Annotated in this window: 105 protein-coding genes and 3 tRNA genes (1 of these 108 running past the window's edge); 54 read left to right on the top strand and 54 right to left on the bottom strand. The window is 45.7% G+C overall.

The window, feature by feature from the left end; genetic code table 11:
- Positions 1-343, bottom strand: the start of a protein-coding gene (locus KO537_RS17840; RefSeq protein ID WP_219235194.1) for a cytochrome ubiquinol oxidase subunit I. 992 nt of this gene lie to the left of the window's left edge; 343 of the gene's 1,335 nt are visible here — the first part of the coding sequence; the start codon lies at positions 341-343; the stop codon falls past the left edge of the window.
- 158 nt (positions 344-501) lie between these two features.
- Here KO537_RS17840 and KO537_RS17835 point away from each other — a divergent pair, with 158 nt between their 5' ends.
- Positions 502-1,941, top strand: coding sequence for a PLP-dependent aminotransferase family protein (locus KO537_RS17835; RefSeq protein WP_219235192.1), 1,440 nt, complete (start codon positions 502-504; stop codon positions 1,939-1,941).
- Positions 1,942-2,064: 123 nt separating this feature from the next.
- Complete coding sequence (locus KO537_RS17830) at positions 2,065-3,363, top strand: aminotransferase class I/II-fold pyridoxal phosphate-dependent enzyme (protein WP_168824957.1); 1,299 nt, start codon at positions 2,065-2,067, stop codon at positions 3,361-3,363.
- A 120-nt stretch (positions 3,364-3,483) separates the two neighbouring features.
- Here the strand turns inward: KO537_RS17830 and KO537_RS17825 are convergent, their stop codons facing one another.
- Both KO537_RS17825 and KO537_RS17820 read right to left on the bottom strand, forming a co-directional pair.
- Positions 3,484-6,726, bottom strand: coding sequence for a DUF2339 domain-containing protein (locus KO537_RS17825; RefSeq protein ID WP_219235190.1), 3,243 nt, complete (start codon positions 6,724-6,726; stop codon positions 3,484-3,486).
- A 212-nt stretch (positions 6,727-6,938) separates the two neighbouring features.
- The gene (locus tag KO537_RS17820; RefSeq protein WP_219235188.1) at positions 6,939-8,075 is read right to left on the bottom strand and encodes a methyltransferase; all 1,137 of its coding nucleotides are present in this window, start codon (positions 8,073-8,075) and stop codon (positions 6,939-6,941) included.
- 83 nt (positions 8,076-8,158) lie between these two features.
- On the opposite strand from KO537_RS17820, the gene KO537_RS17815 reads away from it, so the two are divergent.
- The 16 genes from KO537_RS17815 to dinB all read left to right on the top strand — a co-directional run bounded on the left by KO537_RS17815 (position 8,159) and on the right by dinB (position 23,626).
- Positions 8,159-8,773 carry an alpha-ketoglutarate-dependent dioxygenase AlkB gene (locus KO537_RS17815; RefSeq protein WP_219235186.1) on the top strand — a complete coding sequence of 205 codons (615 nt, stop codon included), beginning with the start codon at positions 8,159-8,161 and terminating at the stop codon, positions 8,771-8,773.
- 151 nt (positions 8,774-8,924) lie between these two features.
- Positions 8,925-9,245: a BolA/IbaG family iron-sulfur metabolism protein gene (locus KO537_RS17810; protein ID WP_173246445.1), complete on the top strand. Its 321-nt coding sequence runs from the start codon at positions 8,925-8,927 to the stop codon at positions 9,243-9,245.
- Positions 9,246-9,477: 232 nt separating this feature from the next.
- A complete protein-coding gene (gene dctP / locus KO537_RS17805; RefSeq protein WP_113939872.1) occupies positions 9,478-10,596 on the top strand; it encodes a TRAP transporter substrate-binding protein DctP in 1,119 nt (372 codons plus the stop codon).
- Positions 10,597-10,763: 167 nt separating this feature from the next.
- Entirely contained in the window at positions 10,764-11,273 is a 510-nt protein-coding gene (gene luxS / locus KO537_RS17800) for an S-ribosylhomocysteine lyase (RefSeq protein ID WP_028761570.1), read from the top strand.
- Between the two features lie 164 nt (positions 11,274-11,437).
- The gene (locus KO537_RS17795) at positions 11,438-13,492 is read left to right on the top strand and encodes a TonB-dependent receptor (protein WP_219235184.1); all 2,055 of its coding nucleotides are present in this window, start codon (positions 11,438-11,440) and stop codon (positions 13,490-13,492) included.
- Positions 13,493-13,893: 401 nt separating this feature from the next.
- Positions 13,894-15,228 (top strand): Na(+)-translocating NADH-quinone reductase subunit A, encoded by a 1,335-nt coding sequence (locus tag KO537_RS17790; RefSeq protein WP_028761568.1) that lies wholly within the window; start codon positions 13,894-13,896, stop codon positions 15,226-15,228.
- Positions 15,228-16,427 (top strand): NADH:ubiquinone reductase (Na(+)-transporting) subunit B, encoded by a 1,200-nt coding sequence (locus KO537_RS17785; RefSeq protein ID WP_105250021.1) that lies wholly within the window; start codon positions 15,228-15,230, stop codon positions 16,425-16,427. The genes KO537_RS17790 and KO537_RS17785 overlap by 1 nt, the downstream gene beginning before the upstream one ends.
- Positions 16,420-17,208 (top strand): Na(+)-translocating NADH-quinone reductase subunit C, encoded by a 789-nt coding sequence (locus tag KO537_RS17780; protein ID WP_028761566.1) that lies wholly within the window; start codon positions 16,420-16,422, stop codon positions 17,206-17,208. The genes KO537_RS17785 and KO537_RS17780 overlap by 8 nt, the downstream gene beginning before the upstream one ends.
- Positions 17,208-17,840 carry an NADH:ubiquinone reductase (Na(+)-transporting) subunit D gene (locus KO537_RS17775; RefSeq protein ID WP_006080467.1) on the top strand — a complete coding sequence of 211 codons (633 nt, stop codon included), beginning with the start codon at positions 17,208-17,210 and terminating at the stop codon, positions 17,838-17,840. Before KO537_RS17780 ends, KO537_RS17775 begins: the two co-directional genes overlap by 1 nt.
- A 5-nt stretch (positions 17,841-17,845) precedes the next feature.
- Complete coding sequence (nqrE, locus tag KO537_RS17770) at positions 17,846-18,454, top strand: NADH:ubiquinone reductase (Na(+)-transporting) subunit E (RefSeq protein ID WP_006080469.1); 609 nt, start codon at positions 17,846-17,848, stop codon at positions 18,452-18,454.
- A 46-nt stretch (positions 18,455-18,500) separates the two neighbouring features.
- Positions 18,501-19,757 carry an NADH:ubiquinone reductase (Na(+)-transporting) subunit F gene (nqrF, locus tag KO537_RS17765; RefSeq protein ID WP_028761565.1) on the top strand — a complete coding sequence of 419 codons (1,257 nt, stop codon included), beginning with the start codon at positions 18,501-18,503 and terminating at the stop codon, positions 19,755-19,757.
- A 98-nt stretch (positions 19,758-19,855) separates the two neighbouring features.
- The gene (locus KO537_RS17760) at positions 19,856-20,902 is read left to right on the top strand and encodes an FAD:protein FMN transferase (protein ID WP_131523870.1); all 1,047 of its coding nucleotides are present in this window, start codon (positions 19,856-19,858) and stop codon (positions 20,900-20,902) included.
- 15 nt (positions 20,903-20,917) lie between these two features.
- Positions 20,918-21,142 carry a (Na+)-NQR maturation NqrM gene (nqrM, locus tag KO537_RS17755; protein ID WP_105250019.1) on the top strand — a complete coding sequence of 75 codons (225 nt, stop codon included), beginning with the start codon at positions 20,918-20,920 and terminating at the stop codon, positions 21,140-21,142.
- A gap of 253 nt (positions 21,143-21,395) precedes the next feature.
- Positions 21,396-21,869, top strand: a complete 474-nt coding sequence (gene bfr / locus KO537_RS17750; RefSeq protein WP_006080475.1) for a bacterioferritin — start codon at positions 21,396-21,398, stop codon at positions 21,867-21,869.
- 9 nt (positions 21,870-21,878) lie between these two features.
- Positions 21,879-22,346: a bacterioferritin gene (bfr, locus tag KO537_RS17745; RefSeq protein WP_011918791.1), complete on the top strand. Its 468-nt coding sequence runs from the start codon at positions 21,879-21,881 to the stop codon at positions 22,344-22,346.
- Positions 22,347-22,549: 203 nt separating this feature from the next.
- A complete protein-coding gene (gene dinB, locus KO537_RS17740) occupies positions 22,550-23,626 on the top strand; it encodes a DNA polymerase IV (protein ID WP_173246435.1) in 1,077 nt (358 codons plus the stop codon).
- A gap of 44 nt (positions 23,627-23,670) precedes the next feature.
- Here dinB and KO537_RS17735 read toward each other — a convergent pair whose 3' ends face one another.
- The gene (locus KO537_RS17735) at positions 23,671-24,570 is read right to left on the bottom strand and encodes a LysR family transcriptional regulator (protein ID WP_173246432.1); all 900 of its coding nucleotides are present in this window, start codon (positions 24,568-24,570) and stop codon (positions 23,671-23,673) included.
- 92 nt (positions 24,571-24,662) lie between these two features.
- On the opposite strand from KO537_RS17735, the gene KO537_RS17730 reads away from it, so the two are divergent.
- A complete protein-coding gene (locus tag KO537_RS17730) occupies positions 24,663-25,595 on the top strand; it encodes a DMT family transporter (protein WP_219235182.1) in 933 nt (310 codons plus the stop codon).
- A gap of 153 nt (positions 25,596-25,748) precedes the next feature.
- Here KO537_RS17730 and KO537_RS17725 read toward each other — a convergent pair whose 3' ends face one another.
- The 4 genes from KO537_RS17725 to KO537_RS17710 all read right to left on the bottom strand — a co-directional run bounded on the left by KO537_RS17725 (position 25,749) and on the right by KO537_RS17710 (position 29,978).
- On the bottom strand, positions 25,749-27,395 hold the full coding sequence (locus KO537_RS17725) for a methyl-accepting chemotaxis protein (protein WP_173246426.1): 1,647 nt from the start codon (positions 27,393-27,395) through the stop codon (positions 25,749-25,751).
- Positions 27,396-27,488: 93 nt separating this feature from the next.
- Positions 27,489-28,043 (bottom strand): cache domain-containing protein, encoded by a 555-nt coding sequence (locus KO537_RS17720; protein ID WP_028761558.1) that lies wholly within the window; start codon positions 28,041-28,043, stop codon positions 27,489-27,491.
- Positions 28,044-28,289: 246 nt separating this feature from the next.
- The gene (locus KO537_RS17715) at positions 28,290-29,750 is read right to left on the bottom strand and encodes an aminoacyl-histidine dipeptidase (protein WP_131523865.1); all 1,461 of its coding nucleotides are present in this window, start codon (positions 29,748-29,750) and stop codon (positions 28,290-28,292) included.
- Positions 29,751-29,801: 51 nt separating this feature from the next.
- Entirely contained in the window at positions 29,802-29,978 is a 177-nt protein-coding gene (locus KO537_RS17710) for a hypothetical protein (protein WP_158682986.1), read from the bottom strand.
- Here KO537_RS17710 and KO537_RS17705 point away from each other — a divergent pair.
- Positions 29,970-31,508 carry a leucyl aminopeptidase family protein gene (locus KO537_RS17705; protein WP_219235180.1) on the top strand — a complete coding sequence of 513 codons (1,539 nt, stop codon included), beginning with the start codon at positions 29,970-29,972 and terminating at the stop codon, positions 31,506-31,508. The two genes, KO537_RS17710 and KO537_RS17705, sit on opposite strands and share 9 nt — an antisense overlap.
- A 743-nt stretch (positions 31,509-32,251) precedes the next feature.
- On the top strand, positions 32,252-32,641 hold the full coding sequence (locus KO537_RS17700; RefSeq protein ID WP_251071146.1) for a hypothetical protein: 390 nt from the start codon (positions 32,252-32,254) through the stop codon (positions 32,639-32,641).
- 46 nt (positions 32,642-32,687) lie between these two features.
- On the opposite strand, the gene KO537_RS17695 is transcribed toward KO537_RS17700, so the two are convergent.
- From KO537_RS17695 to KO537_RS17665, 7 genes are all read right to left on the bottom strand, one after another.
- The gene (locus KO537_RS17695; protein ID WP_173246420.1) at positions 32,688-33,032 is read right to left on the bottom strand and encodes a DUF2956 domain-containing protein; all 345 of its coding nucleotides are present in this window, start codon (positions 33,030-33,032) and stop codon (positions 32,688-32,690) included.
- Positions 33,033-33,146: 114 nt separating this feature from the next.
- Positions 33,147-33,986 (bottom strand): heme ABC transporter ATP-binding protein, encoded by an 840-nt coding sequence (locus KO537_RS17690; protein ID WP_219235178.1) that lies wholly within the window; start codon positions 33,984-33,986, stop codon positions 33,147-33,149.
- A 10-nt stretch (positions 33,987-33,996) separates the two neighbouring features.
- Positions 33,997-35,013, bottom strand: coding sequence for an iron ABC transporter permease (locus KO537_RS17685; protein ID WP_219235177.1), 1,017 nt, complete (start codon positions 35,011-35,013; stop codon positions 33,997-33,999).
- Between the two features lie 65 nt (positions 35,014-35,078).
- Positions 35,079-36,050, bottom strand: a complete 972-nt coding sequence (locus KO537_RS17680) for a hemin ABC transporter substrate-binding protein (protein WP_173246411.1) — start codon at positions 36,048-36,050, stop codon at positions 35,079-35,081.
- Between the two features lie 97 nt (positions 36,051-36,147).
- On the bottom strand, positions 36,148-36,585 hold the full coding sequence (locus KO537_RS17675; protein WP_028761550.1) for a biopolymer transporter ExbD: 438 nt from the start codon (positions 36,583-36,585) through the stop codon (positions 36,148-36,150).
- A complete protein-coding gene (locus KO537_RS17670; protein WP_173246408.1) occupies positions 36,582-37,337 on the bottom strand; it encodes a MotA/TolQ/ExbB proton channel family protein in 756 nt (251 codons plus the stop codon). The genes KO537_RS17675 and KO537_RS17670 overlap by 4 nt, the downstream gene beginning before the upstream one ends.
- Positions 37,338-37,474: 137 nt before the next feature.
- Positions 37,475-38,347 (bottom strand): energy transducer TonB, encoded by an 873-nt coding sequence (locus KO537_RS17665; RefSeq protein ID WP_173246405.1) that lies wholly within the window; start codon positions 38,345-38,347, stop codon positions 37,475-37,477.
- A gap of 335 nt (positions 38,348-38,682) precedes the next feature.
- On the opposite strand from KO537_RS17665, the gene KO537_RS17660 reads away from it, so the two are divergent.
- From KO537_RS17660 to KO537_RS17645, 4 genes are all read left to right on the top strand, one after another.
- Positions 38,683-40,773 (top strand): TonB-dependent hemoglobin/transferrin/lactoferrin family receptor, encoded by a 2,091-nt coding sequence (locus KO537_RS17660; RefSeq protein WP_173246402.1) that lies wholly within the window; start codon positions 38,683-38,685, stop codon positions 40,771-40,773.
- A gap of 41 nt (positions 40,774-40,814) precedes the next feature.
- Entirely contained in the window at positions 40,815-41,390 is a 576-nt protein-coding gene (hutX, locus tag KO537_RS17655; protein ID WP_173248680.1) for a heme utilization cystosolic carrier protein HutX, read from the top strand.
- Between the two features lie 37 nt (positions 41,391-41,427).
- The gene (hutZ, locus tag KO537_RS17650; protein WP_173246400.1) at positions 41,428-41,985 is read left to right on the top strand and encodes a heme utilization protein HutZ; all 558 of its coding nucleotides are present in this window, start codon (positions 41,428-41,430) and stop codon (positions 41,983-41,985) included.
- A 218-nt stretch (positions 41,986-42,203) separates the two neighbouring features.
- The gene (locus tag KO537_RS17645) at positions 42,204-44,108 is read left to right on the top strand and encodes an ABC transporter transmembrane domain-containing protein (protein ID WP_173246397.1); all 1,905 of its coding nucleotides are present in this window, start codon (positions 42,204-42,206) and stop codon (positions 44,106-44,108) included.
- Between the two features lie 97 nt (positions 44,109-44,205).
- Here KO537_RS17645 and KO537_RS17640 read toward each other — a convergent pair whose 3' ends face one another.
- From KO537_RS17640 to KO537_RS17630, 3 genes are all read right to left on the bottom strand, one after another.
- The gene (locus KO537_RS17640; protein WP_219235175.1) at positions 44,206-45,807 is read right to left on the bottom strand and encodes an AMP-binding protein; all 1,602 of its coding nucleotides are present in this window, start codon (positions 45,805-45,807) and stop codon (positions 44,206-44,208) included.
- Positions 45,808-46,325: 518 nt separating this feature from the next.
- Complete coding sequence (gene ccoG / locus KO537_RS17635) at positions 46,326-47,798, bottom strand: cytochrome c oxidase accessory protein CcoG (protein ID WP_173246391.1); 1,473 nt, start codon at positions 47,796-47,798, stop codon at positions 46,326-46,328.
- 172 nt (positions 47,799-47,970) lie between these two features.
- Positions 47,971-49,431 (bottom strand): sigma 54-interacting transcriptional regulator, encoded by a 1,461-nt coding sequence (locus KO537_RS17630; RefSeq protein WP_105250005.1) that lies wholly within the window; start codon positions 49,429-49,431, stop codon positions 47,971-47,973.
- 369 nt (positions 49,432-49,800) lie between these two features.
- Here KO537_RS17630 and KO537_RS17625 point away from each other — a divergent pair, with 369 nt between their 5' ends.
- On the top strand, positions 49,801-52,377 hold the full coding sequence (locus KO537_RS17625; protein WP_173248678.1) for a TonB-dependent receptor: 2,577 nt from the start codon (positions 49,801-49,803) through the stop codon (positions 52,375-52,377).
- Between the two features lie 141 nt (positions 52,378-52,518).
- Here the strand turns inward: KO537_RS17625 and KO537_RS17620 are convergent, their stop codons facing one another.
- Positions 52,519-53,070: a thioredoxin family protein gene (locus KO537_RS17620; protein ID WP_113939891.1), complete on the bottom strand. Its 552-nt coding sequence runs from the start codon at positions 53,068-53,070 to the stop codon at positions 52,519-52,521.
- 277 nt (positions 53,071-53,347) lie between these two features.
- On the opposite strand from KO537_RS17620, the gene KO537_RS17615 reads away from it, so the two are divergent.
- Positions 53,348-53,962 carry a LysE family translocator gene (locus tag KO537_RS17615; protein WP_105250002.1) on the top strand — a complete coding sequence of 205 codons (615 nt, stop codon included), beginning with the start codon at positions 53,348-53,350 and terminating at the stop codon, positions 53,960-53,962.
- Between the two features lie 92 nt (positions 53,963-54,054).
- Here KO537_RS17615 and KO537_RS17610 read toward each other — a convergent pair whose 3' ends face one another.
- Both KO537_RS17610 and KO537_RS17605 read right to left on the bottom strand, forming a co-directional pair.
- A complete protein-coding gene (locus tag KO537_RS17610) occupies positions 54,055-54,375 on the bottom strand; it encodes a DUF3144 domain-containing protein (protein WP_173246386.1) in 321 nt (106 codons plus the stop codon).
- Positions 54,376-54,449: 74 nt separating this feature from the next.
- Positions 54,450-55,013 (bottom strand): prepilin-type N-terminal cleavage/methylation domain-containing protein, encoded by a 564-nt coding sequence (locus KO537_RS17605; RefSeq protein WP_219235173.1) that lies wholly within the window; start codon positions 55,011-55,013, stop codon positions 54,450-54,452.
- 187 nt (positions 55,014-55,200) lie between these two features.
- Here KO537_RS17605 and ung point away from each other — a divergent pair, with 187 nt between their 5' ends.
- On the top strand, positions 55,201-55,866 hold the full coding sequence (gene ung, locus KO537_RS17600) for a uracil-DNA glycosylase (protein WP_219235171.1): 666 nt from the start codon (positions 55,201-55,203) through the stop codon (positions 55,864-55,866).
- Between the two features lie 84 nt (positions 55,867-55,950).
- Here the strand turns inward: ung and ispB are convergent, their stop codons facing one another.
- Positions 55,951-56,922: an octaprenyl diphosphate synthase gene (gene ispB / locus KO537_RS17595; protein WP_049821790.1), complete on the bottom strand. Its 972-nt coding sequence runs from the start codon at positions 56,920-56,922 to the stop codon at positions 55,951-55,953.
- A gap of 272 nt (positions 56,923-57,194) precedes the next feature.
- Between ispB and rplU the strand changes: the two genes are divergently transcribed.
- The 7 genes from rplU to KO537_RS17560 all read left to right on the top strand — a co-directional run bounded on the left by rplU (position 57,195) and on the right by KO537_RS17560 (position 61,561).
- A complete protein-coding gene (gene rplU, locus KO537_RS17590) occupies positions 57,195-57,506 on the top strand; it encodes a 50S ribosomal protein L21 (RefSeq protein WP_006080526.1) in 312 nt (103 codons plus the stop codon).
- Between the two features lie 14 nt (positions 57,507-57,520).
- Entirely contained in the window at positions 57,521-57,775 is a 255-nt protein-coding gene (rpmA, locus tag KO537_RS17585) for a 50S ribosomal protein L27 (RefSeq protein ID WP_006080527.1), read from the top strand.
- 214 nt (positions 57,776-57,989) lie between these two features.
- A complete protein-coding gene (cgtA, locus tag KO537_RS17580; RefSeq protein WP_105250000.1) occupies positions 57,990-59,159 on the top strand; it encodes an Obg family GTPase CgtA in 1,170 nt (389 codons plus the stop codon).
- A 27-nt stretch (positions 59,160-59,186) separates the two neighbouring features.
- Positions 59,187-59,948 (top strand): threonine/serine exporter family protein, encoded by a 762-nt coding sequence (locus KO537_RS17575; RefSeq protein ID WP_219235169.1) that lies wholly within the window; start codon positions 59,187-59,189, stop codon positions 59,946-59,948.
- Positions 59,945-60,418, top strand: coding sequence for a threonine/serine exporter family protein (locus tag KO537_RS17570; protein ID WP_028761533.1), 474 nt, complete (start codon positions 59,945-59,947; stop codon positions 60,416-60,418). The genes KO537_RS17575 and KO537_RS17570 overlap by 4 nt, the downstream gene beginning before the upstream one ends.
- A gap of 27 nt (positions 60,419-60,445) precedes the next feature.
- Entirely contained in the window at positions 60,446-60,928 is a 483-nt protein-coding gene (gene folA, locus KO537_RS17565; RefSeq protein ID WP_028761532.1) for a type 3 dihydrofolate reductase, read from the top strand.
- 219 nt (positions 60,929-61,147) lie between these two features.
- Entirely contained in the window at positions 61,148-61,561 is a 414-nt protein-coding gene (locus tag KO537_RS17560) for a DUF3718 domain-containing protein (RefSeq protein WP_105249997.1), read from the top strand.
- Positions 61,562-61,796: 235 nt separating this feature from the next.
- Here KO537_RS17560 and KO537_RS17555 read toward each other — a convergent pair whose 3' ends face one another.
- The 7 genes from KO537_RS17555 to lptD form a co-directional block, all read right to left on the bottom strand.
- Entirely contained in the window at positions 61,797-63,818 is a 2,022-nt protein-coding gene (locus KO537_RS17555; protein WP_131523852.1) for a methyl-accepting chemotaxis protein, read from the bottom strand.
- Between the two features lie 97 nt (positions 63,819-63,915).
- Complete coding sequence (locus KO537_RS17550; RefSeq protein WP_113939897.1) at positions 63,916-64,740, bottom strand: symmetrical bis(5'-nucleosyl)-tetraphosphatase; 825 nt, start codon at positions 64,738-64,740, stop codon at positions 63,916-63,918.
- A 21-nt stretch (positions 64,741-64,761) separates the two neighbouring features.
- Positions 64,762-65,142 carry a Co2+/Mg2+ efflux protein ApaG gene (apaG, locus tag KO537_RS17545; RefSeq protein WP_028761528.1) on the bottom strand — a complete coding sequence of 127 codons (381 nt, stop codon included), beginning with the start codon at positions 65,140-65,142 and terminating at the stop codon, positions 64,762-64,764.
- Between the two features lie 48 nt (positions 65,143-65,190).
- Positions 65,191-65,997, bottom strand: a complete 807-nt coding sequence (gene rsmA / locus KO537_RS17540; protein ID WP_028761527.1) for a 16S rRNA (adenine(1518)-N(6)/adenine(1519)-N(6))-dimethyltransferase RsmA — start codon at positions 65,995-65,997, stop codon at positions 65,191-65,193.
- A 15-nt stretch (positions 65,998-66,012) separates the two neighbouring features.
- A complete protein-coding gene (gene pdxA / locus KO537_RS17535; protein ID WP_105249994.1) occupies positions 66,013-66,999 on the bottom strand; it encodes a 4-hydroxythreonine-4-phosphate dehydrogenase PdxA in 987 nt (328 codons plus the stop codon).
- A gap of 6 nt (positions 67,000-67,005) precedes the next feature.
- The gene (surA, locus tag KO537_RS17530; protein ID WP_105249993.1) at positions 67,006-68,310 is read right to left on the bottom strand and encodes a peptidylprolyl isomerase SurA; all 1,305 of its coding nucleotides are present in this window, start codon (positions 68,308-68,310) and stop codon (positions 67,006-67,008) included.
- 242 nt (positions 68,311-68,552) lie between these two features.
- A complete protein-coding gene (gene lptD, locus KO537_RS17525; RefSeq protein ID WP_173246378.1) occupies positions 68,553-70,850 on the bottom strand; it encodes an LPS assembly protein LptD in 2,298 nt (765 codons plus the stop codon).
- A gap of 117 nt (positions 70,851-70,967) precedes the next feature.
- Between lptD and KO537_RS17520 the strand changes: the two genes are divergently transcribed.
- From KO537_RS17520 to KO537_RS17500, 5 genes are all read left to right on the top strand, one after another.
- Entirely contained in the window at positions 70,968-72,050 is a 1,083-nt protein-coding gene (locus KO537_RS17520) for a phosphotransferase (RefSeq protein WP_173246375.1), read from the top strand.
- Positions 72,050-72,727 (top strand): N-acetylmuramate alpha-1-phosphate uridylyltransferase MurU, encoded by a 678-nt coding sequence (gene murU, locus KO537_RS17515; protein WP_028761522.1) that lies wholly within the window; start codon positions 72,050-72,052, stop codon positions 72,725-72,727. Before KO537_RS17520 ends, murU begins: the two co-directional genes overlap by 1 nt.
- Before the next feature lie 69 nt (positions 72,728-72,796).
- Positions 72,797-73,585, top strand: a complete 789-nt coding sequence (gene djlA, locus KO537_RS17510) for a co-chaperone DjlA (RefSeq protein WP_028761521.1) — start codon at positions 72,797-72,799, stop codon at positions 73,583-73,585.
- Between the two features lie 41 nt (positions 73,586-73,626).
- Positions 73,627-74,259 carry an outer membrane beta-barrel protein gene (locus tag KO537_RS17505; protein ID WP_028761520.1) on the top strand — a complete coding sequence of 211 codons (633 nt, stop codon included), beginning with the start codon at positions 73,627-73,629 and terminating at the stop codon, positions 74,257-74,259.
- A 35-nt stretch (positions 74,260-74,294) separates the two neighbouring features.
- On the top strand, positions 74,295-75,248 hold the full coding sequence (locus KO537_RS17500) for a D-2-hydroxyacid dehydrogenase (protein ID WP_219235167.1): 954 nt from the start codon (positions 74,295-74,297) through the stop codon (positions 75,246-75,248).
- 68 nt (positions 75,249-75,316) lie between these two features.
- Here KO537_RS17500 and KO537_RS17495 read toward each other — a convergent pair whose 3' ends face one another.
- The 4 genes from KO537_RS17495 to purT form a co-directional block, all read right to left on the bottom strand.
- Positions 75,317-77,599: a hypothetical protein gene (locus KO537_RS17495; RefSeq protein ID WP_219235165.1), complete on the bottom strand. Its 2,283-nt coding sequence runs from the start codon at positions 77,597-77,599 to the stop codon at positions 75,317-75,319.
- A complete protein-coding gene (locus KO537_RS17490; RefSeq protein ID WP_219235163.1) occupies positions 77,589-79,055 on the bottom strand; it encodes a DUF3142 domain-containing protein in 1,467 nt (488 codons plus the stop codon). The genes KO537_RS17495 and KO537_RS17490 overlap by 11 nt, the downstream gene beginning before the upstream one ends.
- Positions 79,056-79,198: 143 nt before the next feature.
- Entirely contained in the window at positions 79,199-80,923 is a 1,725-nt protein-coding gene (locus KO537_RS17485; RefSeq protein ID WP_173246359.1) for an RluA family pseudouridine synthase, read from the bottom strand.
- Positions 80,924-81,186: 263 nt separating this feature from the next.
- Positions 81,187-82,362 (bottom strand): formate-dependent phosphoribosylglycinamide formyltransferase, encoded by a 1,176-nt coding sequence (gene purT / locus KO537_RS17480; RefSeq protein ID WP_173246356.1) that lies wholly within the window; start codon positions 82,360-82,362, stop codon positions 81,187-81,189.
- A 281-nt stretch (positions 82,363-82,643) separates the two neighbouring features.
- On the opposite strand from purT, the gene KO537_RS17475 reads away from it, so the two are divergent.
- The 4 genes from KO537_RS17475 to KO537_RS17460 all read left to right on the top strand — a co-directional run bounded on the left by KO537_RS17475 (position 82,644) and on the right by KO537_RS17460 (position 86,561).
- Complete coding sequence (locus KO537_RS17475; RefSeq protein WP_028759246.1) at positions 82,644-83,036, top strand: DUF3302 domain-containing protein; 393 nt, start codon at positions 82,644-82,646, stop codon at positions 83,034-83,036.
- Between the two features lies 1 nt (position 83,037).
- On the top strand, positions 83,038-84,183 hold the full coding sequence (locus tag KO537_RS17470; RefSeq protein ID WP_105249984.1) for an HlyD family secretion protein: 1,146 nt from the start codon (positions 83,038-83,040) through the stop codon (positions 84,181-84,183).
- A gap of 95 nt (positions 84,184-84,278) precedes the next feature.
- Positions 84,279-85,790, top strand: coding sequence for an AAA family ATPase (locus KO537_RS17465; protein WP_168825038.1), 1,512 nt, complete (start codon positions 84,279-84,281; stop codon positions 85,788-85,790).
- Positions 85,791-85,925: 135 nt separating this feature from the next.
- Positions 85,926-86,561, top strand: a complete 636-nt coding sequence (locus tag KO537_RS17460; protein WP_173246350.1) for a DUF2625 family protein — start codon at positions 85,926-85,928, stop codon at positions 86,559-86,561.
- A gap of 372 nt (positions 86,562-86,933) precedes the next feature.
- Here KO537_RS17460 and KO537_RS17455 read toward each other — a convergent pair whose 3' ends face one another.
- The 4 genes from KO537_RS17455 to cysP all read right to left on the bottom strand — a co-directional run bounded on the left by KO537_RS17455 (position 86,934) and on the right by cysP (position 90,977).
- Positions 86,934-88,064, bottom strand: a complete 1,131-nt coding sequence (locus tag KO537_RS17455; protein WP_173246348.1) for a TOBE-like domain-containing protein — start codon at positions 88,062-88,064, stop codon at positions 86,934-86,936.
- The gene (cysW, locus tag KO537_RS17450) at positions 88,061-88,927 is read right to left on the bottom strand and encodes a sulfate ABC transporter permease subunit CysW (protein WP_028759251.1); all 867 of its coding nucleotides are present in this window, start codon (positions 88,925-88,927) and stop codon (positions 88,061-88,063) included. Before cysW ends, KO537_RS17455 begins: the two co-directional genes overlap by 4 nt.
- A gap of 9 nt (positions 88,928-88,936) precedes the next feature.
- A complete protein-coding gene (cysT, locus tag KO537_RS17445; RefSeq protein WP_105249982.1) occupies positions 88,937-89,782 on the bottom strand; it encodes a sulfate/thiosulfate ABC transporter permease CysT in 846 nt (281 codons plus the stop codon).
- A 187-nt stretch (positions 89,783-89,969) separates the two neighbouring features.
- A complete protein-coding gene (gene cysP / locus KO537_RS17440) occupies positions 89,970-90,977 on the bottom strand; it encodes a thiosulfate ABC transporter substrate-binding protein CysP (RefSeq protein ID WP_168825039.1) in 1,008 nt (335 codons plus the stop codon).
- Positions 90,978-91,189: 212 nt separating this feature from the next.
- On the opposite strand from cysP, the gene cysM reads away from it, so the two are divergent.
- Positions 91,190-92,068 (top strand): cysteine synthase CysM, encoded by an 879-nt coding sequence (cysM, locus tag KO537_RS17435; RefSeq protein WP_105249981.1) that lies wholly within the window; start codon positions 91,190-91,192, stop codon positions 92,066-92,068.
- A gap of 94 nt (positions 92,069-92,162) precedes the next feature.
- On the opposite strand, the gene KO537_RS17430 is transcribed toward cysM, so the two are convergent.
- A complete protein-coding gene (locus KO537_RS17430) occupies positions 92,163-92,699 on the bottom strand; it encodes a DUF4136 domain-containing protein (RefSeq protein WP_168825041.1) in 537 nt (178 codons plus the stop codon).
- 176 nt (positions 92,700-92,875) lie between these two features.
- On the opposite strand from KO537_RS17430, the gene KO537_RS17425 reads away from it, so the two are divergent.
- Entirely contained in the window at positions 92,876-93,181 is a 306-nt protein-coding gene (locus KO537_RS17425; protein ID WP_028759256.1) for a DUF1289 domain-containing protein, read from the top strand.
- A 104-nt stretch (positions 93,182-93,285) separates the two neighbouring features.
- On the opposite strand, the gene KO537_RS17420 is transcribed toward KO537_RS17425, so the two are convergent.
- From KO537_RS17420 to KO537_RS17400, 5 genes are all read right to left on the bottom strand, one after another.
- The gene (locus KO537_RS17420) at positions 93,286-94,554 is read right to left on the bottom strand and encodes an ATP-binding protein (RefSeq protein WP_168825043.1); all 1,269 of its coding nucleotides are present in this window, start codon (positions 94,552-94,554) and stop codon (positions 93,286-93,288) included.
- A gap of 11 nt (positions 94,555-94,565) precedes the next feature.
- On the bottom strand, positions 94,566-95,279 hold the full coding sequence (locus tag KO537_RS17415; RefSeq protein ID WP_006080570.1) for a response regulator: 714 nt from the start codon (positions 95,277-95,279) through the stop codon (positions 94,566-94,568).
- On the bottom strand, positions 95,279-95,689 hold the full coding sequence (locus KO537_RS17410) for a DUF3019 domain-containing protein (protein WP_028759258.1): 411 nt from the start codon (positions 95,687-95,689) through the stop codon (positions 95,279-95,281). Before KO537_RS17410 ends, KO537_RS17415 begins: the two co-directional genes overlap by 1 nt.
- Before the next feature lie 5 nt (positions 95,690-95,694).
- Complete coding sequence (locus KO537_RS17405; RefSeq protein ID WP_173496957.1) at positions 95,695-96,558, bottom strand: MipA/OmpV family protein; 864 nt, start codon at positions 96,556-96,558, stop codon at positions 95,695-95,697.
- A 362-nt stretch (positions 96,559-96,920) separates the two neighbouring features.
- Entirely contained in the window at positions 96,921-97,157 is a 237-nt protein-coding gene (locus tag KO537_RS17400) for a hypothetical protein (RefSeq protein WP_028759260.1), read from the bottom strand.
- A gap of 808 nt (positions 97,158-97,965) precedes the next feature.
- Here KO537_RS17400 and KO537_RS17395 point away from each other — a divergent pair.
- Entirely contained in the window at positions 97,966-98,529 is a 564-nt protein-coding gene (locus KO537_RS17395) for a GPR1/FUN34/YaaH family transporter (protein WP_113939919.1), read from the top strand.
- A 68-nt stretch (positions 98,530-98,597) separates the two neighbouring features.
- Here the strand turns inward: KO537_RS17395 and KO537_RS17390 are convergent, their stop codons facing one another.
- On the bottom strand, positions 98,598-99,068 hold the full coding sequence (locus tag KO537_RS17390; protein WP_173497907.1) for a YcxB family protein: 471 nt from the start codon (positions 99,066-99,068) through the stop codon (positions 98,598-98,600).
- A gap of 240 nt (positions 99,069-99,308) precedes the next feature.
- On the opposite strand from KO537_RS17390, the gene KO537_RS17385 reads away from it, so the two are divergent.
- Positions 99,309-99,647, top strand: a complete 339-nt coding sequence (locus KO537_RS17385) for a DUF1971 domain-containing protein (RefSeq protein WP_219235161.1) — start codon at positions 99,309-99,311, stop codon at positions 99,645-99,647.
- A 120-nt stretch (positions 99,648-99,767) separates the two neighbouring features.
- On the opposite strand, the gene KO537_RS17380 is transcribed toward KO537_RS17385, so the two are convergent.
- On the bottom strand, positions 99,768-100,184 hold the full coding sequence (locus KO537_RS17380) for a VOC family protein (protein ID WP_105249974.1): 417 nt from the start codon (positions 100,182-100,184) through the stop codon (positions 99,768-99,770).
- A 56-nt stretch (positions 100,185-100,240) separates the two neighbouring features.
- Positions 100,241-100,855: an NAD(P)H-dependent oxidoreductase gene (locus tag KO537_RS17375; protein WP_028759265.1), complete on the bottom strand. Its 615-nt coding sequence runs from the start codon at positions 100,853-100,855 to the stop codon at positions 100,241-100,243.
- A gap of 146 nt (positions 100,856-101,001) precedes the next feature.
- Here KO537_RS17375 and KO537_RS17370 point away from each other — a divergent pair, with 146 nt between their 5' ends.
- A complete protein-coding gene (locus KO537_RS17370; RefSeq protein WP_219235159.1) occupies positions 101,002-101,637 on the top strand; it encodes a metalloregulator ArsR/SmtB family transcription factor in 636 nt (211 codons plus the stop codon).
- Between the two features lie 106 nt (positions 101,638-101,743).
- Here the strand turns inward: KO537_RS17370 and KO537_RS17365 are convergent, their stop codons facing one another.
- Positions 101,744-102,670: a hypothetical protein gene (locus tag KO537_RS17365; protein WP_212601711.1), complete on the bottom strand. Its 927-nt coding sequence runs from the start codon at positions 102,668-102,670 to the stop codon at positions 101,744-101,746.
- A 160-nt stretch (positions 102,671-102,830) separates the two neighbouring features.
- Between KO537_RS17365 and KO537_RS17360 the strand changes: the two genes are divergently transcribed.
- Entirely contained in the window at positions 102,831-103,553 is a 723-nt protein-coding gene (locus KO537_RS17360; RefSeq protein WP_028759268.1) for a 16S rRNA pseudouridine(516) synthase, read from the top strand.
- A gap of 96 nt (positions 103,554-103,649) precedes the next feature.
- Here the strand turns inward: KO537_RS17360 and hmpA are convergent, their stop codons facing one another.
- The 6 genes from hmpA to KO537_RS17330 form a co-directional block, all read right to left on the bottom strand.
- Positions 103,650-104,843 (bottom strand): NO-inducible flavohemoprotein, encoded by a 1,194-nt coding sequence (gene hmpA, locus KO537_RS17355; RefSeq protein WP_219235158.1) that lies wholly within the window; start codon positions 104,841-104,843, stop codon positions 103,650-103,652.
- A 250-nt stretch (positions 104,844-105,093) separates the two neighbouring features.
- Complete coding sequence (locus KO537_RS17350) at positions 105,094-106,719, bottom strand: methyl-accepting chemotaxis protein (RefSeq protein ID WP_219235156.1); 1,626 nt, start codon at positions 106,717-106,719, stop codon at positions 105,094-105,096.
- 165 nt (positions 106,720-106,884) lie between these two features.
- A tRNA-Leu gene (locus KO537_RS17345) sits at positions 106,885-106,971 on the bottom strand.
- A gap of 68 nt (positions 106,972-107,039) precedes the next feature.
- Positions 107,040-107,126, bottom strand: a tRNA-Leu gene (locus tag KO537_RS17340).
- A gap of 54 nt (positions 107,127-107,180) precedes the next feature.
- Positions 107,181-107,256 (bottom strand) — tRNA-Phe (locus tag KO537_RS17335).
- A 228-nt stretch (positions 107,257-107,484) separates the two neighbouring features.
- Positions 107,485-108,246: an outer membrane protein assembly factor BamD gene (locus KO537_RS17330; protein WP_105249967.1), complete on the bottom strand. Its 762-nt coding sequence runs from the start codon at positions 108,244-108,246 to the stop codon at positions 107,485-107,487.
- Positions 108,247-108,368: 122 nt separating this feature from the next.
- Between KO537_RS17330 and rluD the strand changes: the two genes are divergently transcribed.
- The 3 genes from rluD (at position 108,369) to clpB (ending at position 112,851) form a co-directional block, all read left to right on the top strand.
- The gene (gene rluD / locus KO537_RS17325; RefSeq protein ID WP_105249966.1) at positions 108,369-109,343 is read left to right on the top strand and encodes a 23S rRNA pseudouridine(1911/1915/1917) synthase RluD; all 975 of its coding nucleotides are present in this window, start codon (positions 108,369-108,371) and stop codon (positions 109,341-109,343) included.
- Positions 109,344-110,078, top strand: coding sequence for a peptidoglycan editing factor PgeF (pgeF, locus tag KO537_RS17320; RefSeq protein ID WP_219235153.1), 735 nt, complete (start codon positions 109,344-109,346; stop codon positions 110,076-110,078).
- A 199-nt stretch (positions 110,079-110,277) separates the two neighbouring features.
- Positions 110,278-112,851 (top strand): ATP-dependent chaperone ClpB, encoded by a 2,574-nt coding sequence (gene clpB, locus KO537_RS17315; RefSeq protein ID WP_105249964.1) that lies wholly within the window; start codon positions 110,278-110,280, stop codon positions 112,849-112,851.
- A gap of 270 nt (positions 112,852-113,121) precedes the next feature.
- Here clpB and KO537_RS17310 read toward each other — a convergent pair whose 3' ends face one another.
- A complete protein-coding gene (locus tag KO537_RS17310) occupies positions 113,122-113,589 on the bottom strand; it encodes a DUF4124 domain-containing protein (protein WP_219235152.1) in 468 nt (155 codons plus the stop codon).
- Between the two features lie 94 nt (positions 113,590-113,683).
- On the opposite strand from KO537_RS17310, the gene pssA reads away from it, so the two are divergent.
- Positions 113,684-114,535: a CDP-diacylglycerol--serine O-phosphatidyltransferase gene (gene pssA / locus KO537_RS17305; protein ID WP_219235150.1), complete on the top strand. Its 852-nt coding sequence runs from the start codon at positions 113,684-113,686 to the stop codon at positions 114,533-114,535.
- The last annotated feature ends 808 nt before the right edge of the window (positions 114,536-115,343 follow it).

The following is a 115,343-nucleotide window of genomic DNA, read 5'->3' as shown; positions in this document are numbered from 1 at the left end:
CCCCCAGAAAACCCGCTTCGAGGAAGAAGGCGGTAAGCACTTCATAGGTGAGTAGCGGCCCAGTCACGCTGCCCGCGAAGGCCGAAAAAGCGCTCCAATGGGTACCAAATTGGTAGGCCATCACTATGCCCGAGACCACGCCCATGCCAAAGTTTATGGCAAAAATCTTCGACCAAAATTGATAGAGTTGTTGGTAAACCTCATTCGCTGTTTTCAGCCATAAACCTTCTAATACTGCTAGATAGGTGGCGAGGCCGATAGTGATGGCAGGGAAAATAATGTGAAAAGAGATGGTAAAAGCAAATTGGATCCTAGCGAGTACTGTGGCATCAAAATCAAACATAATTTCCTCGAGCGATAGGCATTTCTCGTTACAAAGGCATTGTTCTAGTCGCGTTCACTGAACCCTAAATTGGCTTGACGGTGAAAGCTTGTGTGCTATTAGACCATGGGATATGCTAGCTATAACAGACACAGAATATCTTGGATTGGCTATAACAGATGGCGAAGTATGAGCAGTTAGCGCAGGAATTAAAGACACGAATAGCCCAAGGTGTCTGGCAGGCGGGGGACAAGTTGCCGTCGCTGCGCCAAACTGTGGCCGATTCGGGCTTGAGTCTGATGACAGTGCTCAATGCCTATCAGTTATTGGAAAGCCAAGGCGTGATCTCGGCGCAGGCTAAGTCTGGCTATTTAGTGGCGCCAAAGCCGGAATTAATCGCGCGGCAGGGAGAAGCCTTTCGTTATCCCGAGCGACAAAAGCCGATTTATCTTTCCGATAGCGTGGATATTAATGAGTTTGTATTCAATGTTCTGCAGGCTTCAAAGCAGGCGGATATAGTGCCCTTTGGCTCAGGATTTCCCGATCCTAGTTTATTCCCACAACAAGCACTGGCGCGATCTTTGGTTAAGGTGACTCGGCACATGTCACCTTCTTTTGCCGCCGATAATTTACCGCCAGGAAATGCGGGATTGCGTAAGGCTATTTCCCAACGTTATGCCAAATTGGGCATGAGCATTTCGCCCGACGAAATCATCATTACCTCGGGTGCCATGGAGGCGCTCAACTTGAGTTTAGCGACGCTGACTCAAGCGGGGGATTGGGTTGTCATTGAATCACCGACCTTTTATGGTGCGATGCAAGCGATTGAGCGGCTTAAGCTTAAGGCCATTGCGGTCGCGACCGATCCACAACAGGGGATTGATCTCGAGGCGCTGGCAGAAGTATTAAAAACCTATCCAGTGAAAGCCTGCTGGTTGATGAGCCAACATCAAAATCCCTTAGGTTGCAGCTTATCGGATGCTAAAAAACAGGCGCTTTATCAGCTACTAAACGAGCATAAGGTCAGTCTGATTGAGGATGATGTTTATCAAGAACTCTATGTCGACTCCAGCGCGCCAAGGCCAGTAAAAGCCTTCGATACCGAAGGACGGGTGTTGCACTGTGGCTCATTTTCTAAGTCTTTGATTGCTGGTTATCGTGTCGGCTGGGTAGCGGCGGGATGCCATGCTCCGCAGTTACAACGCTTACAAGTCATGTCGACGTTATCGACTAGTGCGCCGATGCAGCTCGCCATCGCTGATTTTATTCAGTCGGCGCAATATGAACGGCATTTGAAACAGTTACGTAAAAAGTTAGCCAGCCGTAAATTGGCCATGTATCAATTATTGTGCGCGCATCTGCCCGAATCTGTGGGGGTCAACTTCGCGCAGGGCGGCTATTTTCTCTGGTTAGCGCTGCCATTACACATGGACGCTACACAAATTTATTATCAGGCGATTGAGCGTGGGATCAGTATTGCACCCGGAAATCTCTTTAGTAATCAGGTCGAATTCCGCCATTTTATGCGTTTGAATGCCTCATACGAGTGCTCGCCAGAGATAGTCTCTGCGGTCGTGGTGCTGGCCGAACTTATCCGTAACTATTCGCGCCGAAGTTAAAGGCTGTGGCTAAAAAGTTTTAGACTTCTAGATGTCTATCTGTTAGCTTGTTGAGCATGCACAAATCTTGTGCAATTCTCAATGTCGATTGAATACTGGGCTGCTACGGATAAGGAAGGGAAAATGAAATTAGAGTCACTGGCATTACACCATGGTTATGAGTCAGAAGCGACCACGAAGGCGGCCGCAGTACCTATCTATCAAACGACCTCTTATACCTTCGATGATACCCAGCATGGTGCTGATTTATTTGACTTAAAAGTCGCTGGTAATATTTATACTCGGATAATGAATCCTACTACTAGCGTGCTAGAGCAACGTCTGGCGGCCATTGAAGGCGGCATAGGTGCGCTGGCCGTAGCATCGGGTATGGCGGCGATTACCTATGCGATTCAAGCCCTGACTCAAGTTGGCGATAACATCGTCAGCACCAGTCAGCTCTATGGCGGCACTTATAATCTGTTTGCCCATACATTGCCGCGCCAAGGCGTTGAAGTGCGCATGGCGGCCTTCGATGATTTTGAAGGCCTCGATGAGCTGATCGACGATAAAACTAAGGCCTTGTTCTGTGAATCTATTGGTAATCCCGCGGGCAATATTGTCGATTTACAACGTTTAGCCGAGATTGCCCATAAGCATGGCGTGCCTTTAATTGTCGATAATACGGTCGCGACTCCAGTGTTATGTCGCCCCTTTGAGCATGGCGCCGATATCGTTATTCACTCTTTAACTAAATATATTGGTGGCCATGGCACAACGATTGGCGGCGTGATTATCGATTCAGGCAAGTTCGATTGGGTGGCGAATAAGGAAAGATTTGCCTTACTTAACCAAGCCGATCCTTCCTACCACGGCGTGGTCTACACCGAAGCCTTTGGCCCTGCGGCATTTATTGGCCGTTGCCGTGTGGTACCGCTGCGTAATACCGGCGCCGCACTGTCACCGCACAGTGCATTTTTACTGTTGCAAGGCCTTGAAACCTTAAGCCTTAGAATGGAGCGCCATTGCTCGAATGCGCTAGCATTAGCCGAGTATTTAGTGTTGCATCCTGCGGTCAGTTGGGTGAACTACGGCGCCTTGCCGAGCAGCCCTTATCAGGATAATTGCCACAAGATCACTGGCGGAAAAGCTTCTGGGATAATCAGCTTTGGGATTAAAGCGGTCACAGCAGAAGAAGGTAAGCTTGCTGGCGGACGTTTTATCGATGCACTGCAGATGATCCTGCGTTTAGTGAACATTGGGGATGCGAAATCCTTGGCCTGCCACCCTGCGAGCACTACGCACAGACAACTCGATGCCGATGAACTCGCAAGGGCGGGTGTGTCAGAGGATCTTATCCGTATCTCGGTTGGGATTGAGCATATCGACGACATCATTAACGATGTGGCGCAGGCGCTCGATAAGGCACTGGCGAGCAAATAGCTCGTATCGAATAGTCCATATTAAATAGCCGATACCTCATCGCTTTATTAAATCGTTAACAGTAAAAAGCCGCCATCGATTCAATTTGATGGCGGCTTTTTTAGTGCTTTAAAAACGATGTTAATCTTGCTGCAGTCGATTTCTCGCCTTTTGATAGAAGTAAGAAACTGTCAGTAAAATAACCCCGATCAGCATAAAGGCAATCACCTTTTGTACTAGCTCGAATGAAGCCATATCCAGTAATAGCACTTTAAGCGTCGATAAGGTAAATAGCCCAGCAGCGAGGCGGATCATATCGGCATTTTGTGGTTTTAAGCTGATAAACATCAACACACTGCCATGGATAACCAATAAAATCGCGCTGAGTGGGGCGGCAATCATGTTATCGAAGCTATAACTCCACATAAAGTAACTCAAGGCGAGTAACAGATGCCAACCCCACTTAAGTCCTTGTAAAGGTAAGATGCGTCTATGCAAGCGTATTGCTGCACCGTGCTGCAAGATAAGCCTTGCTAGGAGTGCCAGTGATAAAAACTCGATTAACACAAACGAGGCATTATCACGATTAAGCCCGAGTGTTAGCTCAAAATGGAACATGATGGGCAACAGGGCTAAGCCTAACGTTAGGCCATAGGCGAGATGATAGCTTTCCTTTATTGCGGCTTGGATTTCGGCTGCGAGGGGGAATTTTGCGCTATATGAGGTTTGGCCTACAGATGCCTGACTTACACCTCTCAGGCTTAAACCTCTTTGGATTAGCAATGCAAAATAACCACTTAAGGCTAATGCTGTCATGGCTATTCCTACTAGCTCAGAATGATTAAAACCATAAACGATCACGGCCAATACCAGTGCAAAGTAATAAGGGCTCAATTGCCATTGTAGTTGCAGCAAGGGGCGCCAATGCTCGGGTAATTGGCGATAACGAAGCAGTGTGAAGCCCATAAACAGGGCGCCAACGGCTAGCGCCGCGAGTCCTTGCCAAGCGTGAATAAGGCATAGCGAGGCTGTCATCAGAACCGCTAGCCAAGTGAGGATTTTGGCTTCTATGTTCAAACTCTTATGTTTAACAAAGTAGGCTAAACCTAGGCTCATAAAGGTGCTCAGCCAGAGTGCAATAGCGGTATATTCCCAATGGTTGCGGATGACTTTGGGCAGCAGAATAAGCGGCAGCAGCAAATAGCAGAAGATTTGCATCGTATAAGCGGCTTTGGCAAATAAGGCATCTTTATAGTGGCGACGATACCAATAATGGGCCAAGAGTAGGGCGGTAAATAACTCAAACCGTGCCAGTTTTGCCATAAGCGGTTGGGCACTAAAGCTAAAACTGCCTGTGAGCGTTATGCCTTCAACAACCTTAAACAGCAGCGGCAATAGTAAGAGCCAAGCAGCAAACTCGCTGATAACGAGTCTGTCCTTTGCGCTCAAATACAGCAGTAATAGGCTGACGAGTGGCAAGATGGCGAGGTAGTAATCGCTGCTCAAAAGGTAAGCCGCGAGGATAATTGTCGCCACATAAAAACCGCTTAATAGCTCTTTTAACACTCTGTTTAGCTGACTTTCTAGGGTCGAAAGCAATGCATGATGGAGTGTTAATAGCTGAATCACTAAGACTAAGGCGGCGCAACTTAAGGCCAGTGCTAACAGTGGAAAGCCAAAAGCTGACAAGGGAGAAATTGGCGCCCCATCGATAAAGCTTGATTCTAAAAGGCTCATGCCCGTCAGTACACTAGACGCATTGAGCCCTAATCCCATCAGCAGCAATACATAGGCTTCGGCGCGAACGGAAATCAGTTCTTCTTTGGTGCCAATCCACAACAGTAATAAGGCTTCGAGCAGTAATACTAATCCAAGGAAATTGTGGCTGAGTAAATACAGTGCGGCAAATCCTGCAAAACTCCCTGCAAAGACTAACAATAAGCCGCTGCGGGCTTTTTCTAGGTTGCCTGTGCGCTTCCAAGTTAGTTTCCAATAGAGGGCCGCGCAAATCAGAGCGTTGATTGCAAAAATTTCTCCTGCGAACTCAGTAAATTGCGTTAACTCTAATAACACAAAGGCGAGCAATGCTATCGGTAGGGCGAGTATGCGATGGCTCAGTGCATTATGTTTTTCATCATGATGGGTAAACGGCTTGGTAAATAGTAGGCTGGTGATGCCGTAGAGATAAAAGGTTGCATTAATACTGATAAGCGCCAGCAGACTGATGCCGCCAAAATCCCTGAGTGGCAATTCAATGAAATGGCTAAAAGTTTCGATGCAGCCTATGTGCAACAGGGCGGTGATTTCCAGTAGCAGCGGCCACTTAAGTTTGCGACTCTGGGCAAGGGCGCCTGCACCAATAAGCAGTAAATAAGGCAGATACAATAGCGGCGCATAGCTTTGGGATAACAGCATCATAGGTGCGGTTGAGCCACCGACTAAGGCGATCACGGCGATCACTTTGGCATCTAAGCGCATCGACAGGCCATAACCCGCCAAAGTGATCAATAACAGTAAGATAAAACTCGCGCTATTGGGAATTAACTCAAAATACGGCCCAATAAAGTACGCGCAGAGATAATTAAGTATGAGTCCGAGTCCGACAATACCTGAGCCAAAATCCGCCATGCCCGCGCGTTTTTGGCGAATAAAAATCCCGCCGGCTATGATAGCGTTTGCGCTGGCAAACCCGAGTAGCGCTTTGCCAAGTTCTGAAAACCAATGGTTGATTGAATATTGCAGTAAATAACCAAAGCCTAAGGTCAGGGTGATGATCCCTGCGACAGTCATTAAAAAGACAGGTCCTAATCCCTTAGCCTGATAATGATGGTAGAAAGATTTGACTTGCTCGTTGACTGCCGCAAAGGGTGCCATGACGGCCGCGAGTCCTTGGGATAACAACTCATCAAATTGACTCGCCGCTTGCACGCTTGCCTGCAATTTGACTTCATCACTCAGCTGTTGATTTTGTGCTTGAATAAGGTGTTCGGTTTTAGCGGCTTGTTCCGTCGAGGTATTTTTCGTTTTTCTTTGCCAAGGGTCTTCTTGCCAAGATTCTGTTGGTATAGGGCCTTGCTGCCATGGGTTGGATTCTGCAGGGGCTGGCTCTACGGGAGTAGACTCAAGGGTTGGTGTTTGTGCCGCATAGGTTAATGTAGGCGCGTTATCGGCGGCGGTGAGCACAGATGCAATCGATGAAGCACTCGCTGCCATATTCAGAGTGGTTTCAGCGGCGTCTTCAGCCGCAATTTGCTGACTTAAGGTCTCGAGCTTAGTGGAGAATGCTGCTAATTGACGACCGAGCGAAGATTGCTGCGATAAATACAGCGATTGTAACTGTGCCAGCTCAGCTTTTAGTTGGGCAACGTCATCCTTTAACGGCATATCTCATTCCTAAGTGTTTAAGTGCTTAACTCATAAACCTTTGTCGGCAAGAAGTGTACTTGTATGTGTATTTTTCGGCTAGTTGTTGTTGATTTTTAGGAAATCTCCGACTGCGATTTTTCCAACATGTCATTGCTCAGCATAAAAAGAGCCCTGTATAAAAAAGAGCCAAACATTGCTGGCTCTCATTTAACGTGTCAATTTCGATGAGGTTATTTTTTCTGTGCTTGCAGGATCACAAATTTACCGTTGGAGGCGACTGTGGTGCAGTTCTTAAATAAGCGCTGTAATTTTACATGGTAAGCCAGATGACGGTTACCGACGATATGTAAGATCCCCCCCTCTTTCAAGCGGCGGCGAGCATCTAAAAACATCTGCCAAGCGATATGATCGGTTATGGCTTCACCTTGATGAAACGGCGGATTACACAGCACCAGATCCGGTTGCACTTCTTCTGGCAGATGCGTCATGCAATCGTCCCAATAGAAGTGGCCTTTGTCTGCGGGCAATTGGTTGCGTGCCCAGTTTGCCTTGGCTGATGCGACTGCCATTTCAGAATCGTCGATAAAGTGAATGTCAGCCTCTGGGAATAACTGGGCGGTGCGTAACCCCAGCACGCCATTGCCACAGCCGAGATCAACAATCGACTTAAAATCCCCTTTGGGCAGATTCTCTAGCATGATGCGTGCGCCAATATCGAGTTTGTTGGCGGCAAACACATTACTTAAATTGCTGATCTCAAGTTGATATTCGGGTACGGCCCAAGTCACTTCTTTGGCTAATGGTCTTGGTTTGCCATCACTGACACAGGTGATCACTCGCGTGTTTTTCCACGCTAAACTGGCGCTTGCGGGGCCTAAATGCTTAGCAAAGATGTCGAGTAAGGCGCCATTAATCGATTTGGATTTGGCGGCCACTAATACACGAGTGCCTGCGGGTAACACTTGCGACAAGCGCGTTAGCTGGTGAGCAAAGTAGCTTAAGTTCTTAGGCAACTTCATCAATACTAAGGCTAAATTTTCTGGCAAGGTATCGCGGCTGGTAAACCATTGCAGATTATCCATTGGCAACTGATTGCGGCCATGGTTTTGTTCTGTGCCTAAAAAGCTGGTTCTGGCATCGGTTTCAACACACAGTGGCCAACTTGGATGCAATTTAGATAAACCGCAGCTTAAAGCGCCGAAACTGTCGTTGATAATGGCGGTTGGCACGGCGGCTTGCTCTGACTCAATAAGGCTTTTGAGTAAGTGTTCATCGGCGGCATCCCAAGCTTGAAGATTAGATTCCTGCTGAGCTGGATACCGTAAGAGTTCGAGTTCAACACCCGCTACTGAAAATTGTGTTGTCATGTGCCACACTGCGCCAATAAATTTAAGGCGCAGATTATCGCAGATTTCATGGCGCAGTGCGACGGCTCACATGGAGGACGTCAATGCAGCAAGGTAAGTTAGGGTTTGATACAGAGGGTGATGCTCAAATTAAACCGCCCATCACCTTAGTGCGGGGTTATCTTAATGCTGAGCAGCAAGCGGCGCTAATGAAAGAAGCGCTGACCTATCCCTTAAATCGCCCTGAAATCCAAGTCTTTGGTCAGCTTCACGCGATTCCTCGCCAGCAAGTGTGGTTTGGCGATTTGGGCTGCGACTATTTATATTCAGGACTGTTTATCCGCGCCTTATCTTGGCCTAAATATGCTCACAAGTTGAGGGATAAGTTAGCGCGGGATTATGGTTTGGAGAGCAATGGGGTATTAGTGAATCGCTACGCCGATGGTAAAGATTGTATGGGCGCCCACAGTGATGATGAACCTGAAATTGCTCAGGGGAGTCATATTGCTTCTATTACCTTAGGCGCCACGCGGGATTTTGTGCTTAAGCATAAGCACAGCCAAACCAAGTACAGCATAAGTTTGCACAGTGGCGATCTACTGATCATGCACTGGCCTATGCAAAGTGACTGGTTACACAGTTTACCTAAACGTTTGAAAGTAAAAGAGCCGCGTTGGAACTATACCTTTAGACAACTCATCGTTAATTTCCATGGTTAATTGCCTCCCGCTAACTGTCTATGGTGAAGCACTGCGAAATATGGCTGATATAAAGTGGTGGGGCATCAACAAATTGAAAGCGTGAATTTGATCTTTTCAATTTGAAGCAGTACTCTGCGGCAACTGGATTTTCCCATTCTGAGACTCGAATATGTCCAATACTCATGTGCAGGGCACTGTGGCTAACACTATTTCGCAGAAATTAACCGAATGCTTCTCGCCGACCCATTTAGAAGTGATTAACGAAAGTAATCGTCACCATGTACCACCGAATTCAGAAACCCACTTTAAAGTTGTGCTGGTAAGCGAGCAGTTTGATGGCTTACGTTTATTAGCCCGTCATCGATTGGTCAACACTCACTTAGCCTATGAGTTAGCCAATGGCGTGCATGCTTTGTCTATTCATACTTTCACTCAAAATGAGTGGGATGCGAATGCACAAGTACCTAATACGCCAAATTGTCGCGGTTAATTAATCGCTCAGCAATACTGTTTAGCTTAGATTTCAAGGCCACTCTTCATAGAGTGGCTTTTTGTTTTAGACCAACTTAAGACTATTTTTGAGTTTCCCTACCTTAGTTTCTGTGTTAACAATATGTTTTATTTTAAGAGGTTGGGCGATGTGATTGTCGATACCCATCCTGAGTGTATTTCCATGTCAGTTGGATCCATGTGCTCGTTTGACATCAGGGAGACTATTAAAAATGCGTAAGTTAGGGAGTTTGTTTATCTCAGTGCTGCTGATGGGACTGAGCGGTTGTAACCCCGTCTCCAGTGATGCGCAAAGCGTAGCCGCTTCCCATGCCGCAACTGATGTTCCCCACGCTTTACCTGCCATTGAATGGCGTCTTGCGACCTCTTGGCCGAAAAACTTCCCCGGTTTAGGCATGGCTCCTGAGCGTTTTGCGCATTTAGTCGATGAAATGTCTAACGGTCGGTTAAAGATTAGCGTTTATGGTGCGGGTGAGTTGATGCCCGCTTTTGCCGTATTTGATGGTGTGAGTCAGGGTAAAATTCAAATGGCCCACTCCGCTTCTTTCTACTGGAGAGGAAAAGCGCCCGCAGCGCAGTTTTTTTCATCGATCCCCTTTGGGATGACCGCGCAGGAAATAAATGGCTGGCTTCACTATGGCGGTGGTATGGAGCTGTGGACTGAAGTGTATCAACCCTTTGGGATTATCCCCCTCGCAGGTGGCAATACTGGGATGCAAATGGGTGGCTGGTTTAATAAACCCATCAATACTATTGCTGATTTTAAGGGATTGAAGGTCCGCATGCCGGGCTTAGGTGGTGAAGTGTTGAAACGCGTTGGTGCTGTACCTGTAAACATGGCGGGGCGTGAACTTTATGGTGCATTGCAAACGGGGGCGATTGATGCCGCAGAGTGGGTAGGGCCAGTTAATGATCTTGCCTTCGGTTTACATAAAGTGGCTAAGTACTACTATTACCCTGGTTGGCATGAGCCAGGTTCAAATATGGAATTCTTAATTAATACCGCTGCCTTTGAGAGTTTACCTGAGGATTTACAGGCTATAGTCAGAGTTGCTGCGAGAGCCATTAACCAAGATATGCTCGATGAATACACGACCCGTAACGTGACCGCCCTTGAAACGTTAGTGAAGGACGAAGGTGTGGAGCTTAAAGCGTTTCCACCGAACGTGTTGTTGGAGCTTGAGAAAATCTCCAAACAAGTGATTGAAGATCAAGCGAATCAAGATCCCTTAATGCGAAAGGTGTACGATGCTTATCACGCGTATGAGCAAGGTGTGCGTCAGTACCATAAAATATCTGAGGATGCTTACAGTCAACAGCGTCAACACTAAATGATGGTTTCTTTACTGCAAACTGTCACATTAGCATCTGATTTATATGAGATGATTTCATCTTAGATTATCTTGTTATCGGCGTAATTCATTTGGTGTTATGCTTGCAAGCCATAAATAGACAGTTACAGTGGCGTTGATGTCGCCCTGAGAATTTGGAGATCCCTATGCCATTACTTGATAGCTTTACCGTCGACCATACTCGGATGAATGCCCCTGCGGTTCGTATCGCTAAGCATATGAGCACGCCAAAGGGCGATGCCATTACTGTATTTGATTTACGTTTTTGCGCACCGAATAAAGAGATCCTCAGTGAGCGTGGTATTCATACTCTAGAGCATTTGTTCGCGGGTTTTATGCGTGACCATTTAAATGGCAGCGATGTCGAGATCATTGATATTTCGCCAATGGGATGTCGTACCGGTTTTTATATGAGTTTGATTGGTGAACCCACAGAGCGACAAGTGGCCGATGCGTGGTTAGCCGCGATGGAAGATGTGCTTAAAGTGGTTGAGCAGTCTGAAATCCCTGAGCTGAACGAATACCAATGTGGTACGTATGAGATGCATTCATTAGAGCAAGCACAAGATATCGCCCGTAATATTATTGCGGCAGGCGTAAGTGTTAATCGTAATGACGATCTAAAATTAAGCGATGAAATTCTAGGTAACCTGTAATTGTTCGCACTCTTATAGTATGAGAGTGCTTCTTTAGTAAATTCAGTTTCCTGAAGTAAATAAGAGAAAGCGACGAGAGTCGCTTTTTTTTTCAAGTAAACTCAGCTATTTTACAAGTTAATAACAAAAACACCGTACGCTAACAAAGTTTTTGGGAGCTTGGTATGCCTAGTCGTTACTTCACTGTATCACTTTGTGCAATTTCTGTATCTCTTGCCTGTTCTAGCACAACGTTCGCCGATGATCTTCACAGTCAAATGCTTGAATTGAACAAGCTCAATGGCACATTTCATTCAACGTCTAATCGTTTAGCGTTAGGTCAATTGACGGCTTTGACGGTTTTACCTGCGGATCTGAGTGGAAATCCCGCGAGCATCAGCATGCGTAGCGCGACTCAAGGCGTGGCCGTATTGCAAGATAGAGTGTATTTCTCCCCTGCGCCGTATTCGGCACCGCAATTACAACTCTTACCTAATCTGCTGCAACAACAGAGTGTTACTGCCACCCCGATGGCAAATATGGCTGTCGGTGGGCAAGGTGCGTTTGGGGTGGTGAGTTATCAAACCTTACCTGTTGCTGAGCAGACCGAGAATAGTAAGGCGACTCTCGAGGGTAATACCGATTCAGACTACAGTGTCGATATGAATTGGGGAGTGAAGCAAAAAGAGTATGGCATGATACTCGCGGTTAATTATGCAGATAATAGCGGCGCCGATCACTTGCTCAATGGTCAAGACACAGACCATCAAACGACAGACATCTTATTTAAAATCAACGCCGCGAGTTTACTCGGCGCCAGAAGTCCACAGGTGACTGAGTTTACTTACCAGTTCCTCGATGATGATAGTTATCGCTCTCAGCTTGGGTTAACACAGGCCGATTGGCAACAAGATCCTATGAGTTTGTATTCGGCCACTGCGGCGGATAAACATCAGGGGCGACATCATAAGTACCAACTGTCTCACCAAGTTACGCTCAATGGTGGGCATAAGGTCACCACAGACTTTTACTACCAGTCTTATTCGCAGCAATTAAACCAACTCAATCAATTTGATGCGCAGATGCTCGATGCCCAGAGTCTTGCTGCGTTGGCCGCATTTGAACGTCAGCCGACAGTCGATGGCGTCTCACTGGCTTCTTTACAACAAGACAATGATTTCAGCTCCTTTGGGGCACAAACTGAATCAGTGAATCAGTATGGTGCCCATCAAATTATCTATAGCGCCCGTTATCATACGGATAAAGCCGAGATGCGCCTTGGCGATCAACAGAGTCTATGGCAGCAGGACTTGAGTTTAGTGAGTGATGCACAAAATGCATTATTGGCCTATACCGACGATGCAACAGCATTTACTTCGGCAATCGATTCTTTGTTTAATTGGGACGAATTACAGATAAAGCTCGCGCTTGCCTATGAACAAGTGAGCGTCAATCGCAAGGTCGATTTAGCTTATGTAGGACTGGATGCGGCTGATTTCTCCGACAGCGATTGGATGCCACAACTCGGTGTTTTATATGATGCTGGAGATTGGCGCTTTAGTACGGATATTCGCCGCTCATGGACCGCCGCAAGTGCGGGGAATCTTGAGAAAGAGGCGCAAGTATCATTGCAATATCAAGTCAGTGCCCAATATGCCAGTGAGCGTTTTACTGGAGGCATCAAAACTTATGTCCAAGATTTTGATAATCTTCATGTCAATTGCGATGCGTATACCCAATGCGCCGACAGTCGTTTGTGGGTTCAAGGCAATGTCGTGGATGTGCTGACCAAAGGAGTTGAGCTGAATCTTGGCTACCAGTGGGATATCGGTAGTGTACAGTTACCATTAGTCTTAAATTATCAATATTCGAATTCGGAATATCAAACCAATAGCTGTAACGAAATCCAAGGTTGCGTTGTGGCTGGTGATAGAGTGGCTTGGTTACCTGAGCAGCAATTGCATTTTAGTGCTGGAATGAAATATGCCGAATATGAATTGAATGCAAATGTCTTTTATCAATCCGAGCGGGAAATGGGCCAATTTGGCGCTGAATTACAGCCTATCGCAGTACAATGGCGGGTAGATTTAGCGGCGAATTATCATTTTGATCGCCACCATGAGATTTATTTTAGGGTAGAAAATCTCTTAGATGAGTCATTAGTTACGACAGCATCAAATAGCGGAATTCGATCGGAAAATGGACGTATTAGCTATTTAGGTTATCAATGGCGCTTTTAAATTGAGTTTTATTTTGTTTGAATTTAAATCAATTGAAACAAATAAGATCGATTTCGGCTGCGTTTAGTGGACGTTTCGACTTTTTGCTAAATTAAATCTTTAATTATTAATGCTATAGTACCCAGTGGCCGTAATATTCTCTCTTTCTGATCAGTCACTAGGTCGGAAGGTGAACGCCGTAGCGCATGATTCTTTTCAATCCGTATTTTAGGTTTGAAATCACCTATAATTTTCGTGGCGATGCCAAGTCAATTGGGGTAAAATGCGCGCGACCAGCGTGATTGCGATCGCATTTCTGTGATAAATCTGCGCTAGCTCAATGCAGTAGGTTTTGTTTAAAACCTAAGTATTTAGCAGGAACGCGGCGCATTGTCTTTCCTTCAAACGTAGTGCTTGTGGATATGATTACAATTAAGAAAGGATTGGAACTGCCTATAGCAGGCGGACCAGAGCAAGTTATCCATAATGGCCCAGCCATTAAACATGTAGCTACTTTGGGTGAAGAGTATATTGGCTTACGTCCAACGATGAAGATCAAAGTGGGCGATAAAGTACAAAAAGGCCAAGTTCTTTTTGAAGATAAGAAGAATTTAGGCGTTAAATATACGGCTTTAGCCAGTGGTACTATATTAGACATTAACCGGGGCGCCCAGCGTGTTCTGCAGTCTGTTGTCATTGAAGTGGAAGGAAACGACAGCGTTGCCTTTGCTAAATATGATGCCACTGCACTCGATACGCTCGACTCGCAGTTAGTCCGTGACAATCTGATTGAATCAGGTTTATGGACTGCTTTGCGTACTCGTCCTTTTAGCAAAGTTCCTGCTGTAGACTCTTCTGCTGCTGGTATTTTTGTAACCGCAATAGATACTCAACCTCTTGCCGCTGATCCCGTTGTGGTGATCCGTGAGCATAAAGAAGATTTTGCTAATGGTCTTAAGGTCTTAGCAAGACTTACTGACGGTAAAGTTTACCTTTGTAAAGCGCCTGGCGCTGATATTCCTGCCGCAAACGCCCAAGTTGAAGAATTTGCCGGTGTGCACCCTGCAGGATTAGTCGGTACTCACATTCACTTCTTATTGTCTGCCTCTGCAAAACGTACCGTTTGGCATATTGGTTACCAAGATGTAATAGCAATTGGTCAGCTATTTACGACGGGTGAACTCAATACCGAACGTGTTATTGCGATCGCAGGCCCTAAAGCGGCTAAGCCAAGACTCGTACGCACTGTTGTGGGCGCGAGCATGACTGAATTAACCGCAGGTGAAGCCTTAGATGGCAATGTTCGTCTGATTTCAGGCTCTGTTCTGAATGGTCGTACAGCCGTTGGCCCACAAGGGTATTTAGGTCGTTACCATGTTCAAGTAAGTCTGTTAGAAGAAGGTACAGAGAAAGAATTTTTAGGCTGGGTATTACCAGGCTCAGACAAATATTCTATCACTCGTGCATTCTTAGGACATCTTGCTCCTTCTCGTCTGTTCAGCATGACGACCAGTACAGGTGGTTCAGACCGCGCTATGGTGCCAATTGGTAACTATGAGCGTGTAATGCCATTGGACATTCTTCCTACTATGTTGTTGCGTGACTTGATTTCAGGTGACTTTGACGGTGCTGCTACGTTAGGCGCGTTAGAGTTAGATGAAGAAGATCTCGCACTGTGTACGTTCGTATGTCCAGGCAAGTATGACTACGGTTCATATCTGCGTGACTGTCTAGATACGATCGAGAGGGAAGGCTAATGAGCTTGAAAGATTTTTTCGAACGTATTGAACCCGACTTTGAAAAAGGCGGTAAATACGAAAAGTTTTATGCCCTATTCGAAGCGGCATACACGATTTTTTATACCCCAGGTAAAGTGAACAAGGGCAAAACCCACGTTCGCGATAACCTCGACCTAAAACGTATGATGATTACGGTTTGGGCTTGTGCTTTCCCTGCGATGTTCGTGGGTATGTACAACGTAGGTTTACAAGCTCAATTAGCTTTAGTTGCTGGTTTTGCTACCCCTGACGTATGGCAAGTGAGTTTGTTCAGCATGTTCGGTACCGAACTGACGGCAAACTCTGGCTGGCCTGCGCTGATGTGGTATGGCGCCTGTTTCTTCCTACCTATCTACGCGGTGACCTTTGCCGTCGGTGGTATCTGGGAAGTGCTGTTTGCCTCTATCCGTGGTCATGAAGTCAACGAAGGTTTCTTCGTTACCTCTATCCTGTTCGCTTTAACGCTGCCAGCAACTATCCCATTATGGATGGTGGCGCTGGGTATCACCTTCGGTGTGGTCGTGGCGAAAGAAGTGTTCGGTGGTACAGGGCGTAACTTCTTAAACCCAGCACTAGCGGGTCGTGCCTTCTTGTTCTTCGCTTATCCGTTGAACATGTCAGGTGATACCTCATGGGTTGTGGCTGACGGTTACTCAGGTGCAACTGCACTGAGCCAAGCGGCGTCTGGCACTTTAGATTACGCAATTAACCAAAACTGGTGGGATGCGTTCTTCGGTTTCATTCCTGGTTCAGTGGGTGAAGTGTCTACATTAGCGATTCTGTTAGGTGGTTTGGTCATCATCTACACGCGTATCGCTTCATGGCGCATCGTTGGTGGTGTAATGGTGGGCATGATTGCCATTTCTACGCTGCTTAACGTTGTCGGTAGCGACACTAATCCAATGTTTGCAATGCCTTGGTACTGGCACTTAGTGTTAGGTGGTTTTGCGTTTGGCATGATGTTTATGGCGACAGACCCAGTGTCAGCGTCATTTACTAACCAAGCTAAATGGGCATACGGTATCTTGATCGGTGCAATGGCTGTGTTTATCCGCGTGATTAACCCTGCATTCCCTGAAGGCATGATGTTGGCAATTTTGTTTGCTAACTTGTTCGCGCCATTGTTCGACCACTTCGTGGTTCAGGCAAATATCAAGCGGAGGATTGCCCGTGGCTAGTAATAAAGATTCGTTCGGCAGAACCTTATTTATCGTCGTTGGCCTGTGTCTAATTTGTGCGATATTTGTGTCTACTGCAGCAGTGTTACTGAGACCGACTCAAGCAGAAAATAAACTGCTTGATAAGCAAAAGTACATTCTGGAAGCCGCTGGTCTTATCGATACTAAAGCTGGCAAAGTGACCAAAGCGCAAATTCTGGATACATACGGCAAACACATCGAAGCTAAACTGGTCGATTTGAAAACGGGTGCTTGGGTTGAGGGTGTTGATGCTGACACTTATGATCAACGTAAAGCTTCTCGTGATGTGAAAACCTCATTTGTACCTGAGAATGACATCGCTTCAGTGAAACGTGTCGCTGATAAGGCTGTGGTTTATCTTGTTCGTGACGGCCAAGGTAAATTAACCAGTGTCATTCTGCCAATCCATGGTTATGGCCTATGGTCTACTATGTATGCCTTCCTTGCTATGGATGCTGACCTAAACACAGTGCAAAGTTTAGTCTACTACGAGCACGGCGAAACGCCGGGCTTAGGTGGCGAAGTGCAAAATGCTCAGTGGAAAGCGAAATGGCATGGCAAAAAGTTATTTGATGAGCAAGGTAAACTCGCTATCAGCGTAACGAAAAACCCAACTGTTGCTAGCACTGAGTACGGTGTAGATGCATTATCTGGCGCAACCTTAACGAGTAACGGTGTACAACATTCACTGACATTCTGGTTGGGTAAAGAAGGTTTTGCGAGTTTCATTGAAAAAGCACGCAATGGAGGTCTCAACTAATGTCTGACGCTAAAGAACTGAAACAGGTTCTGACCGGACCTATAGTCAACAACAACCCGATTGCTTTACAAGTACTTGGTGTATGTAGTGCATTAGCGGTAACGAGCAAGCTCGAAACTGCACTGGTAATGGCGTTGGCGTTAACTGCGGTAACTGCGTTTTCGAACCTGTTTATCTCAATGATCCGTAATCATATTCCAAGCAGTGTGCGTATTATCGTACAGATGACCATTATTGCCTCTTTGGTAATCGTGGTTGACCAATTGCTGCAGGCTTATGCTTATCAGATCTCTAAGCAGCTGTCGGTATTCGTCGGTCTGATTATTACGAACTGTATCGTAATGGGTCGTGCCGAAGCCTACGCGATGAAAACACCGCCAATGATGAGCTTTATGGATGGTATAGGTAACGGTTTAGGTTACGGTGCAATTCTGTTAGCTGTTGGCTTCGTACGTGAACTGTTTGGTAACGGTTCTCTGTTCGGTGTTGAAATCCTGCACAAGATCTCTGATGGCGGCTGGTACCAACCAAACGGTCTGCTACTACTGCCTCCGAGTGCGTTCTTCCTGATCGGTGTTTTGATTTGGATTATTCGTACCTATAAGCCAGAGCAAGTTGAAGCAAAAGGGTAAGTGCGATGGAACATTATATTAGCCTGTTAATTCGCTCTGTTTTCATTGAAAACATGGCACTGGCCTTCTTCCTAGGTATGTGTACTTTCTTGGCTGTGTCTAAGAAAGTCACTACAGCCATGGGCCTAGGGATTGCGGTAGTTGTAGTGTTAACTATCTCTGTCCCAGCAAACCAAGTTATCTATCAAGGGCTGCTAGCTCCTGGTGCACTTGCTTGGGCTGGCGCACCTGAAGCTGACTTAAGCTTCTTGAAATTCATTACCTTTATCGGTGTGATTGCGGCTTTGGTTCAAATTCTGGAAATGGCACTGGACAAGTACTTTCCACCTTTGTACAACGCATTAGGTATTTTCTTACCTTTGATCACAGTGAACTGCGCGATTTTCGGTGCGGTATCATTCATGGTTGAGCGTGACTACAAGCTGGGTGAGAGTGTGGTGTTTGGTTTCGGCTCAGGAGTGGGTTGGGCATTAGCTATCGTATTGATGGCCGGTATCCGTGAGAAGCTGAAGTATGCCGACGTGCCTAACGGCCTACGTGGTTTAGGGATTACCTTTATCACCGCTGGTTTGATGGCCTTAGGTTTCATGTCGTTTTCAGGTGTGTCTCTGTAAGAGACACATAACGGCTTCTTGAATTGGACCTTCTAAGGATAAGTTAATGGATATTCTTGGTATTTTTAAATCTACTCCGCTCGAGGTTTACCTCGGTGTGAGTATGTTTACTGCTATTGTCCTCATCTTGGTATTAGTGATTTTATTCGCTAAGTCTAAGTTAGTGGCTAGTGGTGACATCACGATCGGCATTAATGACGATCCTGAAAAAGCGATTACAACCGGTGCGGGCGGTAAGTTGTTAGGCGTTTTGGCTAACAGCGGTATCTTCGTATCGAGTGCGTGTGGTGGCGGTGGCTCATGTGGCCAATGTCGCGTGGTGATTAAGTCTGGCGGCGGCGATATTCTGCCAACGGAACTTGACCACATCAGCAAAGGTGATGCCCGTAAAGGTTGTCGTCTTTCTTGTCAGGTTAACGTTAAGAACGATATGGAAATCGAGCTTGACGAAGAAATCTTCGGTATCAAGAAATGGGAATGTGAAGTTATCTCTAACGATAACAAAGCCACTTTCATTAAAGAACTGAAGCTGCAAATTCCTGATGGCGAGTCTGTACCATTCCGTGCTGGCGGTTATATTCAAATCGAAGCACCAGCTCATCATATTAAATATGCAGATTTTGATGTACCTGCACAATACCGTGGCGACTGGGAACACTTCGGTTTCTTCAATCTTGAATCTAAGGTTGATGAAGAAACTATCCGTGCATACTCAATGGCTAACTACCCAGAAGAGTTCGGTATTATTATGCTGAACGTGCGTATTGCTACGCCTCCACCACGTAACTTGACACTGCCTTGCGGTAAGATGTCATCTTACATTTGGAGCTTAAAAGCGGGTGATAAAGTCACTATATCTGGTCCATTCGGTGAATTCTTCGCGAAAGATACCGATGCAGAAATGGTGTTTATCGGCGGTGGTGCGGGTATGGCGCCAATGCGTTCACATATCTTCGACCAACTGAAGCGTCTTCAGTCTAAACGTAAGATGAGCTTCTGGTACGGTGCACGTTCTAAGCGTGAAATGTTCTACGTAGAAGATTTCGACGGCCTAGCGGCTGAGAATGATAACTTCGTATGGCATGTGGCACTTTCAGATCCTCAACCAGAGGACAACTGGGATGGTTACACAGGTTTTATTCATAACGTATTGTATGAAAACTATCTGAAAAACCATGATGCTCCAGAAGATTGTGAGTTCTACATGTGTGGACCTCCAATGATGAACGCTGCCGTCATTGGTATGTTGAAAAATCTTGGTGTCGAAGACGAAAATATCCTGTTGGATGACTTCGGCGGCTAATGTTCATTAGTCCTAGATAGAAAAGTTGCAGATGTTGAGGTTAACCTTTCATCTGCAACTTTTGCATTTAAGGGCCCAAATAAGAGTAGTAGGTCACTATGTTTCAGACCTTAAAGATCAATACCTCAGCACTAAAGCATTCATTTAACTGGCTAGTCCTCGTGGGACTGGCCTTTTTTGTTTCAGCCTGTTCAAAGCAAAACGAAGTCATTTCGTTGGCCGGCAGCACTATGGGCACGACTTATCACATTAAAGTCGTCCCGAATGAGCAGATGCCGACGGCGCAGTTACTTCAAGCGGAAATTGATTTAGCCCTTGAGCTAGTCAATGACCAGATGTCGACCTATCGGCCTAATTCAGAATTATCCCGTTTCAACCAATTGCCATTGGAGCAAAGCGTTGAAGTCTCACCGGATACCATAAAAGTGGTGCAAGAGGGAATACGTTTATATCAAGTGACGGATAAGGCACTTGATATTACCTTAGGTCCTTTAGTTAATCTGTGGGGTTTTGGACCTGATAAGCGTCCAACGAAAGTTCCGACACAGGCTGATATTGATGCGGCTAAAGCCAAAACAGGGATTAGTGAACTTTCCATTGAAGGCAATCGTCTAAGTAAGCACAACACCCATTTATATGTAGACTTATCATCAATCGCGAAGGGATTTGGGGTTGATAAGATCGCTTCCATTCTTGATAAATACCACGCGACAGGGTATTTAGTTGAAATCGGTGGCGAACTGAGTATCAAAGGTGCCAAAGGTGATGGAAGCTCTTGGCGTGTTGCTATAGAGCAACCGACCAATGATGGCTCTGAAGCCGTACAACAGGTTATCGCACCTGGTACTATGGCGATGGCGACCTCTGGTGATTATCGTAATTATTATGAAGAAGACGGCCAACGTTTTACGCATATAATCGATCCGCGTACTGGTTTGCCGATAAATCATAAGTTAGCATCCGTGACGGTATTGCATCAAAATTGTATGACGGCCGACGGTTTTGCGACGGCCATGATGGTTTTGGGCACAGAAGCATCATTGGAGCTTGCCAAGAAGGAACACTTGGCGATAATGCTAATCGAAAAGCAAGGCGACGGATTTAAGGTCTATTACAGCGACGCCTTCAAGCCTTTCCTTATTTAGTTTTTGGAGTAAACCATGACCTCTTTTATTGCGGCATTTGTGATCTTGTTAGTCTTCTTTTTGCTCATGTCGATTGGTTATCTCATCAAGCGCAAAGCCGTTGAAGGAAGTTGTGGCGGTTTAGGTGTTCTAGGGATTGAGAAAGCGTGTGATTGTGATGACCCTTGTGACAAACGTAAACGTCGTATGGCCGCTGAAGAAGCGCGTCGTGAAAAGTTAACGAAAGACCGCATTATCTAAATAGTCTTGATTCGATCATAGCCTCCGATTTAGGGGGCTATTTTTTTGCCTCGTATTTTCTTACACGGGTTAATCATTTGAGATTTATCCTTGGGATTAGAGTGGGATAGCAAGTTAATCTAAGCAGGAATGAGAATGCTTTTCATCATTAAGTGAGTGAAATATAAAGATAATTTGAGTTGGTCGATAAATTGTACTAGGCTAGAAGCTTGATTTAGATCAATCTTTTCACGCTTACCAAGGATAGTAACTTATGAAAGGTCATCCTAAAGTGGTTGGGCAACTGAATCGGGTGCTTACCTGTGAGTTGACCGCCATCAATCAATATTTCCTCCATGCCCGCATGTTTAAACATTGGGGCTTAGAGAAGTTAAACCACGTCGAATACAAAAAATCCATCCAAGATATGAAGCACGCCGATAAGCTCATCGAGCGAGTGCTGTTTTTGGAAGGTCTGCCTAATCTGCAACAACTCGAAAAACTTCGCATTGGTGAACATAGCCAAGAGATGCTCGACTGCGATCTGGCCATGGTGCAAGAGCAGCTTACATTGCTGCGTGATGCGATCAGCTTGTGTGAAGCCGAACAGGACTATGTGAGCCGCGATCTGCTGGAAGATATTCTCGAAGACGAAGAAGAGCACTTAGATTGGCTCGAGTCGCAGCAAGAGCTCATTACGCTAACCGGTATTCAAAATTATCTACAATCGCAAATTAGCGACCAATAGGAGCAAGATATGAAAGGCGATAAAGACGTCATCGATGCGTTAAATCGACTCCTAACGGGAGAACTCTCGGCAATGGATCAGTATTTTGTCCATGCCCATATGTATGAAGATTGGGGCCTGAATGAACTCTATGAGCGTATCGCCCATGAGTCAGATGATGAGAAAGCCCATGCAGCCAAATTAGTGCAGCGCATTTTATTCCTCGAAGGTACACCCAATGTTGCCGCCCGTGAGGCATTGAACATAGGTAAAGATGTAGAAGAGATGCTACGTAATGATCTCGCCTACGAATACAAGGTCGCGGACGATTTGCGCAAAGTGATTGCACTGTGTGAGCAGAAGCAAGATTACCAGACCCGTGAAATCCTTGAAGTATTACTCGACGATACAGAGTCTGACCATATGTATTGGCTCGAAAAACAACTTGGGCTTATTGATCGTGTTGGATTGCAAAACTACCTGCAAACTAAGATGTGAGCCTTAGATTGTTAGGTTGAGTAAATACCTAGGCCACTGAGTGTAATGGCCTAGGAAACTCAGTTATTAAGCATGTCTGTTGTTCCTCACACTTGTCTTGTTCTCTTTTCTAGCGCTAGGCCACATCTTATTGGCCCCAAATCTATCAGGAACACTTGATTACTGTTTTTATATACAGTATTTTGGCGTTGGAGGAATTCAACGTGCGAAAAATTATTCATATCGATATGGACTGCTATTTTGCTGCTGTGGAAATGCGCGACTTTCCTGAGTACCGTGGCAAGCCTTTAGCTGTGGGTGGCAGTAGCGACCGTCGCGGTGTTATCAGTACTTGTAGTTACGAGGCACGTAAATTCGGTGTACGTTCAGCAATGGCAACGGCTTATGCCTTTAAGTTGTGCCCTGAGCTGATTTTAGTACCAGGCCGGATGCAGGTTTACAAAGAAGTGTCGCTACAAATTCGTGAAATATTTTCCAGATATACCCAATTAATTGAGCCGCTTTCCTTAGATGAAGCTTATTTGGATGTGAGTGAGTGCCAACAATATAAGGGCTCTGCGACCTTGATTGCGCAGGCCATTCGTCGCGATATCTTAGCCGAAACGGGTTTAACCGCATCGGCGGGTATCGCGCCAGTAAAATTTTTAGCTAAGGTCGCCTCGGATCTGAACAAGCCAAACGGCCAATATGTCATTACGCCAGAGACGCTTTCTGAGTTTGTTAAGACCTTATCGCTGCGTAAAATTCCCGGTGTTGGTAAAGTCACCGCCGAAAAGCTCTCTTTGCTCGGGCTCAATACCTGTGGTGATGTGCAAGCTTATTCTAAACCTGAGCTCTTAGCGCGATTCGGTAAGTTTGGTGGCGTGTTGATTGAGCGTTCCCAAGGCATAGATGAACGGGGTATTTCTGCCGACAGAGAGCGCAAATCAGTGGGTGTTGAAACCACGTTAGCAAAGGATATTTATAGCTTAGAGCAGTGCCAGCAGGTGATGCCGAGTTTGATCCAAGAACTGTCGTTGCGTTTAAGTCGCAGTGCTAAGGAACGCAAAATACATAAACAGGTGGTCAAACTTAAGTTTAACGATTTCAAGCAGACTACAATTGAGCACCGCAGCGATGAAGTCTCGATTGTAATGTTCTATGAGCTACTCGCACAGGCTATGGAAAGGCAAGAAGGCCGTGGCATTCGTCTATTGGGTATTTCGGTCGGCCTTACCGATTCTACTCTTGTCGTCGCCACAAGCTTAAACGGCCAGACTCAGCTGGATTTAGCACTCTAGCCGTTTATGGTGCCGATAAGCCGCAGACTCATGCCTGCATTGGCTCAATAAGCCTCGGGTGGATTCGCCAACATAAAATCAATTAACAGTCTGACCCGTAAGGGCAGGTTGTCTCGATCGCGATACATCAAGTAGGCGGTGCGCGGAATACCTTGCCACTCGGGCAGTATTTGAATGAGTTTGCCACTTCGTATCTGTTCACTCGCCATGCTGATGGGTATGAGTCCAATCCCAAGCCCCGCCACCACGGCCTGACAGGCAATCGCCATATCATCGACGGCTAGTTTGATATTCCCCCTTGGTTCAAACTCGACATTTTGCCCTGTGCTATTGTGCTGTAAACGCCACGTTTTTGTGGGCTTGGCGATGATAACCGGATGCTGATCCAGCTCTTCAATGGATTGCAGCGCATGCCACTGCGTTGCCGATGTGCTGGTGCAAAGTACAAAGCTAATCGTGGTAAGTGGCCTTGCAATCCAATCGGGATCTTTAGGTTCGCCCACTCGAAAGGCGATATCGATGGCGTTTTCACTGACATCGATATTCATGTTCGACAGACTTAAATCGATATCAATATTGGGATAATGCCGTTGGAAGGCGTTGAGTGATTCACCTAGCCAGCGATAGGTTGTATTGATGGGCGCCGAGATCCGCAATTTGCCAACCGCTTGATGTTTATCCGCATGCAACTCACCAGATACCTGGTTTAACTCGATAAACAGCGGGCCGCAGCGTTCGAGATACCGCTGACCTGTGGCGGTAAGGTTGACTTTATGGGCGTCTCTGTGCAGTAAACGCAGACCTAAGGATTGTTCTAACAGATTGATTCGACGGCTTAAGGTTGAAGGTGGAATGCCTAAATGCTGCGCCGCGAGCTTAAAACTCCCTTGCTGTGCCACCACCCAAAATAAGCGCATATCGTCTAAGGAATAATTAAGTTTCATATTTGGAATTTAAGCTCTCAATATTGTGTGTTTTAATAATATATGAAACTTATAAACTAAGCTCAATCCCAATTACCTCCCTAGAGGCCGATATGAAATCCCATACACCTTACATGACATTCGTTTGTCTACTGATTTGCGTTTTTAGCTGGGGCAGTGTGTTTCCGATTGCTAAGCGAGTGCTGGAGGAGATGTCAGGAGAATCCCTCGTCTTCTGGCGTTTTACCATTGCGGCTGTGACTCTAGCGTTATATATCGTTTTTACTCGTCAGGTTTGGCCCAAATTGAGTTTGGTGCAATATATTGTCATAGCGTTAGTGGGTGTGATTGGTGTGGGCGGCTTAAATCTGGCGTTATTTAATGGCCTGCAGCATACCTCTGCTGCCAATGGTGCCTTGATTATGGCGCTCAGCCCGCTGGTGACTTCAATCGTCAATGCGCTATTACAGCGTGAATGGCTCAGCAGACAACAAGTGTTTAGCTTAGTGGGTGGATTGGCGGGCGTACTGCTAGTGATCACCAACGGTAGTGTTCAGCAGTTGCTCAACTTTAGTTTTAACCAAGGTGATGTGATGATTGCCGCCGGCATGTTGGCGTGGAGTGGTTATACCATTTGTTCGCAACGGGTCGGCCATTGGTTGCCTGTGTTGCCATTTACCTTGCTGAGTATGATAGCTGCCAGTGTGTCTATGTCCGTGGTTGGGCTTGGCCGAGGTGAGTTTCACCCTTGGCTGGAGTTGATGGAAGTGTCGGCAACGGCTTTTTCTAGCGTGCTCTACATAGGTTTGTTCGCCACTGTGCTCGGTTATCTGTTTTGGATTAACGGCGTTAAAGCGCTTGGCCCCGCTAAGGCATCGATCTTTTTTAATCTCGTGCCCGTTTTTGCAGCATTAACGGCGTTAGCCATGGGGCAGGCGGTGACGGAAATTCAGTTGGTAGGGATGCTGATAGTGATCCTTGCGTTGATGTTACCTATGTTAGTCAACCTGCGCGCGGCAAGAGGCTTAGTGGTTAAGCGCTGCTAATCAGTGCTAGCTTTGCTGTTTAAATATAAGGGAGCACCTGAATTCAGATAATCACTGCGACAGGTTTATGCTCCCTTATTCGTTAGAGGGGACTTTTCAAACATCACTGATTTACAAAAGGTAACTTATATAAAAGCTTTCACCCTCAACAAATTACAGTTTAAAGCGGCTGACCAGCGCAGTGAGATTACTCGCCATTGACGAGAGTTGTACGCTTGCTGCGTAGATTTCATCAGTGGTTCGTAGACTCTCCTCCGACTGTTCGGCAATGTGTTGAATATTTTGATGACTCTCGTTGGCCATAGTGGTTTGCGCTTTAGCTGCTAGGGCGATTTGATTATTCATCTCACTAATTTGGCTGACCATTTCTGCAATATGCGCTAAGGCTTCACCGGCATTACTGGCGGCTTCTACGCTTGAGATAGCCTTTTCATTACCGATATTAATCGCCGCCACAGCGCTTTGAGTGCCATTTTGCACATTGGCGATCATTAATTTAATTTCTTCGGTGGATTGGTGAGTCTTAGAGGCAAGGGATCGCACTTCATCGGCAACCACTGCAAAGCCGCGTCCTTGTTCGCCCGCGCGCGCCGCTTCAATTGCAGCATTAAGGGCTAATAGATTCGTCTGTTCGGCAATGGCTTGAATCACCTCAAGCACGCGGCCAATATGTTGGCCTTCCTGTTCGAGTTTATTGATCTGCATTTCTGCCGTGCCTACATCTCCCGCAAGTTCACGAATCACATTGATGGTTTTTTTCACTCTTGCCTGACCGTCGGCGGTAAATACGTCGGCTTGTTTAGCGGCATCGGCGGCATGACTGGCACTGACTGATACTTCTTGTACTGAGGCGGCAATATGATCGCTGGCATCGGCGATTCTGTGGGTGGCAGCTTGTTGATCCATCAAGTTATGTTTTGCTGATGCGCTGGTTTTGGCTAGACCTTCGGCAGCGGTGTTGAGCTCTGATGTAGACTGTTTAAATTGCGAGATAATACCGTGTAAGTTATCGAGAAAATGATTGAATGCCTTGGCGAGATCACCAAGCTCGTCTTTAGAGGTTAAGTGGACTCGTTCGGTCAAATCGCCATCACCATCGGTAATGTCGTGGATTTTTGCGAGTAAAACCGCCAGCGGTTTGCTGATGAGTTTAGGCAGTGCAACGATAAAGAGTATGCAGATCAAGAGACTGATGGCTAAGGCAATTAACTGCATCTGTTGTCCATGATTGGCATCATCATCTACTTGGGCTATCGCTGCGGTAGTATTACTGTTTAAATCATTGATTAAATGATTAATGTTCTGGTGTAGTTGCTCGAATTGCGTTGCTGCTTGACCGAAACTAAGATCAATCGCCGTTGTTCTACCGTTACGGCCATTTTGGGTGCGTTGATTACTGATTTCTGTGGTTGTCGCTCGCCAAATATCGAAACTGTGATTCAATTCATTGAGCTTATCTTTAGCGAGGGGACTTGTGGTCACATCGGCAAACTTATCAATATGTTCTTTAACGAGAGAGATACTATTAGTGTGCTGCTTTAAAAGGTCGTTGTAAGAGTCTGTGCCCACGTTAACAAACATCAGGCTGCGCTCGGCCACTTGAGCTTGATAAAGCTCTTTATCGGCTTGTAGTAGTTCAGATTGGCTAGGTAAGTATTCAAGCGCGAGTGTATTCGCGCTGTGATTTAAGGCTTTGAGTCCTAAAATGCCAGTTGAAGAGGCGAAGATGACTACGCCAGCGAGTAGCAGACTTGGATAAGTCAGTTTCTGATTAACGGATAGATCTTTATACCATTCCATAGTCACGCCCTCCTTGATTGATACACTGAAAAGGTGAGAGCCGCAATAACCTCTGTGGTAAGAGTGCAGCCCATCACTGGCGTTCTCTGGTAATTAGAGTCCAAATTGATCTAGGTTGATCCCAATCGTGATAGCACCAATTGCAGCATCGCCATCCATCACTGGAATAGAAATTTGTACTAGATAGGCTTGGGAGCTCTCGTCAAATTTGACCGGACCTATGTGTTTATCACCTTTGCCATTGGCGAAGGATTTTTGCCATTTATCTTCATCACCCTGCCAATAATCTGAAGTTTTACTGATCATGGCGACGTTTGCGCCTTGATTGTCCATGAGGAAAATTTCTTGGTAGTAAGGTTTGCTGGCTTCGAAGGTCGTGAGAAACTTAGCCGCTTCGTTGTTCATCAGGGATGACATAAAGTCATCAATACCTGCGGTGGCAATCCATTTTTCATCTAATGTTTTGATTGAATCTAAGCTTTTGCCTTGGGCGTTTTGCGCTTTAACGGCATTCACCAGTACCACTTCTCTGCCTAATGGCATCAGTGAATCGGCTAGGTCGATAACGGCTTTGGGGACTTCTTCGGCGAAACTGAGGTTACTGCTGAGCAGTAGTGCGGCGGCTGACAAGATTTTACCAAATTTCATGATCTCTATTCCTTAAGGTCACAGTATTGAAGGGGAAAGCGGTTATCTCTAAAAGCGCGATAAGCAAAAATACGTTAGGGTAAGACAGAACAACTATAGTAGAAAATTCAAGTTATTCAGTTCTTTCATAAAAATTTTATCGATGGCATTTCTACACACAAATAGAAGCCGTGGTAAAAAATAAGGCCACATCTGACTTGAGCAGATGTGGCCTTGAATTGAGTGAGCTTGGGTAAGGTTAGAACATTAAGCCTTGACTGGAATGCGCTCGAGTACGGCTAATAATAATGTCCAATATTGGCCTACTGTGGTGATGTTTACCATTTCGTCTGGACCGTGTGGATAGCGAATGGTGGGACCAATCGAGACCATGTCCATGTCTGGATAGGGTTTCTTGAATAGGCCGCACTCGAGACCAGCATGGATCACCATGATCACTGGCTCTTTGTGGTAAATGTCTTGATAGGTTTCGCGCACTATCGCCATTACAGGTGAGCTGTTATCTGGCTTCCAGCCTGGGTAAGCACCGCTTAAATCGATATCGGCTCCGGCTAAGTTGGTCAGCGCAGTTAACATGCCTTCGACTTGAGTACGGCCAGAATCGATCAGCGAGCGGATAAGGCACAGGATAGTGACTTCTTCATCGTTAGTGCTGATAACGCCAACGTTGAGCGAGGTTTCAGTCACACCTTCGACTTCATCACTCATGCGGATCACGCCGTTCGGGCACACATGCAGCAAATCGATCAGGGTATTTTGGCTGTTTTCGCTCATCACACGTTTTGGCGTTGGGATAGTGTTTAACACTAAACGCATATCGGGATCGGCAATGGCGAGTTCGGTGCGGATAAGCGCTTCAAACTCAGCGACTTTTTCGTTTAAGGCGCTGACGTTTTCTTCTGGCAACATAAAGCTGATGTTGGCTTCCCGTGGAATCGCATTACGCAGTGAACCGCCGCTAAATTGGGTCAACTCCAACGCTAAATCATCTGCGTTTTCAAAGAGGAAACGCGCCAATAGCTTGTTGGCATTGCCACGACCTAAGTGAATGTTCACCCCAGAGTGACCCCCTTTTAAGCCAGATAAGTGCAGGCTAAAGGCTGAGTAACTTTGCTCAGAGGCTTGCCACACCATAGGCAGGGTGATTTGAGCATCGACACCGCCGGCGCAGCCCATGTAGATTTCACCTTCTTGCTCTGAGTCGGTATTGATCAGAATGTCAGCGTCTAACATGCCCGCCTGTAAACCGAAGGCGCCTGTCATGCCTGCTTCTTCATCTATCGTCAGCAGCACTTCTAATGGGCCGTGCTTGATATCATCAGAGCCTAAAATGGCTAAAGCCGATGCCATGCCAATACCGTTATCTGAACCTAAGGTTGTGCCCTTGGCTTTAACCCAATCGCCATCGACATAAGCTTCGATAGGATCTTTAGTAAAATCATGCACTTTATCGGCATTTTTTTGTGGCACCATATCGATATGGGCTTGAATAACCACGATTTTACGATCTTCCATACCCGGCGTCGCAGGTTTACGGATGATCACGTTGCCAACGGCATCCTCAACGACGGCAAGTTGTTTGCTTTTAGCCCACGCTTGAATGTGCTGGCTTAATGCTTGCTCATGCTTAGATGGATGGGGAATCGCGCAAATTTGTTCGAACCATTGCCATAATGGCTGCGGGTATAACTGACTTAAGGCTGTCACTTGAGTGTCCCTCATAAGGTCTTGTGGGTATAGGGCAAATTTGCGGCCATTCTACCACATTCTGTGCAGCCAAATAATCTCAGCGTCACAGGCTTTTGGTGAGCTGGCAGCCAAAGTTTCCAGTTCGATTTTTTCTGGGAGTGTCGGTACCACTTTTAGATTGGTAATTAAGCGATAGAGCGGGAATAATGCAGGCACAATAATGAAAAAGGATGGGTCATGTTTCAAGTTAACTTCGTTGATGTAAAAGCAGAAAATGCCATTTTTGATGGTGAAGGCTGGGATGCGGTTGTGGTGGTGACGCCCGATCTGGATTCTATCGGTTTTGATGAGATAGGTTTATTGGCTCAGCACGGTGCCCACGTGGATAAGCGCGTGGGTAAGAGCCCAACATTACTGTTTGCCCCAGGGCTTGCGGGAGGGCGTTTGATCATTGCCCCTGTCACCCAAGTGAATGACGAGTATGTGGACGTGCGAGTCTATGCCAATGCTGCAAGGGCGGCGATTGCCATTGCAAAAGACGCAGGCGCAAAACGTCCGTTGTTATATGTAGTGCCATCGAAGGACTCACGTTTTAGTTTTGCCTCTGAAGTCGCAGCATTAGCTTGCGGTCAAGAACTGTGGCAAACCTTAGAGCTGCGTGAAGCGACTGGCTTAACGCCTGCATTTGAGGCCATAGGGTTATTATCTTCATCAACCCATAACAGCAATTTGCTCAATGCCTTAGAAGCGGGCCGCCTATTAGCGCGGGATTTGTGTGGTACTGAACCTGAGCGCATGTCGGCTAAAGCCTTTGCCGATTATTGTCTGCAATCCTTAGCGGGCAGCGTGATCAAAACCGCAGTGGTAGAAGACAGAGATATTTTAGAGCGTGATTATCCGCTACTCAGCGCCGTGGCGCGTTCTTCTTTTGCTGTCGGTCGTCATCAGCCTCGCGTGGTGAAACTAGAGTATCTGCCAGAGGGTCAAGTGACTCGCACTTTCCTGTTTGCGGGTAAGGGCGTGATTTACGATACCGGCGGCGCCGATCTGAAAGTCGGCGGCGCTATGGCGGGCATGAGTCGTGATAAAGGCGGCGCTTCTGCCGTGGCGGGTTTATTTAAAACTCTGTCAATGCTCAAGCCTAAAGGTATTCGAGTGATTGCCGAGTTAGGTTTAGTGCGTAACAGCATAGGCAGCGAAGCCTTCGTGACCGATGAAATTATTACGAGCCATGCGGGTGTGCGAGTGCGGATTGGTAATACGGATGCTGAAGGACGCTTAGTGCTGGCGGATTTACTGAGCCATTTACGCATCAAAGCCGTGTCGGCGGTGAAGCCTGAGATGTTTTCGGTAGCAACACTCACAGGTCATGTCGTACGTTGTTATGGCAGCTATCCCGCGGCGGTGGAAAACTCAGTGGCGAGTTCACAGCAATGCGCTGTCACTTTACAGCAGCAAGCGACTCAATGGGGTGAACCCTTTGAAGTGTCTACATTACGCCCTGAAGACTTCGTTAAGATCCGCGATGTGTCAGGCGCTGCTGAAATATTATCTTCCAATAATGCGCCATCATCGATTACCGCCCGTGGACATCAGTATCCCGCGGCGTTTTTACTGAAAGCCTCTGGACTATTTGATCATGGGGTTAATGCCCCTATTCCCTTGGCTTACACACACTTAGATATTGCAGGCAGTGCAACAGAAGGTGATCCGCTCTACGGCAAACCTACAGCGAGTCCGCTGGTGGGCTTGTATCAATATCTGATCAATCGCTAACGATTTGTGGTAACAAATAGAAATAATTCTGTAATATCTTATTTATTATATAGTTACAGGGTTATTTCTGTTTTTCTGTGAAGCGTGTCGCCATTAACCTCACTATAATTGTGTAATTTAATTACATTAAAAAGCCTTAATCAAAAAAAATACAAATAAAGGTTGTAATAAAACTACAAATCCATATAATTGCTTTCGTGGATTAGGCACTACGCCTTTCCTCTCTAGTCTATCCAGGATGGATATTTTTCTCCAAGGACCTGAGTGACAAGTCGTCTCAACGGATATGAGAATCTCTAGTTCCAAGGAACCGAGCCAAGCTTCACTAGAGTACTTAATCACAACTAATTTAGGAGTATTGACTATGTCTTATACAGGCAACAACCATATTTATTGGCAAAACACTTGGTTTAACACTGATGTTTTGCGTGGCGGTTTATTCGCCATGAGCTTTAAGGCCTAACCCTCCTTAAAGTTTTAGTTTCCATCATCCATCAACCTTTGTATCGCCTTTTTTGGCGTGTTTAGACTCAAGTAGCATATTGATGTTTTTGCATGGATATGCCAGGTTTTTCCCGCTAGCGCGGTAATGTACTTCCCCGAAAGGGACGCTTGAAATATGTCTTTGCCTGCTCATTGAGCAGGCTTTTTTTTGTCTTTTTTTCGCTTAAGTATTTAACGGTTTTGCCTGATGTAATGAGCGTAAACGGTTCGTGTTAGAAGTGATGTGGTATGGACAATAAATGGATATGGGGTTCAATATACAAGCTATCGGCCTATCGCTTGTGATACTTGTTACTCAGGGACTGTTTATGGACACTAAGTTGTTTTTTCAAAATGGTAAGTTAACACTGGATATCAACCCCAGTGAGATGCGAATGTCGCATTGGGTTTATGCGCCAGTGTTAATCAATACTGAAACGGCGGAAGTGCTTTTTGATTTATCAGGGAAGGGCTGGGATTTTCGGTCTGCAGAAGAAAGTGGTGATGACATCATTTTAAAGCTTGCCCGTTATCCTGATGCGAACAATGTATTTAGGCTCGTTCTGAATATATCAAAAGACCGAGCAAGCCTTAACGGTAATATTTTTTCAATTAATGATGTGTGTAAGGTATTAGAGGATATTGCCTAACAAGTGATATATGGATTTTTTAATTTTTATATATAAATCATAGCCTTTAATCTGCAAAGATATATGCGGCAAACCCTACCCAACTTAATAGTAAAAGCGTTATGGCAATCCAAGTCGCGGTGGTGAACTGACGTTGAGATTCGAATAATGCGTCTGAATCCTCTAGTTCATCAGTGTCATTAACTGTGCGAGATTTTGCTCTCAACTGTTGTTTACGTGCTTTATCCCGTTCGCGAGCTTTGGCTTTTTGCAGCTTTTTATATTCAGCTATGCCTTTTTCTATCCCTTGGGCAATGAGTTTAGTTTGCTCTTTGGTTTGGCCCGGCTTTTGGGTGGCTTTGGCTGCGACCAGTGCTTCTTGTTGAGTTTCTGTCGAGATAGTGGGTTTCATCTGGGCTCTGCCTAAATTAATGCGGCTGTGGCTAAAAGGTGATAGCTAAAGTGTAAACGCAGCGATTATACCCACATTAGACCTCAAAAACGTAAGATGAATATCTTCTTTCCATTAAAAAATCAGTGGATGTCCACCCTGTGGGGCGGGGATATATACAGGCTCGTAGTCCCATACTTCCCTAATGGTATCAACCGACAAAGCATTGGATGGCGTGCCTTCACTGACGATTCGCCCTTGTTTTAACACAATTAATTGATCGCTATAGCGCGCGGCTTGGTTTAAGTCATGCAGTACCACTATTACAGTGTAGCCTTGTTGGTGAGCTAAGTTTTGGGCTAATTCAAGTACTCTGTGCTGCTGGGCAAGATCTAACGCCGATGTTGGTTCATCCAGTAATAGTACGGGCGGAAACGGCGATTGCCTGAGTTGAGTTAAGACTCTGGCGAGTTGGACTCGCTGTTTCTCGCCGCCAGAGAGGGTTGGATAGCTGCGCTTAGCCAGATGGGTTAAGCCCACTTGCGCCAGTTGCTCGGTAACTAACGCATCACCTTCTATCTTACTGATGGTTAAGGGATATAAGCCCATTGCTACGACTTCTGACACAGTGAAAGGAAAGGTGAGGCTGGCGTGTTGCGGCAGTACAGCTAAGGATTTTGCCAGCTCGCTCCTAGGCCAATCCGCCAGCTGGCTATGGCCTAGTCGTATACTTTGCCTTGGTGTGCTGATTTCTTGGCAAAGGGCTTTAAGCAGGGTGGATTTACCCGCACCATTTGGGCCGAGTAGGGCGGTTACCGCACCCGATTGAAACTGTACATTAATATCACTGAGCACGGTTTTTGGACCGATGCTGACATCGAGCTGACAAATGCTGAGCTGGGTGCGATCAAATTGCGCCTTGGCTGAATAAGTTGTCGATTGTGTTGGTTGATTTGCAAAGGATGTTGCAGCCATAAAAACTCGCTTAGATTAGCTTACTGCGTTGTTGCAGTAGTAAAAAGATGAAGAAAGGCGCACCGATGAGCGCGGTGACGAGTCCAACGGGTAACTCGGCAGGCGGTAAAAAAGCGCGCGCGCCGATATCGGCCAATGCCAATAGGGCTGCACCTAAAAGTGCGCTGATGGGCAGCAGTTGGCGATGATCTGGCCCTAACATCATGCGCACTAAATGCGGCACGACGAGGCCGATAAAGCCGATAATTCCTGTTGCAGCTACACTTACGCCAACCCCTAAGGCGCAAAGCAAAATAAGCCTAAGTTTGAGCCTATCGACATCTATCCCTAAGTGGCGTGCTTCGGATTCGCCAAGCAGCAAGGCATTGAGTGCCGCCGCATCTTGGTGAAATCGCCAACTCAGTAGCGCTAAGGTCACAAGACACAGACTGACATATAGCCACTGCGCACCTGCAATCGATCCCATTTGCCATAGGGTTAAGTCACGTAGCGCCATGTCGTTGGCAAGATATGTGAGAACACCTATTCCTGCGCCTGCCAGCGCAGCTATGGCAACACCCGATAAAAGTAATAATACGACCGATGTACCTGTTGGGCTGCTGGCGAGTCGGTAGACGATAAGGGTGGTCACTAATCCCGATGCAAACGCACTGATGGGGATCATCAATGGATTCGCGTTGGGTAGCAGCACGATACAGATGGCTGCGCCAAGTGCTGCGCCGGATGACACTCCGATAATACCGGGATCCGCTAAGGGATTGCGAAAAAGCCCCTGCATTACCGCGCCGCACTGTGCGAGCGTAGCGCCTACTGCTAACGCCAGTAATGTCCGCGGTAAGCGCACATTGTTGATTACCAGTTGCTCGTGGGGCGCAATATTGCCGATATTTTGCTGGGTAGCCCAATTGAACACTGCATTTAGGGCGTCGATAAAGCTGATGCTAACGGGGCCAGTGCTGACCGAGAGTAAGCCGCTTAGGGCTAACAGTGTGACTAGACTCGGCCAGAGCCAGCGGTTGAGGAACATCTCAAATATCCTTTCTATTTTTATCTGGGGTTAATTAGTGCTAACTGTACTCATCGCTGTGTTTGTTAATGGTTTTGCTTGAGCAATGTGCTGGCGAGCGTATCCGCGGCGCTTATGGCACTGATGCCTAAACCACCGAGAAGGGCTTGCGGTGCTAGTGTTTGAATATGGCCGTTTTCCCCTGCTGGGGTATGGGCGAGTAGTGGCATCTCTTTCAACAGTTCTTGGGCAATTTGTGCATTAGTTTGATCTGTGGGTTTATCGCTACGCTTTGACAGCAAAATAATGTCGGGCTGTAAGGATAGAATCCCTTCTTGAGACATGCTTTTGTAGCCATCAAACTCGGCGATATTTTGTGCCCCAGACAGCTCAATAATAGTATCTGCGGCTGTGCCTTTACCGCCAACACGTGCACCGCGGCCTTCTTGTAACAGCATGAAGAGAATTTTGGGCTGAGAGCCAGCATCGCGCACTTGTTGTTTTTTACCCGCTAAGCTTTGCAGTTGTTGATGTAAATCTTGTTTTAATTTAACCGCATGTTCTTGGCGATTGAGTAAGTGACCTAAGGTATCCACATTGTTCATCAGTTGTGGTTCATCATTTGTTGCGGGTAATTGCACAACTTGGATATTCGCCTGTTTTAATACCTTTAGTGTGGTTTCTGGTCCCATCACATCTGAACCGACAACCAGCGTTGGGGAGAGGGCAATAATGCCTTCGGCGGAGAGCATTCTGTGATAACCAAGCTTAGCCACATGGCTCAAACTTTCAGGCACATAGCTGGTGGAGTCGATGGCGACTAGCTCATTGCCTGCGTCGAGGGCGAGTATGAGCTCTGTGACTCCTGTACCCGCACTCACGAGTCTTATCTCTGGCTCGGCACTCAGTTCAGCGCTAAAAACGCTTGAGGATAGTAAGGCCGTAAGTGCTGATGTGAAAAAAATAAATTTTTTCAATGCTTTATATGTGCGTCTATGTTGATAACGTTGAGCAATGGAACCTTTGTTTACTGGTATTTTAGTTGCTTGAAACAACATGGTTAAACTCCTAATACAACTTGTTCGCGACAGGCTTAGATGCCGTTTTTTGATGTCAGACTTTTGCTTTCTCGTTTAAATGGCTGGTTCGGATACGCTAATGCTCCATCAAAATTTGGGTCTGACTGATGGACTGCGTCTGCAACAGTGCAAGCAGTTGCATCAAAGGTTCCACTGGCGCGGCTTTGTCGGCGGCAATGACAACCGTCGCCTTCGGCATAGTCTGAAAATGTGCAGTAAATTCAGTGGTAAAAGTGGCTAAGTCATCAAACTCTTTGCCATCAATAGCCCAATAAGGCGCTGTTGCCATGATATTGATGGCAATTGTTTGTTTGTTGTCGATTGCCGTGATGGCCGAGCTTGGGCTTTGTGGCACATCTACCGGCAAACTTAATAATTGGCTATTTGCCGTCAGCAGTAAAAACACCAGCACGATAAAAATAATGTCGATTAACGCGGTTAAATCTAGGCTCGGAAGTTGCTCAGGCGAAGCAATGCCAGCCTGCGATAAGAATGGTTTATCTGCACTTATCATGTCTGTGGCTCAATTTGAGAATGGGGCTTGGATGCCAATTTTTGCTCGACTCTGGTTTTACTGACTCGGGTGAATGCATGGTAATGATTGGCATCAATTGAAATATCTTCGATACCCGCTAACCAGAGATTGAGTTGATTGAGCACATGCCCAGCACGCAGGCATTGGCCTTGAGCCCAGATCCCAAAAAGATGGGCGGCGGTAATGGCGGGCACGGCGATCATGAGTCCGGCAGCTGTGGTGTTCATCGCAAGGCCCAGTCCAGCACTGAGTTGTGCTGGAGTGACGGGGCCTTGTGATTGCCCGAGTTGGGCAAACATTTCGATGAGTCCCAATACTGTGCCGAGCAAACCGAGTAGTGGACTAATGATGCCAATCACTTGTAAAACCTTGAGTCCGGCTTGCAAGTCGCGTTGTTGCTTATTGAGCCACAGACTGAGTAATTCTTCCCTTAGCACTTTTGGCTGGTGGACTTGTTTGAGTAGCAAGGTCGCGCCACGGGCGAGTAAATCTTGCTGTGCGCTGGTTTGCGCTAGCAGCGCGCTGACGTTTTCAGTGGTTGCCGCTGAGCTTGATTGACGCAATGCTTTTACCCAGGCCTGTTTTTTGGGCCAGATTGATAGCAAAGTTTGATGCAAAAACAAGGCGCTACGTTCAAGGCAGATCATCAAAGCTAAAAAAGCACATAACAACAAGGGCCAAGTCAGCACGCCAAGCTGAGTCTGTAGGGTTGAAAAATCAGTTACGGGCATTAAGCCTCTCCAATCTATTGAAAAAAGTAGTTTTATATGTAAGTTAGTAAAACAAAAATCAGGCTAGTTGTGCGGTGGCTAATTCCCTACGAGCTAACTCTCCACGGGCTAACTTTTCAGTGGCAACATTGGGCCTGTTAGTTGAGCGCGAAGCGAATAGGCACTCTGACCTTATAATGACTCGCTAGCCTTTGCGCTGGCGCCGCAAATTGCCAGTTTTCAACTGCATCTAACGCGGCTTGATCTAACAGACTGAACCCTGAGCTTTTTACTAACGTCAGTGCAAGTTGCTCACCAAGTTCGTTAAACATCACTTCTATGGTTGCGGTGCCTTCTAGCCCTTTTTTACGCGCTATCTTTGGATAAGTCGGTTGCGGTGGCGCTGCAGCGAACAGCGGTTTGGCTAATTCCACTATGTTAGTTTGGGCACTGTCAGCTGTTTCACTGGCCACATTTGGGGTCGCTTTTGCATCAACTTCGGCTGCGTTAGTGATTAAATCCATTTGTGCAGTTTTGGGTTCTGTTTGATGTTCAATTTGTTCGAGTCGCTTATGTGCTAAAACGCTTGGATTTAAAGCACTTGGTTCTAAAGCGTTCGTCGCTAAAGGGTCCGTATTCGGATGATTGTTAGCCGTGGGTTTTGTTGCTGAAGATTTTTTGGCGAGTTGGCTGTCAATTCGTTGATCAGCTTTAGTTTTCGGGATAACCGCCTTATTGACAGATTCTGCTGTTGATACTTTTTGCGCTGTACTGTTTTTTTGCACTGTACTGTTCACAGTGGCTACTTTGGCGTCTGTTTGCTTGATGGGCTCTGCACTCGTGTTGCTTGCAGCGCTAGTCGCGGTAGAAAAATTAAGGGTGACAGTATTCGCGCTGGGAGTGAGCGATGCTTGGTTTACGCTCGATGATTGGGCGCTTGGCTGCATAGTCATAGCGGGTTGGGAGGCGATAACACCCGTCTGGATGGCAACCGTTAACGCGCCAAAGGCAAGATATCGTTTTGGTGTCACAGCAACCTCTTTTTCCAATGAAAGCCATTTTCCTAATTAAGATATCTCAATATAAACAAGATCGCAAATGATAATGATTTGCATTTGATCTATTTTGTTGTCTCAGGTAGAGTGCCTGCAATAGCTCGAATGAGCGCTTTAAAAAGCAGCTAAACCGACGATTTATCCTACTTTATGGGTACTGATTGCCTTGGGCTCGATCTGGAAGAGGCTCAATCTCGAAAGAGCCAAATCTGGAACAGACTTAATCTCGAAAGGATTGGCGTCTGGAAAGAGAGTCTAGGCTCAGTAATAAATTGTACGGAAACAGCTGAATATCACTTGAGGATGAAGAGATGAAAAAAAAGCCGTTAGTGATCGCCATGGCGATAGCACTGAGTGGTACGGCCCTAAGTTTTACGTTAGCGGCAGAGGAAAGTGTTAAGCCTGTTGTTCAACAGGATGCGGATAAAAAACTGGTCACAACAGAGTTTGATGAAGTATTAGTGAGTGCAACACGCATCAGTGAAAAAGCCTCCGAAACCAGCCGTAGCGTGGCAGTGGTGGATGAAGAGCAACTTACGGTCGCCCAAGCATCATCAGTTGCCAATGCCCTTAAAAATGAGGCGAATATTACGTTGACCAATGGCCCAAGAGCTTCATCTCAAGGGGTTGAAATCCGTGGTTTAAGTGGCGATCGTGTGTTGCAAACAATTGACGGCGCAAGACAAAATACCAGCTCTGGTCACAGAGGTACCTACTTTATGGACCCTGAGTTGCTCAAATCCATCGAAGTGCTGCGCGGCCCTGCCAGTAGCTTGTGGGGCAGTGGTGCCCTCGGTGGTGTCGTAGCGCAGAATACTAAGTCGGCACAAGATTTTTTAGCGCCAGATGAGACCTTTGGTGGCTATTTCAAACAAGGTTATGAGACCAATGGCTCCCGCACTAAAACCAGTGGCGCTATCTATGGTCAACAAGACAGCATCGATTGGTTACTCAATGGTTCCTATTACGATTCAAACAATATAAAAACTGGTAATGACGAAACTCTAAACAACAGTGCATCCCAAGGCAGCAGTGGTTTAGCTAAATTCGGTTGGCAAGCCGACGAGGCATCACGGTTAGAGTTATCTGCAAGAGCCAGCAAAAACAATGAATTAGTACCGAGCAATCCTTCTGCTGCTGTGAGTAGTTCAGTGCCTTTGGTGCGCCGCAAGACTGACGATAAAAACCTCACCCTAAACTACAGTCTCAATCCTGCTAATAACCCGTATCTGGATACTAAGATGCAAGTGTATTGGAACAGTACCGACTACGATGAAGACCGTATTACGAAAGGTCAGCAAGACAGTACTGAGTTCCGCACTGTGGGGATTAACCTTAATAACAGTTCGCGTTTAGGCAATACTCTGTTGACCTACGGGGTCGATGGTTTTCGCGATACCATAGAAACGACGCGTGATGATTCGGGCCAAGTGGGCCAGCGTCCAGATAATATCGATGGCGAAACCACAGTATGGGGCGCTTTTACGCGGGCAGATATTGAGTTGACTAAGACGTTAAATCTTGATGCGGGTCTGCGTTATGACAGCTTTAAAAATGACAGCCATAATCTCAACTTATCCTCAGATGACAATGAGTTATCACCATCGCTTGGCTTGGTGTGGCAGACTCAGCCTTGGTTGACCTTAAGCGCACGTTACGATCAAGCCTTCCGCGCACCTACGGTAGAGGAAATGTTCTCCAGCGGCACCCATTATTGTATCCCGCCAATCCCCGGATTTTTACCCCAAGGTTTATGTAACACCTTCGCGGTGAATTCGGATCTAAAAGCAGAGACTGCGCGCAATAAAGAAATCAAAGCGGACTTACGTTTCAGTGAGTTAGCGGGTGATGATGAACTGGCGCTAACGTTTAACGTTTTCCGTAACGATGTGGACGATTTTATCGTGCAGCAAGTGTCTAATCCTTGGCGTGGCATTCCTGGATTCGAGCAAACGACCTCATGGAATAACGTTGAAGATGCACGTTTAACAGGTTTTGAAATTAGCGGTCGTTACCGTATTGGCCAAACTCGTTTAGCGATGAATTACGGCCAAACCCATGGCGAAGATCGTCAAACGGGCGATGATATAGAAAATATACCCGCCAATAAGTTCAATGTCGATTTATCCCAAGGCATTATGGAAGGCGACATGAAACTCGGTACTCGCGTCACTTATGTGGCGACTCAGTCGAATACGCCTGACGGCTTTAAAGTGGCGAAATACGACGATTACACCCTATGGGATGTGTATGTAGCGTGGGAGCCGACTATGGGCGCGATGGCGGGTGTGAGAGTGGATTTCGCAATCGAAAATATCGGTGATGAGAAGTATCAACAAGCGTGGCAAACCTTGTATCAACCGGGTCGTAATATGAAGTTATCGGCGCGCTATATGTTCTAAGCCACTCAATAGTCACTACCGCTGGAGACAGTAAAATGAAGATGACACTCGATACCGAGCTCAATGTCGCGCCAGATTTAAACTCTGAGCAACGTCAGCTAAGTGAGCAACAGGCGCAATTGCGACAACGATTTGAACAACAAGCTGATTTAATGCCAGCGCAGCTCGCCAGTGAATTAGGCATTGCCGAGCTCGAAGTGGTTGCAGCGCTGCCGCCCGAACAAGTGGTGTTTGTTCCGTTAACTCAGCTCGATACATTACTGCAAGCCTTACCCAAATGGGGAAAGTTAACCACTATTGTGATGTTATCTGGCAGCGTATTTGAATTTAAAGGAGATTTCCCCGAGGGAAAATACGCCCACGGTTATTACAACCTCTACAGCAAGGGGGACGGTTTGCATGGTCATCTCAAATTAGATGCCATGAGTGGTATCGCTTTGATCAGCAGACCTTTTAGAGGCAGCGAGAGCCATTCGATTAACTTTTTCGGCAGTGAAGGTGAGGTGGTGTTCAAAGTGTATTTAGGCCGTGATAAACAAAGAGCACTGTTTCCTGAGCAAGTTCGCCAATTTAAAGCGCTCGCGACAGCCTTTGCCTCGGTGCAATCACACCTCTGAATTGCAGCATTAACAAAAGTATTAAGGAAAACAGTAAATGAAGCCTGAAATTACCGAACAAGAACAGCGTTTAAGAGACAAACTCTTACCCGAAATCGAAGCCTTTAAACAGCAGCGCGAGACCTTGCAACTAGCCACCATTGGTACAGATGGCCAGCCGAATGCGAGCTATGCGCCCTTCGCACTGGCAGATGATGGTTTTTATATTTTGGTGAGTGACTTAGCCCGTCACGGTCATAATTTAAAGCACTCATCTAAGGTCTCTGTGATGTTAGTTGAAGACGAAACTGCGGCCAAATCGGTTTTTGCCCGCAAGCGTTTAACCTTCGATGCGATTGCCGAGGCAGTGCCCCGCGATACGCCCGACTTCAGCAAAGGTGTTGGTGTGTTATCGGCACGTTTTGGCGAAATGTCCGATAACCTTGCGGCGTTAACCGATTTTAACTTATATAAGCTCGCGCCTCATCAGGGTCTTTACGTCAAAGGTTTTGGCCAAGCATTTAGCCTGAGCGGCGCAGAGTTGTTAGATGTGGATTGGAAGCGCGATGGCCACCACGGCACGCCAAAAACGCCGGAAAACAAGCAAGTCGCTTAAGCCGCGTCAAGCTATTGTAATAAAACAAACCCGCACTCGCTGCGGGTTTGTTTTATGCTTTTCTTTTGAGTAAAACCACACAGCCCTTGAATTCCACTGCAAGAGGTAGCATCTCACTTATATGCTTTAAGTAATGCTGCGCGGTTAACGGCTGCAGATGATCCCATTCATGCTGATGTTATATTTGAATTGCCTTACCTACCTCAAGGATGCCACCCGTGACCGAGCCTACAGCTGAACTCGCCAAATCTTCCGAACCCATTAAAGCGGGGGCTGAGCCATTGCCCGAAAAGTTAATTCCAGTCACGTCTACAACAAGCGCTGATACATCAAAGGCTAAATGGACCTCGGCGCAGCAAAGATCGGTATTGCCTTGGATTATGGGTTTTCTTAAACCCTACAAACTGAAAGTTGTCGCGGCGATTATCTGCTTGATGATAGGGTCGCTCGCTTGGTTATCATTGGGCCAAGGTGTGCGCTTGATGGTCGATGAAGGCTTTGTAAGGGATAATGCGCAGCGGCTGAATGAAATCATACTGTTAGTGCTCGGAATTACCGCCGTCAGTGGCACAGCTGTGTTTTGCCGCTTCTACTTGATGACTTGGCTTGGCGAGCGGGTCAGCGCCGATATTCGTCTAACGGTTTACAATCAACTGCTTAAACTCTCTCCCGCCTTTTACGCTAAGGTGCGCACTGGTGAAGTGATCTCCCGTTTTACCGCCGATTCTACTTTGCTACAAACTGTGGTGGGTTCGAGTCTGTCCATGGCGCTGCGCTCTAGCGTAACTGTGCTTGGTGGTTTAGTCATGATGGGTATCACTAGCGTTAAGATGACATTGCTGGTGTTGTTGGCTGTGCCCTTAGTGTTAGGGCCGGTGATCTTTTTCGGCCGTAAAGTCCGTACGCTGGCGCGAGAAAGCCAAGATAGGGTTGCCGATCTCGGCGCTTATGTTGATGAAACGCTTCATGAAATCCATACGGTGCAAGCCTATGGGCATGAAGATAAAGACCGTAGCTTGTTCAATCGCCGCGTCGAAGATGTCATGTCTGCGGCCAGTGGCCGGATCCGTTACCGTGCCTTGCTGATCTCAACTGTGATGTTTTTAAGTATCGCCGCGATTGCTATGGTGACTTGGGTTGGTGCCCACGATGTGATGGTGGGTAAGATGACGGGCGGTGAGTTATCTGCCTTTATGTTTTACGCTGTGATGGTCGCGGGCGCAGTGGCGACGATTAGCGAAGTGATAGGCGAAATTCAGCGGGCTTCTGGCGCCGCCGAACGTTTAATCGAACTGGCTGAAACACAAGTGGATATTCCCGTTGCAACTCATCCTGTGACTTTGCCCGCCAAGGTCAGTGGCGAGTTAATGATTGAAGGACTCAATTTTGCCTATCCAGAGCATGATGCCTTAGTGCTAAAAAAGCTCAATATGGCTATTGCCGCGGGTGAGCGGGTTGCCTTAGTCGGGCCAAGTGGCGCGGGTAAAAGTACCTTGTTCCAGTTATTGCAACGCTTTTATGCGCCTAGCGCTGGCAGTATTCGACTGGAAGGTATTGATATTGCCAATCTTCTGCCACAGGAGTTGCGGTCGCAGTTTGCTCTAGTGCCGCAGGACTCGGTGATTTTTGCGACTAGCGTACTTGAAAACGTGCGTTATGGTCGAGTCGATGCCACCGAGCAAGAAGTGATAGATGCCTGTATTGCGGCCCGTGCCCACGAGTTTATTAGCGAGTTTACTGAAGGTTATCAAACCTATTTAGGTGAGCGTGGTGTGCGGCTTTCTGGTGGACAAAAGCAACGTATTGCCATTGCGCGGGCTATTTTAGCCGACAGACCGATATTGTTACTCGATGAAGCAACCAGCGCCTTAGATGCGGTAAGCGAGCAGAAAGTGAAGCAAGCGTTGGACGTATTGATGGCGGGTAAAACCACCTTGATTATTGCCCATCGCTTATCGACGGTAATCAATGCCGATAGGATTTTTGTATTTGATAAGGGTGAGGTTGTCGCCTGCGGTCGCCATCAAGAGTTAATGCAATCTAATGCGTTATATCGTGAATTTGCCAGTCTGCAATTGTTAACCGAAGAGGCCAATGCCAGCACCTTGAATGAGACCATTTAGGTAAAATAAAACCCAGTTGCTAGCTGAAACGCTCAGGCTAGCTTACTGGGTCTTTTATTGTGTTTTTGTTTCTTAGCTTTGCCTTTAAATGCGGTTTTTAAGCTTTATCTTTTAGCTCGCGGCGCAGAATTTTGCCGACGGTACTTTTAGGTAATTGCGCCATAAATTCAATGACTTTTGGTAATTTATAGGCGGTTAACTGCTCGCGGCAATAGGTTAGAATAGCCTCTTTAGCCTGTTGATGATCTTGGCTATCATCCTTGAGCACGATAAAGGCTTTAACCGCTTCGCCCGAGTGTTCATCTTTTACTCCCACCACGGCGCATTCGATCACATTAGGGTGGCTCGCTAGGACGTTTTCCACTTCGTTGGGATAGACATTAAAACCTGAGACTATGATCATATCTTTTTTACGATCAACTATTTGGTGGAAACCTTCCGCTGTTGCTATGGCAATATCGCCGGTTTTAAAGAAACCCTCTTGAGTCATAGCATTAGCGGTTTCCTGCGGATTATTCCAATATCCCCGCATGACTTGTGGGCCGCGTGCGGCTAATTCTCCGGCCGTACCTAATGGCACTTCAATGTCGTTTTCATCTAAGAGTTTAACCTCAGTGCCAATCACAGGTTTACCAATAGTGCCTAGTTTTTGATAACCGGGTGCATTGAGTGAAATCACCGGCGAAGTTTCAGATAGCCCATAACCTTCGCTGATCATATTGCCTGTCGTCTGTTGCCAAATGTTGGCCGCCGCTGCCGTCAGTGCTGTGCCGCCCGAGATGGTGATTTTTAAATGGCTAAAGTCGAGTGCTTTAAACTCGGGTTGATGGCATAGGGCGACAAACAGAGTATTGAGTCCTGCAAATCCAGTGAAGGGATATTTGGCAAGCGTCTTAATTAAGCCGCTAATATCCCGTGGATTTGGAATTAATACCGAGCAGCCGCCACACTCGAAATACAGCACTAAGTTCACCATAAACGCATAAATATGGTAAATCGGTAGCGGTGCAACGAAGATATCTTCCCCTTCGGTGATCACGCTCGCGATGCGGGATTTTACCTGCGCCGCATTAGCGAGCATATTGCCGTGGGTTAACATGGCACCTTTAGATAATCCAGTGGTGCCGCCCGTATATTGCAACGCCGAGAGGTCGTCGAGATTTGAGATAAATCGGCTAAAGGGGAGTTCTGCGCCTTGTTTTAAAATTTGGCAAAACTCCACATTCTTCAGGCCTGTCTTAGGCTGTACGTGCGGATCGATCAAATCTAAAGGGTGGGTTGAAATGACGTATTCTATTTTGGTGCTGTCGATGACTTTGGCTAAGGTCGGTAATAGATCGGATAACACCACGATCGCTTTGGCACCAGAATCATTGAACTGATGGATGAGCTCACGCTCGGTATATAGGGGATTAGTGTTAACTAAGATAAGCCCAGCCCTGATTGCGCCGTAGGCCGCGATGACAAATTGGGTGATATTAGGTAATTGAATGGCGATGCGATCGCCCGGTTTGAGTGTGGTCTTATTTTGTAAATAGGCGGCAAAGTAACGAGAATCGCGTTCTATCTCGTTAAAACTGCTGGTTTTACCGAGACAGGCATAGGCGGGTTTATCACCGTAACGCAGGCTGGTTTTCTCGATCAGATCGACCAGTGATGAGTAGTTTAGTTTGAGTTGAGAGTCTTGATCGTATGCCATGCTGAACTACCTCAAAGATGATGTTTAGTTGTTATTATTTTGGAGTTAAACAGGTGTTTAGATTAGAGGGTGTTAGCACTAGAGGTCAATGCTTATCGCGAAAAACATCTTTATGCCAATAACGGTATCTTTATGTAACAAATAGTATTTTTACTCTAAAGCTGAGTGCTTAACTATAGCTTAGTTATCTTAGAAGCTTAGTTATCTAATGAACCACAAAACCTAAATAAGAGTTGAAGGAAAGATAATTTAAAATTTGTAACCGTTATGTTTCTAAGGATTAAGATTAAATGTGCTCAATTTGCTTTGTCTATGCGCCGTTTAACGGAGAAATTTTCAGCTTTGTAGGCGTTTAAGGTTTAATTCCGATGTATGAGACGTTAAAGATCTGGTTGTCTTTGGGGATGAATATCTGCCTTTAACCGGCGCTTGAGTTGATTCCTCAAGCGCCGATTGGCTAGTTAATTTGATGATGACCAATGTTACGGTAACTCATATTAAGTGCTAAAAGCCCAGTGCTAAGGACTGAAGAATCCGGTTTCTTGGCTCACTTGTTGTGTTGGCTGTTTAACATCCGTCACCGAGAATTGGATAATTTTGCGCCCCGAGGGGATGGCATCCTTATCGGCTAATACTGTGACGGGATAGTCCACTTGTTCACCCGCTGCCAAGGTAATAATAGGATCGGCAATCAAGCTAAAGGGCATTTCACTGTCGACGGCGAGTTGATACTGCTTAGTATCTTGTGTCTTGTTGCGGATCTTCAACTGATAGGTATTTTCAACTTTATTATCCGAGGTTTCACGGTACAAGCTTTGACGATCACGGATCACGTTAAGCTGGATCTCGCTGCGGCTATTTAAGTCTAACCCTATGACGATAAACATGATAATGACCGCTGCACCGTAGCCTAAGAAACGCGGCGAGCGCCAATAGGAGTAATTCACTCCCTTAAGATCATTTTCACTCATATAGCCGATAAGATTCTGCTTGTAATCGAACTTCAACATAGTCTCATTACAGGCATCGACACAGGCGCCGCAGTTGATGCACTCATATTGCAAGCCGTTACGAATATCTATCCCTGTCGGGCAAACTTCGACACACAAATTACAGTCAACACAGTCACCTAAAGTATGGTTATCTTGATTGTTCTCTTGTTTACGTTTGCGAGGGCCACGGGCTTCACCGCGCTGTGCATCATAGGTCACGGTTTTAGTGTTGGCATCGAACATCACAGCTTGGAAACGTGAATAGGGGCAGCAATGTAAGCACATTTGCTCGCGCATCCAGCCCGCATTGAGATAAGTACAAATGGCGAAAAACCACACCCAGCTTGTCACCCAGAAGCTGGCATTACCCGTCAAGATGTCCACATAAAGTTCGCGGGCGGGAATAAAATAACCGATAAAACCACAGCCAGTGAGCAGAGCTGTTAGACCCCAAAGTAAGTGTTTTGCACTTCTTTTACCGATTTTACTGCTAGACCAAGGGGCTTTGTCGAGCTGCTTACGTTTATTACTGCTGCCTTCGATGCGCGTTTCTATCCACACATAGATAAAGGTCCACGCCGTTTGTGGGCAAAGGTAACCGCACCAAACACGGCCCCAAAATACGGTAATGAAAAACAGACCGAAGGCGGCGGCGATAAAAATCCATGCCAGCAAGGTAAAGTCCTGTGGCCAGAGCGTGATACCAAAGAAAAAAAACTGTTGTTGGCTGATATCTAACAGTATTGCTTGGCGGCCATCAATAGAGATAAACGGCAAGGCGAAAAACATCACGATCAATAGGCTATTCATCATGGTTCGCAGGCGCTGAAAATCACCTTTTTGCTCACGGAAATGGATATTGCCAGAGGGGAGACGACTCTTTGCTGCGGTTTCAGTAGAGAGGTTTTTAACCGGAATGTGTAGCTCTACTGAGGCAGGTTTCGCGCCCACACTCTTATTTACACTTGGAGAATTTGGGGTAACTTCGCTCTTGGGCATAAAGGGTCCTAACGGCTTAAATAAGATTCGCCTCCCTATAGCAAGCGCTAGGCCAAGTTTTGAATGATTCAACCTTATGATATATATGGTTATTTTGTGATTAAAGCCAGATAAAGATCACGATATATCACACATTGGCGATATATCGCGTTTTTAGTGTGCTCGTTTTGAATTAGATTTCACTCGATTGACGCTGGATCCCCAGTTTTTTCATTCGCGATCTCAGTGTACTTGCGGGCACACCGAGGACATTCGCTGCGCCGAGTGGGCCGGATATGCGCCAGTTTAAGCGCTTAAGGGTTTGTTCTATATGCAGCGCTTCCGCTTCCGCTAAGGTTTGCCCTTGGGTTTGAGCTAAGGGATTATTGCTCGGCATAGCGTGGATCTGCAGAATATCTCCTTGGGATAGAATGGCTTCGCGTTCGAGGATATTTTGCAGTTCGCGCACATTGCCGGGCCAAGTATAAGCCATGAGTTTTTGTAGCCCTTTTTGGCTCACTCCACGAATTTTTTTACCTAGTTTACGATTCAAGTTGTGCAGAATATGGCTGACGAGTTCGGGAATATCTTCGATTCTTGCGCGCAGTGGTGGTACTTGAATAGGGAATACATTCAAACGGTAATAGAGATCCATCCTAAATAATCCCTGTTCGACTCGCTTGAGTAAATCGTGGTGACTGGCGGCGACTAAGCGAATATCCACTTGAATGGTTTCGCTGCCACCGAGACGTTCAAAGGATTGTTCTTGGATGACTCGCAGTAGTTTTGATTGGGCTTCTAAACTGAGTTCAGCGACTTCGTCGAGGAACAGTGTGCCTTGATGAGCAAGTTCGAAGCGACCTTTACGGCGGCTTGTGGCGCCAGTAAATGCCCCCTTCTCGTGACCAAAGAGTTCACTTTCTAGTAAAGATGCCGAAAACGCGGCACAGTTGACACTGATCATGGGTTTATCTTTGCGGCGACTGAGCTGATGTAAGTTACGGGCAACGAGTTCTTTTCCTGTGCCATTTTCACCACAAATGAGCACAGTACTGTCGGTATTGGCCACCATGTGCAATTGCTGGATCATATGGCGGATCACTGTACTGGCACCCGAAATATCCACATCACCCGTTTTGTCTGCCAACTCTGCCTGTAGATAATGATTTTCAGAGGCGAGTCGCTCCGAGAGCGCTTGTACTTGGGCTAGGGCTTGGCGTAATGACTGCTCTGTTTGTTTTTGAATACTAATATCGCGAAATATCGCGACTACGCCAATCAGTTGATTGTCACGGTAAACAGGGGTGGAACTGTAATGAACGGGGAAGCTACTGCCATCTTTACGCCAAAATACATCGTGAGTGATTTCTCGGGTGATCCCATCCTTTAAGGTGTTGTAAATTGGACAATCCTCTTGGGGATAATGACTGCCATCTGCATGGCTGTGATGATGACAGTTATGGATGTTTTTACCGAGTAGCTCTTCATTCTTCCAACCCGTCATGCGTTCGGCTGCCGGATTGATAAACACCGCATTACCGCTTAAATCAAATCCATAAATACCTTCGCCGACAGCGTTGAGCAGTAACTGGTTTTCCGGTAAGAAATGCTTATCTATCGATTTTTCATTATTGACTGAAATCTTATTGGTCATCTGTCTTACTCTGGTTTTGGCGGTATTTTCTGAGTATACCTTAAGTACTGTGACGCGATATATCGTGTTTTTGATTATGCCCTTTAAGCATTTTTTCTTTGGTGATTTTTCTGCTCACACTTTTTGCCGTTCGAGTACATTTTACTTGGTTCCATACTCTAAAAAATATTTTCATCTAAGAAATTGATATAAAAGATAAATGACTAATATTCATTCAAAAGTCTGATTTAACATTGGATATTGTTTAATTTATGTTATAAAAATGTTTGTGTAATGTGATTTTGCGTTGACCGTGGTAGCAAGGTTTAGGGACGAGAATCGCACAAAGCAGGTCAGGTATTCTAAAAATAATAAGCAGTTGGGATGAATATGATGACCTCAAAGAAGCAGAAGTTTGGATTAAGTGCAGTGAGTTTGGCGATTACTCTAGCCTTGTCTGGTAGTTTAATCAGTCCGCAGGCAATAGCAGAAGAAGATGAGACGGCTGTTAAAAATGAGAACGTTGAAAAAATTGCAGTTGTAGGGTCCCGTGCTGCGCCACGCTCAATCGGCGATTCTCCCGTTCCTATTGATATTATTAGTAGTGACGACCTTAAAAAGAATGGCTCAACTGACATGATTGATATGTTAGTGACTTCGGTGCCATCGTTTAACTCACGCGCTCAACCGATCAGTGATGCAGCAACCTTAGTTCGTCCCGTTAATTTACGGGGTTTGCCATCAGACAGTACGCTAGTGCTAGTCAACGGTAAGCGTCGTCACCGTGCATCTGTGATTGCGTTCCAGGGTGGTGGTATTAACGATGGCGCTCAAGGTCCTGATATCTCAGTTATTCCTGGTTCTGCATTAAAGCAAGTTGAAGTGTTGCGCGACGGTGCTGCTGCGCAGTATGGGTCGGATGCGATTGCCGGAGTCATGAACTTTGTTTTAAAAGATAATTCCGAGGGTGGTTCCATCACTGTGACCCAAGGAGAATATTACGAGGGTGATGGTGCTACCACCACGGTCGAAGGTGATGTCGGTTTACCTGTGACTGAAAATGGCTTCGTCAATTTAAGCTTCCAGTATAAAAATGCTGACTCCACTAGCCGTAGTGTGCAGCGTCCTGATGCGGCTAACTTAGCCGAGCAGGGTAATACCGCGATTAATGACCCCGCACAAGTGTGGGGTAATCCTGAGATTAATGATGACTATTCAGTGTTCATCAACTCAGGCTTAGACATTAATGCCAATATGCACGCCTATGCCTTTGGTAATCTGTCTTCCCGTGATGCCGTGGGGGGCTTCTATTATCGTTACCCACAAAATCGTAGCAACGTGTATTCCAATGATGGTGGCCAGAATTTACTTGTGGGCGCTGTAAATGGTGATCCATCAACATGTGGACTCGTACCTATCCCTAAAAATGCTGATGGAAGTGACGGCAACGTACTCGACACTGATGCATACAAGGCGATGGTTGCCGACCCAAATTGCTTTGCTATGAACCAGATATTTCCAGGTGGCTATACGCCGCAGTTCACCGGTACCATTGAAGATATGTCCTTCTTCGCAGGTGTAAAAGGCGATATCGGTGAATGGAATTATGATTTCAGTGCTGGTACTGGGGCGAACAAAGCCAGTTTTGGTCTTAAAAATTCGTTGAATCCATCACTGGGATTAGATACCCCGACGGATTTCGATACGGGGGCTTATGAGCAAGTTGAAACTACAGTTAACTTAGATTTCTCGCGCTTCATAACCTTAGGAGGCATTGAAGACATTAGTTTTGCTTCTGGTTTTGAATGGCGAAATGAGTCGTTTGAGATTTCTCAAGGTGATGAAGCCTCGTGGATTGCAGGCCCTTATGCTAGCCAAGGTTTCAACATTGGTGCGCATGGTTTTAAAGGCTTTGGCCCAGAGTCTGCGGGTAAAAACTCACGTCATAACATAGGTATTTATACTGATTTAGAAGCTTATTTAAGTGATGACTGGTTACTCGGTTTAGCACTGCGCTACGAAGACTTTTCAACCTTTGGTGATACGTTAAATTACAAATTGACGTTGCAGTATTCTGCAACGGATGAATTGTCGTTCCGCGCATCACACAGCACCGGCTTTCGTGCACCAACGGTTGGCCAAGAAAACGTGGTGAATACCCAGACATCGATCATCGATGGTGAACTGATCCAGACCTTTATTGCGCCACCAACCGATCCGCTTGCGGCATTTTACGGTGGTGAAGTATTAAAGCCTGAAGAGTCGATTAGTTATGCGATTGGTGCTGTATATGAGTACGAAAGCTTCTTCTTAACGGTCGACTACTACAACATTGGCGTAGAGGGCCGTATTGCACAGTCGAGTAAGATTGATGTTGAGGCTAAAGATTATGATGCTTTACGTGCCGCTGGGGTTGAGTTCCCTGAGTTGATCCAAGGTGTGAGCTATTACACCAATGACTTTGATACTACGACTCAAGGTATCGACATCGTCGCCTCCTATGATGCAGAAATCCTGTCGGGTAATGCTAAATTCAGTCTTGCCTATGGTTGGACCGATACCAGCGTTGATAAGTTTGATCTTAAAACGACCGATGCGGGTAAAGTTCGTCGATTAGAAGATGGTATCCCAGCGCACCGTGCCACCTTAACTTGGGCACAGTCATGGGACAAGGTAACCCTGTCACTACGTGGTAACTATTTTGGTGAGTACTATGCGACTCACGCTGATGATACCTCTGACTGGGGCTCTGAAATGGCTGATGCTGCAGTGACCGTCGATCTTGAAATGAGCTATCAATTACTTGATGGCTTAACCCTGGCGGTGGGGGCTAATAATCTATTTGATCAAGAAGCGCAAAAGCTGAAAGAAGGGACCTTGGGTGAACTCGGTGGCGTTTATTATGAAAGTGGGCCATTCGATTACAACGGCGGTTTCTACTATGGTCGAGTGAATTACCGTTTTTAATGAGTAAGCCAATTTATAGAAGCGATTTCTAACCCACCTTTCAAGAAATTTGGCTTTTATAAATAGAAGTGAAGTAAGCAAAAAGGCTGCAATGCAGCCTTTTTTATTCGTATTTGACTCGTCCTAAATATGGTTTAGGGCTTAGTTACGATTCGTTTGCGCGGCAACTAAACCATTTAACACATCACTCATACTGAGTTTTGACGGCAAGAGAATCCCATTAGGGGCGCTTGGACCATAAATTTTATTGTAGGGCGTGCCGGGCACTCCTTCATGGCGCATATAGGTTTCAATCGTTTTATTCGCCTCACTCCAGTTACCTTGCATCAGGATGATATTGTCGGCCATCAAGGCATTTACAATTTGCTCCCTGTGGGTGACTTCCGCTTTATTCGTTTGGCAGATGGTGCACCAATCAGAGGTTATATCGACAAAGACGGTATAGCCTTGGGCAACCAGAGGCGCGATTTTCTCTGGGGCTAAGGTGTGCCATTGTAGTTTTTGATAGGCTTGGTAATCCTCGCTTTTGTGCACAAATCCAATAATAGCACTGAGTCCTAAGGCGAAAAATCCCAGCACAAAAATCACCGTCAGCGGTATGGTTTTACCTTTTTGTCTTTGCCAAAGCAGTAATAAGATCGCACCTATTAATAGGCAAAGAATAAAAATACTGATCAGCGTTATAGTGTTCATAAAATTTCCTGATTGAGAATCGCCTTTGTGATAATAGCGATGAAGGCTTAGGTATTAAGGTTTGGCTATAAAGACTTAGGTTAACGCTAATCTTAGCGGTTAACGGCTTAAATCAGTGTGAATTTATGGGATTATCGCGTTTGGGATTCTCTTAAATGACTGTTCATTTATTGAAAATGGATTTATTAGCGTTAACGCCTTGATGACGCGATGTTAGAATAGCAAGCAAGTTTAAGGCCCAGCAGTGGGCATTTTTATTCGGCGAAAGGTGTCATCAATGAGTTGGAGTACTTGGTTAGGTTTATTGGCTATTTGTTGTTTGGGGGCTATGTCGCCGGGCCCAAGTTTGACTATGGTAGTACGTCATACTTTAGGTGGTGGGCGGGGAAAGGGTATCGTTTGTGCTTGGGCACACTCGATAGGGATTGGGATCTATGCGCTGGTGACGTTACTGGGCTTAGCCGTAGTCCTTAAAAAGGCGCCCTTAGTCTTTAATGGCATTGCGATTCTCGGTGCCTTATACCTTGCTTGGATGGGAGTTCAAGCGCTGCGTTCCAATGGCGGTATGCAAGCTAAATTGGCTGCAGGGGAGGCGACGGATACCTTAACTGCAGCCCGTGATGGTATTGCTATTTCTTTATTCAACCCTAAGATAATGCTATTTTTTCTTGCGTTATTCAGCCAATTTGTGATGGTCGCCGACAGCATGACGGCTAAAGCATTAATTGTTTTTACACCGTTAGTGGTCGATGGTCTTTGGTACACCTTGATAGCCTTATTACTATCCCACTCGAGTGTGTTGCCTAAATTGAGAGAGAAAGCGGGGTTAATTGATAAGTTGTCCGGCGTAGTATTAATATTGCTGGCGATTCGTGTGGTGTACACGCTTTAGTGATCTATCTAAAATCATTGGTTTTAAATAACAAACACGCCATCAATCGATGGCGTGTTTGTTGATGGCTATGCATTTAAATCAAGGCGTGATTAGCCTTTAAACATTTGCACAGAATTATCAGCTTCTTCTGCCACACTTTCTTGGATAATGGGTGGATTGGCAATGTGGTCGTCTAAGTTGTCACTCAGCATTTCTTTGAATTCATTGCTAAACCATTCTAATGCGCTCTCTTTTTCTGCACCGAGATCCGCTGATTTTATCGCGGCTTCGAAGGCATTAAAACGTGCTGCGGCAAAACGGAGTGCTGTGCCAACTTTACCTACATCTGCTTCTTGTTGGCTTAGCTGATTGGCTAAGGCAATAAACTGATCGGCAAGTTCGTAAATGGTGGTGCTGCTCGTGTCGGTCATGGCGTTCACTCTAAAAAAGTAACAGATTAAAGTTCGATTCTAACTTAATTGGTGTAAGAAGGAATCGTCAGGCATTAACTATTGGGATCTGTGTCGGTAATGACGACTCCTGTGTGGGAGTCATAATTAATCGACAGTTTATCGTTTGTTCGATACAAATAAGTGCACTGGCCAGGATCGGTATAACTGGCTTTATAGTCGGTTTCAGTCGCATCAATATTCAAGCGCGAGACACTCGGCTGGGCATTTTGGAATAATACTTCCCATACCGATATACAGTCTTCAACATTATCGAGTGCCGGAGAGGCCTCATTGCCATGGATATAGTGTTGTGCTGGCCAACCGAAGGCGTTGAAATCTATTTGTTCGGATTGTGCCATACCAAATACGGGTAAATCCTCTTTTGGACCTGAGCCCACTTTTACAGCCCATACGGAACGTGCCAGATTGATGGCTGATTTAAAGCCTCCGCCTGCCGCTTTAACGGTTGCAATTTGCGCATCTTGTTGCACATTGATAAATTTTGGCAGGGCCACTACGGCTAAAATACCGAGCACTATGATGACCACCACAAGTTCAATTAAGGTGAAACCCGTTTGATGTCTTTGAATTGATTTATCAGAATGTTGGATCATCATTACGTATCAGAGTGTGCGAGAATGGGCGCACTATATCACTTAATTTCGAATGTTTTAAATTGAAAGTCTTAACGTGAGACCTAGCAGGTTTAGTGGTATTACTTAGCGGCAAGTAAGGTCTGCAAACTTGCCATACCACTTTAGGACTTTTAAGCTAACCCGATTATAGAATTGAGGAAGTAAAATAGTGACTCAGGTGACATGGCAAACATTTATCGATGAGCAAAGAGCTTTGCCTTATTTTCAGCAACTAAGCGCATTTGTTGATAATGAACGCAGGGCTGGGAAAGTGGTTTATCCCCCCGAAGTTGATGTTTTCAATGCTTTTAGTATGACGCCCCTTGAACAAGTCAAAGTGGTTTTGATTGGCCAAGATCCCTATCACGGCCCAGATCAAGCCCATGGTTTATGTTTTTCGGTTAAACGCGGGATAAAACCACCGCCATCTTTAGCCAATATGTACAAAGAGTTAGCGACGGATATTGAAGGTTTTGTTGTGCCATCCCATGGTGATTTATCCGCATGGACGGAGCAGGGGATATTGATGCTCAATACTGTGCTGACGGTTGAGCAAGGCAAGGCGCATTCCCATGCCAAAGCTGGGTGGGAAGTATTTACGACTGCGGTGCTGGAATTATTAAATCGGCAGACTCAGCCGATTATCTTCGTGCTTTGGGGCAGTCATGCCATCAAAAAAGGTCAAGTGATTAACGCACCGCAACATCAAGTGCTCACAGGACCACATCCTTCACCTTTATCGGCTTATCGCGGTTTTTTTGGTTGTGGGCATTTCTCTCAAGTGAATCAATTATTGCTTGAGCGAGGCGAAACGCCGATCCTTTGGCAGGTTTGATTTTAGGATTGCGGTTAAAGCAATAAAAAAGGTCTTACTGAGTAAGACCTTTATTTTTTGGGGCGAAACTACATTAGTTAGCAATCAGTGGTTTCTGTCGACCGAAATCTTAGCTAGCGTTACTAAGGCTTGCTTATAGTCGCTATCGGGTAAAGCAGATAATGCCGCGATGGCTTTCTCTGATTCTTCAATTGCTTTTTGTTGGGTGTAGTTTAACGCGCCGCAATGGTGCAGTGCTGCTACGATTTTATCTATGGCCTGAGTACCATCACCTTGCTCAATTGCTTGACGTATGAGCTGTTTCTCTTCGTCTGTGCCATGGGCAATGGCATAGATGAGTGGCAGAGTCGGTTTACCTTCGGCAAGGTCATCGCCAATATTCTTTCCTAGCTCGTCACTGTCGGCGGTATAGTCGAGTAAGTCGTCGGTAAGCTGAAAGGCGGTGCCGAGATACTTACCATAGTTGCCTAAGGCGGTTTCTTGCTCAGGCGTTGCACCTGCTAGCACGCCCGCGAGTAGCGTCGCGGCTTCAAATAACTTGGCTGTTTTGCAATAAATGACCCGCATATAGCTTTCTTCAGTGGTGTCTGGGTCATTGCAATTCATCAGCTGTAAGACTTCGCCCTCGGCCAACACGTTAGTCGTATCAGCTAACACTCTGAGCACTTTCATGTTGTCAAGTTCAGTCATCATCTGGAATGAGCGGGTATAAAGGAAATCCCCGACTAGCACACTGGCACTATTGCCAAACAGTGCATTGGCGGTTTCTCGTCCGCGGCGTAACGTCGATTCATCAACGACATCATCGTGGAGCAATGAGGCTGTATGGATAAACTCAATAATCGCCGCTAGCTTAAGATGTGCTTCGCCTTCGTAGCTCACCGCACGTGCGGCTAAAACCGACAGCAGAGGACGAAGACGTTTACCACCACCATTAATAATGTAAAAACCTAATTGATTAATTAGGGCGACATCTGATTCAAGCTGTTTATATATCAGCTGATTGACTGCTTGCATATCAGTGTCAGCCAGTTGACGAATAGCGTTTAAATCCATAATAGACTCTGGTTGTGGGGTCATTACGTACCCGGCCCCTGTTTAGGCTCACGTGTTATAATGAAATGAATTTTACCTAAAATTCTGACATATGACAGCACTAGCTCAACTAATGTGAGAGTTAATCCGGTCTTTTTTTATTCTTTCCTAATTAGGGCTTGCCAGAGTTAGATTCTTCGCGTAAACTCCGCGCCCATTGTCAATAAAGTTTTTGTAGCACCCTGCCTCATCCAAGAATGAGCCCGCGTGTTAGGAATTGGAGTAAAATAGCTATGTACGCTGTTTTTCAAAGTGGTGGTAAACAACACCGTGTAGCTGAAGGCCACACAGTACGTTTAGAAAAGTTAGAAGTTGCAACTGGCGAAACTATCGAGTTCGATCAAGTTCTTTTGATCGCTGATGGCGAAACAGTGCATGTTGGTGCTCCTTTAGTAGCTGGCGGTAAAGTCGTTGCTGAAGTTGTAAGTCACGGTCGTGGCGATAAAGTTACTATCGTTAAGTTCCGTCGTCGTAAGCACCACGACAAGAAAATGGGCCACCGTCAGTGGTTCACTGAAGTTAAAATTACTGCTATCAACGCATAATAGGAGTCTAACTCATGGCACATAAAAAAGCTGGCGGTTCTACTCGTAACGGCCGCGATTCAGAAAGTAAACGTCTAGGTGTTAAGCGCTTTGGCGGTGAATCAGTTCTAGCTGGTAACATTATTGTTCGTCAACGTGGTACTAAATTCCACGCTGGTGTAAACGTAGGTATTGGTCGTGACCATACTCTGTTTGCTCTGACTGACGGTAAAGTTAAATTCGAAGTTAAAGGCGCTAATAACCGTAAGTTTATTAGCATCGAAGCTTAACTTTCGAACCTAGCTTATACTGTTAAAGCCCCGCCATTGGTGGGGCTTTCTGTTTTTTGTGCTTCTATTTACGCCGTGTAGATGCTTGAGTTGGTAAATGATTACCAAGAATGAGCATTGACAGGTAAGATTGGGAGCAAAGTATCTCGAGTTTTTTGGCGACCAATGAAGTTAGACGGTATAATTGCTTCATTCAGTGGTGCCAGGAGTAAGTATGAAGTTTGTCGATGAGGCAGTAATTAGGGTCGAAGCAGGCGACGGCGGTAGCGGTTGTGTTAGCTTTAGGCGCGAAAAGTATGTACCTGATGGTGGTCCTGATGGTGGTGATGGTGGCGACGGTGGCAGTGTTTTTCTGCAGGCTGACGAAAACTTCAACACTTTGATCGAGTTCCGTTTTGAACGTTTTCACATGGCTGAACGTGGCGAAAATGGTCGTGGCCGTGATTGTACTGGTCATAGCGGTAAAGATCTGATCTTAAAAGTTCCTGTTGGTACTCGCGCGGTCGATCATGATACTGAAGAAGTCCTTGGGGATTTAACAACCCACGGTCAAAAGCTATTGGTTGCCAAAGGTGGTTTCCATGGTTTAGGTAACACTCGTTTTAAGAGCAGTACTAACCGTGCCCCACGTCAAAAGACGTTAGGCACACCCGGTGAAGTTCGTAGCCTTAAATTAGAGTTGTTACTGCTGGCTGACGTTGGTTTGCTTGGCATGCCTAACGCGGGTAAGTCGACATTCATTCGTGCGGTTTCCCGTGCAACGCCGAAAGTGGCTGATTATCCGTTTACAACACTGGTGCCTAACTTAGGTGTGGTTAATCCACGTCCTGGACAAAGCTTTGTGATTGCGGATATTCCTGGTCTCATCGAAGGCGCTGCCGATGGTGCGGGTTTAGGTATTCGCTTCTTAAAGCATCTTGAGCGTTGTCGTATTCTGCTGCACATCATAGATATTGAGCCGATTGACGGAACCGATCCGGTTGAGTCTGCGCGCGCTATCGTAGGTGAGCTTGAGAAATATTCTCCAAAGTTGGCGAGTAAGCCGCGTTGGTTAGTCTTTAACAAAACCGATCTGCTGCTTGAAGAAGAGCTGCAAGAGAAGGTTGATCGTATCGTTAAAGAAATGGGTTGGGAAGGCGATGTTTATACTATCTCCGCCTATAACCGCGACGGTACCAGTGAGTTGGCATTAAAACTCCTCGATTATATTGCGAGTCTTCCACCTGAAGACAATGAAGTCGACCCAGATAGTGAAGTTGAGTTCAAGTGGGATAATTATCATCAAGCAAACCTTGATTCATTGAATGAAGATTATGTTGATGAAGATGATGACGACGACTTTGATGATGACGACTACGACGTAGAAGTTATTTACCAAAGATAATAGTAATCTTTGAGTTTTGAGAGTTCTGTGTACGCTGATACTCAAAATGATATTACTCGGCAAGTTGTGCGTGCTGCACAATTGCTACTGGCCTACGGCGCGGAATCTGATTTAGTTGAAGAAATCAGCCAGCGTCTAGGTCAGGCTTTAGGTCTTGCCAGCGTAGAACTCTCTATTTCCTCTAATTCCCTCGTGTTAACCAGTTTGGTTCATGGTCGCTGTATCACAACTACTCGTCGTATTCGTGAGCATGGCATTAACATGACAGTCGTCTGTGAATTGCAACGTATCTGTTTACTCGCGGAAAAGGGGCTGTATGGCCCAAATGAAGTGCGTAAACGTTTGGCGCGGATTGAACCTAAAACCTATCCTTCTAGCTTAGTGGTATTAATGATTGGCCTGTCGTGCGCTAGCTTCTGTCATTTATTTAATGGTGATCTCACTGCATGCGTGATTACTTTTTTTGCCGCGGCAGTGGGTATGTCGGTACGTTTAGCAATTGCTAAGCGGCATTTTAATTTATTAGTCAATTTTGCCATCACTGCTTTCGTCACCAGTATGCTGGCTCAAACGGGTTATTTGTTTGAGTTAAGCGAAACTCCTAAGGCTGCTATGGCAGCGAGTGTGCTGATGTTAGTGCCGGGTTTTCCGATGATTAATGCGATTTCCGACATGGTAAAAGGGCACATGAATGTCGGTATATCCCGCTGGGGTCATGCTACTTTGCTGACCGTTTCTTCTGTGATTGGCATTACGATTGCGATGCAGATCGGCGGAATTTTCCTATGATGGAATTATTGATAGCTCTTTTGCACGATGCTTTTTTCTCTGCCATCCCCGCCGTAGGATTTGCTATGGTATTTAATGTTCCTAAACGATTTCTTCCTTACTGCGCTTTAGCGGGAGCCATTGGCCATAGTTCCCGTACTTTAATGTTACAGTTTGGTCTGCCAATCGAGTGGGCAACCTTCGCCGCAGCGGCATTAGTAGGGATTATTACCATAGGGTTTGGTAAGCGCCACTTAGCGCCACCTTTAATGTATGCTGTCGCCGCGATTATTCCTATGATCCCTGGCACTTATGCATTTAATACTGTGATTGCCTTAGTGCAATTGACCGCTCAATCTCAAGTCAGTCCTGAACTGACGGGGCAAGTGATTAGTAATGGCCTCAAAACTGTCTTTATTCTAGGGGCGTTAGCTGTGGGTTTGGCCATGCCGAGTTTGCTGTATTTCAGGACCCGTCCCGTCATTCAATAATTCTATTTCTATAAAACAGGAGTGAGCATGCGCATTGCTATGATAGCCGCGATGGCAAACAATCGAGTCATCGGAAAAGATAATAAAATGCCATGGCATCTTCCAGAAGATCTACGTCACTTTAAAGCGATGACCCTAGGCAAGCCTGTTGTGATGGGACGTAAGACCTTTGAGTCAATCGGTAGGCCCCTTCCTGGTCGACATAACATAGTGATTTCACGCCAAACGGATCTTGTGATTGAGGGGGTGACCTGTGTGACCTCGTTTGATGCAGCCAAACAAGCTGCTGGTGAGTGTGAAGAGTTAGTGGTGATAGGTGGTGGCCAGCTTTATGCCGAGTTATTGCCCTGCGCCGATATCTTATATTTGACGCAAATCAATCTTGAGGTGGAAGGCGATACATTTTTCCCCCACTGGGACGATGGGACTTGGAAGGAAACTGAATCTTTGGCGAGTATAAATGCGGCTGGTTTGGAATATCGCTTTATCAATTTGGTAAAAAAATGTTAAATTGCAGCTTCTGTTGTGTACCCTGTGTGTATGGGGCGTCAGTTTATCTAACGTATTGCATCATATCGGACATTTAGTTTTCACGGAAAGAGATAGCCTATTTCGTTATCCTAGATTTCGAACGAGAGCTAAAGCCAAGAGGTCAATATCATTTAGACAATAGATGCAGCCCATACAGAATTGATAATAAAACTATAAGAAAGTATTAAGGAGTATCGGATGCGTCTTATGCCTGTGGCCTTGGCTGCGTTGATTGGATTTAGTTCTATTGCTGTACCAACCTCTGCCGTTGCGGGGGAAGATCCACTCGTAGCGAGTCTTTGTGATTATGTAAAAGCTAATGACAAAAACCGCTTACGTAAAAAGTTAAAAGAAAGCCGCGTTAAGTTACGTCAGATTTACAGTGGTATCAGTTGCGATGGTGCAAGTCTATTGCGCACCGCTTACGGTGCGAGTGCGAACGATACCGGTGAGTTTGTGGCTAAGCGTTTGTCGGCGACTGAATTGAGTGTTGCTGAAGCTGATGGGATGACTATCCAAGCTTGGGCTGAAGCAAACGGTCATGGTGCTAGCCCAATTACCGCTGCAGTGAAAGAGCGTCTTGGCGCTGCTGCTGGCGGTGAAGAAGAGTAATGCGGATTTGAACTTAGCGGCACTTTAGCCCTATTTGCTGCTACGTTATATTAAACGTCTAATATCAAGTATCTAGCATTAAGCTAGATAAAAATGCCAAACTTAAGTTTGGCATTTTTTATGGTCTTAATTTGTGCAAAGGCCGGACAGTTCGAGTCGTCAGTAAGATAGGCAAGTGAATTCGTCTCAAAAGAAAGGGCCGCTAAGCGACCCTAGGTTTTAGTGGTGATAAACATTAGACTCTAAATTCACCGACCGAAGCTTGGAGTTCTTCGGCTAATTTGGCGACTTGATGGCTAGACTGAGCCGTTTGATCTGCACCGATAGCGGTTTCTTCTGAAATTGCTGCAATATGCTCTAGTTTTTCAGAAACTTGCTGGCTTACTAAATTCTGTTCCTGCGCAGCATGGGCGATATGGGTGCCAGAATCATAGGCCTTATGCACAGATTGGCTAATGGTCTCGAGGGCAATGTTGGCTTGCTCCGTTTTTTCAACACAGGCGTTGGCTTGAGCACGCCCCATATCCATGGCGGCAACGGCTTGCTCTGCACCTTGCTGCAACACTTCGATCATCTGTTGGATCTCTCGGGTCGACACTTGAGTGCGTGAGGCTAAACTACGCACTTCATCGGCAACTACCGCAAAACCACGACCTTGTTCACCCGCACGGGCGGCTTCAATAGCGGCGTTAAGGGCGAGTAGGTTAGTCTGTTCTGCAATACCACGGATCACATCCAAAATTGAGCCAATAGAGGCGCTGTCCGACTGCACTTTATTAATCACAACACCCGCTTTGGCCACTTCATCGGCTAAAGCCAAAATAGTCAGTTTGTTCTCTTGTGCAATGGCACGCATGTGCTGAGTTTCTTGATCAGCCTGTTTGATTTGCTCAAGGGCTTGATTGGCACTTAAAGACACCTGCTGAGCACTAGAGCTAAGTTCAGTTGTCGCAGTAGCCACTTGGTCAACTTGGCTTTTTTGTTCTTGTATGCCTGAGGTGGTTTGCGCTGTGATTGCTGATGTTTGTTCGGCTGCCGCGGCAAGTTGATTTGACCTATCTAGAATACCTATGATTAAACTGCGTAAGCTATCGACGAGACGATTACAGTTTTTTGCTAGTTCGGCAAATTCATCGTGTCCAGAATCATCTAGTTTATGGGTAAGGTTGCCTGAGGCTAAGACGTTAAGGGCATTGTTCACTTGGCTGAGTGAGCGTTTTAACGGATTCACCACAGCAAAACTCACAATCACTGCGACAACGATTGCTATTAACACGACAATCATGGTTTGTATGCTGGCAGAGTCAATCTTGGCTATGGTGTCATTGCTCATGTTCGCGGCAACAAGTTCGATGTTATCGCTGACATCATTCATGTTGGAATTGATGACTTTCACATCTTTTTCGATAATGCCTAGTTTTATCACAGCTTCTTTGGAGTGGGAGAGCTGACTCGATTTTAGCTGCAACATAGATTGCGGACCTGTGACGAGCGCTAATACTTTTTCGATATCTTTAGTGACCGAGCTTAAGGTATCCGCTTCGACAATACCTTGACCGTGACGATTCACATATTCAAGTTTGTTCTTGGTTTCGCTGATAATGTAGTCAAGTTCCTTTGAGATCAGTTCGTGCTTACTGTCTTCGTCATTCGTTACTAAATCTGCAATAGTAGTGATGATATTTCCGAGACTAGTATCAATAGCGCTGGCTGATGCAGCAAGACTCTGCTCATCGGGATTCTGACTGCTTTCTAAATCAACAATATCGAGCAGTTCTGATGAGGCATCATCGGCGGCATTTTCGAGCTTTTTCTTTAGTTCAACGAGCTGTTCTTGCTTGCTCAATGAGGCCTCACGTTCGGCGATCATGGCAATACTATCTCGCTCAAAGGTGGCAAAGCTGCCGCTTAATTGGGCAATTAAAGAAGATAGATTCTGCTGGCTCTTGACTAACTGAGTGAGGGTGGCAATTTCGTTTTTGAACTGAGTCCCGTGGTCTTCGAACACTTTACGAATATTCGGGATATTTGCCGATCTAGGGGTGTTATAGGCAATGAGGATTTGTCTTTGTTGCTCACTCAATGCTTCACTAAGGTGGTTTGTCGATTTCAGCGCGGGCAAGCTTAACTCTTGCATCATAGCAGAGCTGGCTTTTAGGCTATTGTTGGTTAAATAAGATGTAAATCCTAGTAACACGAGTAAAAGTGTGACAATACCAAATCCGCCAATCACTCTGGTGGCTACATTAAATTTCATAGGATACTCCGATTTTTATTATATTTTTCCAAATGAAAACAGGGTGATATTCAGGGTTAGGCGGCTCAGTCTGTTATCGACTTTAAGCTGTTTTAGTTTAACTCTTTTTTAACTTTTTTTGCGTAATTTTTTGGTCTTTTTCAAGATGCCATAAGGTTAAGTGCTCACCCCAACAACAGCCTGTATCTAAAGCCTTTAATTTAGTATCGTCGACTTTGCCCATCAGCGCAGCCCAATGGCCAAATACTAAGGTATGACTCTGGCGCAGCGGCGAAGCAAACTCAAACCAAGGTTTGAGTTGTGGATTAGTACAGTTTTCAGGAGGTTGTTTGCAATCAAAATCAAGTCGGCCATCGACATAAAGATAGCGCATGCGTGTTAATGCATTGATGCAATAACGTAAGCGCTCTATGCCAATTGCACTTGGATCCCATTGCTCGGCGGTATCTGAATACATTTGGCTTATTAATGTCTCAAGATAATCATCGTGCTTGAGGGCGCGACTGACGAGTGCGGATTCTTCTCTTAATACCTCCAGCGACCACTGGGGTGGTACACCCGCATGACTCATAATGAGTTGGTGTTCAGGTAATTCACGCATAAGAGGTTGTTGTCTCAGCCAGTCAATTGAGGCTGAGATATCGGGGGATTCTAGAATTTCAGTGAGATTATCGCTGGGCTTAGCGCGCTTGAGCTTACCGTGTAATGCCATTAGATGGAGATCGTGGTTACCTAAAACCGTTTTAGCGGAATCACCTAAGGAGCGAAAAAACCTTAGCGTAGCTAAGGAGTCAGGTCCACGTGCAACAAGATCACCTACAGCCCAGAGTTCATCGCGGGAAGGATTAAAATCGACCTTAGCTAGTAATTTTTGTAACTCAGCGAAACAGCCTTGAATATCACCAACAAAATAATGCGCCACAGTACCCCTTTCCTAACGATATTAATGTAGTAAGCCTGGGGTCGCTAAACGGAAGGGACGGATTGTCGCCTGGAAACGCTCACCCGATTCGCTGACCATACCATAAGTGCCGTGCATTATGCCAAGTGGCGTATCGAGCACAGTACCACTGGTGTATTGATAGGCAGTATTCGGCGCTATGGTTGGCGTTTCACCGACAACACCGGCACCTTGGACTTCACTGGTGTTGCCATTGGCATCAGTGATTATCCAGTGACGAGTTTCAAGTTTAGCCGCTTGCTCACCTAAATTGATGATAGTGATGGTGTAACTGAAGAGGTACTTTTCATCCTCGGGCGAGGACTGCTGCTCTATATACTCAGTTTTGACTTCGACCCGAATGGAGGTGTCCAATGCGCTCATTCTTGTTCCTAGGCTCTGGTCTAAGGGCACCTAAGTGCCCTGACATATTTATGCTTTCTTATCGCAAACCATGTTAGCCATAGCAACATACTGCTGCACGCTAATCTGTTCTGGGCGTTGACTTGAGTCAATCCCTAACTGCTCGAACTCATCGTCAGATAACATGTGCTTTAAGTTATTACGCAGAGTCTTACGACGCATGTTGAATGCGGTAGTACAAAGGTGGCGTAGTACGGTCACATCTTTACAAGGGAACGGCTTTACGGCGTATGGCAATAAGCGTACGACTGCTGAGTCCACTTTAGGCGCAGGGGTAAAGCTGTGGGGCGGCACTTCGAGAACCGGAACTACTTGGCAGAAGTATTGTGCCATGACCGTTAAACGGCCATAGGCTTTACAGCCTGGGCTTGCCGATAAGCGCAGTACCACTTCTTTTTGTAGCATAAAGTGCATGGTTTCAATCTGTTCGGCAAATTCGAACAGGTGGAACATCAGCGGCGTTGAAATGTTGTAAGGTAAGTTACCAAATACTTTCATCTTTTTGCCAGGCACACTCAGTTGGCCAAAATCAAACTGCAGTGCATCACCTTGGTGAATAGTCAGTTTATTTTTAAGGACTGGGTGTTGATGTAAGCGTTCAACCAGATCGCGGTCGAGTTCGACGACAGTCAGATTATCCACAGCATCGGCTACAGGTTCTGTTAAGGCACCAAGGCCAGGGCCGATTTCGACCATCACATGGTGATTATCGGGTGCAATTGCACCCACAATGCGGTCAATCACATTGCCGTCGGTAAGGAAGTTTTGTCCGAAACGCTTTCTGGCCGTGTGGCCTAAATGTACTTTGTTGCTCATTAATAATGTAATCGTTTAGTTCTTTGAGGATAACTCAATGGCTTTATTCAGAGCACAGACAAAACTGCCAATATCGGCCTTGCCTGTACCCGCGAGATCGAGCGCCGTACCATGGTCAACCGAGGTACGAATATAAGGTAAACCTAAGGTGATGTTTACCGATTTGCCAAATCCTTGTGACTTGAGAACGGGAAGTCCTTGGTCATGGTACATGGCCAAGACGACATCGGCGTCCTGTAAATATTTAGGTTGGAACAGAGTATCGGCCGGTAATGGGCCGACAATATTCATTTGGAACTCTTCACGCAACTCGTTGAGTGCAGGAATAATCACGTCGATTTCTTCACGCCCTAAATGGCCGTCTTCACCAGCGTGTGGATTGAGACCACAGACATAAATTTTCGGTGAAACTATGCCAAATTTGCTGATGAGATCGGCATGTAGAATCTTGATAATATGCTGTAAGCGTTGGCGTGTTATGGCTTTTGCAACATAGGCCAGAGGAATATGGGTGGTCACGAGTGCCACTTGCAAACCCGGCGTTGCCAGCATCATCACTACATCGGGGCAATTTGCTTGATGGGCAAAAAACTCAGTATGGCCACTAAAGGAAATACCTGCTTGATTGATAATGCCTTTATGCACTGGGCCTGTCACGACAGCATCAAACTCGCCGCTCATGTTTTTTTCGCCCGCATAACGCAAGGTTTCAACTACATAAGTGCTGTTTTGCTCATCGAGCTGACCGCAAATCGATTCGCTCACTAATTTAAAGGGCGCTATGGTTAATGTGCCCGCTTCTTGTGGCTTAGGAGCTTGATTTGGCTGGTAAGGGCGGAAAGTCACTTGCAAACCGAGTCGTTTCGCACGGCTCGCAAGTAATTCTGGATCCGCACAAACGACTAACTCAGCAGGCCAAGCCTGCTGAGCGAGTTGTACGACTAAATCGGGGCCAATACCTGCGGGTTCGCCAGGGGTAACGGCAATACGTTTAGTGCTCAATTAGAATTAACCTCGATTGGTCTCTGGCTGGAAGATTTCAATGTATGCGTCTGAACGCATTTCGTCTAGCCAGTTTTGCAGTTCTTCGTTAAATTTGCGACGGAAGATCAACTGGTGCGCACGGTTGCTATTGAACTGATCCGTGGCGTCGGTTTTTCTGCGTTCTTCTAATTGAGTGATATGCCAACCGTGAGTCGTACGGAATGGCTCACTAATTTGGTCGTTTTTCAAACTATTGAGCGTTTGAGCAAACTCAGGTACGTAAATGCTTGGTTCTGCCCAACCTAATTCACCACCTTTTGTGGCCGAACCAGGATCTTCTGAGTACTGACGCGCTAGGTCTTCAAACTTAGCTTCACCTGAGCGGATTTGCTTCAGGAATTGCTCAAGCATGGCTTTAGCGCGGTCTTCTGACAGGATCGGCGATGGCTTGAGCAAAATGTGGCGCGCTCTAACTTCTTCGATTTCTTTGGTTTGTAGGCCGCGAGCATCCATGATCTTAATAATATGGAAACCTGCACCACTCTTAATCGGGCCGATAATGTCACCCATTTTCGCACCGTTAATCACTTCGGCGAACAGAGTTGGCATTTCGTTGATGTTCATATAATCCCAAATACCGCCTTCGAGTGCCTTAGGACCTGAAGAAGAAGCGATAGCGGTACGACGGAAATCCTCACCACTCTTCAAACGTTCTAATACGATATTGGCGCGTTTGCTTGATGCTTCGAGTTGTTCACTGGTGGGGTTATTAGGCACGTCAATCAGGATATGGCCAATTTGGTATTCCACATCTTTCATCCCTTGTTCTTGGATGAGTTTGACTAGGCTAGTAATTTCCTGTGGTGATACTTGAATACGGCGTTGTACTTGAATACGTTGAATTTCACCTAGAGTGATTTCTTCGCGCAATTGTTCGCGGTATTGGCTGAAACTTAAACCTTCGCTTTCAATTTTTTGTTGCATCTGCGCGACAGACATTTTTTGTTCACGCGCGATGTTTTCAATCGCTTGGTCTAGTTGTAAGTCACCAATATTCAGCCCTATACGACTGGCCATTTGCAATTGTAGGCGAGTTAAGATTAAACGCTCAATCACCTGAGTGCGCAGGGCACTGTCAGAAGGTAACGATTGGTTTGCTGCTTTGGCATTCGCTTTAACAGTGTCAATCATGTTAGTGATTTCACTTTCGAGCACTATGCCGTCGTTAATTTGGACTGCAACGCGGTCGAGCGGCTGGGGTGCGGCCAATGTAGGTTGGCTGATCGCGAGTGCAAATAAAGCAAAAATCAGATGTTTACTGGGTTTCATCCACAAAATCCTTGGCACGTTCTAAGGTCAGGTTCGACGGCTTAATTGAAATAACTTTACCATTTATATCGAAATTACAGTGAGTTGCCCTAATGTAATTTTTTGGCGACGCATTTGAGTGCAAGGTTAGACCTTAAGATCCGCTTTTATTCGCTTTAGCAAAAGGTGAACGGTAAAGCACTCATTAATCTGTTTGGACTCTGAGTCCTTGTTGAGGTTCAGCAATCTATCACAATTCTTTGCTAATTCCTCAGATAAAGCGGTTTTCTGTAGTTAAACAGGCCGTCATTGAGCATATCGGATACGCCTAATGGGCCAGAACCACCGAGTCCCTTAATGATTAAGTTCAGGTAGACACCACTATCAAACTGCTCACGAGGATCAATTGTGGCAGAACCTATATTGTCGTCATAGTTGGTTTTAATGCGGTAATGATAACTAAGTCTTACTGCGTAACAGCATGATTCGTACTGGATACCTGTGTAAGTTTCAATACTGCGACTTTCGTTAAGGTCATAATACCAATTACCAACAAAGTAGAGGTCATCACTGATTGGCCAAGCGCCACGAACGCCCGCTTGGGAGATGTTCACTGTATCATTGGTATTTGAGTTCAATAAATCTGGGACATAGCGATAGCTAAATTGCAGCAATTTATTCGCTTCAGGTCTGAAATCTAAGGTGACTTCGGATTTTTTATTGTCACTGGTGTTGGTATCGTACTGAATCGCAGCCCCCATATACCAATCATGGGACAAGCGGGTATCTAACTCTGCAGCAAGTACTGAAGTTGATTGATTAGACTCAAAAATACTGTCTTCGTAACCGACTTTACTGTCTTGCAGGTAAAAAATTTGTCCTAGGCTGAATTTAGTGGCTTCTTGGTTGTGACTATCAAACAGGCGTGTGGTAACTCCTAGAGTGACTTGATTTGCATCGGAAATCCGATCCAGACCCGAGAAGCGACGATCACGGAATAGACCAAAGTAGTCGTCCTGTAATTGAGCCGTATCATAAATGCCTATGTTGCGTTGGTCTTCGTAGCCGACATAAAGATATTGAAATTGTGGCTCGAGCGTTTGGCGGTAGTTTTGATCGAAAAGCTCAGTAAAACGTTCGAAGTTGATTTGACCATTAATCCGTACCTGCGGGATGGTGCGATTCACTGTGTCGTCAACAACTATGTCTGGATCTTCGTTATGCTGCCAATAATTGGTCTGCATCAACTTAACTTGACTGGTGAGCGAGCCTGAAGGCCCATGTATTGGCAGAGTTACGCTTGGTGACATGTACAAACGAGTTGCCGTATTAACATTGTTGTCCTGATGGGCAAAATTCGTTAGCTCCGAATTGAAACCAAAATCTAAATTGTTCCAAAAATCAGCAGCGCGATAGTTAAAGTTAACCTGAGGCATGACTTGATATGGTTTTTCATCCTCACCCAGTACTTTAATATCTTGTACTCGGGTGCTTAGATCCCAGTTACTTTCGAAGTAGCTGATTTCACCTATGCGTGATAACTGGTTATCGGTTGCACGGTTAACATCTGACTTTAAGTCATTGAAATAATTGTTATCTGATACATCGGTAAAATTCGCTAATACGCGCCAATTTTTGTCGATCGCCCCTTGATGCTGCCAGTTATATAAGTAGCGATTCGGGCTACCATCGATCAATTTGTCATTGCCTAGATATTCTAAATTGACTCGGCCATTTTGGGCCTCACCCGCCAGATAACCAAACTCTGTTTTAGTGAATAAACCACGGTTTGACATATAGCTAGGTGTAAATGTTAAATCGTACTCTGGGGCAATATTCCAATAATAGGGTGCGGAAATTTCGACACCATCAGTAGTGCTAGTGCTAAAACTAGGGTAGAGAAAGCCAGATTTACGTTTGTCTGAAACGGGGACTGTCATGTAGGGAATATAGAATACAGGTACACCGCCAATTCTTAGTTTGGCATTCCAAATTTCGCCCCATTCTTCTTCACTGTTGATCTTGATCTTTTCGGCCTCGAGTAGCCAAGACACATTGTCAGGAGGGCAAGTAGTGAAGTTGGTATTCGTTAAAATTAAATTGTTATTGATAGTAATTTGCAGTTTTTCGGCATCACCGTGAACTTGTTGGCCATGGATCCAATATTGTGCGCCTTTAAGGGTGGCACGGTTTGTCCGCATTTGAGCTTGTAAGGATTCGGCTGTAACGGTGAAGTTACTGTCTTGAAAGACTAAATTACCATTGGCATCAAACTGTTCAGTAGCTTGATCTAAAATCGCCTCATCGGCTGCTATGTGCCTATCGCCTTGGCTAAAAACCACATCGCCACGGAAAATCGCCTGCTTCCCCATTTCGGCATTGGTGTTATCAGACGCAATACGAATTTTGTTGAGTTCAGCCGCACTCATCCCTTGGGTTTGAGATACGATACGGGGTACTGGCGGTTCGATTAAGCATTGGGATGCCGAAGCGGTTAGAGAGTCGTCTGCCAGGACTAATTGCGGTAACAGGCTCAGGGCCAGAAGGTATCGGATCTGCATCTTTAGGTCAGTAATTATGATTTCTTATTCTGGACAAGTATGGATGGGGAAAGTTGCAATTGACAAACGCAACATCGCTTAATAAATCTCTCAATTTCTTAGCTGTTTCCAAATTCTATGCCAGCTATAATAAAGCAATTTTTCTTTAAGAGCCATGAAATGACTTTATCCGATCCGAGATTTCTTTCCCTTAATCAGTGGCTGAATGCTTATTTTTCCTGTGAGGTGATGCCTGTGTTGATTTCCGGAGACGCAAGTTTTAGGCGTTACTTTCGGATTTCGATGCCTGATGCTACCTTTATCGCCGCCGATTCTCCGCCTCAGTTAGTGCCTATCGCCCCCTTTATTGCACTGTCGAATGCTTATTCAGCCGTGGGACTGACAGTTCCAAAAGTAATCCACGCCGATGCCGATTTGGGTTTTATGTTGATGAGTGATTTGGGCGATACCCAACTCTTATCTGTATTGACGGTACAAAATGTGGAACGGTTTTACCGTCAGGCGCTCGATTTATTACCGCAAGTGGCCGCGGTAATTGAGTGCAAGAATCTTGATAGCGGTTTAGTTCAGGCATTACCTAACTACGATGAAGCCTTTGTGCGCCGTGAATTACACATCTTTACTGAGTGGCTGTTAGGAACACATCTTAATTTGTCTTTGGACGCTGCTGAGTTGCAATTGCTGAATGATACTTTTGATCGCCTCGTCGGCAATGCGCTATCTCAACCTAGTGTGGGAATGCATAGGGATTTCCATAGCCGTAATCTTATGCTGCAAGCGGACAAGCTGTGCGTGATTGATTTTCAGGATGCTGTCGTTGGTCCTGTGACTTACGATGCGGTATCACTACTACGCGATTGTTATATTCGTTGGCCACAGCCGTTAGTCGCAGACTTGATGCGGTATCATTATCAGCAAGCATTAGCGCTTGGTTTTATTCCCGCACAGACTCATTTTGAGCAATATCAAACTTGGTTTGATCTCATGGGCTTACAGCGTCACATTAAGGCGGTAGGGATTTTTGCACGGTTAAACTATCGCGATAGTAAACCTGCGTATATGGCGGATATTCCACTGACATTAACGTATATTGTCGACATCTCGCTGCAGTATCCCGAACTCGTGCCATTTGCACACTGGTTAACTCGTCGTGTGTTACCTGCGTTTAGTGTGAGTCAGTCTTCATCTGAGGTTAAGTAATGAAAGCCATGATCTTGGCCGCTGGACGAGGGGAAAGGTTACGGCCGTTAACGGACAGTTTGCCTAAACCTATGGTGCCAGTGTTAGGTAAGCCACTGATTGTTTATCATATTGAAAAACTTGCCGCGATAGGCATAGTCGATATCGTCATCAACCATGCTTGGCTAGGGCATAAGTTAGTCGAAGCTCTGGGCGATGGCAGCACTTTTGGGGTGCGCATTCGGTATAGCGCTGAAGAGAGTGCGTTAGAAACCGGCGGCGGTATTAAACGCGCTTTGTCTTTATTGTGTGAGGACGGAAGCGACGAACCTTTTTTAGTGATTAATGGTGATGTGTTTATTGATGCTTTACCGCCAATCACGCAACTGGCAGCGGATAGGCTCGCTCACTTATGGTTAGTGCCTAATCCTGAGCAGCATCCAAATGGCGATTTTGCTTTGAATGGTCATCAAGTGCAGGAGCGTGGCGATGTTAAGTACACGTTTTCGGGCATGGGCATTTATCACCCTGCGCTATTTCATGACACGCCGCAGGGCGCCTTTGCACTGGGTCCGTTGTTGAGATCGCAAATGGCTCAAGACAGAGTTAGTGGTGCCTTGTTTAATGGATTTTGGTGTGATGTCGGTACCATTGCACGATTGCAAGCGCTTGAACTAAGGTTACAAAGTAACAAGTAAATTTCGGTGCTGGCATATCCATAGGATTAAGCTAGTGCATCAAATACATAATAGAAATCAGGAAATAAGATGCGGCTTTGGGGTAAGTTTTTTGGATTTGTCATTGGCTTTATGTTCGGCCGTATTTTTGGTGCGCTGCTAGGTTTGTGGCTCGGTCATCTTTACGATAAGCGTGCAGCATCGGGCGTGGGTTTTCGACAGATTCTAGGGCAGGCTAAGAATCGCCAAGCCATTTTCTTTAATACCACATTTGCAGTAATGGGGCATGTGGCGAAAGCATCAGGACATGTTACCGAAACCGATATTCGCATTGCGACCTTATTAATGGATCAAATGCGTTTAACGGGGGAAGCCCGTAAAGAGGCGCAACAGGCATTTCGTGAGGGTAAATCGGCGGATTTTGATCTGCGCAGCAGCTTACAAGCTTTCCGTATTATTACGATGGGACGCAAAGAGTTAGTGCAGATGTTCATCGAAATCCAGATCCAAACGGCACTGTCTGATGGTGAATTGGATCCCGCTGAGCACGCTATCTTGATGACGATTGCTCAAGAGTTAGGTTATGGTCGAGCGCAGTTAGATGAATTACTTAAACGCTGGCAGGCGGAGTTTCGTTTCCATCAAACATCGAGTGGCAATAAAACATCGATTACTGATGCCTACAGTTTACTTGGCATTACGAACGAAGCTAGCGACCAAGAAGTTAAACGGGCTTACCGTAAATTGATGAATGAACATCATCCCGATAAGTTAGTGGCGAAAGGGTTGCCACCGGAAATGATGGAGCTCGCTAATCGTAAGGCTCAGGATATTCAAGCAGCCTATGACAGAGTCAAGTCTGAGCGCGGTATGCGTTAGCCTTGATAAAATTGGTTTTTGTAAAAGATAAGGAATTCATTATGAAAAACACTTACCGTTTGTTGCTGTTGGCGAGTTTGTTACCTGTGGCTATGTCTACACAGGCCGAGGTGTTTATCGCTCCTTTTGGTGGTTATAGTCTGGGGGGCGGTCAATTTGATGTGAATCAATATGAGGTCAACACAGATCAAACTGGTGATAAGGCCGATGTGAAGGTCGAGGAGTCGAGCCATTACGGTTTGATGGTGGGTATTGGCACCAATGATCCCGGTAATATTTATCTTTTATATAGTCATCAAGCCTCTGAACTGAAAAGTGGCGGCTTGTTTACGCCAGACTTTCTTACCTCGTTAGATTTAGATTACATCCACTTGGGTGGCACTTTATATTTCCCCCGTGGCGATATCCAGCCCTATGTCACCGCCAGCGCGGGGATCACCCGCATGCTGCCTAGCGGTTGGTCGAGCGAAACGCGTTTCTCCATGGGGATTGGTGGCGGGGTAGAGTATCAAGTGACGCCACACTTTGGCCTGTTTGCGGATATTCGGGGTTATGCGACTTTTATCAACAGTGACACTTCGCTGTTTTGCAATGAAGATGAATGCCTATGGCACATTACGTCGGATGTGATGTGGCAGGCTCAGGCTAACCTTGGACTCAAAGTCAGTTTTTAGATTTAACGCATCGTCTTAAAAGGAGATTTAGTGGCATGAAAATAGTCGTACTTGATGGTGAAACCTTAAATCCTGGCGATCTCAGCTGGCAATCCTTAAATGAATTAGGCGAGTTTGCGTGTTTTTCCCGCACGAGTGGCGCTGATATTGTCGCGCGAGCCCAAGGTGCTGAAGTCATTCTCACCAATAAAACGCCCTTGAATGCAAAGACGCTAGCACAGCTTCCTAGTCTCAAATACATAGGCGTATTGGCCACGGGCACGAACGTTGTCGATATCGCGGCAGCTAAAGCGCAAGGTATAGTGGTCACTAATGTGCCCGCTTATGCGCCTGATGCCGTTGCGCAAATGGTGTTTGCCCATATTCTGCATCACACCCAAGCCGTGGCCGCCCATCATCAAGCTGTGGTCGATGGCCAGTGGGTGAACTGCCAAGATTTTTGTTTTACTTTAATGCCGTTGCAATCTTTAAAAGGCAAGACTTTAGGCTTAATAGGTTATGGCGATATCGGTCAGCAGGTGGGAACACTCGCCCTCGCATTCGGGATGAAAGTTCTTGTCAATACTCGTTCAATCATCAAGGATTTACCCCAAGGCGTGACGTGGGCGCAACGTGATACTGTGCTTAGCGAATCAGATATTATTTCGCTCCATTGTCCGCTTACTCCAGAAACTGAGCAATTTATCAATCAACAAACCCTTGCCTTGATGAAGCCTAATGCGTTGCTGATTAATACAGCGCGCGGTGGATTAATTGATGAAGTCGCGCTTGCTGCTGCGCTGGCTCAAGGCAAGTTATTTGCCGGCGTGGATGTGTTATCGACCGAGCCGCCCACTGCAGATAATCCCTTACTGCATGCGCCTAATATCAGCATCAGCCCGCATAATGCGTGGGCGACGAAGGAAGCAAGGCAAAGTCTACTCAATATCGCAGTGGCGAATTTGAACGGTTATTTGAAGGGGGAAGTGATTAACTGCGTGAACAAGTAAAGCGGTATGCGTCTTTCTCTCTTTTCATCATATCGACGTTGAGAGAGAAAGACGTAAATGGTTATTTATTATTGAGTCTTTCTTCTACGCATCCACCACACACCCAATAAGCCTGTGAGGGCTAATACGCCAAATACGACAGGCTTTTTCAGCTTGTGGTACAGGGCGTTCCATTCTGCCATTTCATTCGCCTGTGCTCGTTTTACTGCACCGTCAAAATCGGGCGCTTCACACTGCAAACCAAAGTTCTCGGCCCAAGGCACAAAGGGGCCGTTGGCGACGTATTTTTTGTAGTAACGCAGGGCAAGTTCTTGATCTCGATACAATACCCAACCTGTGGCTTGGCAGAGTAGCGCTGCATAGGCTTGGCTGTTGTGGGGCACATGATCCGATGCCTTGTTGGCTAGTTCTGCCGCCGTGTAGCGATAATGGAAGCGTTTATCGGGGATTGCTTGGCTGGCACTGATCCGCAGCTGTTCTTTCTCAGCCAGTTTGCTCGGTTCATTCCAATCACTTAGATCGAAGACACCTTGGTAGATAGTGTAATCCGGGGCTAATTCAAACCCTAAGAGTTCCATGCCTTGGTGGCGGGCAAGTTCGGCAACAGCCCAATAGGCTTTCGCGCTATCAATGCCTTTTGTTTTTTTCGCTGCATTCAACTCTGTGCCGTAGGCAAGGGCGCTGGCATTCAGTTTAGGATTAGGGAAGTAAACTGGCGCTTCAGCTATCGCGCCTTCGCGTAATAGCCTGCGACCTAGCAAGTAGCGCAAGCGGTTGTTAATTGGCTCAATATTATCGTACCAGTCGCTGTCTTTAGGGTCTTCAAAGGCGATAAATGGCACATGTTCGTCGACAAATAACTTAAGTTCAGCCGTGGTGAGCACGCGCTCCGCCACATAGGCGATGTCTTGCCAGTACTCATCACCGCTGGCGAGTAAGTGATTGAGCGCATCGACATATTCGCCACGCTCTAGTGACAACACCCCTTGCTCGGCACGAATACGGCAGTAAGTGGCTGTATCTTCATCGGCATTAATGGCTTGTTGCTGAGTTTCTTTAGCGTCAACAGTGGCCGAGATCTTATTGAGCTGCTCAGGGAAGTGACGCGCAGCCTGAGCATAGGCCTTGGCCGCTTCTGCTTGATCGCCCTTTTGTAGCATTAATTTTGCGTTGAGCCACCAAGTGAGGCCGCTCGGTTTCGCTAGCGTTAATAGGCGCTCAGCACTGGCATAATCCCCTAACTGGTAATAAATCGCCGCTAATCTATCGCCATGGTTGAGCTGTAAGTCATCGGTTGGAAATTCTTTAAGGAGCTCAGCAACCTTTAATCCCATTTCTGAAAGCTGGCCATTATAGGCAAATTCATTAGTGCTGCTTTGCCAATAGGCAATCAATAACTGCTGCACGCTCGCCTGTTGCAGTAGCGGCTTAAGTTCAGCAATCTCTTTACCCATCAAAGTGCGGCTTAACATCAATAAGGAATCATAACCGCCGCTATCGCCCTGTACCGATTGTGTGGCGTAGAGCTCAATAGCTTTATTCAGTGCATCAGGGGTAAGAGTCATTTGCAGCTCTGACTCAGTTTCACCTGTAGCTTGATTGGTCAATTGCGGGAGCGGCTGACCTTGGTGTAGCAGGATATAGGCTTGTTCACCTAAGCTCGCTAAACTCAAACGCAGGGGATCGGCGGCGCCTTGTGCGACTTCGGTTTGTAATTGTGTTAGGTAAGCATTGGCACGATTAAAATGTTCAGGATCAGCCGAAGTCTTGCTTAAGATAAGCTCGATACGCGACAGTGAATAGAGTGCCCACAGGCTACGAGATGCGCGTTCACTTTGTGGTAATTTAATGATTTTGCTGAAATAGTTACTCGCCCTCTCATAATCTTTTGCTTCAAACGCTACGGCACCTAAGGTGTACCAAGTTAGTGCTTGTGGTAGATCTTTGTCTAACTTAGCGGCCATTTGCTCGGCTTCAATGGGGCCCGTTGCATCCCGCAAAGTGTTCACTAAGGCTAAATGGGCGTCACTTAACTCGCTGTTTTCAAAGGCGCGAGTTTGTGAAAGATAACGGCTATGCACTTCATCCCAGAGATATTCCTGTGCAGCGGGTGCATCTTGATACTGCCAAGGCAAAGGTTTTGCGAGGGCGGTGAGCTGCTGGCTGAAAGAGGTTTGCGGTAAATAACTGAGATTGCTCTGCCTATCCTGAGTGAGTTGCAAAGGAAAATCGGGGCCGCAGGCCAATAGCATAGGGGAAAATAAGCTTAAACAAATGAGCGTGGTCTTTTTAAGCATAAAAGCCCGATTGGGTATTGCCATGGTAAATGATAGTTTTGGCTTATGGCGCATAAATTCCCTGTAAATATAATGACTCACAACGTGCCCAGCCTATCACTTTTTGGCCGCCAGGGTTGAGCATGTGTGTTTGAATGTCTCTGTTTGATTGCGGCATAGGCATGATTGCAGTGCGTGAAACTGTTTTGGTTGGTGTCAACGCTGCTGTATTCTCAGCTCGCCATTGCCACGTTAACAGCCCATCTTTTTGTATTACGCTATAGCCATTTTGCGCATCATACCCGCTGCAAGCTTGTCCCGCTAGCGACAAAAGAGGAGGAATTTCACCTGCAATATTACCGTGATTCATTAAGCTCAGTTGAAATAGCTGTGGCCTGTGGATTTCCAGATTTTTTGGCTTATTTTCAGCGGCTAATGTCGTTTGGGTTGTGGCCTCGTTATCGCTTGAGATCACTAATTCAATCTTGGCGGCAAGTTCACCTTGCTGTGCAACGGCGATTAAGGTGTTGAGTGGCCAAACCCTTTTATCCCCTTCCAGCGGCAGCCTAAACCAGATAATGCCTCTGAGTTTGGCATCTTTTTGAGTGTGTAGTTTTTGCACAAAGGCTTGTAATACTAGAGGATCGGCCATCAGTTCCTGTACTACATTGGCTGATTTGAGTTGATCGCGCAGCGGTGTTTCACTTTCAACTTTATAACCTGAAGCTGTACTGATGACCGCCGAACCATAGGCGGGGAGCGCAATAAGGTAAGGAACAGTGCTGATATTTGAGAGTTGCTGCACCCACTGCCAACCTTGAGTCGCATCGAATAGTCCGAGGCGTGGATCGCTTACGCTGTGAATTTGTAGCACCAGTTCATCAATACTGGTGAGTAACACGGGAAAATCGGCGCTACTGAGCCAAGCGGGCAGTGCAGTAATGCTGAGTTTGAGTTCTGTGGGTAACTGCGCTTTAAGCTTTTTAAGAAAATCCCGATAGGCTGGCAGTTTACTGTTGGCACTGTCGTGGTCGATTTCAACCCCCGCGATGTGCGTGCCTTTTGCCTGCCAATTTGCTAGTACTTGGCTGATTTTATTGATCACTTGTTCATCATTTAAATGCGCGAACTGACCATCTAAGCGAATCACGGCAATTTTTGGCCTAGGATCTGCCTGCAACCAAGCATGATTGACCGCAACTTCAAACCAAATGTCTGCGCCATTGGTTTTGGGATGTGCTTGCAGCGCTAAAATACGTAATCCTTGGAATGCACTTTGGCTTTGCACTAATGCCGTTTGATTGGCGGGGCGCCATTGGCGCTGCCAGATATAGACTTCCTGCGCGAGTGGCGCTCGAAGCGTTGTTGCTTCTGTAGCGGCTTTTACTGCGACACTGGTATTTGGGCTAGCCGTGGTTTCATTAGCGTTCGATGCTGGCTGACAGGCGCTCATAAATACGGCGGCGCTCAACAAAGCAAATAAGAACCATTGATTTTGGCTTATGTTTTTAACCAGATTGCCTATGCCCATACTACTGCTGTCGATTCCGTTTTGAGTGAGACATTACTATGCCTGAAAAATGCCACTTATACATCGCGGTCAAACTTCTGATAATGCCCACTAAGCTTGGTTTTCCTTTTGGTGCCTTGCTAATCAATATCAGAACTCAGATCTCAAAAATCAGGAGCGACTTGAAAGCGCATCTGTTCACGGGTGACGGGATGTTGAAGTATCAATAAATCTGCATGCAGATGCAGGCGATTGGCACGAGTGCCGTACAGATCGTCACCCAAAATGGGCGTATTTAGCCCTTCTGAGTGGGCGCAGTGAACTCTGAGTTGATGGGTTCGGCCCGTTTTTGGGGATAGATATACGCGGGCTGTACGTGCCATTTCATCGATATGGCTTAATTCCCAATAGGTTTGGGCCGCTTTGCCAAACTCGTGGCAAACGAGTTGCCTCGGTCTATCGTCTAAATCGCCACGTAGGGGTAAAGAGATTTGTCCTGCTGCCTGCTTATCTGCCATTGCTGTAGGGATCCCTGCTAAAAGTGCCACATAACGCTTAGTCACTGTGCGCTGGATAAACTGTTTTTGCAGCTGTTTATGGGCGTCTTTTGTCAATGCGATCACCATTAATCCCGAGGTCGACATATCGAGCCTGTGGACGATAAGTGGTCCAGTGGCATTGGGAAACGTTTGCCGCATGCGCGAATACACTGAGTCTTCAATCTCTTTGCCGGGCACTGATAAAAATTCGGCGGGTTTGTTCACAATCGCCATCGCCTCGTCTTGGTAGAGGATGTTTAAGGTTTTGCCTTCGGCAGGGTTCGTCAGCAGGGGATTATCATCGACAACAAGCCCTTCGAGCATATGCCCCAAGATAGGCTGGCATTTACGCAGACAGGCAGGATAAAACTGCTTATGTTGGCGAATTTCTGATTTTGGCGGCGCCCCCCACCAAAATTCGGCAATCGCCAATGGTTTAAGACCGTGTTTAAAGGCGTAATGTAGCAACTTAGGGGCGGCACATTCTCCCGAGCCTGCTGGCGGCGTTAACTCAACCGTCCCGTTAAATATGCCGTTAAGGCTTTTTTCTGAGCCGCGAATATTCAAAAAACGATACTGCTCAAACAGCTTTTGCTGCAGCGCCGCCGAGAGCTGTTTACGCTGTAGTCTTAATGCGTCACGCTTATCAGTGAGCAGAGTTAATGCTTGGCTGATGGCATGGATACGTTCATCCCAATAGCGTTTAATATCTCTTAACTGATTCTTTTCATTAATGCTTTCTTGGCTGAGTTTAGCTTCGATTGCCGTATTTTCACGTAAAGTCTCATCAGTCGGATTGGCAGCCCATTGCACTGCGAGTTGATTGCGCTGCGTCTTGCGGGATTGACGGCCGTCGATCATCACTTGCCTGTGGGCGGCAAGCTTGGCTTGTGCTTGAGCTTGCTCAGCGTTGAGTTCGCTCGATAGCCGAGGAATATCGGGATGATTTTCTACTGCAAGTAGCTGCTCGTTAATTTGGTTGATTTGCAGATTTTCGGCGTGGAAAAAATTGTCCTTAGCCAGCATATCAAACACAGGTGGAACGAAGCGTGGCCAATGGTTCTGCTCAGCTAACTTGCCCGAAAATGCCGACAAATAGCCCACATCTCCCTGCGGATCTTGCACTAAAAGTACACCAAACATTTTACCAATGGCACCGGTTAACTCCCCCGTGAGGCCAAAGTTATGTTGCCAATCGTTTTGAGTCTCAAGGTGGCGTTGTAATTCGTTGGCTGCGATCACGCATAATGGATGCGGTTCGTAATAGAAAGGAAAGGTAAAACGTTGCGGCAGGGCATAGGCATCAATGGCTTGTGTGAAAGAGGTAAAGCAAGAAGGCTGAAGATGCATATTGGGGTCTACTGTTGGTTTTACTTATCTGGGTTAATTATCGGAGTTAATTATCTGAGTTAAGCCACAACTTAGGATGATGGCTAGCAAGAAAGGGCGCTAGTTTACTCTGTCGATTTGGGACTGTCGATTTTGGGCAGTCACTTTTTATTGGTACGGATTTTAGATACGGCTCTGTGTTGAAAAAGGGAAATGGCATTAAAGCGCATTTCCCTTTGATGTGTCGCTTGTACTTAAAGCCAATTTTAAACGGTTAAACCCGCTTAAAAGATGACTTTTACTTTACTGGCGCTATCGAGTGCTTTGCTGATTGCGCTGTCGATATCGATATCACGGGCAAGCGCGACACCTAAACGGCGGCGACTATCAATATCGGGTTTGGCGAATAATCTAAGCTGAGTGTTGACCGCTTCTAATGCCGCACCAATCCCTTGATAGCGGATATTGTTTGAGGTGCCTTCGGCCAAAATAACCGCCGAGGCACTTGGACCATGCTGATGGATATTGGGAATAGGCAGGCCGAGAATCGCTCTCACATGTAGGGCAAATTCTGATAAATCTTGGCTGATGAGTGTGACTAAGCCTGTGTCGTGGGGTCTTGGCGAGACTTCAGAGAAATACACTTCATTGCCTTTAACAAACAGTTCTACGCCAAATAATCCATAACCGCCAAGGGCTTCGACGACTTTGCTCGCAATTGCTTGGGATTTTGCTAACACTTCATCGGACATGGCTTGTGGCTGCCATGACTCGCGATAATCGCCATCTTCTTGCCTGTGGCCAATGGGCGCACAAAAATGAATGCCGTTGACTGCGCTGATGGTTAACAGGGTGATTTCATAATCGAAGGGAATAAAGCCTTCGACTATCACGCGACCGCCGCCGGCGCGTCCGCCTTCTTGGGCGTATTGCCACGCTTTATGGCTGAGGGCGATATCGCGAATAACGCTTTGGCCTTTGCCCGAGGAACTCATGACTGGCTTCACCACACAGGGAACGCCAATTTCACTAATCGCTTGATTAAATTCGGTTTCGGTATCACAGAAAAAATACGGAGAAGTCGGTAAACCTAAGGTTTCAGCGGCGAGACGACGAATACCTTCCCTGTCCATAGTGAGCTTTGTTGCCCGAGCTGTTGGGATAATATTCACCCCTTCGGCTTCCATGTCCACTAAGGTTTGGGTGGCGATGGCTTCAATTTCTGGGATGACTAAGTGCGGTTTTTCTAACTCGATAACCGCACGCAGGGCGTTGGCATCGAGCATATTGATCACATGGGAGCGATGCGCGACTTGCATGGCGGGGGCGTTGGCGTAACGGTCAACGCCAATCACTTCAACGCCTAAGCGTTGCAGTTCAATGGCCACTTCTTTGCCAAGTTCACCGCAGCCGAGCAACATGGCGCGTCGTGCGCCCTCAGTGTAGGGAGTGCCTATCATGTGTGGGTACCTTTGAGATTGTAGGGATGATGAGTTTTATGCTTGCGTTCTATGCCGCAATGATGTGGTTAGTTTAGCCTGAATAGGCTTTAGGATCATGGAGTAAATCGACAAGTGTGTCCCGGATCACTGGGGGCAAAAACGAAACAGCATATCTTTGGTTAATATTGGGGCTGAGGTTGAGAGTAAATTTAAATGTTAGTTTCATGTTAGTAGCATGTTTTGGTGCCATCCACTAATCTTTGGGATGGAATACATATTATTAATACAAGGAGATGCAGATGTTCTTAGATTACTTTGCGTTAGGTATTTTGTTTTTCGTCATCATTATCATGTTTTATGGTGTCATTGCCATTCATGATATCCCCTATGAAATAGCCAAAAAACGTAATCATCCCCAGCAAGATGCATTGCATATCGCCGGGTGGGTGAGTCTATTTACCCTACATGCTATTTGGCCATTTTTATGGATCTGGGCGACTTTATACCGTGAAGATCGCGGTTGGGGGTTCAATACTGTAATGAAGCGAGAATTAGTTTTAGAGGAGGATGTGAATTCATTGCGCGAGACGGTCAGAGGGCTTCAGACTCGGCTTGAACAGTTAGAGCAAATAACTCCCATGAATATAGCGCCTGCTGTGGATGCGATAAAAACAGACAAAGTTGAGGTATAACATGGATTTATTACTCATACTCACCTATGCGGCCGTGTGTATTGCTATCTTTAAAGTCTTTAAAATTCCGATGAATAAATGGACTGTTCCTACTGCAGTGCTGGGTGGAGTGTTCATTATTGGTACCTTATTGCTCGTGATGAATTACAACCATCCTTATTCTCGTTTTGCCCGTGAATATTTTGTCACTATCCCTATCACACCCGCAGTAAAAGGCTTAGTGACTTCGGTGGAAGTGCAGCCTAATGTGCCTGTTAAACAAGGGGATGTGTTATTTCGTCTCGATCCTATTCCCTTCGAGGCCGTTGTTAAACGTAAACGCGCTGCTTTGATGGAAGCAGAGCTCCAAGTGCCACAACTCGCCGCGGCGTGGGAGTCGGCTAAGGCTAATGTAGAGCGCGCTAGGGCCGATAAAGACCGTAATAAATCTGCCTTCGAGCGTTATGAGTTAGGCCGCAAGAAAGGGGGCGCGAATTCGCCTTTTACTGAACTAGAACTCGATAATAGGCGTCAATTGTACTTAGCCTCAGAGGCACAACTGACCGTCGCGAATGCTGAAGAACTGCGTGTCAGGCTGGCCTATGAATCTAATATTGATGGTGTTAATACCAAAGTGGCTGGCTTGCAAGCTGATTTAGCCAGTGCACTCTACGATTTAGAACAGACAGTCGTGCGGGCACCTGCAGATGGTGTGGTAACGCAAATGGCACTTCGTGCGGGAGCGATGGCAGTGCCTTTACCATTACGTCCAGTAATGAGCTTTATTCCCGACGAGCAACGCTACTTTGCGGGGGCATTCTGGCAAAACTCGTTAATGCGTTTGCAGGAAGGTGATGAAGCTGAAGTGATATTGGATGCCGCTCCAGGACAAATCTTTAAGGGAAAAGTGGCGAAAATATTACCCGCTATGGCTGAAGGTGAAGTTCAAATGGGCGGCGCGCTGCAGTCATCGGCTCGTTTATTTCAAAATGGTCGCGTGATTGTGCTGATTGATATCGAAGATGATGCTATCCGTAAGCAATTTCCTGCGGGTGTTTCTGGGCAGGTTGCAATTTATACTGAACATTTCCATCATGTCGCTGTGATGCGTAAAGTATTGCTGAGGATGCAAGGTTGGCTGAATTACTTGTTTTTTGATGGACATTAACCCTTAATCGGTTAACTTTTGTCTGTTGTATTAAGTCCAGTTCGCTGGACTTTTTTGTGACACATTTTTGGGTGAATAAAAAGGAATTTGAAAGCATGCAAGATATTCACGATTTAACCTCAGTGCTGCGCTCCAATACGCCAATTGTAGTGATTGAAACCTATGAAGAATATCGCGTGGTTGAGCTGCTTAAGCGGGTCGCCAGTGTGCTTTATCAACCTGTGTTTACATGGAGTATCACCCAAGGTCTGGCACGGGTCGATAAGCCCTTGGCGGCGCAAAAGTTTAATAGCGAACCTACAGATTTGCTCGGGCAAATTAAATCAACCTCGCAGCAGGGAATTTATGTGCTGTGCGACTTCCATCCCTTTGTGATTGATGCACCTAAGAATGTCCGTTTGCTTAAAGAAATCGCCCTTGAGTACGAGACGCTGCAACACACATTAGTGCTGGTGAGCCATGCCTTTGAAATTCCGCCTGAAATCAAACGTTATTGCGCTTATTTTCACTTAACTTTGCCAAGTACAGTGCAATTGCAAAATCTGATTTATCTTGAAGTTGATAAAATTCGTCACCAAGGTACGCCGCTACAGGTCGATGATGCGGCTGTGGTCAAATTAGCCGATAATCTGCGGGGTGTGACTTTAGACGATGCCCGTCGTCTCGTACGCAAAGCCATAGTCAATGACGGTGCTATTACCTTGTCAGATATCGACGCCATCAATAAAGCCAAGTTTCAGCTACTCGATCTTAATGGTGTGCTGCAATTTGAATACGACACCAGTGATTTTTCACAGGTTGCAGGACTGCATAATCTAAAAAAATGGCTCAAGCAGCGCTCGCCCATAGTGGCTGTCAGCGCCATTGACCAAGGCGGCCAGCCGACTCCAGTTCAGCACGTCAAAGCGCTCGATGCGCCCAAGGGGATTTTACTGCTGGGCGTTCAGGGCAGTGGTAAGAGCCTCGCGGCTAAGGCGGTTGCGGGCGTTTGGCAACGACCTTTGCTTAGGCTCGATATGGCAGCCTTATATAACAAATACATAGGCGAAACCGAGAAGAACCTGCGTAATGCACTGGATCTGGCTGACATGATGTCGCCCTGTGTGCTTTGGATAGATGAAATTGAAAAAGGCTTAAGCGGGAGTAGCAGCGATGAGGGCACCTCGACGCGGATCCTCGGCACCTTACTCACTTGGATGGCGGAGCGTAAATCTGAAGTGTTTGTGGTGGCTACCGCTAATGATATTCAAGTTCTGCCGCCAGAGTTGATGCGAAAGGGCAGGATGGATGAAATCTTTTTTGTCGATTTACCCGACGAAGCTATACGCAAAGCCATCTTCTTAATCCACTGTAAGCGCCGTGGAATCGATGTGGCGAGCTTAGATCTCGCCCAGTTATCGGCGCGTAGCCAAGGATTTTCCGGCGCCGAAATCGAACAAGCAGTTATTGCTGCCATGTATACCGCAAGAAGTGTCGAGTGCAGTGTCGACCAAGTGCTATTACTTGAAGAACTTAGTAAGACACGGCCTTTATCTGTGGTCATGAGCGATAAAATCAATGCGCTACGACAATGGGCAGCAGGCCGAACCGTGAATGCCCATGAGTAAGATTTTTGCTTGGTACCATGAGTGCTAACTAGCATTTTTAAACGCTATATTGGCTTAGTTATTTTCGAGATTCCCAAGGTACCGTTATGAATGGTGAGTCGTTTTACTGGATATTAGTGATACAAGGATAAGAGATTGAAAAGTATATATGAACTGATTGATATCGAAGACTCTGGCATAAAAGTAGTCAATGAAGTGGTTGCTGGTGCTGAGCATTGTGTAGAGATACTGCCGCCTTCAAAGGATCGGGTTGAAGTACTTGAATCCCTTCAGGTATCGACTCGTTCGGTATTAGGGGCTATTGCCTACGAAACCGGTGGGATTTTGATCGACAATGGATGGATTCGATTTTTCGGCTCTGGACATGAAAGATTGTCTAGAAACCTTACTGATTGGAATAGAAGTGCACATTATCTTTTAGTGGCTAATGACGTAGTTGGTGGATTTTTTGCTATCAACGGCGGCGGTTTAGGCGCAGATGTTGGGAATATATACTATTGGTCGCCAGACTCAATTCATTGGGAAGGGTTAGAAATCGGGTTCACAGATTTTTTTCAATGGTCAGCTACAAAGAGAATCAATGAGTTTTATGCGAGTTTAGGTAAAGAGCGCTTTCAAAAAACCTATTCACAGATAGCTACAGATAAATGCCTGAGCTTTTATCCATTTTTATGGGCGAAAGAAGGTTCTATTGAAATAAGCAGCGTGAAAGTGGTGTCAGTTGATGAAATGTATAGGCTGAAATTGGAATTATTAACCTCGGTTAGTTAATTCGTTTACCCGCTGATTTTATGAGTACTTCTGCAATAATTATTTGTTATAAACATCTAATATATTGATTGTTAGATGTAAATCTGCTTATCAGCTCTATTGATTCAACATGGATGGGCTGTATATGCCATCCATAATTAACTTCGGAGGGGACAGCGCCAAGATCTAGCTGACGTTTTGGCGGTATCTTGGGCTTTCTCGTTACCGCTTGCATCAAAAATCAAAGCTGTCGCTATCACCAAAAGTTGTCGCGGCAATGCCTAATGAGTGCTTCACTGTTTGGCGTGACAATATCTCTCTAAATGGTTTGAATCTTAGCGGTATCCACTCCCTGTGGTACCGCTAATGCTGCTTATTCCTATTATGATGACATTAGATATCAAAGGCGAGACTGCCCGGAGTCAGGAATGGCCAGTTAAGACGCGTCGGTGAACTCTCACCCTGCGCACCAAAGAAGTAAGCTGTTCTTGGGGTAGCGTAAACTACACTGCCTTTTTGCAACCCGAGTTCCTGCAGATTATGGTGGGTGAATTTGGCTTCCCACAGTTCTTCGCTATGCCAGCCGTGTGGGGCTAATTCCAGTCTTACTTCGGCGCCAATGGGGGTCATGGCGACAATATTGAACGGCAAATTGGCCTGACTATTAGGCTTATTTGACAGCGCTAATTCGTGACTGCGTACGTAGAGAACACCATCTTGCTGCAGTGTTTGCTGTTCTGGAGGTGTTAAAAATGCTTGACCATTTTCCCAACGTTTTTGTTGCCAACTGGCTTCAAAGACATTGACGTTACCAAGAAAATCAAACACAAAGCGACTATTGGGGTGCGAGTATAGCTCAGCAGGTGTATTAATCTGCTCTATATGACCATTACTCATCACTACCACTCTATCTGAAAGCTCAAGCGCCTCATCCTGATCGTGGGTCACAAACACGCTGGTGAATTTCAATTCATCATGCAGGCTGCGTAGCCAGCGGCGTAGTTCTTTACGCACTTTAGCATCTAAGGCGCCAAAGGGTTCATCCAGTAGCAAGACTTCTGGTTGGGTTGCGAGTGCACGGGCCAACGCAATGCGCTGTTTTTGTCCACCCGAGAGTTGTTCAGGATAGCGCTGTGCGAGATGGCCTAGTTGTACTGTTTCTAGCAGTTGTGTCACTCGCTTATGAATTTCTGCCGCCGAAGGCCTTTGTTTTTTCGGCATGACTTCGAGTCCAAAGGCGACGTTATCGGCGACCGTCATATGGCGAAACAGCGCGTAGTTTTGAAACACAAAACCTACGCGTCTTTCACGCACATGCACTTGAGTGACATCTCGGTTGCCGAATTGAATTTGGCCGCTATCGGCTCCTTCAAGACCGGCAATAATCCGCAGCAGTGTGGTTTTGCCTGAACCTGATGGTCCCAGCAGACCAATCATTTCCCCTTCTTGAATATCGAGATTAAGTGGGGAAAGCGCCTGAAATTGGCCAAATTTCTTGGAAATATTAGTAAGACGAATACTCATAGTTGGCTCTGCTCTTTATTGTCATTGGCGGTTAAACTGCGTTGTTGCCGCCATTCCACTACGGCTTTTAACATTAGGGTAAATAGGGCGATCAGGGCCAGTAATGACGCGCTCGCGAAGGCGGCTTCGGCCTGATAATCTTCATACAATAATTGCACATGTAAAGGTAAGGTATTGGTTTCGCCGCGAATGTTGCCAGATACGACAGCAACGGCACCAAATTCTCCTACGGCTCTGGCATTGGTGAGGATCACACCGTAAATCAGTGCCCATTTGATGTTGGGTAGGGTCACGCGGCGAAAGAGTTGCCACCATGACGCTCCAAGGATCACTGCAGCTTCTTCTTCCGATGCGCCCTGTTGTTGCATCAATGGGATCAGTTCTCTGGCCACAAAGGGGCAAGTGACAAAAATGGTCACTAATAGTATTCCTGGCCAAGCAAACATGATCTGCAGATCGTGCTCATATAGCCATTCGCCAAGCCAACCACTGTTGCCATAGAGCAGCAAATAGAGCAAACCTGCGACGACAGGGGAGACCGCAAATGGAATATCAATTAGCGTGATCAGTAACTTGCGACCGGGGAATTCAAAACGAGTCACGCTCCACGCCAGCATGATTCCGAACACTAAATTGATCGGTACTGTGAGTGCTGCCACCATCAGTGTTAAACCAATCGCATGCAGCGAATCCGGTTGAGTTAGGTGCCCAATATAACGCTCCCAACCTCCGACAAACGCTTGCTGAAAAATACTCACCAACGGCAATAGCAACAATAGCAAGCCCAAGAGCACGGCGAGGGTAATAAGGCTCCATTTGATCAGGGGCGCTTCACCGACTCTTAAGGGTTTAAATGAGTTCATATTCGCTCCTTATCGTCCATGAATGCGGCGCAGATAACGCGCCTGCCACAGGTTTATCAGCAGTAATAGCAGTAACGAGGTCATCAGAACCACTGAGGCAATGGCGCTGGCACCTGCAAAATCAAATTCTTGCAGGCGGACAAAGATCATTAACGAAGTGATTTCACTGATATAAGGCATATTGCCAGCGATAAAGATCACGGCACCAAACTCACCCAGACTGCGGGTAAAAGACAGTGCCGTTCCAATCATTAATGCTGGCCAAAGGGAGGGCAAAATAACCCGCCAGAATACCGAACGATCCGAGGCGCCAAGCGTCATTCCCGCTTCTTCTTCCTCGTGGGATAACTCTTCGAGAACGGGTTGTACCGTACGAACCACAAAGGGAATACTGGTGAAAATCATCGCGACCACTATGCCTAGCGGGGTGTAGGCGACTTTTATGCCCCATTCAGCTAATAGACTACCGATTTGGCCGTTTTCCGCATAAAGGGTGGCTAAGGTGATACCGGCAACGGCGGTCGGCAAGGCAAAGGGCAAATCTACCAAGGCATCTAAAATGCGTTTGCCGGGAAATTCATAACGCACGAGTACCCATGCGAGTAATAATCCGAAAAGGCAGTTAAATAATGATGCCGCGAGCGCCGATAGTATGGTGACTCGGTAACTGGCAACCACTCTGGGATCGGCAATCACGCCCCAGTATTCGGACCAGCTCATTGAACTGGTCTGCATGATTAAGCCTGTGGTTGGCAATAATAGGATTAGGCTGACAAACAGCAGGGACACACCTAAGCTGATGGTAAAACCGGGAAGAACCCGCTTATGGCGTAAACGCCCGTTATTAAAAATCACAGAATAATCACCCGATCAGGTTAATTGCGTTAAACCAATACTATTTATACGGTTCGCTCGTTGTTGGCTCAAGCCATTTGTTGGATGCAATCTTTACGGCTAACACTGATTGATAAATGCCAATTAGCGATAAACCCGAGACTTTGCTCGGGTTCAATGTTGATATCTTACTACATTAAGGACGATATCAGCGCTTTAATAGCTCATCGAGTTTTGCACCGTTAGCAAACTGCGTTTTCATGGCATTATCCCAACCACCGATGATTTGCTCAACAGTCAGCAGGTCAACGGTAGGGAACTGCTTAGCAAACTCAGCTTTTACCTTTTCGTTGTGTACACGATAGCTGAATCCTGCCAGTAGACGTTGCGCTTCTTCGCTGTAGAGATAATTCAAATACTCAGTTGCGAGTTCCTGTGTACCGTTACGCTTAGCATTTTTCTCAACCACAGCGACGGGGAACTCTGCCAGAATCGAGGTTTTTGGTACAACCACTTGGTAATCGTCCGTACCATACTGCTGGCGGATATTGTTCACTTCCGATTCAAAGGTAATTAATACATCACCGATCCCACGTTCAACAAAGGAGGTGGTCGCACCGCGGCCGCCTGTATCAAATACTGCGACATTACCGAGGAATTTTTTCAGGAATTGATCCAGTTTAGCCTGATTATCCTTACCATAGTTTTTCTGAGCATAACCTAATGCGGCTAAATAAGTGTAGCGAGCATTACCAGAGGTTTTTGGGTTAGGAAAGACCAGTTTAACGTCATCTTTAGCTAAATCGCCCCAGTCGCTGATTTGCTTTGGGTTACCCTTACGCACCAAAAATGCAATGGTGGAATAGTAAGGTGAACTGGCGTTAGGGAGTAATTGTTGCCAATTTTCTGGGATCAATTTACCGCGATCGTGCAGAACTTGTACGTCTGTCACTTGATTAAACGTTACCACATCTGCGGGTAATCCCTGCAGAATCGAGCGTGCCTGTGCAGATGAGCCTGCATGGGATTGTTTAATTTCGACGGTTTTACCTGTTTTCTCTTCCCAATGTTTGGCAAAAACGGGGTTGTAGGCATTGAATAATTCCCGTGCGATATCATAAGAGGAATTAAGCAGGGTTTGATCTGCGGCAGTCACATTGAGTGAGGTTCCCAGAATGAGGGTTCCGAGCAGGGCCTTTATCAATTTTACGGACATTTTTAACTCCTTAATCTGGCAATTTTGTCAGCGTTATGGCACCTAGAGTAATAGAATTAATTGTTTATAAAAAGCCAGTTGAATAGAACTTTTTTGAATAACTATGAGCGATTTATTTTATGTTATAAGCAGTATTCACCGTGTTTGTCAGTGGTAACCGACTTAGAATAGGCTATCGCTTAGTTGTTTTTATCAAGTAAAGGATAATCCTAGTGTCTGACTTTCCGACAATTGAAGCCTGCATCGGGCAAACTCCGCTGGTTCGCTTGCAGCGGCTTAACTGTGGTACTTCCACTGTACTGTTAAAATTGGAAGGCAATAACCCCGCGGGTTCAGTAAAAGATCGTCCTGCACTCAATATGATTATTCAGGCCGAACTTCGCCAAGAAATAAGCCCTGGTGATACGCTTATTGAGGCAACGAGTGGCAATACTGGGATTGCGCTGGCGATGGCGGCGGCAATCAAAGGATACAAGATGATCCTGATTATGCCGAATAATTCGACTCAGGAGCGTAAGGATGCGATGCAAGCCTATGGCGCAGAGCTCATGCTAGTGGATAATATGGAGACTGCGCGGGATTTGGCGCTGCAGTTACAAAGCGAAGGCAAAGGTAAGGTGCTGGATCAATTTAATAACCAAGATAACGCTAATGCCCATTTCCTCACTACAGGCCCTGAGATCTGGCAACAGAGTCTAGGCAAAATTACCCACTTTGTGTCAAGTATGGGGACGACAGGTACCATAATGGGTGTGTCCAAATACCTTAAAAGTTGTAATCCAGACATTACTATCGTCGGCCTTCAACCCGCCGATGGCAGTGCTATTCCTGGGATTCGGCGTTGGCCGCAGGCATATTTGCCTGGGATTTTTGATGCTTCTTGGGTTGATTTAGTTATGGATATTGAAGAGCAAGATGCAAAAGCCATGGCGAGAACCTTAGCGCGAGAGGAAGGGATTTGTGCAGGAGTCAGTTCGGGCGGTGCCGTGTTTGCTGCGCTGGAGATTGCTAAACAATATCCGGGTTCTGTGGTCGTGGCGATTGTCTGTGATAGGGGCGATCGTTACCTTTCGTCAGGGCTTTTTTCCTGAGTCCTAGATTTTTACTCTAAGCATATTGAGCGATATGAATGTTTGATGGGTGAAAATGGGCGAGACGCGCCCATTTTTACCCTTTAAAACGTGATCATTTTTTCGGTGGGAATTGCGCCAAAATTCGGTTGACGGCTTTGGCGGTATCTTGGGCTTTCTCGTTACCGCCTGTATCGAAATCATAGCTGTCGCTGCCACGCCAAATAAGAGCTTTGGTCTTAGGATCGACAATATCTATCTGAATGGTTTGAATTTTAGCGGTATCACTCCCCAGCGGCACGCCAACACTGGTGCCTATTCCAATCCCGCCCGAATTTCCGAATGTGCCTGTGCCTAATCCAATGGATAGCCCTGAATCTTTGGGCTTATCTTGGGTGAGTAAGGCGTAGGCGACGTTAAAGTCCGGCGACGCTGTATTTTCTACAAACCCTTTTTGAGTCAATTGGTTGTTAATTTCTACTTGAATACGCTGGGCGCTTAACGGGTCATCCGTCGGCTGTGGTGTTAACTGGGTAAAGCTGCGTAGTGCGGTGAAGTCGTAATTGAGATCATAATCGTTTTTCGGTTTACTGCTGCAAGCGCTTAATAAGGCAACAGCGACGAGCAGACTGGCAAAGTGACGGTATCCCATGATAGTGCTCCAAGTTGTACAAACTCTGTTCAATGTGCCTTGATTAAGGTTGTTTCTGCAAGTACTTTAGATAAGTGTGTTGTATTTGAATCGCTTTGAATGCAATCCAACGGTATCTTTTTTAGCGCGGGTCGTTTTGAGTATGGTTTATTTTTAGATAGGAATAGCGGCGGGTTATGGAACAGTTAGCCTTTTTTGATATCCCGAGTCCCTGTATCGGTGTGTGTGTTACCGATGCGCGTGGTTACTGTAATGGTTGCCTGCGAAGCCGTGACGAAAGATTCAATTGGTTAACGTTTTCAGATGCGCAAAAGTATGATGTCATTCGCCTGTGTACTCAACGTAAACGTCGTCGCCAGTTAGCGATGATGAAAGCAAGGCAAGCACAAATAGAGCAAGAAAGGGCAGCGTTAAATCCACAGTTGAATTTTGAGCCTGAGCCCGAAGCCGATCTGGATTTTGGTGGCTTCGAGCTAGACTAATAGGTTGAATACTTTGTTAAATAGTCTTATTTAACTGACTTGTAGAATTAGCGCGTTAGATGAATAACAGACCCGCAGTCGTTTAATCCCTATCCCAATCCCTATTACAGCTTACGCTTCTTCGGCCAGATTAAACTAAATCGAGTATGTTGTGCATCACTGGTAACACTTACATTTCCTTGATGTCGTTGCATAATCCGTTTGATGATCGCAAGGCCTAAACCATGTCCTTTATTGCCATTCTGTACCGATTGGCTGCGATAAAATGGCTCGAACACTTTCGGTAAATCCACCGCAGGGATAGGTTCGCCGTCGTTACTCACACTTAAATTGACCCTATGCTGGGTCTGCTTAACTTCAATGATGATTTCAGTGCGGGCAAAGCGTTGTGCATTGGTCAGTAAATTCTGTAGTGCCCGTTCGATTAATGCGGGTTCTCCGAATAAGGGCAGTTTTTCGACTTCGGCCTTGAGTGTTATAGGCGTTGGACTTAAGGTTTCTAGGCGCTTAATACTTTGATTGATGAGATTAATTAAATCGTACTCATCCAACTGGATACCTTCTCGCTGTGACTCTAAGCTGGCGTAGGTCAGCAGTTCTTGAAGTAAGTCTTCCATTTCTTTGATGTCGAGCTGCATTTCGTCGAGAAAATCTTGTCGCTTCTGTTCGTCCGAATCTGGCTGACAATACATAGGCATAAGTGCAAGAGCGAATTTGAGCCTCGCCAGTGGCGTGCGGATCTCATGGGATACCGCATTAGATAGGTGTTTCTGGTTCTCAATCAAGGCGCTGATATGTCGCGCCATTTCGTTAAAGGTATTGGCTAAGGGTTTGACCTGAGAGCGATTTGACAGGGTAATCCGCGTGTCCCATTTGGCTTCGCCAAATTCTTTGGTGGCCTTACGCAGTATGCTCAAATCCCGTGAAAGCGGGCCGACCCAAATTAGCGCAACGAGGGCGAGTGATAAATAAAAGAACAGGGTGAACAGGCTGCGAAGGTTAGCTCTGGGATCGATGTCCAGCGGCCCCGCCATTAAGACTTGATCGTCTACTCGAATAAATTGCAGCAGGCTATCATCATTGGCCGTGGTGGTGAACACCTTGCTTGTGCTTAACGCTTGATTATCTGCCAGCGCGACTTGATCTGCATTGAGTAATTGCAGTGGCATCACAGGGTTCGCTGGGATCGCCTCCAGATACCGTTGGCGGGCATCGGGAGGTAATTCAGCTAATAATTGCGCCAATGCCACTAACGGCGCATCGAGGGCATTATTGTCATCAACATTCTTCTGCCACAGGCTGTCGAGTGTCCAGCCAATCCCAAGCACGCTGAGACTGAGTAGCAGATATAAACTGATAAAGAGACGTTTCACTGTATTTGTGCTTAGTTATTCCAAGCTTCAGGAGCAAAGAGATAACCTTGTCCCCAAACGGTTTTAATTCTGAAAGGTGTCTCAATATTATCGTTGAGTTTTTTACGTAATCTAGAGATACGCACGTCAATTTTTCGATCTTTACCATCGAAATCAATATTGAGTAACAACTGATAAATATACTGACGGCTGAGCACTTGGCCCGCTTGCGAGGCCAGTAACCACAGCAACTCGAATTCATGGCTGGTGAGATCTATTTCAGTTTCATTAAGCCGAATCGCATGGGTATGCGGGTCGATACTCAATTTACCGAAGGTTAGACAGTGTGATTCTGCCTGTGGTGGCTGATTCTGACGGCGAAGTAAGTTGTTGATCCGCGCAACTAACAGAGCAGGATCGACGGGCTTGACCACGTAATCATCGGCACCGAGTTCTAGTCCTTTGATTTGATCTTCACTTGAACCAAGTGCGCTCATCAATAGGATTGGACCTGCGAAATAATCGGGCAGTTTCTCACACAGAGTGAGGCCATCCATGCCCGGTAGCATAATGTCTAACAGTATGATATCTGGCTTGTAATTGATTAATCGTGTTAGCACGGTATCGCCACGGCGTTCAACTTCGACATGCATACCATGGGATTTTAGGTAATCTACAATCAAGTTTGCTAGGCGAACGTCGTCTTCAACCAATAATACTCTGTGGTTCGATTGTGGGCTTGTCATTAAAATAAACTCCAAGGGTTGCGGTAACGTCTGCGAACCTGAGGTTGTGATGCAGAAGTGATTTTAAGTTTGGCACCAGCCAAAGTTTGGTTACTGTCTTTACTCACCATGACAAATTGAATATCCGTCATAGTGTGGATTTTCATGCTTAACGTATGGGTTGAAACTGAATCACTGCACCATTTGGGGTAGGCAGCGTTGTCGGACAAGATACAGATAAGCTCATCTTTAGCGAGTTCCCACTGTAGTTCTATATAGACGTCACAGGCCTCAGTTTCTGAACTTGTGATGCAAATTTCGGGTGTGAGTTTGAGTGCCGAGTCGCGAGTTTTGGCTTGTGCTGAACTTTGGCCCATCAAGCCGAGGCTTAGACCTATAAAGCAAAGCAAGCTTAACTGAGGCAGTGTCACTAACGTTAGAACCTATAGGCAGCGCCGATAAAGTAGGTGCTGCTATAGTCTTGGTCTAACAAGGGACTGGCGGCAATCTCATCGGCAATTAGAGTGTAACGAACTGCCAACAGTAGATCCCAATTGTCAGTTAATATGTAACGGGCCGTCATTTCCGCACCTTTATCCCAACCTGATTTTGCTTGATATCTTTCGCTCCAATAGGCGTTTTCACTGGGTCTAACGCTGTAATAATAATCCACTACATCTTGGCTTTTCCAATCAAATACCAATGCAAACTCAAAAATGAAACGGTCGTAATCCCAGCCATAGGTCCATTTTATTTGTGCTTCTGAACCTTGATGCACATTAAACATATCATGGGTGTACGCCAATCTAATAATACCGAGCCGCGTATAGATGAATGCTTCGGCACCGCCAAGTAAGGTGAAGCTCCGAGTCTCTAAGGAATTAAACTCAGGCTCGGGCTCAGTCGATAAATACATACTATTTATGGCTTTGGCTTCAACTTGAGTGCCACGATTCAAAAAGATATTTGATGGGTCCCATTGATAGAAGTAGGCTCTATCTAAGCTATAACTTGTTACTAAGTTAATTGTAAAGCTTTCTTGCTCGGCTAAGGTATAACCTAAATTACCATTGTCGAAGAACCAGTATTCGCCGTAATAGGCCACTGTTGGAATAAAGAACAATGGAATATCGTCAAAATCCCTGAGTGGATTGCTTTTTTGTCCCCAGCCTATGGCGATGCCTAGATCCCAGTTGTTCATCTCAATACATTGATTTTCTGGTGCACAGGCTTCTTTCGCCATTCCGATTGCAGGCAAAATACTTAAACTTGTAATGAGGACAAAAAGAATACGATACATGATTTAACGATTAAGGGCTGAGGTTAACAATACAGGAAAACAGATTAGCATTTTATGCTCAATTCAACAGTGGTTTCATTCACGGAGATGCAAAATGATACAGCTATCAATTAAATAATAAATTTATGAATTGCACAATATGTTGATAGTCATGCTAAAAGCTTATCTTGGCAGCTTTCGTACGGTTAATTGTGGATGTTAAATTTTGTGTTTTATAAGTTTCGAGTGTAACTGAAATGATGTTAATTATGATGTAAAAGCTGTGTTGCTTGGAAATAATAATGCCATTCGCAAGTGTGAATGGCACAGACTGAAGCCGAATAACCTACTTTGCGGTAATAACACAGAGATTAGAATGAAGATTAATTGACCTCAGTAACTGACTTGTAGCCCATTTCTGTCAATTGATCGTTTACACAATCAAGCACATATTGTTTTAGCTCAGCATTTTCGACTTGATCTTCAGAGGCCATCTGTTGGCACACTTCTTTCAACTGAGCGAGATCGGCAGCTGGTGCAGGCGGTAAAGAGGAGTCGTCAGCAAAGGAAGTGAAACTTACTAATGCCAATAGAGTAAAAACAGCTGATAACTTATTCATTTTATTTCCTTTAGTTATGTATTGTTAACCACAGATTAAGAAGCATTCTCTTAATACCACTGTGCCAACATCAGCAATTTATCACTGCTATTCTGTTTTAGATATAAATAATTTTCACCTTTCTTGATTAAGGTTTTTTACCTTGTTTTCCCTTGATTCGCTTCAAGTAAATGGGCTGGCTGAGTGTACTTTATTTGCTCTAGTTTGATTCATTCTCAGCATCTTTTGCTGCTTGAGTTAGGTTCACACCCCCCCCCCTCTGAACTCATGCGTGCTAAGTTGGCTCTTCTGAACTTGTGCTTGAAATTAATTGATGAAACTCTGCACATAAACTTATGTGCTTAACTTATGCGCTTAATTGTGTGTACAGTAGAACTTAGATTTCTTTCAAAAATGCTGCTTACATCACTTTAAGGACTTATTTGCGATAAAGTGCATTATTATCACTGTTTATGGTCGATTTTTAATGAAGGTTTAATCGCCGCTGTTAACTGAATTATGCGGTAGTTATAAGAAGTCATATAAAATGAGATATGACGCATGTTGTAGGCCGTTTTTTTCTAGAATATTGAATTAAAAAGAATTAATTTTTATGTGTTTTTTAGTTTAAATTTTATTTTACAGTTTATTATTTTAACTTTATGTTTTTATTGTTTATTTTTGTGTGTTCGTTTGTTTTTGATGATTACATTGCTAAGATTATAGCTATCCTCTAGAATGCGCCGCTCTCGCAGGTGCGCGTGTATAAGATTAATGGTAAATGCTATTGATTTTTATTGAATTATTGATTTTTCTCTAGGGGAACTCTGTGTCTACAAAACTGGCTAATCCAGCGCCATTAGGTTTAATGGGCTTTGGTATGACAACAATTTTGTTAAACATTCATAATGCGGGATATTTCCCTATTGATTCTATGATCTTAGCCATGGGGATTTTTTACGGCGGCATTGGTCAAGTAATTGTGGGGATTATGTGTTTCATGCGCGGCGATACTTTCGGTACGACGGCATTTACCTCATACGGTTTGTTTTGGTTAACGCTAGTGGGCCTCATTTTAATGCCTAATGCTGGCATTGCGGCGAGTCCAACGTATTTTATGGGCTGGTATTTAACGCTTTGGGGCATATTCACGGCATTTATGTTTGTGGGTTCTTTGCGTTATCCAAGAGCCAAACAGTTTGTGTTTGCTTCTTTAACTATCTTATTTTTTCTGCTGGCGGCGCGTGATTTTACGGGTAGCGCCTTGATTGGCACTATTGCGGGCTTTGAAGGGATACTTTGCGGTGCGAGTGCGATTTATTTTGCGATGGCACAGGTGCTTAATAATGAGTATGGCCGTACGATTTTACCGGTTGGTGAATTGAAAAAGTAACGATTCAGCAATGCAGAGTTGTAAAAAAGGCTGATGAAGATCAGCCTTTTTTATGGGTGTTAGCTGTACTAGATTTTAGTTTTAATATAGGCCACAGCTGCTTCATCTAAGCTACGGAGAGAAACATAACTCGTGCCTGCTTTGTGGGTAATCAAGAAGCCTTTTTCAGTTTCTTTAATCCGGTAAATCTCGGTCCATAAAATTTGGCTGGTCACAGACATAGATTGAGTATGAATCCCTTGCTCATCAATAGTGAGTGTGACCTCATTGCTGGCCGCTTTACTCATCATCTGACGCATCAACCACCATGCTTTGTGATACTTCACATTGAGCGCTTCGATAACACCTAACCCAACAAAAAAGTAAGCTAAATAAAGGCTAATATCGGTGAAAATAAGCGCGATACCTATCAGGGTTAATCCAATCGCTTTGTAGTAAGGTTTGAGCGTGGGATCTGGTACCACTGATTGCGTATAGCATTCATCGAAATGGGCTTTATCTAAAATATACGTTGTGGAGTATGAATAGGGCGTTGGCATCATGTCATCTAATTGAGGTGGCACTTAATGCGGGCTAGTGTAGCGATTACAGTGATGAAAGTAACTAACCTTGCTATTGCAAGCATGAATGAGCACTTTGGTGTTTTCAAATTCGACGTTCAAACCCGCTCGTTAATACAGGTCAAGATATGAGTTGGACAGAAATACGGCAACGGCTATATTAGTCTTGCCGTAAGCATTGTTCGATTTTCGTGATTTGACACAAGGAGTGCAAACATCATGGCCTTAGTCCCCAAAGATTTTGTAAATTACAAATCAACGCCGGTTTTCAACCATGACAACGTCCCTAAAATGTTGCTTCATATGCACAATACTAAGGCTGGCGTGTATGGGCAGATCCAAGTGTTAACGGGCAGCTTAAAGTTTTATGGCTATACGGGTAGCAGGGGCGAATTAGATAAAGAAGTTATTATTCGCGCAGGTGAAACCGCCATTTCACATCCTGAATATTGGCATAAAGTGGAGCTAATGACCGAAGATACTCAGTTTAGACTCCACTTTTATGCCCATAAGGATTCGGCCATAGTGGCGCAGCAACAATCCGAGCGAAGCGAATAGTGTCTAGCACCTAGCACCTAGCACCTAGCACCTAGCACCTAACACTCAGTCCAATTCGCGCGGTTAGCAGCTGCTGGCAACTTCTCGCTAATAACCGATTTACGCTAATAGCAAATGGCACTAATAGCGATTTCGTTCCTTTGGAATATCAGTTAAATACTCCACAAATTCCACTTCAAAGCCATGGGCATCGAAGAAGTAAATATTGCGTCGATAGGGATCTTCCATGCCATCTTTGGCAATAGGAAAACCTGCTTGGGTCAGTCTTGCTATCACAGCATCTAAGTTGTCGGTCACAAAGGCAAAATGCGCCAGTCCAATTTGATGACCAGCCAAATCGCGGTTTTCACCTTCACCATTGTCACTAAAAGCAATGTATTGATAATCATCGCCAAAATGAATCCAATTACGGGGTTTGCCGTACCAAGTGCCTTTATCGCCACCGCGAACACGCCAATGGGGAAAAGCCGCTTGATAAAAGCGCAGTGCTGCGGGGATGTCGTCTACCACTAAATTGATATGCTCTAAATGAATCATAATGCGTTCCTTGTAATGATTTTAGTCTGTTGCTGGTGGTTAAAATCTCAAGCCGCTTACATACCGTAACAGTATTCCTGCTGTTTTGGGTACGCTTGATTGGCATGTTGTTCACGAATGGGGGCTAATGCTTGGGCGTATTGATGCAGCATATATAAGCTGTATTGCACTCTTTCCCTAAGCGCGATATCGCGGGCACTCTCAGGGATTGCATTGAGTACATGGCTGACATTTCGGATGATTAAGTGATCGGGTATGGGCACTAATTTATTGTTTTTAAGGGCATTCATCTTCACTTCAACGATAGGGTAGGTACCGCTAATACCATCCGATATTGAAACTAATAAGGCGGGTTTATGGGCGGTTTCTTCGCGAGTACACATCAACAAAAAGTTCTTCAGTAATGGTGATGCCATGCCGCCCCATTCCGGGGTGATCAGCACTAGCGCATCGGCTTCATCGACTCTGTGTTCTATTTCGGGCCAGTGTTCACCTTTGTTGTCTTCTTCTCCATCCCAAAAGGGCAGATTAAACAGGCATAGTTCTAAGTGATGTATCGTGTCGTAACCCATGTTGTGGGGAGATGAGAAACTGCTTTCCGCGATATAACGACCGACTTTAGCACTTTGTGAATCGGGTCTTTGGCTGGTGCTGATGATGAGTAATTTCATTAAGTAAACCTATTTGTTTATAAATTATTTGTAAGGTAATTGCTTTATTTAATATTGTAAAGGATAAAGTAAATAAAAAAGTTTATTTAATCTGTTAAAGCCGCGGAGATTGGGAGATAATGCTTCGGCTGAAATCGGGAGACTCAATGAAAACTACTGATAAGATTATTCAATTACTCAAGTTGCATGGCCCGCTTACCGCTAAAACCTTAGCGGAGGAATTGGCGTTAACGACTATGGGGGTGCGTCAACATCTTCAGGCTTTGGAAGATATGGGTGATGTGGATATTGAGGATCGAGTTGAAGGTCGCGGTCGCCCAACACGTTATTGGGGATTGACCGAACAAAGCCGTACTCACTTTGCCGATCGCCATGAGGAATTGACGGTACAGCTAATTGACTCGGTAAAAATGATCTTTGGCGACCAAGGCTTGGATAAGCTTATCGGTCACAGGGAGCAAAGTGCGTTAGTCCAATATCGTGCGGCAATGGAAGGTGCTACTGATATTCCGACACGTTTGGCCATACTTGCGAAATTACGCTCGAACGAAGGTTATATGGCGACCATGGAACACATCGATGGCGTGTATTTTTTACTCGAAAATCATTGTCCAATCTGCACCGCAGCGACTAAATGTTTGAACTTTTGCCGCTCTGAGTTGCAACTTTTCCAGCAGTTATTCGCTGATATTGCCGTGGTGAGCCGCGAAGAACATATCATCGAAGGTGCTCGCCGCTGTGCATATAAGATTGAGGCAATTAAAGTTGCGACGATAGCCTAGTAGTGTACTTAAGTTGCTCGTTTGAGGCGTTTTATCTGTGGGATAAAACGTTACTGAACGCTAACACTATATATTAAGCATTCGTTCTGGGCTTAAACCTCGGAGCTTAGGGCTTATCAGGTTCGTGATAGGCCAATAAGGTTTCGAAGCGAGGATGCCCTTTAAGTTGTGAGAAATCAGCTTCATCCAACGCTAGCTCTTTGAAGGATGCGCTGTTATGGATAGCGCGTTCCAAATCAGAAATTGCTCTATCTTCAACACCTAAACACGCAAAGGCGCAGGCTCTTTGATAAAAAGCATGGGCGTTAGTTGGGTCAACTTCCAAAACACGATTACATAGGCTTTGTGCCCAATTAAATTCGCGCATTTCCATTGCGGCATCGGCCTTGTAGGTCAGCGCTTCCAAGTCTCCAGGTCGAATCGTGAGGATTTCATCGTAGACTTCAATTTTTTGTTCGGGAGTCTGGGCACTTTGGGCACGTAGCCACAGATTATGAATTTCATTAATCACTTCTATTTCACGATTATTATCCGTGATAGTACGACTCTTATGCTTGAGTTCTTGCTCGAGTAATTTGAACTTTTCTTCGTATTGTTCGGCAATACTCTGCAGCTGATTCGCGGCCAGTTTGGCGGTATGTGTCTTGATTTCCCGTAGGGATTGCCAGCCGATAAAGGCAACTAAAGAGGCGACGCCGGCGATCATATAAAAGAAGTAAGTGACAGTGACATTGGCGTAATTCATCGACTTGTCGGCAACGGCCAGTTCGCGATCTGTGATATCTATGGTGAGGCGCCGCTCAAGATCCTGTTGATCGTATCTGAGGGATTTGAGTTCATCGAAGACGTAGCGCTCTATCAGCGGTTTATCATGGATGGCGAAAGGTTGAGGCGCTTCAGGGGGATTTACTGCATCGCTCGCTTGAGTGAAGAATGAGCTCGCGAGTATCACTAAAAACAAGGCTAAAAATAGCAGGTTCGAACGTATCATAACGGGACTTGCAGATAAGTTTTTGATGCGGTAACCACTCACAATAAGATGAATTGAACGCCTAGCTTAACAAATTTTGCCTAGTTTGAGCTAATTTTGCTCTAAATAACCTCTGTGATGCTTACGATATTGGCTCGCTATGACCTGAACTCGCATCCTGCTAGAATGGCTATCCCATTCATATTTCGTCATTTGTGGTGTTATGCAGTCTAAGCGCGGCCGACTCGATCGTTATCTTTGTACCCAGTTACACACTCACCGTAAAGCGGTGCGTGAATTGTTACTCTTGGGCCGAGTTCGTGTCGATGGATTGATAGTGAAGGACATGGATAGGCAAGTGGATGAGTTTTCTCACATCCAACTCGATGGGCAAATATTACAGGCCAACACGCCAGTTTATTTGATGTTGCATAAGCCGATTGGCGTGGTGAGCGCGACTAAAGATACTCAGCATAAAACCGTGATTGATTTGCTCGATTGCGAAGTCCGTGATGAGTTACATATCGCGGGTAGACTAGATTTAAATTCTTCGGGTTTGTTATTACTGACCAATGACAGCCGCTGGTCTGATGCACTAATGTCACCGACGCATAAGGTCGATAAAGTGTATCGCGTTACCTTAGCTAATCCATTAACTGAAGAATATATCGCCGCATTTGCCGAAGGTATGTATTTCAGCTTTGAAGATATAATGACTCAGCCTGCTAAATTGGTGATCCTTGCTGATCATGTTGCTGAAGTGACTTTAAAGGAAGGTAAGTACCATCAAATTAAGCGGATGTTTGGTCGCTTTCGAAACCCAGTTGTTGGTCTACATAGATTATCAATAGGTGATATTGTGTTGGATGAAGCTCTGGCGTCGGGCGAAAGTCGTATGCTGACTGCCGCAGAAGTGGCTTCTATCCACTGTAAACCGGTAGCTTAGAGACATAGGGCACTTCAATTTATTAGCCATTATTCTGCGGATTCTAAATATAAAAATGGACTTGAGAGTCAAGTGTCCCAAGCCCGTGACATGGGATTAGAGATCGGCGTGGGGGCCGAATACTTCATAGTGCATGTTTTCAGCTGAGACACCCAGAGCGAGTAATTGTTGCTTGATGGCTGACATGAATCCAATAGGCCCGCAGAAATAGTAACGTGCATGGGGAAGCAGTTGATCTGCGACTTTGCTTAATTCCATTTGTCCTTCGAAATCATAATCTGTACCAACCACATCGGTTGAACTCGGCTTGCGATACCAAACATGGCTCTTCAGATTATGATGTTGCTGCCGCTTGGTGTGAATAGCCTGTTTGAAGCCATGTACATCACCTTGCTCACAGGCATGTAGCCAAGTAATAGCACTTGGATGTTGCAACTTGATCAATTGATTCAACATGCTTTTCATCGGTGTTTGACCCACTCCAGCTGAAATGAGCACTACGGGGATGTCCGCCCCGACTTCTAAGATAAAATCTCCCGCCGGCGGCATAACTGCAATTTTGTCACCGATATGCATGGTATCGTGTAGCAGATTAGACACTTGGCCACCTAATTCACGTTTCACACTGATGCGGTAACTGTTGCCATTCGGCGCATCGGATAGGGAATATTGGCGGATTTCTTCATATGCTAAATTGGGATGTTTTAGCTTCAAACTTAAGTACTGGCCGGGAATGAAATCTTTAACTGGCTTACCATCTTCGGGCGTCAATATGAAGGAGGTAATGACTGTGGACTCAGTCTTTTTCGCGCTAATGATAAACTGACGCTCACCCACCCAACCGCCATCTTGTTCTGCATGTTCCTGATAAATTTGAGCTTCTCGTTGAATAAATATATCTGCTAAAAATCCATAGGCCTGCGCCCAAGCTTCTAATACTTCTTCTGTTACTGCACCGCCGCCTAACTCTTTAAGGGTGGCCAATAAGTGGCTGCCGACGATCGCATATTGCTCAGGCTTGATCAGAAAGCCTGTATGTTTTTGGGCAATGCGCTCGACAGTCGAACTTAGCACCGCTAAGTTTTCAATATTTTTAGCATAAGCCGCGACGGCGTTGAACAGGGCAACAGGCTGGCCACCAGAATGCTGGTGTGCCAAGTTAAATACATCTTTTAGTTCAGGATTATGTTTGAACATACGTTCATAAAAATGGGTCGTCAGCGCAGGGCCTGCGGATTCGAGTAAGGGGATAGTGCTCTTGATAACTTGGATTGTACGGCTGTCCAACATAGAAAATCCTTAACGTGTAAATATTATGAATGTTAAATAAGTTTAAAGATCTATTTGATTTGGATCAATAGTGATGATCGCAATTCGTGCTACCGATAAGCGTGATTAAGGTCATTTGAAGTGCTTTATCAAAGCGGGTATGAGATAGGGAAATGATAAATAAATATATTATTTCAATGTATTACAGAGGTAATGGTGGAGGTTAACTGCAACAGCAAAGCTTATTGCAGTCATGGTGTTGTTTTTTGACTTAGAGTTTAAATGCACTCACTTGATTGCGCATACTGTTGGCGAGTTTAGTTAAATTAACCACAGATTCACTTAATTCAGCCGCCGATGAGGTGGAATGTTCTGCAATATCGCTGATGGCAATAATACTGCGATTAATGCTCTCGGCAACGCTACTTTGTTCTTCGGCAGCGGTCGCAATATGAGTATTAAGTTCTGTGATGCTATCTACTGAGGAGACGATTTCTTTCAGTGCTTGGCCTGCTTGATTAGCTTTATCATTAGCATCATCTACTTGATTTATACCTATTTCCATAGCGTTAACTGCTTCTTTAACGCCTTGTTGTAGTGTGGCAATCATGGCCTCAATTTCTTGGGTAGACTTTTGGGTGCGCTGCGCAAGGGTCCGCACTTCATCCGCAACGACAGCAAAGCCGCGGCCTTGTTCCCCCGCACGGGCCGCTTCAATGGCGGCATTTAATGCCAATAGATTGGTTTGCTCGGCAATGCTTTTTATCACATCGAGTACGCGGCCGATATTTTGGCTTTCATTAGACAGAAATCCAATGACTTGTGCCGTTTTTTGAATTTGATCAGATAATTGCGCCATACTGCTAATCGATTGCATCACAATATTATTGCCATTGGCGGCATAGGTATCGGCATCTTTGGCTGAATCTGCCGCCGCAGATGCGCTTTGGGCGACTTCTGCTACCGTTGCCGTCATCTCATTCATGGCCGTTGCAGTTTGCTCCGTTTCAGCTTGCTGCTGTTGCATACGTTTATTGGTTGCCTGCGTGAAGCTACTTAACTCATTTGCTGAACTATTAACGGTATTTGCCGCTTCGGCAATCGAATGAAGAATGCCCCGCAAGTGTTCAATAACTTGGGTGAGGCTAGTGGATATTTGTCCTAGCTCATCGTGATTAAAAGTAGTGAATTTGACGGTAAGATCTGAGTCTTGATGGATCAGCTTAAGTTTACTGAGAATGTCATTAATAGGGTTCATCACGCTGCGATTGACCCAGAGCCCAATCACAATACTGATAATCATGGCGGCACAGGCTAATGCTACAAAAATAGTGATTGAAGATTGGTAAATGGCATTCACACGATCTTTTTCTTCGCCTGCCACGCGAATTTGCAGTGCAATCAGTTCAGATATTTGGTTACTGATGGGGTCTATTACTTGGTAAAGCGGCAGGATATTGGCCGATAATTGGCTTGATACATCACCATTTAATCCTCTTAAGCGTGAGACCAGAGTGTCAATCTGTTGATTCGCGGGTGAGAACAGCACTTCGGCTTGTTTTACGAGTCGGGATTCTTCTGAGGTAAGTTCAGTGGCTAAGTATTTTTGCCAATGCTGGGTAATGGTAGATTTGGCACTGTCTAGCGCTTCAGCTGCTTGGGAGGCGGTGAAACCACCCGCGTTCGCCTTATTGACCGCATCGATAACATCGACCGCGTACTTATCAGCAATCACTTTTAAATCGTCTAGTGGCACAACTCTATCGCCATAGATACGTTCAACACCCGATTCAATTTTACCCATCATATTAATGGCGAGAAAACCAATCGTCATTAGCATTAAAAGGGGAACCAGAATGCCGATAAACATTTTTTGTTTTATTTGTAAACCGTTCATATGGATAGCCTCAGTGAACTAAAGAGTCCTTTAGGCAGAACTCTATCTATCCCTATGATGAGTCTGTAACAATAGGTATAGCAAATCTGAGGAAAGAGGGGAGAGTTACAGAAAATTTATTTTGCTTCAGATACAAAAAAACCTCGCTTGGCGAGGTTTAAATGTTGGTACAGATGAGAGGACTTGAACCTCCACGCCCTTGCGAGCACCAGCACCTGAAGCTGGCGTGTCTACCAATTCCACCACATCTGCATGGCTATTCGATATTTCATCGAATTGACAATCTTAACACTGCGAATCTTAACTTTTGAACTGCAATTTGGTACAGGTGAGAGGACTTGAACCTCCACGCCCTTGCGAGCACCAGCACCTGAAGCTGGCGTGTCTACCAATTCCACCACACCTGCACTGTACCTATCGCAGTTCTCTAACATAAGTCGCTATCGCAACCCATTTAAAGATGGTGCCCGAACCCGGAATCGAACCAGGGACACGAGGATTTTCAATCCTCTGCTCTACCGACTGAGCTATTCGGGCGACGGGCGCAATTTAAAGGCTTTTCGGGTTTTGAGTCAATAGATTTTTACTAAATAACAGAAAAAGTGACTCAGTTGGATAAGATTCACACGAAAGTGTCATTTGTACTGGTATTGAGGATGTAAAAATAGCCAAACCACTATCTACACTGAGAACTTAGCGTTATCTATTTATGGCTTATTAGGGTGACCAAGCAAAAAAATGCCCCTATTAAAGGGGCATTCTCGGTTAGTTTGATAAGATTTCATTGTTTGGGAAGTTAGCTTGCATTACCATGAGCACGTTTTGCTTCAGCTTGCTCTGACCTAATTCGCCATAAGCTTCTATCATTATCTCTAATGCCCGTTCATTTGAAGGGGTGCCAGGGTATGTTTCCATTACAGATTGTGCTCGGATTGCTGCGGCGCTCCATGCATTCATCTTGAGATAATACTCGGCAACTTGAATTGAATATTTTGCTAAGCGATTCTTCAACGCTAACATGCGTTTTTGCGCATCGGCGGCATATTTGCTGTTAGGGTAGGTTTTGATTAGACGATCAAAATCTTTGAAAGCATCTTGAGCATTTTTAGGGTCACGATCGGTTCGGTCGATATTAAGCATGTCGTGGAACATGTAATTGTCGGCTTGCATGTTCACTAAACCGCGCATATAGAACACATAGTCTACATCTGGATGAGTTGGATTAAGACGGATAAATCTGTCTATGTTCGCAATACCAGAAGCGACATCGTCCATTTTATAGTAAGCATATATCAGGTCTAACTGGACTTGAGTTTTGTGAGGTCCGAAGGGGAAGCGTGAGTCTAACGCTTCCAAAGAACGGACAGCTTTAGAGTAATTGCCAAGCTCCATAGAGGTTCTTGCCTGAGTATAAAGTACATCAGGTGACGTTTTGGCGGCAATATCGTTATCATCAGGGCTGCTGCTACAGGCTGATAACGCTAGTGAAAATAGGACTAAGGTAACGCCTTTGGAAAATTTATACATACTTGAATTCAATTCTTTTTAAGTTGTAGTTAAGAATTTTTCCATTTCACTATAAAATAGAAAACATCCGATTGTAACAGATAGCACACATTTTTTGACCCCTAAATGGGGATACGGTTCCTATGACACAAGAGATTAATCTAAAAAGCGAGATTTCGGCAACACAAACTGGACTGAGATTAGATCAGGCCCTAGCAGAGTTGTTCCCAGATTACTCGCGCACGCGCATCAAGGAATGGATCCTATCTGATGCAGTTTATGTTGACGGCGTTGTCGTTAATAAGCCCCGAGAGAAAGTTTATGAGCTGCAACAGATACTCATAGATGCCACTCTTGAAGAAGAAGTTCACGCAGCGGCACAGGCCATTGATCTGGATATCGTCTATGAAGATGACGACATTATTGTGATCAACAAGCAAGCGGGACTCGTGGTTCACCCTGGTGCTGGCAATGCCGATGGCACTTTGATGAATGCACTATTGCACCATTGTCCCGATATTGAGCATGTACCACGTGCTGGTATTGTGCACCGTCTGGACAAGGATACTACAGGTTTAATGGTTGTAGCCAAAACCGTTGAAGCGCAAACCCATTTAGTTGCCGCCTTGCAGGCCCGTGAAATCACTCGTGAATACGAAGCGATTGTGATGGGGACTATGACAGGTGGCGGTACTGTTGATGAGCCGATTGGTCGTCATCCAACGAAACGTACTCATATGGCGGTGCATCACTCAGGTAAACCAGCTGTGACGCATTATCGTGTGGCGGAAAAATTCCGTAATCACACTCGTCTAAGATTGCGCCTTGAATCTGGCCGTACTCACCAAATTCGTGTGCACATGGAATACATTGGCCACGTATTAGTGGGCGATCCTGTGTATGGTGGTCGTCCAAAACCGCCGAAATGGGCCAGCCCAGAGTTTTTTGATATTCTGAAAAACTTCAAGCGCCAAGCTCTGCACGCAGTGCGTCTTGAATTAGCGCATCCTGTGAGTTGTGAAATCATGAGCTGGCACGCGCCAATTCCTGAAGACATGGTGATTTTGACGAAAGCACTGCGTCAAGACACGGTCGAGCATCCGATCGAGTATTTGTAAGTGTTTAATCACGATTGGCCTGTTCCCGCTAATGTCAGCATCGCTATGACAAATCGTCATGGCGGTGTGAGCGTGCATCCTTATGACAGTCTGAATCTTGGACTGCATGTCGGTGATGCGCCAGAGTTGGTGATGGCTAATCGTGAATTACTCTGCAAACAATTAGCGTTAACCGCTGAGCCTGTCTGGCTCGAGCAAGTGCATGGTACTCATGTGCTTAATTTAGATGCGCTGAGCTTAGCTCCTGCTGTGGATACACCGATTGCCGATGCCTGTTACAGCCGAACGGCTAGCCAAGTTTGCGCTATAATGACTGCCGATTGTTTACCTGTGTTGTTGTGTAATCAAGCGGGAACCGAAGTGGCTGCGGCCCATGCCGGTTGGCGTGGTTTATGTGATGGCGTGATTGAGGCCACCGCGGCGCAGTTTAGTTCACCTATGGATGAGTTGATTGCCTACCTCGGCCCGGCTATTGGCCCACAAAAATTTGAAGTCGGCGTTGAAGTACAGCAAGCTTTTTGTACTTTACATCCGCAGTCGGCAGCGTGTTTTATTCCAAGTGGTAACAAGTATCTTGCCGATATTATTGGCTTGGCTAAATTACGCTTGAGTTTACTCGGGATAAACCCTATTTATAGCGCAGATATCTGCACAGTCAGCGACACGGATTACTTCTCTTATCGTCGCGATAAGGTGACGGGACGCATGGCTTCATTGATCTGGCTTAAGTCTTAAGCTAATTCCCCTACAGTTTGTATTTATTTGCGCGTTATTCGCTTGAATTTGGCTAAATAGCCCCCATCTTTTAACTAACGAAATGTAATACCAATCCTATTTAGATCTCTCCATTAGCGGTACTGATTTTAAAGCCACTAAATTGGCAAGATGTCTTGTGGATTGGCATATCTCTACTATATGAGTGTTAGGAGGCTGTATGCGACTCGATCGTATGACCAATAAATTTCAGCTTGCCATCTCTGATGCCCAGTCACTCGCACTTGGGCGTGATCATCAGTTTATTGAACCGCTGCATTTGATGATGGCATTGTTGAACCAAGATTCAGGTTCAATCCATCCCTTATTGACCCAAGCTGGTATTCGAGTGAGTGCACTGCGATCGCTCTTGAGTCAAGAGCTGGAACGCTTACCTCAAGTCGAAGGTACGGGCGGCGATGTGCAATTATCCCAAGGTTTAATCCGTTTATTAAACCTGTGTGATAAATTGGCGCAAAAGCGTAAAGACAAATATATCTCTAGCGAATTATTTGTATTAGCTGCGTTAGAAGGTGCCGATGCCCTTGCGCAAGCGCTGAAAAAAGCCGGCGCGACCAAAGAGTTGATGGAACAAACCATTGAACAAATGCGCGGCGGCCAAAAAGTGGATGATCCGAACGCTGAAGATCAACGCCAAGCGTTGAAGAAGTTTACTATCGATCTCACCGAGCGAGCTGAACAAGGCAAGTTAGATCCTGTGATCGGCCGTGACGATGAAATTCGTCGTACGATCCAAGTGTTACAACGTCGCAGTAAAAATAACCCCGTCCTTATCGGTGAACCGGGTGTGGGTAAAACGGCGATTGTTGAAGGACTTGCCCAGCGTATCGTTAATGGTGAAGTCCCCGAGGGCATTAAAAATAAGCGCGTTTTATCCCTCGATATGGGCTCATTGATTGCGGGCGCTAAATATCGCGGTGAGTTCGAAGAACGTTTAAAAGCGGTACTTAATGAGTTGTCACAGGAAGAAGGTCAAGTGATCCTCTTCATCGACGAACTGCATACTATGGTCGGCGCCGGTAAAGGTGAGGGCGCAATGGATGCGGGTAACATGCTTAAACCTGCGTTAGCGCGTGGTGACTTGCATTGTGTGGGCGCGACCACGCTTGATGAGTATCGTCAGTATATTGAAAAAGATGCGGCGCTTGAACGTCGTTTCCAAAAAGTGCTGGTGGATGAGCCAAGCGTTGAAGACACCATCGCCATTTTGCGTGGACTGAAAGAACGTTACGAGCTGCATCACCATGTGGAAATTACCGATCCGGCGATTGTGGCGGCAGCGACCATGTCGCACCGTTATGTGTCGGACCGTAAGTTACCCGATAAAGCGATCGATTTGATCGATGAAGCGGCATCGAGTATCCGTATGCAAATGGACTCAAAACCTGAGTCACTCGACAGGCTCGAACGTCGTGCTATCCAGCTCAAACTGGAGGAGCAAGCGTTAGCCAAAGAAAATGATGAGGCGAGTCGTCGCAGGCTTGACCATCTGCAAGAGGAATTACGTGACGTTGAAGCGAAAGCTTCAGAGTTGAACGAAATCTGGCGTACAGAAAAAGCCGCATTAGCGGGCACTCAGCACATAAAAGCCGATCTCGAACAGGCTCGAATGGACTTAGAAGTGGCGCGTCGTGCGGGTGATTTAACTCGGATGTCTGAGCTGCAATACGGTCGTATTCCTGAACTTGAAAAACAGCTCGATTTGGCATCGCAAGCCGAAATGCAGGACATGACGTTATTGCGTAACAAGGTAACTGAGTTCGAAATCGCCGAAGTATTGTCGAAAGCGACGGGAATACCCGTATCGAAAATGCTTGAAGGCGAGCGCGAAAAATTACTGCAAATGGAAGTGGCGCTGCATGAACGAGTGATCGGCCAAAACGAAGCCGTTGATGCGGTCGCGAATGCGATTCGTCGTAGCCGCGCGGGTCTGGCGGATCCAAATCGCCCGATTGGTTCGTTCCTGTTCTTAGGCCCAACGGGTGTAGGTAAAACTGAGCTGTGTAAATCACTGGCGAGGTTCTTATTTGATACCGAATCGGCTTTAGTGCGCATTGATATGTCTGAGTTTATGGAGAAACACTCAGTATCGCGTTTAGTGGGGGCGCCTCCTGGATACGTAGGTTATGAAGAGGGCGGTTACTTAACAGAAGCCGTTCGTCGCAAACCTTATTCAGTGATATTGCTCGACGAAGTCGAGAAAGCGCATCCCGATGTGTTTAACATCTTACTGCAAGTGCTTGATGATGGACGCTTAACCGATGGTCAAGGTCGTACTGTCGATTTTAGAAATACAGTGATTATCATGACCTCGAACTTAGGCTCCGACATTATCCAAGAAGGATTTGGTCAAGTGACCTATGCAGAGATGAAAGCGGCGGTAATGAATGTGGTCACTCACAGTTTCAGACCCGAGTTTTTAAACCGTATCGATGAATCTGTGGTGTTCCATCCATTGGATGCTGCCAATATCAAGCGTATTGCTTCGATACAAATTGCTTCCTTACGCCAACGTTTGGCTGAAAAGGACTATACATTGGAGATCACCGACGACGCATTATCACTGATTGCGGAAATTGGTTTCGATCCTGTGTATGGTGCAAGACCGTTGAAACGGGCATTGCAGCAAGAAGTCGAAAACCCGCTGGCGCAGAAATTACTGCGTGGTGACTTGTTACCGGGTAAACCGATCAAGGTCAGCTGTGCGGGTGGCGAGTTAGTGTTCGAGCAATAACCCGTAGCTAGTAACTTAGTGTTTTGTTTGAATGCGATACGTTAATCGCAAGCTTGAAGTAGAATATGTTGACATAGGCGAACTGAAATAAGCGTTCTTGAATGAACGAGCTTGAAATAAACTATCTTGCAATAAGAGATAGCGCTGTTTTAGTCAGTATAGCTCCCGCTTCAAGCACTAAAACGAAAGGAGCCGAGTTTTTAACTCGGCTCCTTTTTTATTGCATCAGCTTAATCGTTGTTCATTAATGTAGTGGCATAGTAAATTTGGCTACTTCTTATCACAGAAGAGTTTGATTCTTTCCTGCTGCTGGGCAATCGAGGCTTGGCGATCTTCTTCAGTCATAGCGACAGATTCACCCGAATCGGAAGTTTGGCGGATAAGCTTAGTATGCGTAGTGAGTATTTCTAAATTGTGTTTTGCACTCTCACAAATGGATTTAGCCTGTTTGGCGTCTTTTTCTTTAATCAGCGCAGCTGACTTTTCTAATTCATTGGCTTCAGCAGTTGGCTCAACTTTCTTTATCGGCGCGATAAAACCCACTTTCGCCTGCTCTAAATCTTCACTGTAGAGCTTTTCTGCTTTGATGTTTTCTTGTTGCGGGGCTTGTTGGCTGTAATGTGTCACCCCATTTTCATCGACCCAAGTATAAATAACGCCCGCAGAAACGGGGCCAATGAAAAGGCCGAGCCAGAGCCATCGATAAAGTATTGTTCTGAACATGTTCACTTTTAACATCGAAATTATCCCTAACTGGTCTCTCATCGACATGATAATAAAATATGTTATCTTGAAAGCTAACTTCTCTTCACTGAACTAGCGTAATAAGTGTATGCAAAATTCTTCAAATCAAACAGTAAAGAATAAAGGTATCTATTTATTACCGAACCTTTTTACGACAGCGGGTTTGTTTTCTGGTTTTTATGCCGTAATTGCTTCCATGAATGCTAACTTTGAAGCCGCAGCGATAGCCATTTTTATTGCCATGATTTGTGATGGGCTCGATGGCCGAGTGGCAAGACTGACTAATACCCAAAGTGATTTTGGTGCCGAATACGACAGTATGGCCGATATGGTGTCCTTCGGAATGGCGCCAGCACTACTCGCCTACAATTGGGCATTAGCCGACTTAGGTAAAATTGGTTGGTTGGCGGCATTTATTTATTGTGCAGGTGCGGCACTCAGGCTCGCTCGATTTAATACGCAAGTTGGCGTTGCCGATAAGCGTTATTTTCAAGGTCTCGCTAGTCCGGCTGCCGCCGCTGTTATTGCTGGCAGTATTTGGCTTGGTAATCAATATAGTCTCGATGGAAGAAACATCAGTTGGATTGCGGCCCTTGTGACTGCGGCAACCGGTTTACTGATGGTCAGCAATTTCCGCTATCACTCCTTTAAAGAAATTGACTGGCGTGGCAAGGTTAACTTTATCGTGATCTTACTGGTCGTCGGTGTATTTGTGGTGGTGTCAGTTCAACCTGCATTGATCTTATGTGTCGGCTTCTACTTATATGCGATTTCAGGCCCAATCATTACGATTCGAACCGTGAGAAAACTCAAAGTCGCACATGTTGTAGGAGATGATGTCGTGGCGAATGTCGAAACGGTTCCCTCGGCCCAAGCCGCTGCACAAACTCAAGTCGTTACAGATCTCGAGAAAGAGAAACAAGAAGAGCATAAATCTTAGGGCTCGTTCTTTTGAGCATTGCTTATCATTAGCTAGGTGTAAATAAGAGTAAGACATCACACAGGGCATAACGTTTTTAGAGGTTTGCTGATAGATATAGCGAAAAATCGCTATCAACTTCTGTTTATGCCCATTCAATCTATTAAAATCCCAGCAATAGGCGATTTTTTCTGCCAGACTTATCAACCCAAACAGCGATATTGCTTAGTGTTGCAGTATATTTCTGCAGTTTGATGGTTATTTATTCGCTTGGCGGAGATTGTTAAAAAAGCCCTTGCACAAAATCCTCTGCTGCCTATAATGCGCATCCACTGACACGGCAGACAGCGTTAAGCAGCCTGATGTGACAGTTCATTAATGAGTTTACTGATTGATGAGTGTTGAGAAAGTTTGCAAAAACTCCTTGACGCGAAACGGGAAATGCGTAGAATACGCAGCCCTAGCCAACTGGAAGCGTTCGACGCTCAGTGTGGTACTCACCTTCTCTTACGAGGTTGAGTTGCTCTTTAACAAGATAAAACAAGAAATCTGTGTGGACACTCACAGGTGTTGAGTTAATCGAAACTGCTTAGCCTTCGGGTTGGCAGTCAAAAATTTAAATCAATGTTTTCAAGTCATTCTCCTTAATGGGAAGCATGATTGAGTGTTCATAGTAATATGTATATACAGTAATGTATGAATTGAAACGCGATGCTTATTAGTGAGCAAAGCGAATCAAAACAGTAGAATTCATTGAGCCGCTGAAGTCGCAAGACGGAAGCAACAAAACTTTAATTGAAGAGTTTGATCATGGCTCAGATTGAACGCT

This window comes from Shewanella sp. NKUCC01_JLK (assembly GCF_019345615.1).
Classification (GTDB): Bacteria; Pseudomonadota; Gammaproteobacteria; order Enterobacterales; family Shewanellaceae; genus Shewanella; species Shewanella oncorhynchi.
This window is presented reverse-complemented; position numbering and strand designations above follow the sequence as displayed.

What these genes read in the sequence shown, in the direction of transcription:
- KO537_RS17390 (WP_173497907.1), bottom strand. Translation starts at nt 99,068, where the DNA reads ATGCCAACGCCCTATTCATACTCCACAACGTATATTTTAGATAAAGCC.
- KO537_RS17375 (WP_028759265.1), bottom strand. Translation starts at nt 100,855, where the DNA reads ATGAAATTACTCATCATCAGCACCAGCCAAAGACCCGATTCACAAAGT.
- KO537_RS17605 (WP_219235173.1), bottom strand. Translation starts at nt 55,013, where the DNA reads ATGATGATCCAACATTCTGATAAATCAATTCAAAGACATCAAACGGGT.
- hutX (WP_173248680.1), top strand. Translation starts at nt 40,815, where the DNA reads ATGACACTCGATACCGAGCTCAATGTCGCGCCAGATTTAAACTCTGAG.
- bfr (WP_006080475.1), top strand. Translation starts at nt 21,396, where the DNA reads ATGAAAGGTCATCCTAAAGTGGTTGGGCAACTGAATCGGGTGCTTACC.
- KO537_RS17695 (WP_173246420.1), bottom strand. Translation starts at nt 33,032, where the DNA reads ATGAAACCCACTATCTCGACAGAAACTCAACAAGAAGCACTGGTCGCA.
- dctP (WP_113939872.1), top strand. Translation starts at nt 9,478, where the DNA reads ATGCGTAAGTTAGGGAGTTTGTTTATCTCAGTGCTGCTGATGGGACTG.
- surA (WP_105249993.1), bottom strand. Translation starts at nt 68,310, where the DNA reads ATGAAACCCAGTAAACATCTGATTTTTGCTTTATTTGCACTCGCGATC.
- cgtA (WP_105250000.1), top strand. Translation starts at nt 57,990, where the DNA reads ATGAAGTTTGTCGATGAGGCAGTAATTAGGGTCGAAGCAGGCGACGGC.
- KO537_RS17555 (WP_131523852.1), bottom strand. Translation starts at nt 63,818, where the DNA reads ATGAAATTTAATGTAGCCACCAGAGTGATTGGCGGATTTGGTATTGTC.
- KO537_RS17610 (WP_173246386.1), bottom strand. Translation starts at nt 54,375, where the DNA reads ATGACCGACACGAGCAGCACCACCATTTACGAACTTGCCGATCAGTTT.
- KO537_RS17700 (WP_251071146.1), top strand. Translation starts at nt 32,252, where the DNA reads ATGGATATGGGGTTCAATATACAAGCTATCGGCCTATCGCTTGTGATA.
- KO537_RS17785 (WP_105250021.1), top strand. Translation starts at nt 15,228, where the DNA reads ATGAGCTTGAAAGATTTTTTCGAACGTATTGAACCCGACTTTGAAAAA.
- KO537_RS17735 (WP_173246432.1), bottom strand. Translation starts at nt 24,570, where the DNA reads ATGAAACTTAATTATTCCTTAGACGATATGCGCTTATTTTGGGTGGTG.
- KO537_RS17475 (WP_028759246.1), top strand. Translation starts at nt 82,644, where the DNA reads ATGTTCTTAGATTACTTTGCGTTAGGTATTTTGTTTTTCGTCATCATT.
- djlA (WP_028761521.1), top strand. Translation starts at nt 72,797, where the DNA reads ATGCGGCTTTGGGGTAAGTTTTTTGGATTTGTCATTGGCTTTATGTTC.
- KO537_RS17705 (WP_219235180.1), top strand. Translation starts at nt 29,970, where the DNA reads ATGTTTCAAGTTAACTTCGTTGATGTAAAAGCAGAAAATGCCATTTTT.
- hutZ (WP_173246400.1), top strand. Translation starts at nt 41,428, where the DNA reads ATGAAGCCTGAAATTACCGAACAAGAACAGCGTTTAAGAGACAAACTC.
- KO537_RS17725 (WP_173246426.1), bottom strand. Translation starts at nt 27,395, where the DNA reads ATGGAATGGTATAAAGATCTATCCGTTAATCAGAAACTGACTTATCCA.
- KO537_RS17490 (WP_219235163.1), bottom strand. Translation starts at nt 79,055, where the DNA reads ATGGGCATAGGCAATCTGGTTAAAAACATAAGCCAAAATCAATGGTTC.
- purT (WP_173246356.1), bottom strand. Translation starts at nt 82,362, where the DNA reads ATGATAGGCACTCCCTACACTGAGGGCGCACGACGCGCCATGTTGCTC.
- KO537_RS17630 (WP_105250005.1), bottom strand. Translation starts at nt 49,431, where the DNA reads ATGACCAATAAGATTTCAGTCAATAATGAAAAATCGATAGATAAGCAT.
- KO537_RS17625 (WP_173248678.1), top strand. Translation starts at nt 49,801, where the DNA reads ATGATGACCTCAAAGAAGCAGAAGTTTGGATTAAGTGCAGTGAGTTTG.
- KO537_RS17465 (WP_168825038.1), top strand. Translation starts at nt 84,279, where the DNA reads ATGCAAGATATTCACGATTTAACCTCAGTGCTGCGCTCCAATACGCCA.
- lptD (WP_173246378.1), bottom strand. Translation starts at nt 70,850, where the DNA reads ATGCAGATCCGATACCTTCTGGCCCTGAGCCTGTTACCGCAATTAGTC.
- murU (WP_028761522.1), top strand. Translation starts at nt 72,050, where the DNA reads ATGAAAGCCATGATCTTGGCCGCTGGACGAGGGGAAAGGTTACGGCCG.
- ispB (WP_049821790.1), bottom strand. Translation starts at nt 56,922, where the DNA reads ATGGATTTAAACGCTATTCGTCAACTGGCTGACACTGATATGCAAGCA.
- KO537_RS17775 (WP_006080467.1), top strand. Translation starts at nt 17,208, where the DNA reads ATGTCTGACGCTAAAGAACTGAAACAGGTTCTGACCGGACCTATAGTC.
- KO537_RS17350 (WP_219235156.1), bottom strand. Translation starts at nt 106,719, where the DNA reads ATGAACGGTTTACAAATAAAACAAAAAATGTTTATCGGCATTCTGGTT.
- KO537_RS17795 (WP_219235184.1), top strand. Translation starts at nt 11,438, where the DNA reads ATGCCTAGTCGTTACTTCACTGTATCACTTTGTGCAATTTCTGTATCT.
- KO537_RS17425 (WP_028759256.1), top strand. Translation starts at nt 92,876, where the DNA reads ATGGAACAGTTAGCCTTTTTTGATATCCCGAGTCCCTGTATCGGTGTG.
- rpmA (WP_006080527.1), top strand. Translation starts at nt 57,521, where the DNA reads ATGGCACATAAAAAAGCTGGCGGTTCTACTCGTAACGGCCGCGATTCA.
- hmpA (WP_219235158.1), bottom strand. Translation starts at nt 104,843, where the DNA reads ATGTTGGACAGCCGTACAATCCAAGTTATCAAGAGCACTATCCCCTTA.
- KO537_RS17485 (WP_173246359.1), bottom strand. Translation starts at nt 80,923, where the DNA reads ATGCATCTTCAGCCTTCTTGCTTTACCTCTTTCACACAAGCCATTGAT.
- KO537_RS17415 (WP_006080570.1), bottom strand. Translation starts at nt 95,279, where the DNA reads ATGACAAGCCCACAATCGAACCACAGAGTATTATTGGTTGAAGACGAC.
- nqrF (WP_028761565.1), top strand. Translation starts at nt 18,501, where the DNA reads ATGGATATTCTTGGTATTTTTAAATCTACTCCGCTCGAGGTTTACCTC.
- KO537_RS17560 (WP_105249997.1), top strand. Translation starts at nt 61,148, where the DNA reads ATGCGTCTTATGCCTGTGGCCTTGGCTGCGTTGATTGGATTTAGTTCT.
- KO537_RS17400 (WP_028759260.1), bottom strand. Translation starts at nt 97,157, where the DNA reads ATGAATAAGTTATCAGCTGTTTTTACTCTATTGGCATTAGTAAGTTTC.
- KO537_RS17370 (WP_219235159.1), top strand. Translation starts at nt 101,002, where the DNA reads ATGAAAACTACTGATAAGATTATTCAATTACTCAAGTTGCATGGCCCG.
- ccoG (WP_173246391.1), bottom strand. Translation starts at nt 47,798, where the DNA reads ATGCCCAAGAGCGAAGTTACCCCAAATTCTCCAAGTGTAAATAAGAGT.
- rluD (WP_105249966.1), top strand. Translation starts at nt 108,369, where the DNA reads ATGACACAAGAGATTAATCTAAAAAGCGAGATTTCGGCAACACAAACT.
- clpB (WP_105249964.1), top strand. Translation starts at nt 110,278, where the DNA reads ATGCGACTCGATCGTATGACCAATAAATTTCAGCTTGCCATCTCTGAT.
- KO537_RS17570 (WP_028761533.1), top strand. Translation starts at nt 59,945, where the DNA reads ATGATGGAATTATTGATAGCTCTTTTGCACGATGCTTTTTTCTCTGCC.
- KO537_RS17470 (WP_105249984.1), top strand. Translation starts at nt 83,038, where the DNA reads ATGGATTTATTACTCATACTCACCTATGCGGCCGTGTGTATTGCTATC.
- KO537_RS17835 (WP_219235192.1), top strand. Translation starts at nt 502, where the DNA reads ATGGCGAAGTATGAGCAGTTAGCGCAGGAATTAAAGACACGAATAGCC.
- KO537_RS17360 (WP_028759268.1), top strand. Translation starts at nt 102,831, where the DNA reads ATGCAGTCTAAGCGCGGCCGACTCGATCGTTATCTTTGTACCCAGTTA.
- KO537_RS17640 (WP_219235175.1), bottom strand. Translation starts at nt 45,807, where the DNA reads ATGGCATACGATCAAGACTCTCAACTCAAACTAAACTACTCATCACTG.
- KO537_RS17495 (WP_219235165.1), bottom strand. Translation starts at nt 77,599, where the DNA reads ATGCGCCATAAGCCAAAACTATCATTTACCATGGCAATACCCAATCGG.
- KO537_RS17820 (WP_219235188.1), bottom strand. Translation starts at nt 8,075, where the DNA reads ATGACAACACAATTTTCAGTAGCGGGTGTTGAACTCGAACTCTTACGG.
- KO537_RS17520 (WP_173246375.1), top strand. Translation starts at nt 70,968, where the DNA reads ATGCCAGCTATAATAAAGCAATTTTTCTTTAAGAGCCATGAAATGACT.
- cysW (WP_028759251.1), bottom strand. Translation starts at nt 88,927, where the DNA reads ATGAACTCATTTAAACCCTTAAGAGTCGGTGAAGCGCCCCTGATCAAA.
- KO537_RS17405 (WP_173496957.1), bottom strand. Translation starts at nt 96,558, where the DNA reads ATGTATCGTATTCTTTTTGTCCTCATTACAAGTTTAAGTATTTTGCCT.
- KO537_RS17430 (WP_168825041.1), bottom strand. Translation starts at nt 92,699, where the DNA reads ATGGGATACCGTCACTTTGCCAGTCTGCTCGTCGCTGTTGCCTTATTA.
- KO537_RS17720 (WP_028761558.1), bottom strand. Translation starts at nt 28,043, where the DNA reads ATGAAATTTGGTAAAATCTTGTCAGCCGCCGCACTACTGCTCAGCAGT.
- KO537_RS17455 (WP_173246348.1), bottom strand. Translation starts at nt 88,064, where the DNA reads ATGAGTATTCGTCTTACTAATATTTCCAAGAAATTTGGCCAATTTCAG.
- KO537_RS17660 (WP_173246402.1), top strand. Translation starts at nt 38,683, where the DNA reads ATGAAAAAAAAGCCGTTAGTGATCGCCATGGCGATAGCACTGAGTGGT.
- KO537_RS17620 (WP_113939891.1), bottom strand. Translation starts at nt 53,070, where the DNA reads ATGAACACTATAACGCTGATCAGTATTTTTATTCTTTGCCTATTAATA.
- KO537_RS17615 (WP_105250002.1), top strand. Translation starts at nt 53,348, where the DNA reads ATGAGTTGGAGTACTTGGTTAGGTTTATTGGCTATTTGTTGTTTGGGG.
- cysP (WP_168825039.1), bottom strand. Translation starts at nt 90,977, where the DNA reads ATGTCCGTAAAATTGATAAAGGCCCTGCTCGGAACCCTCATTCTGGGA.
- KO537_RS17685 (WP_219235177.1), bottom strand. Translation starts at nt 35,013, where the DNA reads ATGTTCCTCAACCGCTGGCTCTGGCCGAGTCTAGTCACACTGTTAGCC.
- luxS (WP_028761570.1), top strand. Translation starts at nt 10,764, where the DNA reads ATGCCATTACTTGATAGCTTTACCGTCGACCATACTCGGATGAATGCC.
- KO537_RS17760 (WP_131523870.1), top strand. Translation starts at nt 19,856, where the DNA reads ATGTTTCAGACCTTAAAGATCAATACCTCAGCACTAAAGCATTCATTT.
- KO537_RS17505 (WP_028761520.1), top strand. Translation starts at nt 73,627, where the DNA reads ATGAAAAACACTTACCGTTTGTTGCTGTTGGCGAGTTTGTTACCTGTG.
- rsmA (WP_028761527.1), bottom strand. Translation starts at nt 65,997, where the DNA reads ATGAGCAACAAAGTACATTTAGGCCACACGGCCAGAAAGCGTTTCGGA.
- KO537_RS17830 (WP_168824957.1), top strand. Translation starts at nt 2,065, where the DNA reads ATGAAATTAGAGTCACTGGCATTACACCATGGTTATGAGTCAGAAGCG.
- KO537_RS17730 (WP_219235182.1), top strand. Translation starts at nt 24,663, where the DNA reads ATGAAATCCCATACACCTTACATGACATTCGTTTGTCTACTGATTTGC.
- rplU (WP_006080526.1), top strand. Translation starts at nt 57,195, where the DNA reads ATGTACGCTGTTTTTCAAAGTGGTGGTAAACAACACCGTGTAGCTGAA.
- KO537_RS17810 (WP_173246445.1), top strand. Translation starts at nt 8,925, where the DNA reads ATGTCCAATACTCATGTGCAGGGCACTGTGGCTAACACTATTTCGCAG.
- folA (WP_028761532.1), top strand. Translation starts at nt 60,446, where the DNA reads ATGCGCATTGCTATGATAGCCGCGATGGCAAACAATCGAGTCATCGGA.
- KO537_RS17680 (WP_173246411.1), bottom strand. Translation starts at nt 36,050, where the DNA reads ATGTTGTTTCAAGCAACTAAAATACCAGTAAACAAAGGTTCCATTGCT.
- KO537_RS17310 (WP_219235152.1), bottom strand. Translation starts at nt 113,589, where the DNA reads ATGTTAAAAGTGAACATGTTCAGAACAATACTTTATCGATGGCTCTGG.
- KO537_RS17690 (WP_219235178.1), bottom strand. Translation starts at nt 33,986, where the DNA reads ATGGCTGCAACATCCTTTGCAAATCAACCAACACAATCGACAACTTAT.
- KO537_RS17815 (WP_219235186.1), top strand. Translation starts at nt 8,159, where the DNA reads ATGCAGCAAGGTAAGTTAGGGTTTGATACAGAGGGTGATGCTCAAATT.
- KO537_RS17500 (WP_219235167.1), top strand. Translation starts at nt 74,295, where the DNA reads ATGAAAATAGTCGTACTTGATGGTGAAACCTTAAATCCTGGCGATCTC.
- pssA (WP_219235150.1), top strand. Translation starts at nt 113,684, where the DNA reads ATGCAAAATTCTTCAAATCAAACAGTAAAGAATAAAGGTATCTATTTA.
- KO537_RS17825 (WP_219235190.1), bottom strand. Translation starts at nt 6,726, where the DNA reads ATGCCGTTAAAGGATGACGTTGCCCAACTAAAAGCTGAGCTGGCACAG.
- KO537_RS17790 (WP_028761568.1), top strand. Translation starts at nt 13,894, where the DNA reads ATGATTACAATTAAGAAAGGATTGGAACTGCCTATAGCAGGCGGACCA.
- KO537_RS17385 (WP_219235161.1), top strand. Translation starts at nt 99,309, where the DNA reads ATGGCCTTAGTCCCCAAAGATTTTGTAAATTACAAATCAACGCCGGTT.
- nqrE (WP_006080469.1), top strand. Translation starts at nt 17,846, where the DNA reads ATGGAACATTATATTAGCCTGTTAATTCGCTCTGTTTTCATTGAAAAC.
- nqrM (WP_105250019.1), top strand. Translation starts at nt 20,918, where the DNA reads ATGACCTCTTTTATTGCGGCATTTGTGATCTTGTTAGTCTTCTTTTTG.
- KO537_RS17670 (WP_173246408.1), bottom strand. Translation starts at nt 37,337, where the DNA reads ATGCCCGTAACTGATTTTTCAACCCTACAGACTCAGCTTGGCGTGCTG.
- KO537_RS17675 (WP_028761550.1), bottom strand. Translation starts at nt 36,585, where the DNA reads ATGATAAGTGCAGATAAACCATTCTTATCGCAGGCTGGCATTGCTTCG.
- KO537_RS17380 (WP_105249974.1), bottom strand. Translation starts at nt 100,184, where the DNA reads ATGATTCATTTAGAGCATATCAATTTAGTGGTAGACGACATCCCCGCA.
- bfr (WP_011918791.1), top strand. Translation starts at nt 21,879, where the DNA reads ATGAAAGGCGATAAAGACGTCATCGATGCGTTAAATCGACTCCTAACG.
- KO537_RS17330 (WP_105249967.1), bottom strand. Translation starts at nt 108,246, where the DNA reads ATGTATAAATTTTCCAAAGGCGTTACCTTAGTCCTATTTTCACTAGCG.
- apaG (WP_028761528.1), bottom strand. Translation starts at nt 65,142, where the DNA reads ATGAGCGCATTGGACACCTCCATTCGGGTCGAAGTCAAAACTGAGTAT.